The sequence below is a fragment of the Lysinibacillus sp. NPDC097214 genome, from assembly GCF_050277945.1.
GTDB lineage: Bacteria > Bacillota > Bacilli > Bacillales_A > Planococcaceae > Lysinibacillus > Lysinibacillus xylanilyticus_B.
This window is the reverse complement of record NZ_JBNNSS010000004.1, coordinates 1-85,490: the sequence shown is the minus strand read 5'-3', so window position 1 is coordinate 85,490 and position 85,490 is coordinate 1. Positions and strand designations below refer to the sequence as shown.

General features: G+C 35.7%; 85 protein-coding genes and 1 pseudogene. 24 read left to right on the top strand and 62 right to left on the bottom strand.

What is annotated here, in order from left to right:
- Positions 1-343: 343 nt before the first annotated feature.
- The 5 genes from odhB to ACQKMI_RS10345 form a co-directional block, all read right to left on the bottom strand.
- A complete protein-coding gene (gene odhB / locus ACQKMI_RS10365) occupies positions 344-1,579 on the bottom strand; it encodes a 2-oxoglutarate dehydrogenase complex dihydrolipoyllysine-residue succinyltransferase (RefSeq protein WP_427488585.1) in 1,236 nt (411 codons plus the stop codon).
- Positions 1,580-1,672: 93 nt separating this feature from the next.
- Positions 1,673-4,498, bottom strand: coding sequence for a 2-oxoglutarate dehydrogenase E1 component (locus tag ACQKMI_RS10360; RefSeq protein WP_427488583.1), 2,826 nt, complete (start codon positions 4,496-4,498; stop codon positions 1,673-1,675).
- Between the two features lie 232 nt (positions 4,499-4,730).
- Positions 4,731-6,116 (bottom strand): ATP-binding protein, encoded by a 1,386-nt coding sequence (locus ACQKMI_RS10355; RefSeq protein WP_427488581.1) that lies wholly within the window; start codon positions 6,114-6,116, stop codon positions 4,731-4,733.
- Entirely contained in the window at positions 6,113-6,787 is a 675-nt protein-coding gene (locus ACQKMI_RS10350; RefSeq protein WP_427488579.1) for a response regulator transcription factor, read from the bottom strand. Before ACQKMI_RS10350 ends, ACQKMI_RS10355 begins: the two co-directional genes overlap by 4 nt.
- Positions 6,788-7,013: 226 nt before the next feature.
- Positions 7,014-9,041, bottom strand: a complete 2,028-nt coding sequence (locus ACQKMI_RS10345) for a diguanylate cyclase domain-containing protein (RefSeq protein WP_427488577.1) — start codon at positions 9,039-9,041, stop codon at positions 7,014-7,016.
- 543 nt (positions 9,042-9,584) lie between these two features.
- Here ACQKMI_RS10345 and ACQKMI_RS10340 point away from each other — a divergent pair.
- On the top strand, positions 9,585-10,133 hold the full coding sequence (locus ACQKMI_RS10340; RefSeq protein WP_197141152.1) for a GNAT family N-acetyltransferase: 549 nt from the start codon (positions 9,585-9,587) through the stop codon (positions 10,131-10,133).
- Between the two features lie 186 nt (positions 10,134-10,319).
- Here the strand turns inward: ACQKMI_RS10340 and ACQKMI_RS10335 are convergent, their stop codons facing one another.
- Complete coding sequence (locus tag ACQKMI_RS10335; RefSeq protein ID WP_427488575.1) at positions 10,320-11,396, bottom strand: undecaprenyldiphospho-muramoylpentapeptide beta-N-acetylglucosaminyltransferase; 1,077 nt, start codon at positions 11,394-11,396, stop codon at positions 10,320-10,322.
- Positions 11,397-11,715: 319 nt separating this feature from the next.
- Between ACQKMI_RS10335 and ACQKMI_RS10330 the strand changes: the two genes are divergently transcribed.
- Positions 11,716-13,086, top strand: coding sequence for an MATE family efflux transporter (locus ACQKMI_RS10330; RefSeq protein WP_427488573.1), 1,371 nt, complete (start codon positions 11,716-11,718; stop codon positions 13,084-13,086).
- A gap of 411 nt (positions 13,087-13,497) precedes the next feature.
- On the opposite strand, the gene ACQKMI_RS10325 is transcribed toward ACQKMI_RS10330, so the two are convergent.
- From ACQKMI_RS10325 to ACQKMI_RS10205, 25 genes are all read right to left on the bottom strand, one after another.
- A complete protein-coding gene (locus ACQKMI_RS10325) occupies positions 13,498-13,851 on the bottom strand; it encodes a hypothetical protein (protein ID WP_427488571.1) in 354 nt (117 codons plus the stop codon).
- 221 nt (positions 13,852-14,072) lie between these two features.
- Positions 14,073-14,792 carry a CAP domain-containing protein gene (locus ACQKMI_RS10320; RefSeq protein ID WP_427488569.1) on the bottom strand — a complete coding sequence of 240 codons (720 nt, stop codon included), beginning with the start codon at positions 14,790-14,792 and terminating at the stop codon, positions 14,073-14,075.
- A 347-nt stretch (positions 14,793-15,139) separates the two neighbouring features.
- Positions 15,140-16,042 (bottom strand): CobW family GTP-binding protein, encoded by a 903-nt coding sequence (locus ACQKMI_RS10315; RefSeq protein ID WP_427489316.1) that lies wholly within the window; start codon positions 16,040-16,042, stop codon positions 15,140-15,142.
- Between the two features lie 80 nt (positions 16,043-16,122).
- A complete protein-coding gene (locus ACQKMI_RS10310; RefSeq protein WP_427488567.1) occupies positions 16,123-17,625 on the bottom strand; it encodes a S41 family peptidase in 1,503 nt (500 codons plus the stop codon).
- Positions 17,626-18,005: 380 nt separating this feature from the next.
- On the bottom strand, positions 18,006-19,052 hold the full coding sequence (locus ACQKMI_RS10305; protein ID WP_427488565.1) for a GNAT family N-acetyltransferase: 1,047 nt from the start codon (positions 19,050-19,052) through the stop codon (positions 18,006-18,008).
- A gap of 230 nt (positions 19,053-19,282) precedes the next feature.
- Positions 19,283-20,023, bottom strand: coding sequence for a polysaccharide deacetylase family protein (locus tag ACQKMI_RS10300; RefSeq protein ID WP_427488563.1), 741 nt, complete (start codon positions 20,021-20,023; stop codon positions 19,283-19,285).
- 196 nt (positions 20,024-20,219) lie between these two features.
- Positions 20,220-20,672 carry a DinB family protein gene (locus ACQKMI_RS10295; protein WP_427488561.1) on the bottom strand — a complete coding sequence of 151 codons (453 nt, stop codon included), beginning with the start codon at positions 20,670-20,672 and terminating at the stop codon, positions 20,220-20,222.
- Positions 20,673-20,683: 11 nt separating this feature from the next.
- Complete coding sequence (locus ACQKMI_RS10290) at positions 20,684-21,157, bottom strand: hydroxymyristoyl-ACP dehydratase (protein ID WP_427488559.1); 474 nt, start codon at positions 21,155-21,157, stop codon at positions 20,684-20,686.
- 270 nt (positions 21,158-21,427) lie between these two features.
- The gene (locus ACQKMI_RS10285) at positions 21,428-22,189 is read right to left on the bottom strand and encodes a glycosyltransferase (protein ID WP_427488557.1); all 762 of its coding nucleotides are present in this window, start codon (positions 22,187-22,189) and stop codon (positions 21,428-21,430) included.
- 707 nt (positions 22,190-22,896) lie between these two features.
- Entirely contained in the window at positions 22,897-23,322 is a 426-nt protein-coding gene (fabZ, locus tag ACQKMI_RS10280; RefSeq protein ID WP_376074467.1) for a 3-hydroxyacyl-ACP dehydratase FabZ, read from the bottom strand.
- A gap of 576 nt (positions 23,323-23,898) precedes the next feature.
- Positions 23,899-25,374, bottom strand: coding sequence for a M81 family metallopeptidase (locus ACQKMI_RS10275; protein ID WP_427488555.1), 1,476 nt, complete (start codon positions 25,372-25,374; stop codon positions 23,899-23,901).
- A 42-nt stretch (positions 25,375-25,416) separates the two neighbouring features.
- Positions 25,417-26,607 carry a thiolase family protein gene (locus tag ACQKMI_RS10270; protein WP_427488553.1) on the bottom strand — a complete coding sequence of 397 codons (1,191 nt, stop codon included), beginning with the start codon at positions 26,605-26,607 and terminating at the stop codon, positions 25,417-25,419.
- A gap of 166 nt (positions 26,608-26,773) precedes the next feature.
- Positions 26,774-27,094: a DUF3870 domain-containing protein gene (locus ACQKMI_RS10265; RefSeq protein ID WP_427488551.1), complete on the bottom strand. Its 321-nt coding sequence runs from the start codon at positions 27,092-27,094 to the stop codon at positions 26,774-26,776.
- Between the two features lie 98 nt (positions 27,095-27,192).
- Positions 27,193-27,834 (bottom strand): 3-oxoacid CoA-transferase subunit B, encoded by a 642-nt coding sequence (locus ACQKMI_RS10260; protein WP_427488549.1) that lies wholly within the window; start codon positions 27,832-27,834, stop codon positions 27,193-27,195.
- A complete protein-coding gene (locus ACQKMI_RS10255) occupies positions 27,831-28,517 on the bottom strand; it encodes a CoA transferase subunit A (protein WP_427488547.1) in 687 nt (228 codons plus the stop codon). Before ACQKMI_RS10255 ends, ACQKMI_RS10260 begins: the two co-directional genes overlap by 4 nt.
- Positions 28,518-28,668: 151 nt before the next feature.
- Positions 28,669-29,136: a GNAT family N-acetyltransferase gene (locus ACQKMI_RS10250; RefSeq protein WP_427488545.1), complete on the bottom strand. Its 468-nt coding sequence runs from the start codon at positions 29,134-29,136 to the stop codon at positions 28,669-28,671.
- 19 nt (positions 29,137-29,155) lie between these two features.
- On the bottom strand, positions 29,156-30,373 hold the full coding sequence (locus tag ACQKMI_RS10245; protein ID WP_427488543.1) for an NAD(P)/FAD-dependent oxidoreductase: 1,218 nt from the start codon (positions 30,371-30,373) through the stop codon (positions 29,156-29,158).
- A gap of 1 nt (position 30,374) precedes the next feature.
- Positions 30,375-30,674, bottom strand: a complete 300-nt coding sequence (locus ACQKMI_RS10240) for a (2Fe-2S)-binding protein (RefSeq protein WP_427414759.1) — start codon at positions 30,672-30,674, stop codon at positions 30,375-30,377.
- A complete protein-coding gene (locus ACQKMI_RS10235; RefSeq protein WP_427488541.1) occupies positions 30,674-30,946 on the bottom strand; it encodes a (2Fe-2S)-binding protein in 273 nt (90 codons plus the stop codon). The genes ACQKMI_RS10240 and ACQKMI_RS10235 overlap by 1 nt, the downstream gene beginning before the upstream one ends.
- A gap of 2 nt (positions 30,947-30,948) precedes the next feature.
- Positions 30,949-32,211, bottom strand: coding sequence for an NAD(P)/FAD-dependent oxidoreductase (locus ACQKMI_RS10230; protein WP_427488539.1), 1,263 nt, complete (start codon positions 32,209-32,211; stop codon positions 30,949-30,951).
- A 4-nt stretch (positions 32,212-32,215) separates the two neighbouring features.
- Positions 32,216-33,670 (bottom strand): aldehyde dehydrogenase family protein, encoded by a 1,455-nt coding sequence (locus ACQKMI_RS10225; RefSeq protein ID WP_427488537.1) that lies wholly within the window; start codon positions 33,668-33,670, stop codon positions 32,216-32,218.
- A gap of 2 nt (positions 33,671-33,672) precedes the next feature.
- Positions 33,673-34,416 carry an amino acid ABC transporter ATP-binding protein gene (locus ACQKMI_RS10220; protein ID WP_427489314.1) on the bottom strand — a complete coding sequence of 248 codons (744 nt, stop codon included), beginning with the start codon at positions 34,414-34,416 and terminating at the stop codon, positions 33,673-33,675.
- Positions 34,417-34,474: 58 nt separating this feature from the next.
- Positions 34,475-35,131, bottom strand: a complete 657-nt coding sequence (locus tag ACQKMI_RS10215) for an amino acid ABC transporter permease (protein ID WP_427488535.1) — start codon at positions 35,129-35,131, stop codon at positions 34,475-34,477.
- A 15-nt stretch (positions 35,132-35,146) separates the two neighbouring features.
- Entirely contained in the window at positions 35,147-35,929 is a 783-nt protein-coding gene (locus ACQKMI_RS10210; protein WP_427488533.1) for a transporter substrate-binding domain-containing protein, read from the bottom strand.
- A gap of 18 nt (positions 35,930-35,947) precedes the next feature.
- Positions 35,948-37,291 (bottom strand): aspartate aminotransferase family protein, encoded by a 1,344-nt coding sequence (locus ACQKMI_RS10205; RefSeq protein WP_427488531.1) that lies wholly within the window; start codon positions 37,289-37,291, stop codon positions 35,948-35,950.
- A gap of 662 nt (positions 37,292-37,953) precedes the next feature.
- Here ACQKMI_RS10205 and ACQKMI_RS10200 point away from each other — a divergent pair.
- Together ACQKMI_RS10200 and ACQKMI_RS10195 are read left to right on the top strand one after the other, a co-directional pair.
- A complete protein-coding gene (locus ACQKMI_RS10200) occupies positions 37,954-38,574 on the top strand; it encodes a LysE family translocator (RefSeq protein WP_427488530.1) in 621 nt (206 codons plus the stop codon).
- Positions 38,575-38,713: 139 nt separating this feature from the next.
- The gene (locus tag ACQKMI_RS10195; RefSeq protein WP_427488528.1) at positions 38,714-39,172 is read left to right on the top strand and encodes a DinB family protein; all 459 of its coding nucleotides are present in this window, start codon (positions 38,714-38,716) and stop codon (positions 39,170-39,172) included.
- Positions 39,173-39,293: 121 nt separating this feature from the next.
- Here ACQKMI_RS10195 and ACQKMI_RS10190 read toward each other — a convergent pair whose 3' ends face one another.
- From ACQKMI_RS10190 to ACQKMI_RS10180, 3 genes are all read right to left on the bottom strand, one after another.
- A complete protein-coding gene (locus ACQKMI_RS10190) occupies positions 39,294-39,836 on the bottom strand; it encodes a GNAT family N-acetyltransferase (protein WP_427488526.1) in 543 nt (180 codons plus the stop codon).
- Between the two features lie 134 nt (positions 39,837-39,970).
- The gene (locus ACQKMI_RS10185; protein WP_427488524.1) at positions 39,971-40,849 is read right to left on the bottom strand and encodes a GNAT family N-acetyltransferase; all 879 of its coding nucleotides are present in this window, start codon (positions 40,847-40,849) and stop codon (positions 39,971-39,973) included.
- Between the two features lie 608 nt (positions 40,850-41,457).
- On the bottom strand, positions 41,458-41,631 hold the full coding sequence (locus ACQKMI_RS10180; protein ID WP_323650011.1) for a hypothetical protein: 174 nt from the start codon (positions 41,629-41,631) through the stop codon (positions 41,458-41,460).
- 166 nt (positions 41,632-41,797) lie between these two features.
- Between ACQKMI_RS10180 and ACQKMI_RS10175 the strand changes: the two genes are divergently transcribed.
- Positions 41,798-42,265, top strand: coding sequence for an N-acetyltransferase family protein (locus ACQKMI_RS10175; RefSeq protein WP_427488522.1), 468 nt, complete (start codon positions 41,798-41,800; stop codon positions 42,263-42,265).
- Between the two features lie 68 nt (positions 42,266-42,333).
- Here the strand turns inward: ACQKMI_RS10175 and ACQKMI_RS10170 are convergent, their stop codons facing one another.
- Positions 42,334-43,092, bottom strand: coding sequence for an MBL fold metallo-hydrolase (locus ACQKMI_RS10170; RefSeq protein ID WP_427488520.1), 759 nt, complete (start codon positions 43,090-43,092; stop codon positions 42,334-42,336).
- A 124-nt stretch (positions 43,093-43,216) separates the two neighbouring features.
- On the opposite strand from ACQKMI_RS10170, the gene ACQKMI_RS10165 reads away from it, so the two are divergent.
- Positions 43,217-43,627, top strand: coding sequence for an Lrp/AsnC family transcriptional regulator (locus ACQKMI_RS10165; protein ID WP_427488518.1), 411 nt, complete (start codon positions 43,217-43,219; stop codon positions 43,625-43,627).
- A gap of 228 nt (positions 43,628-43,855) precedes the next feature.
- Here ACQKMI_RS10165 and ACQKMI_RS10160 read toward each other — a convergent pair whose 3' ends face one another.
- Both ACQKMI_RS10160 and ACQKMI_RS10155 read right to left on the bottom strand, forming a co-directional pair.
- Positions 43,856-44,227 (bottom strand): DUF5391 family protein, encoded by a 372-nt coding sequence (locus ACQKMI_RS10160; protein WP_427488516.1) that lies wholly within the window; start codon positions 44,225-44,227, stop codon positions 43,856-43,858.
- 349 nt (positions 44,228-44,576) lie between these two features.
- Positions 44,577-44,891 (bottom strand): hypothetical protein, encoded by a 315-nt coding sequence (locus ACQKMI_RS10155; protein ID WP_427488514.1) that lies wholly within the window; start codon positions 44,889-44,891, stop codon positions 44,577-44,579.
- Positions 44,892-45,203: 312 nt separating this feature from the next.
- Here ACQKMI_RS10155 and ACQKMI_RS10150 point away from each other — a divergent pair, with 312 nt between their 5' ends.
- The gene (locus ACQKMI_RS10150) at positions 45,204-45,383 is read left to right on the top strand and encodes a hypothetical protein (protein ID WP_427488512.1); all 180 of its coding nucleotides are present in this window, start codon (positions 45,204-45,206) and stop codon (positions 45,381-45,383) included.
- Between the two features lie 444 nt (positions 45,384-45,827).
- Here the strand turns inward: ACQKMI_RS10150 and ACQKMI_RS10145 are convergent, their stop codons facing one another.
- The 3 genes from ACQKMI_RS10145 to ACQKMI_RS10135 form a co-directional block, all read right to left on the bottom strand.
- Positions 45,828-48,953, bottom strand: a complete 3,126-nt coding sequence (locus ACQKMI_RS10145) for an ATP-binding protein (protein ID WP_427488510.1) — start codon at positions 48,951-48,953, stop codon at positions 45,828-45,830.
- 296 nt (positions 48,954-49,249) lie between these two features.
- On the bottom strand, positions 49,250-49,504 hold the full coding sequence (locus ACQKMI_RS10140) for a hypothetical protein (RefSeq protein WP_427488508.1): 255 nt from the start codon (positions 49,502-49,504) through the stop codon (positions 49,250-49,252).
- Between the two features lie 266 nt (positions 49,505-49,770).
- On the bottom strand, positions 49,771-50,307 hold the full coding sequence (locus ACQKMI_RS10135; RefSeq protein WP_427488506.1) for a GNAT family N-acetyltransferase: 537 nt from the start codon (positions 50,305-50,307) through the stop codon (positions 49,771-49,773).
- Between the two features lie 816 nt (positions 50,308-51,123).
- Here ACQKMI_RS10135 and ACQKMI_RS10130 point away from each other — a divergent pair.
- Entirely contained in the window at positions 51,124-51,258 is a 135-nt protein-coding gene (locus tag ACQKMI_RS10130; protein WP_427414780.1) for a hypothetical protein, read from the top strand.
- Positions 51,259-51,356: 98 nt separating this feature from the next.
- Here ACQKMI_RS10130 and ACQKMI_RS10125 read toward each other — a convergent pair whose 3' ends face one another.
- The 3 genes from ACQKMI_RS10125 to ACQKMI_RS10115 all read right to left on the bottom strand — a co-directional run bounded on the left by ACQKMI_RS10125 (position 51,357) and on the right by ACQKMI_RS10115 (position 53,428).
- Entirely contained in the window at positions 51,357-51,581 is a 225-nt protein-coding gene (locus ACQKMI_RS10125) for a hypothetical protein (protein ID WP_427488504.1), read from the bottom strand.
- A 188-nt stretch (positions 51,582-51,769) separates the two neighbouring features.
- Positions 51,770-52,555 (bottom strand): glucose 1-dehydrogenase, encoded by a 786-nt coding sequence (gene gdh, locus ACQKMI_RS10120; RefSeq protein ID WP_427488502.1) that lies wholly within the window; start codon positions 52,553-52,555, stop codon positions 51,770-51,772.
- Positions 52,556-52,570: 15 nt separating this feature from the next.
- Complete coding sequence (locus ACQKMI_RS10115; RefSeq protein ID WP_427488500.1) at positions 52,571-53,428, bottom strand: RhaT/GlcU family sugar-proton symporter; 858 nt, start codon at positions 53,426-53,428, stop codon at positions 52,571-52,573.
- 514 nt (positions 53,429-53,942) lie between these two features.
- Here ACQKMI_RS10115 and ACQKMI_RS10110 point away from each other — a divergent pair.
- The 3 genes from ACQKMI_RS10110 (at position 53,943) to ACQKMI_RS10100 (ending at position 55,310) form a co-directional block, all read left to right on the top strand.
- The gene (locus ACQKMI_RS10110; protein WP_323650038.1) at positions 53,943-54,086 is read left to right on the top strand and encodes a YjcZ family sporulation protein; all 144 of its coding nucleotides are present in this window, start codon (positions 53,943-53,945) and stop codon (positions 54,084-54,086) included.
- A 490-nt stretch (positions 54,087-54,576) separates the two neighbouring features.
- Positions 54,577-54,795 carry a hypothetical protein gene (locus tag ACQKMI_RS10105; protein WP_427414784.1) on the top strand — a complete coding sequence of 73 codons (219 nt, stop codon included), beginning with the start codon at positions 54,577-54,579 and terminating at the stop codon, positions 54,793-54,795.
- A 335-nt stretch (positions 54,796-55,130) separates the two neighbouring features.
- Positions 55,131-55,310: a hypothetical protein gene (locus tag ACQKMI_RS10100; RefSeq protein WP_427488498.1), complete on the top strand. Its 180-nt coding sequence runs from the start codon at positions 55,131-55,133 to the stop codon at positions 55,308-55,310.
- 148 nt (positions 55,311-55,458) lie between these two features.
- Here ACQKMI_RS10100 and ACQKMI_RS10095 read toward each other — a convergent pair whose 3' ends face one another.
- From ACQKMI_RS10095 to ACQKMI_RS10085, 3 genes are all read right to left on the bottom strand, one after another.
- Positions 55,459-55,911: an NUDIX hydrolase gene (locus ACQKMI_RS10095; RefSeq protein ID WP_427488496.1), complete on the bottom strand. Its 453-nt coding sequence runs from the start codon at positions 55,909-55,911 to the stop codon at positions 55,459-55,461.
- Between the two features lie 181 nt (positions 55,912-56,092).
- Positions 56,093-56,398, bottom strand: a complete 306-nt coding sequence (locus ACQKMI_RS10090) for a hypothetical protein (protein ID WP_427488494.1) — start codon at positions 56,396-56,398, stop codon at positions 56,093-56,095.
- 230 nt (positions 56,399-56,628) lie between these two features.
- The gene (locus ACQKMI_RS10085; RefSeq protein ID WP_427488492.1) at positions 56,629-57,516 is read right to left on the bottom strand and encodes a DMT family transporter; all 888 of its coding nucleotides are present in this window, start codon (positions 57,514-57,516) and stop codon (positions 56,629-56,631) included.
- Positions 57,517-57,954: 438 nt separating this feature from the next.
- Between ACQKMI_RS10085 and ACQKMI_RS10080 the strand changes: the two genes are divergently transcribed.
- Entirely contained in the window at positions 57,955-58,299 is a 345-nt protein-coding gene (locus ACQKMI_RS10080) for a DUF6176 family protein (RefSeq protein ID WP_427488490.1), read from the top strand.
- A 91-nt stretch (positions 58,300-58,390) separates the two neighbouring features.
- Here ACQKMI_RS10080 and ACQKMI_RS10075 read toward each other — a convergent pair whose 3' ends face one another.
- Positions 58,391-58,861 carry a hypothetical protein gene (locus tag ACQKMI_RS10075; RefSeq protein WP_427488488.1) on the bottom strand — a complete coding sequence of 157 codons (471 nt, stop codon included), beginning with the start codon at positions 58,859-58,861 and terminating at the stop codon, positions 58,391-58,393.
- Between the two features lie 309 nt (positions 58,862-59,170).
- Here ACQKMI_RS10075 and ACQKMI_RS10070 point away from each other — a divergent pair, with 309 nt between their 5' ends.
- Positions 59,171-59,305, top strand: a complete 135-nt coding sequence (locus ACQKMI_RS10070) for a hypothetical protein (protein ID WP_427488486.1) — start codon at positions 59,171-59,173, stop codon at positions 59,303-59,305.
- Between the two features lie 15 nt (positions 59,306-59,320).
- Here ACQKMI_RS10070 and ACQKMI_RS10065 read toward each other — a convergent pair.
- From ACQKMI_RS10065 to ACQKMI_RS10045, 5 genes and pseudogenes are all read right to left on the bottom strand, one after another.
- Positions 59,321-59,446: pseudogene (locus tag ACQKMI_RS10065) on the bottom strand (purine-nucleoside phosphorylase); the annotation flags it as partial.
- Positions 59,447-60,016: 570 nt separating this feature from the next.
- On the bottom strand, positions 60,017-62,062 hold the full coding sequence (locus ACQKMI_RS10060; protein ID WP_427488484.1) for a restriction endonuclease: 2,046 nt from the start codon (positions 62,060-62,062) through the stop codon (positions 60,017-60,019).
- Between the two features lie 611 nt (positions 62,063-62,673).
- Entirely contained in the window at positions 62,674-62,886 is a 213-nt protein-coding gene (locus tag ACQKMI_RS10055) for a hypothetical protein (protein WP_427488482.1), read from the bottom strand.
- Between the two features lie 73 nt (positions 62,887-62,959).
- Positions 62,960-63,538: a hypothetical protein gene (locus ACQKMI_RS10050; RefSeq protein WP_427488480.1), complete on the bottom strand. Its 579-nt coding sequence runs from the start codon at positions 63,536-63,538 to the stop codon at positions 62,960-62,962.
- A gap of 98 nt (positions 63,539-63,636) precedes the next feature.
- Complete coding sequence (locus ACQKMI_RS10045) at positions 63,637-64,218, bottom strand: recombinase family protein (RefSeq protein ID WP_427488478.1); 582 nt, start codon at positions 64,216-64,218, stop codon at positions 63,637-63,639.
- Between the two features lie 1,359 nt (positions 64,219-65,577).
- Here ACQKMI_RS10045 and ACQKMI_RS10040 point away from each other — a divergent pair.
- From ACQKMI_RS10040 to ACQKMI_RS10030, 3 genes are all read left to right on the top strand, one after another.
- Positions 65,578-66,054: a hypothetical protein gene (locus tag ACQKMI_RS10040; protein ID WP_427416701.1), complete on the top strand. Its 477-nt coding sequence runs from the start codon at positions 65,578-65,580 to the stop codon at positions 66,052-66,054.
- Positions 66,055-66,418: 364 nt separating this feature from the next.
- Positions 66,419-66,712 carry a hypothetical protein gene (locus ACQKMI_RS10035; protein WP_427488476.1) on the top strand — a complete coding sequence of 98 codons (294 nt, stop codon included), beginning with the start codon at positions 66,419-66,421 and terminating at the stop codon, positions 66,710-66,712.
- Between the two features lie 1,135 nt (positions 66,713-67,847).
- On the top strand, positions 67,848-68,321 hold the full coding sequence (locus ACQKMI_RS10030) for a hypothetical protein (protein WP_427488474.1): 474 nt from the start codon (positions 67,848-67,850) through the stop codon (positions 68,319-68,321).
- A gap of 230 nt (positions 68,322-68,551) precedes the next feature.
- Here the strand turns inward: ACQKMI_RS10030 and ACQKMI_RS10025 are convergent, their stop codons facing one another.
- Positions 68,552-68,767, bottom strand: a complete 216-nt coding sequence (locus ACQKMI_RS10025) for a hypothetical protein (protein ID WP_427488472.1) — start codon at positions 68,765-68,767, stop codon at positions 68,552-68,554.
- A gap of 93 nt (positions 68,768-68,860) precedes the next feature.
- Between ACQKMI_RS10025 and ACQKMI_RS10020 the strand changes: the two genes are divergently transcribed.
- The gene (locus tag ACQKMI_RS10020; protein WP_427488470.1) at positions 68,861-70,051 is read left to right on the top strand and encodes a tyrosine-type recombinase/integrase; all 1,191 of its coding nucleotides are present in this window, start codon (positions 68,861-68,863) and stop codon (positions 70,049-70,051) included.
- A gap of 127 nt (positions 70,052-70,178) precedes the next feature.
- On the opposite strand, the gene deoD is transcribed toward ACQKMI_RS10020, so the two are convergent.
- Positions 70,179-70,886, bottom strand: coding sequence for a purine-nucleoside phosphorylase (gene deoD, locus ACQKMI_RS10015; RefSeq protein WP_427488468.1), 708 nt, complete (start codon positions 70,884-70,886; stop codon positions 70,179-70,181).
- A 113-nt stretch (positions 70,887-70,999) separates the two neighbouring features.
- A complete protein-coding gene (locus ACQKMI_RS10010) occupies positions 71,000-71,218 on the bottom strand; it encodes a YozE family protein (protein WP_323650052.1) in 219 nt (72 codons plus the stop codon).
- A 258-nt stretch (positions 71,219-71,476) separates the two neighbouring features.
- Between ACQKMI_RS10010 and ACQKMI_RS10005 the strand changes: the two genes are divergently transcribed.
- Both ACQKMI_RS10005 and ACQKMI_RS10000 read left to right on the top strand, forming a co-directional pair.
- Positions 71,477-73,315 (top strand): methyl-accepting chemotaxis protein, encoded by a 1,839-nt coding sequence (locus ACQKMI_RS10005; protein ID WP_427488466.1) that lies wholly within the window; start codon positions 71,477-71,479, stop codon positions 73,313-73,315.
- A 125-nt stretch (positions 73,316-73,440) separates the two neighbouring features.
- Positions 73,441-74,196: a formylglycine-generating enzyme family protein gene (locus ACQKMI_RS10000; protein WP_427488464.1), complete on the top strand. Its 756-nt coding sequence runs from the start codon at positions 73,441-73,443 to the stop codon at positions 74,194-74,196.
- Between the two features lie 290 nt (positions 74,197-74,486).
- On the opposite strand, the gene msrB is transcribed toward ACQKMI_RS10000, so the two are convergent.
- The 5 genes from msrB to ACQKMI_RS09975 form a co-directional block, all read right to left on the bottom strand.
- Positions 74,487-74,915 (bottom strand): peptide-methionine (R)-S-oxide reductase MsrB, encoded by a 429-nt coding sequence (gene msrB / locus ACQKMI_RS09995; protein ID WP_323650059.1) that lies wholly within the window; start codon positions 74,913-74,915, stop codon positions 74,487-74,489.
- Positions 74,908-75,441 carry a peptide-methionine (S)-S-oxide reductase MsrA gene (msrA, locus tag ACQKMI_RS09990; RefSeq protein ID WP_427488462.1) on the bottom strand — a complete coding sequence of 178 codons (534 nt, stop codon included), beginning with the start codon at positions 75,439-75,441 and terminating at the stop codon, positions 74,908-74,910. Before msrA ends, msrB begins: the two co-directional genes overlap by 8 nt.
- A gap of 12 nt (positions 75,442-75,453) precedes the next feature.
- A complete protein-coding gene (locus ACQKMI_RS09985; RefSeq protein ID WP_323650063.1) occupies positions 75,454-76,029 on the bottom strand; it encodes a YpmS family protein in 576 nt (191 codons plus the stop codon).
- Between the two features lie 4 nt (positions 76,030-76,033).
- A complete protein-coding gene (locus ACQKMI_RS09980; protein WP_427488460.1) occupies positions 76,034-76,966 on the bottom strand; it encodes a GDSL-type esterase/lipase family protein in 933 nt (310 codons plus the stop codon).
- 178 nt (positions 76,967-77,144) lie between these two features.
- Positions 77,145-77,987, bottom strand: a complete 843-nt coding sequence (locus ACQKMI_RS09975) for a DegV family protein (protein WP_427488458.1) — start codon at positions 77,985-77,987, stop codon at positions 77,145-77,147.
- Positions 77,988-78,260: 273 nt separating this feature from the next.
- Here ACQKMI_RS09975 and trhA point away from each other — a divergent pair, with 273 nt between their 5' ends.
- Complete coding sequence (gene trhA / locus ACQKMI_RS09970; RefSeq protein ID WP_427488456.1) at positions 78,261-78,896, top strand: PAQR family membrane homeostasis protein TrhA; 636 nt, start codon at positions 78,261-78,263, stop codon at positions 78,894-78,896.
- Positions 78,897-79,002: 106 nt separating this feature from the next.
- On the opposite strand, the gene ACQKMI_RS09965 is transcribed toward trhA, so the two are convergent.
- Positions 79,003-79,845, bottom strand: coding sequence for an alpha/beta fold hydrolase (locus ACQKMI_RS09965; protein ID WP_427488454.1), 843 nt, complete (start codon positions 79,843-79,845; stop codon positions 79,003-79,005).
- A 405-nt stretch (positions 79,846-80,250) separates the two neighbouring features.
- Positions 80,251-80,730 carry a dihydrofolate reductase gene (locus tag ACQKMI_RS09960; protein WP_427488452.1) on the bottom strand — a complete coding sequence of 160 codons (480 nt, stop codon included), beginning with the start codon at positions 80,728-80,730 and terminating at the stop codon, positions 80,251-80,253.
- A 172-nt stretch (positions 80,731-80,902) separates the two neighbouring features.
- Between ACQKMI_RS09960 and ACQKMI_RS09955 the strand changes: the two genes are divergently transcribed.
- From ACQKMI_RS09955 to ACQKMI_RS09940, 4 genes are all read left to right on the top strand, one after another.
- Positions 80,903-81,820: an alpha/beta hydrolase gene (locus ACQKMI_RS09955; protein ID WP_427488450.1), complete on the top strand. Its 918-nt coding sequence runs from the start codon at positions 80,903-80,905 to the stop codon at positions 81,818-81,820.
- 62 nt (positions 81,821-81,882) lie between these two features.
- Positions 81,883-83,079, top strand: a complete 1,197-nt coding sequence (locus ACQKMI_RS09950) for a class I SAM-dependent rRNA methyltransferase (protein WP_427488448.1) — start codon at positions 81,883-81,885, stop codon at positions 83,077-83,079.
- 810 nt (positions 83,080-83,889) lie between these two features.
- On the top strand, positions 83,890-84,432 hold the full coding sequence (locus tag ACQKMI_RS09945; protein WP_427488446.1) for a GNAT family N-acetyltransferase: 543 nt from the start codon (positions 83,890-83,892) through the stop codon (positions 84,430-84,432).
- Between the two features lie 326 nt (positions 84,433-84,758).
- Positions 84,759-85,280 (top strand): GNAT family N-acetyltransferase, encoded by a 522-nt coding sequence (locus ACQKMI_RS09940; protein ID WP_427488444.1) that lies wholly within the window; start codon positions 84,759-84,761, stop codon positions 85,278-85,280.
- Positions 85,281-85,490: the final 210 nt, after the last annotated feature.

Genomic DNA, 85,490 nt, shown 5'->3' with positions numbered 1-85,490 from the left:
CTTTGGCTCTTGCATCCGTCGCTTTGCCTGTTCCATCCGTCGCTCTGCCTTCTTTCCATCACTTTGGCCACTCTATCCACGACTTTGACGGTTCTATCCACGACTTTGGCCTTTCTATCCGTCGCTTTGCTTTCTATCCATCACTTTGACGGTTCTTTCCGTCACTTTGGCTCTTGCATCCGTCGCTTTGTCTGTTCTATCCGTCACTTAGCCTCTTCCATCCGTCGTTTGGGCTCTTTCATCCGTCGCTTTGATTTCTTTTACCTTCATTTCCTCAAATGTTTCATAAAAAGTTAAAAAACCTTGCGAAACAATGTTCGCAAGGTTTTATCAAACTCAGGTATTAAGAATTTAATAATAAATCTTCTGGGTTTTCAAGTAATTCTTTAACAGTTTTAAGGAAGCCTACAGAATCTTTACCATCGATAATACGGTGGTCATAAGAAAGTGCTAAGTACATCATTGGGCGAATTTCTACTTCTCCATTCACTTCAACTGGACGTTTTTTGATAGAGTGCATACCAAGGATACCAGCTTGTGTACCATTCATGATAGGTGTAGACATTAATGAACCGAATACCCCACCATTTGTAATTGTGAATGAGCCACCTGAAAGATCAGCTAAACCTAATTTTTTGTCGCGTGCTTTTTTAGCTAGGTCTGCGATTGAATCTTCAATTTCAGCAAAGTTTTTGCGGTCAGCGTCACGTACTACTGGTACTACTAAACCTTCTTCTGTTGATACAGCTACACCGATATCGAAGAAGTTGTTTAAGTGAATTTCATCGCCAGAGATTTGTGCGTTCACATATGGGTATTTTTTAAGTGCTGCAACTACAGCTTTAGTGAAGAATGACATGAAACCAAGTTTTGAGCCAGTTGACTCGAAGAATTGGTCTTTTTTACGAGAACGTAAAGCCATAACGTTTGTCATATCTACTTCGTTGAATGTTGTTAACATTGCTGTAGATTGTTTTACTTCAAGTAAGCGTTTTGCAATTGTTTGGCGACGACGGCTCATTTTTTCAACAGTCACACGTGATTCGTCAACAGCTGCTACTGCTTTAGGTGCTGCTGGAGCTGCTTGTGGTGCTGCTACTGGAGCTGTACCATGAGCTGCAACGTCTTGTACACGTACACGTCCTTGTGGATCTACTGGAGATACAGCAGCAAGGTCAATACCTTTTTCACGAGCAAGTCTACGTGCTGCTGGAGATGCGATTACACGCTCACCAGAAGTTTCTTCTACAACTGGAGCTGCTGCAACTGGGGCAGGTGCCGCTTGTGGCGCTGCTGGTGCTGGAGCTGCTTCAACTGGAGCTGCTGGAGCAGGTGCTGCACCTTCGCCAGCTTCAACTACTGCGATAACTTGACCTACTAGTACAGTATCGCCTTCTTCAGCTAAAATTTGAGTTAATACTCCCGCTTCTTCAGAAATGATTTCAGCGTTTACTTTATCTGTTTCAAGTTCAACGATGAATTCACCTTTTTCAACGCGATCGCCCACTTTTTTTACCCACTGTGCGATACTACCTTCTGTAATCGATTCTGCTAATTCAGGGACTTTAATTTCAGCCACTTTCATTTCCTCCTTTAATTAACGTGCATTGGTGCACATAAAAGGGCTACTGCCTAAGCAGCAAGTAGCCCGGCTCTCAAATTTAATATGTGATTATTTAACCTTTACTGGCTCAGCTACTGCTTCTTCTACAAGTGCGGCTTGAGCTGCTTTATGAGAATCTGCATCACCTTCAGAAGTCGAGCTCATTGCAGGACGGCCTACATAACGTAGTTTTTTACCTTCTGAAAGGTCGTGTAATGTTTCTAATGCATAATTCCAAGAACCTTGGTTTTTAGGTTCTTCTTGTACCCAAACGATTTCTTTAGCATTAGGATACTTAGCAATAATACCAGCAACTTGCTCTTTTGGGAATGGGTAAAGTTGTTCTACACGAGTAATGTGTACGTGATCAAAGCCTTCACCGTCTTTAATACGGTCTGCAATGTCGATCATGACTTTACCTGAACCTAAAACAATTCGCTCTACAGCTTCTGGTTTTGAACCTAGGCCTGGTTGCTCAATTACTTCTTGGAATGAACCATTTGCTAATTGATCAGCATTCGCTGCAGCTAATGGGTGACGAAGTAAGTACTTAGGTGATACAACCACAAGTGGACGAACGCCTTCTGTACCTAATAATGCTGCTTGACGACGTAATAAGTGGTAGTAGTTACCTGCGTTTGAGCAGTTTGCTACGAACCAGTTATTTTCAGCTGACATTTGTAAGTAACGTTCCATACGGCTTGAAGAGTGTTCTGGACCTTGACCTTCATAACCATGTGGTAAAAGCATGACTAAACCAGATTTTTGACCCCATTTAGCACGTGCACCTGAAATAAAGTTATCGAACATAACTTGTGCCATGTTAGCAAAGTCACCAAATTGAGCTTCCCAAACTGATAGTACATGGTCATTTTCTATATTGTAACCATATTCAAAGCCCACTACCCCAGCTTCTGTAAGTGGAGAATTGTGTACTGTAAATGATGCATTAGCACCTGAAATATGGTGAAGTGGCGTGAATAAATTACCATTGTTTTTGTCATGTAACACTAAGTGACGTTGAGAGAACGTACCACGTTGTGCATCTTGACCTGTAAAACGTACTGGTGTGCCATCTTGTATAATTGTTGCATAAGCTAAAGTTTCTGCATGACCCCAGTCGATTTTTGCAGAAGCAAATGCATCACGGCGTTTTTCTAAAATTTTGCCAAGTTTTTTCTGTGGTTCAAAGTTTTCTTCAAACACTAAAAGCTCTTCATTAATTTTTTCTAAACGTTCCGCACCAACTGCTGTATCAATTTGTGGGAATTCTACTTTTAATTCTTCTGGCATTTCTAAATGTTTATGCTCATCTTTATCTGCCATTTCTTTTACATGATCATAAGCCGCTTGCATTTCTGCATAAATAGTTTTATCTAAAGCTGCTACTTCATCAGCAGATACTACACCTTCAGCTGCTAATTGTGCACCGTATAAAGAGCGAACTGGTTCATGTTTAGAAACTAATTTATACGTTTCAGGGTTTGTTACAGTTGGGTCATCCGTTTCATTGTGACCATGACGACGGTAACCAAGAAGGTCAACGATGATATCTTTACCGAATTTTTGACGGTAGCTAGCTGCGAAACGACCAACTAAAGCTACAGATTCAGGGCTATCTGCATTTACATGCACAACTGGTACTTCATAACCTTTTGCAGGGTCAGAAGAGTATACAGAAGAGCGAGAGTCTTGTAGTTCAGTTGTAAATCCGATCATGTTGTTAGCAATGATGTGGATTGTACCACCAGTAGTGAACCCTTCAGTTTTTGCAAAGTTTAATACTTCTGTTACGATCCCTTGACCTGGGAATGCAGCGTCACCATGCACAAGAATACCTAATCCTTTTGTGCGGTTATGGACAGCTTGCCCTGGTTTAGAAGTGTTATCTTGTGCTGCACGTGCAGTACCTAAAACAACGGGATTCCCTACTTCTAAGTGAGATGGGTTGTAAGCTAGTTTAACATTCATACCAGATTCACGGTTGTAAGAAGCACCCATGTGGTATTTTACATCGCCAGTCCAGCCTTTAGTAATTTCAAGGCGACCGTCTTCTGGCATAAATAATTCATTAGAAACATGTGCAAAGTCAGAGAACATCATGTCGTATGGTTTATTTAAAACGTGTGTTAACACATTTAAACGACCACGGTGGGCCATACCAATACGTACATTTTCAACGCTATTTGTTTCAGCTGTTTTCAAAATTTCATCGAATAGGATGATTTGAGTATCTAAACCTTCACCAGAGAAACGCTTTTGACCTACAAAAGTTTTATGAATAAACTTCTCGAAGTTTTCAACACGAGTTAAACGATCTAATAAAGCTTTTTTCTCATTAGAAGCTAATGCTTGTTTAAATGAGCCTGTTTCAATTTGTGCTTGAATCCAATCACGTTCTTCTGTTGTTACTACGTGATTATATTCAAATGCTACTTTATCTGTATAAACAGATTTTAAGTAATCGATTGCATCTTTACCATTTTTCACGTTTGCTGGCACATCTTTGAAGAAGACAGCTGCAGGAATTTCAGCTAAATCTGCAGCGCTTAAGTTGAACGCGCTTTCTTCAATTTGAGCTGTTTGTAGTTCACGGTTTTTCAAAGGATAAATATCTGCCGCTAAATGACCGTTTGTACGGATTGCATCTGCTAATTTCACAGCTGCTAACACTTTCTTGTAATCGCCAGCAGGAGCTGCTGCTGCATTACTAGCTACAGCTACTTCACCTTCTACTACTACTGGTGCACCAAATTGTTGGAATAATAATACTAACTCCGGTTCTACTTCTTCAGGAGACTGTAAGAATAAGTCGTATTGCTCCATCACATATCCTAGGTTAGGACCAGAGAAAGCTGACCATGGAGAACTTACAGTTGTAACGTTGTTCGACATGAAAAATGACCTCCAAATTTTGCCTTTCGGCAGTTCCATTAATTAAATTACAATTAATTATATAATATTTCTCCGCTCTTTAAAAGGATGTTTAACACAACATACCCATAATTTAAAGAACGTTTTTTCCATCTCAATCTTACTACTCTTCACAAAAAATACAACTCTTTTTAGCAAATTAAGCAAATTTTTTCCCAAAGGATAGAATAATGAAATAAAGCGTGTATTTTTCTCAATATTTTAGCGGGAATTTCATGAAGAAAACGGTTCCAACATTTTTTTCACTCTTGACTTCTACAGAGCCACTGTATTTTTCTAGTAACATTTTTGTAATACTTAGCCCTAAGCCAGTACCTCCGATTTGACGATTTCTGGCCTCATCAACCCGATAAAAACGGTCAAAAATAAATGGAATATTTTCCTCCGCTATTCCAATTCCATTATCCTCTATCCTTAACAACATTTCCTTTCCTGAAACAGCTAGTGAAATTTGAATTTCAGGAGTTATTTCACAATAACGAATTGCGTTTTCTATTATATTTCGAACAATTTGGCTAAGTGCATTTTCTGTTATAAATATCCGCCCTATTTCCTCATTTTTCGACAGCGTTATTCGAGCTTCTGGGTGAAGGAGTCTTGTCTCCTCTATAACTGATTCAATTACAGCTACTGCATCAGCCTCACTATCGATATCTTTTTCCTCACGACGAGCAAGTTCTAGTAATTCTTCGATCATCTTACGCATTCGTGCAATTTCTGTTAGCGAAGTATCAATAGATTCTTCTAAAATTTCCGGATCATCCTTCCCCCATCTTTTCAAAAGAGAGAGATGCCCTTCAATTGCTTGAATAGGCGTTCGTAACTCATGAGAGGCATCTGCAACAAATTGTTGCTGCTGTGCAAATGAAATTTGTAATTCATTCATCATCGTGTTGTACATTTTCAATAAATCACCTATCTCATCATGAGAGGTGTAAGTTAATTGAATTGGTTCATTAAATCCTTTATCCATAACTGTTTTCATCGATGAACGTAATGCACGTAGTGGTTTCATCAAATAATTGGCAAGATAATAGCCAATAGATGCTGACAACAATAATGCTCCTAAGCCCGCTATTAACATCGTCGTCAATAAATAATGCATCAAAGACTGAAACTTTGATAATGGATGAATCACCTGAATATATCCTTGAAAGAAACCAAGTTGAATCGGTTCATTAATGACATAAACATCTTTTTTATCAATCGTCATATCAATAGTTTTCCCCATTGAAGTAAGCGGTGCAGCCTGAGAAGTATTATTAATACGAAGAATCTGAACGCCATCTGAATTAAACATTCTAATAGTTTGATCACGATCAGCAATAGAATCTATAAGACCTTTATTTTGCTGAATTTCCTGTATTGTAAGATTGGGTCCTCGTGACTCTAAAAAATACACCAAATCATCGCTTGTTCGTTTGAGTTTACTGGCCTCGTCATTTGATAGCCATGTATGAAGTGAAATATATACGACAATACAAATAATTGTATAGCTAAAAAATATAACAGCACTAGATGTTAGCATCCATTTTCTTTGTAATGACTGATTGACTAAATAATCTCTCCATTTTTTCATTCACGCATCACATACCCAACCCCACGAACGGTTTCGATGTAAGCATTCACATCACCCGGTAGTTTTGTTCGTAAATGCCGAATATATACATCTACGACATTTGTCTCTATATCCGTATCATACCCCCAAACAGAGGTTAAAATTAGCTCTCGTGTACAAACTTTATTTTTATGTTCTATTAATAATTTGAGTAAATCATATTCTGTTTTCGTTAAATCAAGCTTGTTCCCTTGTACTATAACTTCATAGGCCGCAATATCAATTTCGATATCTCGAAAATGTAATGATCCTCCCATTTTTTCATCAGGTGACACCCGACGTAAAATAGTACGAATTCTAGCTAATAGTTCTTCAATAGCGAATGGTTTTACTATGTAGTCATCTGCACCAGCATCTAAGCCAGCTACGCGATCCATCACGGCATCTCGTGCCGTTAACAATATAATAGGTACCTTTGACCGTGAACGTATCCGACGACAAATTTCAATTCCATTTATTCCTGGTAGCATCACATCTAATAACAGCACATCAAAATTTTCGGATGCAGCTAGCTCAAGTCCTTCACGTCCATCAAAAGCAACTAATACATCATAGCCTTCATGCTTTAATTCTAGCTCCACAAAACGAGCGATATGCTTCTCATCTTCCACCAAAAGTATTTTTTTAGGCATTTCATCACCTTCTAATTTAAATTAACTACGAGGGGTTTCCTCTTTAATACGGTTATAGCATACCATCAAACAAAAAGTCTGTACCACAAGCAACTACTTGTAGTACAGACTTTTTTTAACTTCTAAAAGAAGTTAAAGCCCCCGGCGGATGTCACGGAATCGGAAAGGAGTACTTTGTGCAAGCACAAGGCCGATTCCAGACACAATTATGCCGAGGCATAATTGATTAAATGTCAGAAATATAGAAATTATTTTTTCCGATTTCCTTCGCTTTATACAAAGCTTGATCTGCTAATTCTAGCAATTCATTTAATGTTTGACCGTGATCCGGAAAATAAGCGATTCCAATGGAGGCTGTTGGAGCAAAGTGATGTCCTTCAATCATCCAACCTTTTTTTAGTTCATTACGGATGCGATGAATAATATCCATCATTTGAGTATTCCTTTTCTTATCATCCCGAGTTAACCCTGTTAAAACAACAATAAATTCATCGCCACCTATACGAATCACTAAATCGTGATTACGTACCGCGCTAAGTAATACTTGACCAAACCTTCGGATAAAATCATCCCCCGTGTCATGGCCATGCCGATCATTTACATGCTTAAAGTCATCTCCATCGATATAGAGCATAGCTAAGCAATCATTATGTTCCTTTGCTTCTGCCAATAATTTCGGGAATTCCTTGTTTAAAAAACGGCGATTTGGTAGTTGTGTTAACGTATCATGATAGGCTAAATACAATAGATCATTCTCTCGTTTCTTACGATGAGAAATCTCACGAGATACCATCATAATTTGTGAAACTTTTTCGCGCTTTGGATCATGAACAACTGTTACGTTTCCTTCTGTCCAAACAGGCGTACCGTCCTTCGCCTTTAGAAGAAGCTCAAATTTTGTTTCCGTTTGACCAGAAAAATTATTTAGAAACGTTTGCCACGCCTTCTTGCTTTGTTCATCTACAATGTTATTGTAAAACTGACCTTGTAATTCTACATTTTCGTAGCCCAAATACATCTCATAGGAGGGCGAGGCATAAATAATGATGCCATCTTCGTTTGTAATCACAATTAAATCATTTGTATTTTCTGTAATTAAACGGAATGTGCGCTCAATATTTTTCAATTTCGTTAACATTCTTTTCTTGTCCGTAATATCATAGTTAATGGATAAAAATTGTTCTGTCTCGCCAAATTCATTTTTCAATGGAACTATAGTTGCTTCTACCCAAAAATCAGCATGGAATTTTGTACGATAGCATAGCTCCCCTCGCCAAATACTCCCCGCTTCAAGTGTTTTCCTAATTAATTGTATTAACTCTTTTGTATTGTTACGAGGCTCGATTAATTCTAAAGAAGATTGACCTATTAGTTCTTCTGCTATGAAGCCGGTTGCATTTAAAAACAAATCATTCACTTCTAAAATTTTTGCATTTCTATCTAAAACAGCAATGGAAGCTGCCGAATTGAGAGCAGCCTTTAAAACCTCTAAACCATGAGATTTTGAGCGTAACTCTGCCTTTTGTTCGGTGAATTGTGTGAAATCCTGCATGATAAGAAAAATAGCAAAAGAGTTATCCCCCTGCATAACAGGGGATAGTGAAACTAAATACTTGCGTTCGTTTTTATCCAGTGTATGAAGCTTAATGAGTTTTTCACCAATATTTTCGCCCATAGCTGCTCTTTGTAAATAGTTTTGGATGTTTTCTACTTCATCTTTAGGAACGATGGGTAGATCAACGAATAATTGCTGTTTAACCGATTCAGTATCTAATTCAAAGTCTTCTGTAAAGCTGGAATTCACTTCAAAAATAGTCCCCTCAGCTGATAAGATGACCGTCGAAAAGAAGGCATGATCAAACATTGAGCGCAGAAATAAAAACTTATCTTCGATGCTACGATCATAGAGAATCTCTTTAGTTATGGCTAAAATATAGTCTTCTTTATTATGTTTAAGCGGTCGAACAGATGTCTCATATTTACGAACCTCTGATTGATAATAGGCATAATCCACATAATCAACTTGACTATGCATCGAAATCGCTCGATTGTAGTTTTCTTGTATTATAGTGAAATTACGACTTGGGGTAAGGGTAGAAAGCATTTTCCCAATTGCCTCATGTGGAAACAAAGCTCTAGCTGCTTGATTTAAGCGAATATATTGATATTCGTCTCCCACTTTTTTCATTAAAAAGACAAAATCTTTGCCATTAAATAAGTCATTAAATAAGTCTTCGCTTAAAAGATATTCCATGCTGTCCACCCCATAAGTCGTTAATAGTAATATAGAATTTTCATATAGTTTTTGTTCATACTAAAAAATCAATACTACTATTATAACATAATTTAAAAGAACTACCCTTCTCGAATTGGAAAATTTATATCCTTTTAAGGATAATTTTTGATATTTTACCTCTTTTGAAGAAATAAAATAATCCTAAAGAAACATTATTTTATTCATAAATTGATATTTTAGACTTAATACTCTTTGAAATTATATATTAACAATTTTTAACTATCTACCCGATTACCTATTTCACAGAATTTTCTGACACGAAAACTTATTTTTCGTTTTAGCGAGGAAAATGATTGCATAAAGCAGTGTGATTGTTATATTATATTAAAAAAACTAGCCTTTTTTCGGTATGGTCGAAAAATCAGTAAGACAGCGGGAGATTATGGTTATCATAGTTTTAACGTCTAGTTCTTTGGGTTTTAATTCCAGTACGAATTTTAGTTTTCTTCTTTATGTTTTAAAGGAATTGTTTTAACTACCCTAGTAAAGGAGGCGTTTCGTATGCTTAAACATCGAGACCTACATGAATGTACAGAGCTCTATGAGCTATTATCACACCCTTCTGTATTCCCTTTTGTCCGTCAAAAAGCCACATCCGCTGATGAATATTGGTTTATGACAAAACAATTGATTGAAGAGGAAGCGAAGGGACTCGCTATTTCAAGGACAATTACTGATGATTGGGGTCAACCAATCGGCACCATTAGCATTCATGATGTGGAGGATGGTGCAGGCTTTTTAGGAACGTGGATTGGACTCCCTTATCAAGGGTTAGGTTATAACCAAAAAGCTAAAATGCTTTTTTTGAACGAACTATTTTTTGATTATAACTTCCATACGGTATTTCTCCGTATTCGTGTTGAAAATATAAAATCGCAGCGTGCAGCCTTAAAGCTACCTTATGTTATGAGCGCAAATGAAAGTCACCCAACATTGTTAGCTCAAGTTAACAGAGGCGAGGCGCAATTTAATTTATATAAAATTCCAAAAGACTTGTTCTATCTTACAACTGCCAATCAAGTGGCAGAAGGCGAAGAACAAGCGATGTAATCTATATGGTTTTTTCATTTATCGAAACTGTAATCAGCGGGGGTTTTCTTCACCCCCCCACTGATCATTTGTCTTTATCAATCGGGCTTTTACGTCACAGATAAATTACTGTCCGTTCATGCTTGATAAAAATAAGCTATGTGCACTGACTTCATGACAGGCACATAGCTTTTATTTTTGGGTTTTCTACTTTTTATATTGTAAAATCAATTTCGCCATTTCTTCTGGCGTTTTCGGTCTTTGTGTTTTTTCAATCGTTGCAACCATTTCTGCTTTGCGCTCTGTTAACACATGAACTGATTTTTTAAAGGATTCCTTTGTTAACTCTTCCTCTTGTAACACTTCCGCATAGCCTTGTTTTTTAAATAACTTGGCATTTAATATTTGGTCACCACGACTTTTTTGTGCAGATAACGGCACTAGTAACATCGGTTTATGAAGTGCTAAAAATTCAAAAATCGAATTGGAGCCAGCACGTGAGACGATAAAGTCTGCCGCGTGTAATAAATCTGGTAATTCCGTTGTCACATATTCAAACTGTTTGTATCCAGCCATAGATTCATATGATTTGTCGTAATTCCCTTTACCGCACAAATGAATGATCTGAAACTGCTTGACAAGCTCTGGTAAATTTTGACGAAGTGCATCATTCAAGACAACTGATCCTAGACTCCCTCCCATCACAAGAAGAACAGGTTTTAATGTGGTAAAGCCACAAAGAGATAACCCATTCACTCGATCCCCCATAAATAACTCTTGGCGAATAATGGAGCCTGTGCATGTGGCCTTTTCTTTCGGTAGGTGCTGTAATGTTTCCTCAAAAATCGTAAAGATGTGAGATGCAAATGGTAGCGCAATTTTATTGGCCAAGCCAGGTGTAACATCTGATTCATGAATGACTACTGGAACACCAGCAAGTTTCGCAGCCATGACAACAGGTACAGATACAAAGCCGCCCTTTGAAAAAATGACTTGTGGTTTCACTTTTTTGATAATACGAAAAGCCTGCATCATTCCAGCAAGCACTTTAAATGGGTCTGTAAAATTTTTCATTGAGAAATAACGGCGCAATTTCCCGCTTGAAATACCGTAAAACGGAACACTAGGAAACGCCTCACCTATTAATTCTTTTTCAATGCCTTGGTCTGAGCCAATATAATGGACATCATAACCTAGTTCTTGTAAAGACGGGAGTATCGCTTGATTAAGCGATACATGACCAGCTGTCCCTCCACCGGTTAAAATGATTGTTTGTTGTTTCACTTAAATTCTCCTATTCCTTAAAAGCCATTGTAGCCATCACTACTTTTGTATACAGTCTCTTATTTTACTATATGCGAACGAAAAGATACAGATGAAGCTTTTAACTTCTTTCAGCACGTGTTTTATGTAACGTAAGTGAAACGGCAGTTATAAATGTCTTTTGTACAGAAAGCGTAGCAACAGTTACAGAGGTCCAATCACCTGAAATAGAGGAACTTAGTCCGACGAATTACCTCGAGGAAAAAATTGATTTTTTCAACTTTTCTCTAATTAGTATGCTATACTAATTCATTATGTTAATGAAGGAAGATTATTCACTATGAATCAAACAACTACGTTAAAAGAAAAATATGCATTAATCTTAAAAATTATCGTACCTATTTTAGTCACGCAAGTAGCTATTTATCTGATTTCATTCTTCGATATTTTAATGTCGAGTCGGTACGGTACCGCTGACCTAGCTGGAGTATCAATCGGCTCCTCTATTTGGATGCCAATTTACATAGGATTATCTGGAATTCTCCTTGCGATCACACCTATCGTCTCGCAGCTTGTTGGAGCTAAAAAAGAGTTGGCAGCAAAGAAGGCTGTTCAGCAAGGAATCTATGTAGCCATCGTTTTAGCGGTACTTATTTTTATTGTATTAGTAGTCGGCATAGATTGGATTCTTGGCAATATGGATTTAGAAGCCTCAGTACATACGATTGCTAAATCCTATATACAAGCGATGTGCGCCGGACTAATACCACTCTTTTTATTTTTTGTCATGCGCTGTTTTATCGATGCACTTGGAAAAACTCGCGTTACAATGATTATTACATTACTTACAACACCTATTAATATTGTCTTGAATTATATTTTTATTTTCGGCAAGTTTGGTGCACCTGAGCTTGGCGGAATCGGTGCAGGCGTTGCAACAGCGATTACATACTGGCTTGTTTTCTTGATCACAGTTTGGATTATTGCTAAACGCGTGCCCTTTGAACACTTCCGCCTATTCCATGACTGGCCAAAATTAGAATGGCTTCGTTGGAAGGAAATTTTAATCATTGGTGTACCAATCGGCATATCCTTATTTGCAGAAACGAGTATTTTTTCTGCTGTCACGATGAGGATGAGTAGCTTTAGTACAGAAATTATCGCAGCTCATCAAATTGCTATAAATTTCACCTCCCTGCTTTATATGGTACCTCTAAGCATTTCGATGGGTGTTACGATATTAGTAGGTTTCGAAATAGGCGCTGGCCGTATGCACGATGCTAAACTATATAGCTATTTATGTGTTGGAACCGCGATTATTTTTAGCTTTATTTCAGCTTGTATTCTTTTTATCCTTAGAGAGCCTGTTGCCAATATGTATACGACTGATGGTAAAGTGCTAGAATACGCCAGTCATTTTTTAATATACGCAGCTATATTCCAGTTATCTGATTCTATCCAAGCGCCTGTACAAGGAGCTTTGAGAGGCTACAAGGATGTTACAATTACCTTTATTATGGCCATTATTTCGTATTGGGTTATCGGCTTGCCTGTAGGATATACACTTGCCACTCATACAGACTTTGGACCGTTTGGCTACTGGATTGGACTAGTGGCAGGTCTGACTACAGGAGCAATTACTTTATTAATACGCTTATTACTTGTTCAAAAAAGATATGCAAGGACGGATAAAACAACAATAGCAAACTAGACTTTGTTCTAGTTTGCTTTTTTTATTATAGAAATAACAGACTGCAAGAATATCTACATTCCATATTCTAAAAATCTTTTTTCTACTAACATTACAAGCCTTACCCTACCTTCTAAGCCAAACCTCTAATTTTGGGGGTATTTTTATTTTTAATTGGCTTATCACCAAAAGTTGCGAATCATATTTGATAAAATGTATGTAATTTATATAAGTTGATTGGAGTGAAGACTGGGCGACTCCTCGGGGATCAGTGATAGAGGAACGAAGGCTAAAATCAACCACTATTTTGCCCATTGAGCCAACCTTTATTTATTACGGCACCTTCTTTTTCACTGACAAAATAGTTTATTACACCATGAATAACAAACTAGACACATTCCTGATTTATATTGTATTGAAAAACTAAATGATCTAGTAATCTTCGTGAATGAGGAGTTTCAAAACGATACACTCTATATGAAGTGGTTGATTGGAGTGGAGGCTGGGCGACTCCTCGGGGATCTGTGATAGAGGAACGAAGGCTAAAATCATCACATCCTGTGATAACGCCTTCGTGACCAACATCGTGTTGGCCCGAGACCCTGCAGCGTAGCGAAGCGGCTCATCGGACACCCCCAGGAAGCTTTGCTCTGCGCGAAAGCGAAGCGTCAGCGGCAATGTTTTATCTGTGCGAAAGCGAAGCGACAGCAACAATGTTTTATCTGTGCGAAAGCGAAGCGACAGCAACAATGTTTTATCTGTGCGAAAGCGAAGCGACAGCAACAAAGCGCCCAGCAGGAACGGAAATCAACCTCTCGTTTTGCCAAAGGCCATACTTTATATCTTATTGCACCTTAATTTCACAGATAAAAATAGTTTTTTTAAACCATAAATTTTAAACTATAAACATGTCTAGTTTGTATTTTTATTTAAAAAAAGATGTCCACTAAGCCATTTACGACTTAGTGAACATCCTATTATTCATTGAAGCTTTTCAATTTATACGATTATTTTTGGATAAATTGTTGAGTCCAGTAGTTACCTGATTTCACATAGCCAACACCAATATGCGTAAATTTCTCATTTAAAATATTCGCACGGTGACCTGGTGAATTCATCCAACCTTGTACTACTTCTTGAGGTGTACGTTGACCTTGTGCAATATTTTCACCTGCACTCTTATACGTAATACCTAAAGCTTTCATACGATCAAATGGTGAACCGAATGTTGGGCTTGTATGTGAAAAATAGTTTTTAGATTGCATATCTTGTGATTTTTCACGTGCAGCTGCCATCAATTTATCATCCGTTTTAAATGGTGCTAAACCAGCTTTTGTACGTTCAGCATTCGTTAATTTTACTACTTCTTGTTCAAAAGCATTCACATCTGAAGTAGTTGTTGATGGTGTAGATTGATTTGGTGCAGTTGCTGAATTATCTTTTTGAGCTGTTTGTGTATTGTTATTTGTTGCTTGTGTATTATTATTTGATGTTTGATTATTCTCTGGTACTTGTACTTCTTTTGATGGTGCTTGTGTTTGTGGTAGATTTACATGCCACTTATGATTTGACCATTGGTTTGACCATTGATTTGACCATTTATAAGAATAAACTTTATTACAGTCTGTAGTTGTGTTCCCCTCTGTAGTATTTTCTGCAGCGGAAGCCATTTGAATTGGAGCTGCTAATAAAAATGTTGCACAAATTGCAGTTAGTGTTTTTTTCATTTTTGCAATTCCTCCTTCTCTGCAAACAATCGTAAAGTACGATTTTCATAAATTTCTTACCAGCATCTGCTAACAACACCATCAAAGAAATAGATTCGCGTCAAATAGAGGGTTTTTAGCATTGGTTTTTAGCAGGTTTCACCAACCTATGAAATACTTACGTTATAAATAGGGTTGACACCCCTTAAAAACTATTAAATATTTTCATAATTCAAATAGATTTTAACGCGCACTCACAAAAAAAACTGCCATAATTTCTACTAACAGAAAGACGATACGAACAAAACTTTCGTCTGACAAGTAGAATTTGGCAGCTTTAGTATTTCTATTTTAACTAGCTTCAGCGTTTACTCAATACCAATGACGTTTAAACTACTTACATCTTCACCAATAATCACGAGTTTTGCGGGCATTTTTACATACTCTGGAAGCCATTGGACCATGCCATATGCATATTGAAACAGCATAGGATTTTTTACACCTTCAATTGGCACATAACCTTTCATTCGATACACAGTTTCAGGCATTGTACGTACCCAATCCTCAAATTGCTCTTGTGTAAAGTTAACGTCTTTAAAATCAACTAATCGTGAGCCCAGATGCATCGATGCTATAGGCGCTTTCACAATATCTTGTTTATCCAACTGTACTGTTGCCTTTAAATCTTCTAATAACCGTAACGGCACGCGCCCATTTGTAGTTTGCAAAATAAAAGCATGCGGATTAAAGCCTTGTAGCTCATAAACAACCTGTGCCTGCTCAGCTTCTGTTAGTAAATCCGTTTTATTGGCCAGTAATAAGTGTGCGTGACGGATTTGTTCCATAAATAAAGAGCGCACTTGCGGAGTTAATGTCTCTCGGTTCAGCCACAGTTTTGAATCAGCAACTGTGACAATTCCTTTGACATTTAACTTTTCTGCAAATAACGGTGAGTAAACAGCGTCTAAAGCTTCTACAGGATGTGCAGCACCTGTTGTTTCAATAATGAGGACATCAAAGTCACTATCTAATAGAAGAGATTGAATTTGTGCCTCTGTTTTTTCGGCGCCAGAGCAGCAAATACAGCCCTCTAACATTTCCTTTAACGGAATATCCTTTTCCACAGCCTGTGAGTCAAATGGTAGCTTTCCAAGCTCATTCATAATGACAGCAGGCTTTAAATTTTTTTCCTTTAGTTGGCGAATAACATCTGTTAGCATAGATGTTTTTCCGCTACCTAAAAAACCACTAAATAAGTATACGTCCTTCATAATTATTACCTCCATAAAAAAAGCTGTCGCAAAAGGCCATTAGAGACGCCTACTGCGACAGCTACTTGTTAGTTTGTAGTTTACTCAGTTTTTGCTGGTGTACCAGTTAGAAGTTCCTTTGCTTTTAACAATTGAGGATCCTCTGCTTTTATTTTAGCGCGTAATGCATCCATTAAAGCATACGTTGTATCGCCAGTTAAAACACCAGTTTCTTCAAAACCATTTGCAGCTTGCAGTTTTTTCACTGCACGTTCTGTATTTTGTTCAAAAATACCGTCTGCATTTCCAGGCTCGTATCCTAGAACTTCTAGCATCTCTTGAGCCGCTTTTACAGCGTTAGATTGCACACCCATTTTCATTTCCACAGTTGGATCTAAGTATGGTAATGATGCATAAGGTGGGTATGACACTTTAACATCTGGAGCAATGCCTTTTTCATGAATCCAGTTACCATTTGGTGTTAACCATTTACCTGTTGTGTATTTAAGGTTAGAGCCATCTTTTAATGGTGTGACATTTTGCACTGTACCTTTACCAAACGATGTTTCTCCAACAATTTTAGCACCAACAGATTCTTTTAGTGCACCAGCTAATATTTCAGAAGCAGAAGCACTGCCGCTATCGACAAGTACTGTTACCGGAACATTATATTTTTTACCAGAAACAGCTGTTGTAATTTCCGGCTCCTCGTCTTTTTGTTGCACTTGTACAATCGCTTTACCTTCTGGAACGAATAAATTTGAAATCTCTACTGCAGCATCTAGGAAGCCGCCAGGATTTTGACGTAAATCTAATACGATACCTTTGGCTTTACCATCGTAATCTGCAAGAATCTTCTCAATTTCTTTTGCTGTATTCTCACTAAATGACGTTATTTGAATATGGGCAATATCCCCTTCAAGCATTTCACCGTAAACCGTTTCAACCGGAATTTCGTCACGGACAATCGTCATATTAATAGGCTCAGCATTAGTTCCTCGTTTCACGGTTAGTTTTACAGGCGTTCCCTTTTCACCGCGAATACGCGCTACCGCTTCAGAAGCACTTAACCCGTGAATGCTTTTCCCATCCACTGTTAAGATAATATCTTTCGGTAATAGCCCTGCCTTTTCAGCAGGTGAGTTTTTAATAGGTGATACAACAGTAATAGAACCGTTACGTTCTTGAATTTCCGCACCAATTCCTTGGAAACTTGAAGACAATCCAGACTGAAATTGTTCTGCTTCGTCTTTCACCATAAAATCAGAATACGGATCATCTAATGCGTCGAACATGCCGTTAATAGCGCCGTCGACCACTTTTACATCGTCGATATCTTTGTAATATTTGTTTTTAAGTAAATCATAGGCTTCATATAATTTTGCAAATTCTGCACGCCCACTCGGTACTTTCACTTCAACTACTTTCTTTTCACCGAATGTTAACGCAAATATCGTTAAGCCTGCAGTAATAAGAATTGTAAAGAACATCAGCATGATAAATTTAAACGGTTTCATTTGTACAAATCGTACTGCTGGTTTTATTTCAGCAGGGGATGTTTGTTCTGGCTGCTGTTCTACACTATCTTTTTTTTGTTCATCCATCTTGATTGTCACCACTCTCATATACACTAACTTGTTGTCACACTAATACCATCTTAACAGGTTAAAGGGAAGACGAAAAGAAAAAGACTGTCAAAATTTCATGACAAATCTTGTCCTACAACAATCTTCATAAAATCCATCATTTCTAATCACTATATAAGCTCTTTATTCTATGTAGGTGATATTGCAGTAGACTTTGTAAAAGTGAAGGTGTCACAGAAGCACTTGCTATAGACACCTCAGTTATCTGCTAAGTTATAGGTATATAATGGTACTGATTTTCTATTTTACCTGTTTCCTAGTAGCAGTCAACTAAAATCCTCATAGAATATTAGAAATTACATGTACTCTTATGCAATTATATATCATTTGCGCTGTTGTTATTGCGTAAGTTCTCGTAATTTTTTTATCACTGAATGTATTGTTAGCCTCTGAAATGAAAGAAGCTGTCCCTTATAAATGACAGAAAAAATACCATACGGGGTTGGCACCAGTTCCATCAACGCTTCTCTATCTTTGAGATCAATAATTTCCACTTGTATATTTAATTTATTTGCACCGGCTATAATATTTTCTGATGCAACTTCGACATATGGACATTGGAATGAACGTAAAATCGTCAAGTTGGTGAATTTTTTTAATCTCTCCTCCCAATCATTCGGAAAATATGGTTGTTCGGCTTCGTTGTTCAAAGGGTATACAAGTAATTCAAAACCATATGGTGCAGTATCAATAAGTTGAAAATCGTTTTTCAAAAAAATTTCTTTACTTGGCGCCCAAGACGTAGTTGAATTTGTAACAACAACAACACCTTTTTTTGCAAGTTTTTTTGCATCTTCTAAACATTTATTAATTAATCGAGTACCGTATCCTTTTCCAACTTCACTTACCCATAAACAATGAATGACTAAATAACCATCAGCATGGACCACTCTGGATGAATTTTCTGCTTCTGTATATTCAATAAACCCAACTTGTTTATTATTGGCGATTACTTGCACATATTTCAAGCCTTCTTCAAATCTATTATTCAGCCATTTATTCTTATTTATATATCCATTTGATTTCTTCTTACTTCTAAGACAATAACTCCCAATTCCCTCTAAAAGTTCATCATTAAATTCCACCAATTCAACCTTACACAATGCCAATCCCCCTTTATTTATCAAGGTAATTATACCATTTTTTAGGTCATGAGCATAACATGGGGTTGATTTCCGTTCCGGCTGGGCGCTTTGTTGCTGTCGCTTCGCTTTCCCACAGATAAAACATTGTTGCTGTCGCTTCGCTTTCGCACAGATAAAACATTGTTGCTGTCGCTTCGCTTTCGCGCAGAGCAAAGCTTCCTGGGGGCGTCCGATGAGCCACTTGGGGCAGCTGATGTTTTTTTCTCGAAAGCGAAGCGTCAGCGGCAGGATGTTAGTCACAAAGGCAAATGCTTTTAGCCCTCGTTCCCCTCCTGCTTCGCTCCGAGATCTCAACCTATTTATGGATAGGTCATTCTCAGAAAATGAAAAATCAGGCTATTTACATTTAGCCTGATTTTCACCTAGAAAATAATATTTCTTAACAAATTCATTATTTAAGTTCTAAGTTACAGCACATAAAAAGAAAACATAAGCGACACTTTTAGTCGTAGTTTAATCCATTCGGATACTTATTTGTTTTTGTCCTTTTTACCCTGCACGTCGAGTAATTCAGAAACTGTGACAAATCGATAGCCTTGACTGTCAAGTTCAGTTAAAATTTTTTCCATCGCTTTCACAGTTTGATGACGATTTCCGCCTCCATCATGAAAAAGAACGATATTTCCTTCTTTAACACCATTTACCACAGTATTCACAATTCTATTTGTACCTGGACTTTTCCAATCTAATGTATCTAAATGCCATGACCACATAACCACTTTATATCCTTCTTTAGCAATCGCTTCAATCATTGCATCTGAATACTGGCCTTCAACAGGTCTGAATAAAGTAGGCTTGGTTCCAGTGATGTTCTGAATAGTGTCATCTGTTTGTTTTATTTCCCTAAGTAAATTCGAGACATTTGTTCTTAATGGGTGGGTAAATGTATGGTTGGCTAGTTCATGACCTTCCTTATACATTCTTGCTACAACTTCAGGATTTTTTTCTGCATTTTGACCGACAATAAAAAAAGTTGCTTTCGCATTGTGTTTGGCTAACACATCTAAAATCTGAGATGTGTATTTTCGATGTGGGCCATCATCAAAGGTAAGCGCAATAATTTTTTCATCTGTATTAATTTCCCAAACAATTTGTCCTGCTTCTTCATAATACTTTCTCCCTTTATGTTCGTATGTTTCTGCGCCGACTTTTACATAAAAAAAGGAGACAGTTAATAGCCAAATAGGTAATAACAACAAGAATTTTTTCAACTTTTCACTTCCTCAAATAAATATTTACTCTTATTATTTGAGGAATGATAAAAAAAATGCTCTTTTTTGATTTTTTGTTACCGTGTATTATTTGAAGCTAAAATGATTGAAGTTAGAGGTTGTCCTTTTAGGATTGTTAGATACATTTTGTCGCCAAGTGATTTGCGACAAAATGTTACTTACTTTTCAAAAAAGCCTACGCTATATTTAAAATCTGTTTTTTTATATGATGTTCCATATGTTCCAGGTAGTCTTGGATAAGCCACTGTAGGGTCATAAGCTCATTATTTCCAATATCACATTGAAGGGCTAGCTTTTCATTGGGGATATTTTTAATAACATTTAATATTTTATTATTTAAGCTCACCCACAAATTCAATATTTCATCAATCGGTAATTCTTGATACCCTTGGATTTTTACCCACTGAACTTGATCATATGGAGTTAGTACAAAAGGAACCTTATCGTATTGTACTTTAATGAACCTCTCCAAATTATTAATGGCAGAATCGCATAGATGTCCTAATATTTCTTTTTTTGACCACTTTTGAGGCGCTGGTCGTCGCGAAATCTCTAGTTCAGACATTTGATGGAACTCTACCGGTACTTTATTTATCCATAAATTTAATTGATCAATAATATTTTGCATAATTCCCACCCCTACTTATAAAAGCTTAAATAATAATCGATTAATTTAATGACTTCGTATATTTTTTTATATTCTTTTTCTATTTTATAGGAAATAAACAATACAGCTACATTAAAACTTAAAACAGCGAGAGCAACTATTTGGACAAATGAGATGCCAATCATTAGCTTTGTATTAATCGCAGAGGCAATGATTGTAATCAACGATAATAGCACACCACATAATGTAATAAACATCGGCTTTGATCTAATAATTTCATTTGCTTGCAATTTTAAAACATCTAGTAAAAATTGAATTTCTTTCAATGTATATTGTTGATCAAAAATCACGAAATATGACATATAAACATCGTTTGCTATATTTTCATTTAGAATATTTTTATGGATTTTTTTCACTAATCGATCGCAAAAATCTTTATCTAATGCTTTTTCAGGTATGAATAGTTCCTCTTTATTTTCAAAAACATTTGTGCCGGGATGCTTCAAACCCCTCATCCTCTCATACTGGTTTACCAGATTTAATGACCTTATTTATAATAGAAAACGTTTATAGTCAAGTCACCCAAATCTTTCAGATAATTAAAGTATATGAAGGGACTGAAAGGTTGTATGTTATTTTCGACAAAATTTTATTGTGAGTTTATTATCTACGTAGAACATTCTAGAAAATCTATAGAACTACGCATAAAAAAACCACTTCTTTTACAATGAAGTGGTCTAGATGATACTCAAACTGGGATACGAGCTATTCGATCTTTACCTTGCTTGATCATCATAATAAGCTTCATTTGCTGCCTTTTTATTCGTACCTCTGAGATAAGCAAAAAGTATATCTGGACGTTTTAGTAACATCCAGTCGCCATAATGGTCAAATCGTCTACAAGAAGTCGTCATCCCATTTTTAATTGTTCCGTATTTTTTTCCGTTCTTCTTGCCCCATTCTTTTAAACGCTTAGCAAAATCAGCATCCTCTGCCATTAGCATATTCTCATTAAAACCTTTTATTGCCTGAAAATCTTTTTTATAGCACCAAAAGATGCCGACAGAGATCAACCCGTACTTGAACAGTAAAGGAACAATTAGCAACATGCTAGAAACTACTATACCTAAGGACATTCTTTCAAAATTACCATTCACGCCTCCTCCAATGTATTGATTAGATGATAAGTGCTTTTCAGCTTCTGATAGCAAATGTTCTGTCATTCGAGTATCAGCATCAATTGTAATTAGAATTTCGCCTTTTGCTAACGCAGCTCCAGCATTTCTAATTTTGGATAAGTTTTTATCGTTATTTTCCAATGTTACGCAATTATAGGACTGTGCAATTTCTTTCGTTTTATCCGTACAACGATTGAGGACAACGATAACTTCTACTTGATCTTTATAAGGTTGTGCAGATTTTGCAATTGACGCTAAACACTCACCAATATAATTTTCTTCATTATGAGCAGGTATGATTATTGAAAATTTCACATCTTCATCAGGAACATCTTTTATAAATGGTGTGTTTTCCGACATTTAAAATCTCCCCTTCATAATTAGTTCTCGTTATTTCAATTTAAGTATACAATCATCTCTCCCTCCTTAAATATTTTATTTTTGGGTTTTTATGTCTATTTCGTAACAACATTAACACTGTTTCAAAATGATTTAAGTCACACTATAGAAATAACAAGTCACCCTAACATTAAAATTTGAAATATTTCACCTTGGCGTATTTGTTTCTGGATTTAGAATTGTATTTGGACACCAACTAAAGAAATCACATTCTCATTCATTTCACCATCATCAGTGGTGGAAGTTTTTTGTACCTGTCGCTACGCTTTCGAAAAGCATCTGCTGTATGAAGATAAATGGTCAAAAAAATAGAGTTGGTTTGTAATTACCAACTCTTGATTCTAATTTTGAATTACCTTCATTCGACATTAGAATTTTTTTTATTTAATCTACTTAAGGCGAAAATCGCGGATGAAAAAATAAATATACCTGTACATAGCCACATTGTTATGCCATTCCATTGACCGTTTAATATTGTGATGTTTGTGAGGATAATTAGCTGCATGATACAAATTGCTATAAAAAGAACTAAGGAATGGTTCATGAAAACGCCTCCATTCTAAATCAATCCATATCATGTATATTCAACAAATATTTCAAATATCCTTTATAACAGAACAAAAGTACTGCAATGTTTTTCTTGCAGTACTCTTTAAAATCGTATGGGCTTAGCTTCCGAATGCGAAAATAAGCTCTGTCTCACAAGCTATTTCTCCGTCAACCGTTGCAACTCCACGTCCTTTACCAATGGCACCTTTTAAACGTGTAATTTCCACTTCAAGACGCAGTTGATCACCAGGTTTCACTTGTTTTTTAAAGCGACAGTTATCAATACCTGCCAGCAATCCAAGTCTTCCTTGATTCCCTTCTTTTGTGAGCATAATAATAGCACTTACTTGCGCTAATGCTTCAACAATTAAAACACCTGGCATTACTGGGTAATTCGGAAAATGTCCATTAAAAAACTCTTCATTAATCGTAACGTTTTTAATGGCTACTGCTCTTTTCCCTTCTTCTAATTCTAATACTCTATCCACTAATAGAAATGGATAACGATGTCTTAAGACTTCTTGTATTTGTTGAATATCTAGCATAAAAAAACCTCCAAAATTCTTATTACCTAATTCTATCATTTATTATTAGTAGTTGGTACTATTTTTATGTTATAAATCAATTATGCCTCGGCATAATTGCGTCCGAGATCGGCTTTGTGCTTAGGCCTGCACGAGGGCCGACACGATGTCGGTCATTTCGGTAATGCCACAGGACGTGGCGTTTTTACCGATGCAGGTTAGCCATTATCGCATGGATGCGATGATTTTAGGCTAACATCCTATGAAAGAACTCCTTTCCGATTCCGTGACATCCGCCGGAGGATTTTGTCCAACAGATGTTTTTTGCGCGAAAGCGTAGTGCTAACGTAGCGGCAGCAGCACGACGTTGGTCACCCAGTCGTTGCCACAGGACGTGGCGTTCTTAGACTGAGTTCCACTATTTCAGCGAATGTTTGGACACCCTTGAAAAGTGACTTTATACCGTATTCATCTCACCAACTATAGAGATAGGAGTCTTTTGTAGCTGACGCTTTGCTTTCGCTACAAAAAACATTTGCTTAAAGAAGTTAAAAAATAAAGCCACATCCCTTTAGATGTGACTAAAATATTTTTGTATTAGTAGTCTTCCTTATTTAATGGCCAAATAGAGGCAGGTACATTTTGATATGGGAAGTTTCTCAAATAATTTGAGGCTGCACCTAGTGCATCCACATAAATAATATCTCCCACGATTGGTTCAAATGCTGCTCTAAAATGATTTTTGGCTTTCAGTACAAGTAATTTTTTGACTGAAGGTTCTATTCCTATATGGCGAAACATCTCTGGGTCATTAGCAGACATTGGAGTACCTATTAATAAGACTTCAACATCTTCACATTTAATATGCACAGCATTTTTTAAGTCCATACGATAGTTTTTCTGGAAAGGACCAGAATTATAAAATACACCATCTGAAATAGCAATAACATCTGCCGTTACTTCAATAGGATGTCCGTATTGAGGGTTAATCTTACCCCCTAATTGTAACTGGACTTTAGATCCAATTCCTGCTTCTTTACATTTTTCGATACTTTCAACATCGTAAATCCCACCGATTAAACAATCTTTAATGTTTAGCGTTAAAACTTCTCTCATTAGTTCTGTTGTATCAGCGCTACCACAACTTAGTGGGTTGTCGGAGATATCAGCTAGTACAACTGGCTTACCTCCTAAAAGTTGAAGCGCCTGTGAAATCGCTTCTTTAGTTGTTGGTAGAGTTACTAAGAACTCTTCTTTTACTTCCATGTATAAGTTTGTCAGATTTTCAAGTGCTTTATTTATAATTTCTTCATCTGTCCCCGTCACAATAATACCCGCTCCCACTTGTGCTACATCAGCATAGGGGAACCCTCCCAAAATAGTTATATTAAAAATACCTTCTTTTGATTCTAATACCTTAGATTCTTCCATCAATTTATGCATTGGTCCCTCGGATGTTCTCATATTAATAGAAGGGGGCATTAAGGAGAGTTTTTTCATTTTAACTTTAAATTGCTGCCCGGAAAGTAATTCAATGAGAGCGTTAGCTGCAGTTTCACCAGTCTCATACATATCAATGTGCGGGTATGTTTTATAACCAATGATTGCATTCGCTAAATCTAAGTAGCTTTCTTTGATGTTAGCATGCATATCAAGGGTAATAACTATAGGAATATTTCCAACTATACTTCTGATTTTAATCATGTATTGCTCTTCCGGATCTTGTAATTCCTCTACTACCATAGCGCCATGTAGTGCTAATAATAGTCCGTCTAATGCCTTTTCTTGCTGAAGTAACGTGAGCATTTGATGTTCAATTCGAGAGTAAGCGCTTGCTGTAACAATACCGGACGGGATCGCCGCTGCACAAAGTAATGGTACAATTTCAATATCATGATAGCGTTCTAAAACATCAATGAATCCACCTAACTCTGTTTTTGTGTTACGAAATTCATTCACTAGCTTTTCACCTTCACAATATCCATAGTTTTCAAATTGTGGAATATCGGTTTTATAAGGAACAAAACTATGCGATTCGTGATAAAACATAGCAATACCTATTCTTCTCACCATTATCTAATTCTCCTCCAGACAAATTTTAACGGTCTTCGTTTTTCACTCCATGTATCTTTCTACAACCATTGCCAAACCTTGTCCACCTGCTATACATATAGCAGCTACGCCATAACGTAACTTGCGCTTTTCTAGAGCGTGAACTAATGTAGTTAAGATTCTAGCACCAGACATACCTAGAGGATGACCTAATGCAATGGCGCCACCGTTTACATTAAGTTTTGATAATGGGAGAGATAATTGTTTTATGCATGCTAATGTTTGTGCAGCAAAAGCTTCATTAATTTCGAATAAATCTATATCACGGATATTCAATCCAGCCTTTTCTAACGCTTGCTCAATAGCTGGAACAGGCCCAAGACCCATTTCTTTTGGGGAAATGCCAACTGACGAAAATGATACGATTTTTGCAAGTGGCTTACATCCAAGTAAATGTGCCTTTTTATCATCCATGAGTAACAACATTGAAGCTCCATCATTACGTCCTGACGCATTACCCGCTGTTACGCTACCGTCTTTTTTAAATACGGGTTGCAATTTAGCTAGAACGTCAATATCTGATAGACGAGGGTGTTCATCTACAGCAAAATGGATGGTTTTCTTTTTTCCAGTTTTGACTTCTATTGAGACAATTTCGCTTTCAAAATCACCTTTATCAATAGCTGCTTTAGCTTTTATCTGACTTTCATATGCAAAATAATCTTGTTCTTCTCTTGAAATATTGAAATTTTCCGCTAACCATTCTGCAGTTTCTCCCATTGAAAAAGTACCGTAAATCGATTCTGGCTGTGACTTTGCTTGACTTTCAATATTCGAGTCATAAATAGTAAGATTTCCGTTTAATGTATTTGTTCGGTCAGGAATGAAGTAGAAAGGTGCTTGTGACATACTTTCTACACCACCAGCGAGTATTACATCAGCTTGGTTCGCCATAATGGCCATCGCAGCATTCATTACAGCTTGCATCCCCGAACCACATTGACGATGTACAGTATACGCCGATAGTGTATCGTGGAATTTCGCTTTTAATGCTGCGACCCTTGCGATATTCGGAGCGTGAGTACTTTGTTTCGTTTGTCCTATAATAATTTCATCTAAAATTTCTTCCCCATAACCTACAGAAGATAGATTATTTTGCATAACATGGGCAACTAAATCTTCAGGCAAAGTTTGTGCTAGAGATCCTCCGAGTTTACCTATCGGTGTTCGAAATGCATTTACTATAACTACCATATATATATCCTCCTTGCTACTGTTGTAAAATGTAGTATAAACATAAAAACCGAACCAAACGTATTGTATATAGTTACATAAAAATACCTATATTTTTCTACGCTCGACCGGTTTTTGACAAGATTATGAAAAAGGAGACTACCTCACCTTTTTAAACTACTAAACTTTATTCATTTACATTGTCCCAATAACGTTGAACAGCTGCTTGTAGCGCTACAATTATTGCTTGCTGGCTAGGGGCAAAATAGTTTCTCCTTATTTTCTCGATTAAGTCATCTACCCCTCCTTCTAAGCAATATCCTACTAAAAGTCTTTTGAAGAAAGATTGTGTAAGATCTGTAACTACTGTAAATTCTGCTTCTACAATTACATGCCTCTCTCTATCTATTTCTAGTACAATTCCTGCATACTTGTAGATTTCATACATTGAAGTCCCTTGAGGTGCTTTGGCATAACCAGTTACAAGTACTGTATTAATCTCTTCCACATACTCGCCTCCTAACATCTATAAATATTACAATCGCGACCTAATATTATCTTAATAGATATTGGGAATATAGGTTCTATTGTTTTTGATTTGGTTGTTTAAAGTTGGTTATGCGCAAGTGCAACTTTATATATTGCTTCGGTGTGTTGTTGTACAGTTTCTAATGTCACACCAGGCATTAAATCGACCAAATATAGTTCATGATCTTTAACATGAAATACCGCTAAATTAGTAACAATAATATCAACAGATCTTGTTGAAGTTATTGGAAATGTACATTCTTTTACAAGCTTACTTTTACCTTCCTTAGAACAATGTGTCATAGCGACAATTATTTGTTTTGCTCCTGATAACAAGTCCATTGCGCCTCCTACACCTAAAATAGTCTTGCCAGGTACAGCCCAGTTAGCGATTAATCCTGTTTGATCTACTTGTAATGCTCCTAGTATGGCGACGTCGATATGTCCACCACGAATCATCGCAAAAGAATCTGCGCTATTAAAAAATGAAGAGCCTACTTTTTCGCCAATAGGAAGCTTACCTGCATTGACTAGGTTGGGGTCAATATTATTAGGATCTATGTCTGTAACACCTAATAGTCCGTTTTCTGTATGAAAAATAATCTTATCATCTTTAACATATTCTGATACTAATGTAGGAATGCCGATTCCCAAATTCACAACCGCAGGCCCTATTATTTCTTTAGCTACACGACAAGCAATGAGATGTTGTTCATTCACAAACTTTTCACCCCTTCTTTCGTCAAAACTTTTTTAGCAACTACAATTGCATCTACAAATAGATGAGGGGTAACGATTTCTTCAGCATTTAAAGAACCTACAGGCACAATTTCATCCACCTCTGCCACTACATATTCAGCAGCTGTTGCCATTAGAGGATTAAAATTCCGAGCCGTTTTATAGTATGTTAAATTTCCTAACTCATCTGCCTTATGAGCACGGATGAATGCAACATTGCCCTTAATAGAATGTTCAAAGATATACGTTTCATTATCTAAAACTCGTTGTTCCTTACCTTCTGCTAATTTTGTTCCAACAGCTGTTTTAGTATAGAAACCACCTATTCCTGCTCCACCAGCTCTTAATGCTTCAGCCATTGTACCTTGGGGTAAAAGTTGAATAGCTAACTCCCCCTTCTGATACTTTTCACCAACATCTCTATTACTTGTGAAGTAAGAACCAATAACTTTCTTAATCTTATTTTGATTTAGAATAAGACCTAACCCTTTACCAGACTCACCTAAATTATTACTGACAACAGTTAACTCACTTACTTCCTTCTCTTTTAAAGCATCAATTAACGTTAGAGGGGCTCCAATTAATCCAAAGCCACCAACTAATAATGTGTCTCCATTTTTTAAAGTATCAAGTGCTTCCATGATCGAACTTTTTAACTTGTTCATACAATTCACCCCAATAGCATCAATTATGCCTCGACAAAATTGCGTACGGAATCGGCCGAAGGCATTAGGCCAACAAATGTTTTCTGTGCGAAAGCGAAGCGGCAGCACAATTGTTTTTTGCGCGAAAGTGAAGCCGCATTGCTAAATGAAGTTAAAACTTCTTTTTCATGCAATAACGATGTTCATCTTTACCAAATTCGTTTTCGCGTGTTTCAATAATTTCAAAACCAAACGCTTCATATAGTTTTATCGCTGCTACATTCTCTGTGTTTACAGTCAGTGTTACATATTTAAAGCCTTGTTTTTGTATATAATCGAGAAGCTCTACTAAGAATTTCTTTCCGATACCTTTACCTTGTTGATCTGAACGAACATAATAACCAAATACGTAAGCTTCATCAGGATTATCAAAATTACGCATTAATTCTCCAACTGCGATTGGGCGATCATCGCCTTCTTCTTTAAACCAAACCATTTTTCCATATCGAGTTAGTGGTACAAGACATTGTTCATCAACGGCACCTACTCCTGGAAAAGCATCTTTTTCTAGTTCCATCATCATATCAATTTCATTAATCTTTAGTTTTTTTGGAACTTCAATATAATATGTTGCTGTCATAATTCACACTCACTCTCTTTTATTGATAGTATTTATCCCAATGTAATTGCATTTTTTCTCTTCCATTAAAAATATTAGAATGAAATTGGATTGGAGAGGTTTCTCTTATTCTCTTTAATTGTTCTAATGATGCTTGAAGCTCTTTCGAATTCAGCAGTTTATCCATCTTATTTAAAATGCTAAGTCCTGCAACATGACCCTGAGCCATGCAAATTTTAGCACCTTCAATTCCGGTAATATTTCCCGCAACGAAAACGTTCTCAACTGTTGTTTCCAATCTCTCATTATGAATAGGAACTTTGCCACTTAATCCATCAATATCTGCAAATTCACATTTTAAGACAACCGATAATTCCGTTTGAGGTGTTAATCCCGCAGAAATACAAACTGCGTCTACATTTAACGTTCTTGCTTTACTTGTAAGCTCACCTTCAAATGTTACATTTTGTACTTTAACGGCCTTTACTTCTTGATCGCCTTGAATTTCACTGATGCATTTATTTAGATATATTGGAATTTCCCACATTTTAATGCCTCTAGATGGATAAAATTTATGGGCTAGCTTTCGCCCTACATTACTTTTTATGACATTTGTGCCCATTTTCATAAATGCATTTGGAGCATGACTACCCATTGAGCTAAAAATTTGCATGACTAGATTTGGATTAGAAATTGATTTATTGAACAAGTTTTTAGGAGGTAAATAAATCCCTACAACTTCTACCCCAGCTAACTTCATAGCTCTAGCGATTGAAATTGAAAGAATATCAGCTCCTATAATTGCTACTCTATTTCCTGGCTTAACGAAATATTGATTTGTCAGTACTTGGGCTCCACCCACAGTAATCACTTTAGGTAATGTCCAACCTTTGATAGGAAGCCCTTTTTCAATAGCTCCTGTAGCTAAAAGTAAATAATCCGCTTCCACTATTGGTAGGATCTCTAACCCATCCACTTTCGAAAGGTAAAGCTTATAATTTGCATCAATATTCCATACTTGTGTACCAAGAATAAAAGTAATATTGTTATAACTTCTTGCTTCATTGACTAGCCTTTCAGCAACGTCTCTACCAATCCACCAATTACCGTTATTTTCTTCATGTAACTGTCCTAAAAGTTTACCACCTAGCATATTATTTTCTTCTATAACAACTACAGAAACCTCTCTTTTTGCTAGTGTTATTGCTGCCTGTAAACCTGCTGGTCCTCCACCAACAATAGCTACATCGTATTTCATACTATTCGATCCCCCTATCAGTGGAGAATACTTCTAACCCTTCAACTATAGGTACGTTACATGCTCTAACCATTCCCTGGTTTTTAATATATACGCGACAATCAAAACAGTTCCCAATACCACAAAACAAACTGCGTCCCATATTATTTTTCTCCGTATGTCTCAAGGTTGTTACACGATTCGCCCAAAGTGCAGCCGCTATTGTATCGCCATCTAGTCCAGTGTATATTTGTTCGTTAAAATAAAATGTTACCTGTTTTTTTGGTGAAATAGTTACAATCGGATGATGTTGAATGCGCATTAAACGTTATCCTCCCTCGCTGCAAGTTGACAAAGTGAAACAGGACGTACAGGGACATGTACTGTTAAACTAGAAGGCTGTGACATACCTTGTGGAATTTGATCAGACATATAATTATCGATTAATGTACGACAAATTCTTCCTTGGCACATTCCCATACCAAGACGTGTCGCCATTTTTATTTCTTGTGATGTTATCAAGCCGTTTTCTTTAGCGGCTTCGATATCTCCTAAACTAACTTCCTCACAACGACAAATAATAACGTCTTTCATAGTTAATCACCTGTTTCTTTCACTTTTTCAAAACGGTCAACACTTAACTTTTTTAGCATGTCTTTTATCACATCGGTCGGTTCGATATGGTGTATATAGTCATATAAATATGAGCTCATTAGCTTACCCATTACAGTAGATATACCAAAACCATGCCCATTGTAACCAGCTGAGACGAAGCCATTTTCAAGTGTCATTAATTTACCCATTATTGGTGTAAAATCTGGAGTTAACTCTACTGTTCCCGCGAATGTACGTAGTAATTTTTTATTTTTCAATTTAGGAAATAACTCTAAAAAACGTCCTGATTGTAGTTGGATGGCTTGGATTGTATTGTTTAATTCATACCCGTCTAATTCCCACGGGCCCCCTCCACCAAAGAGTATATTCCCAGCATGTGTTTGTCTTAAGTATATTCCGTTCCCTGTAAAGAAAGGTTTTATAATATTTTGACGAACAATTTCTGTTGCAAACAATTGGGACCGTCGAGGTCTAATTGGAATATGTTCACTTAGTTCCATGCAGATTTTTTGAGTCCAAGGACCAGTGGAGATGATGAAATAATCTGCCGTTAAACTTCCTTTTGGCGTTTGTACCGCTAAGATCTTATTTTTTTCTGTAACGATTTTTTCAACATAACAATGATTATAAAGTTTAGCTCCACCTTGCTTTAAAGATTTAATTAAACTTTGAGAAGTTGTGAATGGATAAGCTGATCCATCGTCATGGCTATAGATCCCTAATGGAATATCATCGCTTAAAAATGGCACATATTTCTTCATTGATTTATTGTCTAACAATTCCACATGTATTCCTGCTTGGACATATAATTCATATGATTTTCTTAATATATTTGCTTCTATGTCATTTCGAGCCACCATCAAATGTCCATTTTTTTTGAAGTGTGTTTCAATACCTTTTTCACTTAATTGGCTCCAAATTTTTAATGCATTTAAAGAATACGGCATTTCTGATAACTCTCGTCCTAATGTCATAATGGCCCCGCCATTTCTACCAGAGGCAGCAGCAGCAAATGATTTCGCTTCGACAATACTTACTTCAAAACCAATTTCTTGTAAAAAGTAAGCTGTTAATAGCCCGATGATACCTCCACCAATGATCAGAACACTTTTTTTCTCAGATAATGAACGCGCTTCATTTAAGTACTGTTCTAAAGCATTTATTTCGTGCTTTGTTCGATGAACATCTTCGATAGTTTCTTTTTCAATGTCGAGAGCTAACATTGTTAATAAATTTTCGGACATAGTATTATCCTCCATAGCTGATATAAACTGATTTCCATTCTGTCATGAAATCTAACATATGATGTGAAACCTCACGTTGCCCATTGCCAGACATTTTTAATCCACCAAAAGGGACACCTAGTTCTGCATTTGCTGTGCCAGCATTGATATACACTAGTCCAGTAGATAAATCATTTTGTGCTTGCATAGCTATTGATAAATCATTAGTAAAGACTGCAGTTGAAAGTCCATATTTCGTATCATTGTTCCAAGTGATAACTTGCTCGTAATTTTCAAAAGTGATAATTGAAAGGACTGGGCCAAAGACTTCTTCTTGAGCAATTTCAAAAGTAGTCTCAATTTCATCTAAAATCGTTGGGGCGTAGTAATATCCTGCATCTTCCATAAGAATGTGTCCACCAATTACTAATCTAGCACCCTCTTCAATGGCTTTTTGTACAGCGCAGTCGATTTGTTTTAAACTTGTTTCATTAATGATAGGACCGATTTGCGTACTATCTTTTAATCCATTGCCAATTCTCAGTTTGCTAGTCTCTTGGATTAATTTTTGTAGAAAAAGGTCTTTGATACTTGCATGTATAAAAACTCTTCTTGTCGCTGTACAGCGTTGCCCGCTTGTACCATAACCAGAAGCTATAATCTGTGATACGGCTAGTTCTATATCAGCATCTTTCATTACAATGGCTGCATTAATACCACCTAATTCAAGCGTGACGCGCTTTAGTTGTTTTGCAGCTTCTTGTGCAATTTTAATGCCTATATTCGTTGAGCCTGTGAAAGTCAGTAAGGGTACATCTTTATGGCTTACAATATATTCGCCAATGTTTGGAGAACTAGATGTCACTAAGTTCAATATACCTGGCGGTAAACCACTCTCAACCATATATGAAGTAAATTGTGTCGCTGTACAGTTTACTTCCGGAGAAGGTTTCCAAACTACTGTGTTCCCTGCAATAAATGCTGAGAAGATCTTATATGCAGCAAGTGAGATTGGATAATTCCAAGGAGTGATACAACCAACAACTCCTGTAGAAGTTCTTACAGTATGAATATGACGGCCTTGAATCATCGATGGAATGACTTCCCCCATAGCTCTTTTACCTTCCCCGCTAAAGTATATTGCGGTTTGAATGGCCACTTCTACTTCTCCTAATGCTTCGTGTAAAGGTTTGCCCATTTCTTTAGTGATTAATTCGGCTAACGTATTTTTACGTTCTGATAATATCGTTGCAATATTTTTTAATACTTGAGCCCGTTGTACAGCGGTAAATTTACTCCATTTTAAATAAGCTTGACTAGCATTATTAATGGCCGCTTCTGTATGATTAATTGTAGCCTCAGAAAAGTGGCCAATAACTTCCTTCGTTGCAGGATTGAATGAAGGCGTTAAATTTTCTGTTTTGTGCCACTCACCGTTAATTAAAATACTTGCAGTTTGTTCATTTTTCATAGTTTGCATTTTCAATTCACAACCTTTTCTAGATTATTTTTAATACCTAAAAAGGCTGCTAGTTTAGTACTTTTAGGATTGGTTAAAACTTTTTTGGGACAACCTTGTTCCTCAATTTTTCCATCAACCATAAAAATAACTCTATCTGCCACATCACGAGCAAAGTTCATTTCATGTGTGACCACAACCATGGTCATACCTTCACTTGCAACTTGTTTCATTACGTTTAATACTTCTCCAACTAATTCAGGATCAAGTGCAGATGTTGGCTCATCGAATAGCATGAGCTTCGGTTTCATAGCCAATGCACGTGCAATCGCAACACGTTGTTGCTGACCACCGGACAGTTTTTTAGGATAATAGTCTTTCTTATCCAAAAGACCGACCTTTCCAAGTAGCTCTATAGCCTCTTTTTCTACTTCATGTTTGCTTCTCTTTAAAACATGTATAGGTGCTACCATAATATTCTCCAGCACAGTCATATGTGGGAATAAATTAAATTGTTGGAACACCATTCCTACTTCCCGTTTAATATGTGCTATATTAGTTTTATTTTCATTTAGATGAATGTTATCCACTGTTATGTTGCCGCTTGTGATTTTTTCCAAATGATTAATACATCTTAGAAGTGTACTTTTCCCTGAACCACTTGAGCCAATTAGAGAAACAACTTCACCCTTTTTAATTGTTATGTCAATGCCTTTTAATACTTCTAAGTCACCGAAGCTTTTATGCACATTCACCATCTCAATCATGACCTCTTGTAAATTTTTATGAATATGATTATCTATATTTTTCATTAGGTGTCCTCCTCTACATTTCACTTACAGACATTCTTCTTTCCACACGGTTTAATATAAATGTAAAGAAGGTTGTCATTACTAGATAGAATCCCGCTGCAACTAGATAAAATTCAATAAATGCATAGTTAGAAGCTGCATAGCGTTGCGATACCATTAGTAACTCCGAAACTGTTACTAGTGAGGCTAAGGAAGAATCTTTAAGCATCATAATGGCTTGATTTCCCAATGACGGTAAGGAAACGCGTAACGCTTGAGGTAAGATAACTTTTCTCATTTGTAAAAAATAACTCATCCCTAATGATTCAGCGGCTTCAATTTGACCTTTAGATATTGACATAATGCCACCGCGGTATATTTCAGCGGTATATGCAGCAGAATTAATTCCTAATGCAATTACAGCAGCAACCATAGGTGATAGCTCAATCCCAACTTGAGGTAAACCATAGTAAATAAGAAATAGTTGTACAAGCATTGGAGTACCTCGAATAATCCATAAATAAAAGTCCGCTACTAAACGAATAATCTTTACTTTAGAAATTTTCATTAAAGCAACAAAAAGCCCTAAAATTAATCCGAAAATTGTGGAATAAAGTGTTAACTTTAACGTTACCCACGAAGCTTTTACCATGAAGGGTAAAAAATCTGTTACTAAGCTGAAATCCAACATATAGTATCTTCCCTTCTATTTAAAAATACTTCTACCAAACCATTTTTCACTAATTTCATCATAGGTACCGTCTTTCACCATGTCTTTAATATGTTTATCAATTTCATTGACTAAGTCCTTTTGGTTTTTGTTGACTGTAATGCCTGCTGTTTCATCGTATAGTACGTTACCTACAGGAGTAACATCGTAACTGTTTTCAAGAATGATATTGCCACCTACTGCTTTATCAGTAATTGAACCATCAATACGACCGTTAATTAGATCTTGGAAAGACAGTAAATCAGACTTGTACAATACAGGTTCTCCACCTAGTCTAATGACTTCATCCGTAAAAGTAGTTCCTGTCACAACACCAATTTTCTTCCCTTTTACATCAGTTTCTAGATTTTTAATAGCTGAATTAGACTTCGTGAATAGTTGTGCACCTGTATAATAATAGGGTTCTGTGAAATCGACTTTCTTTTTTCGATCCTCGGTAATTGCCATACTTGAAATAATAATTTCATATTTTTTAGAAAGTAGCCCTCCAATGATTGAATCCCATGGTGTAGCAACGAATTCGACTTTTACCCCCATACGCTTAGCAATTTCATTAGTAATGTCTACATCAAATCCTTCTAATTCATTTTTTGAATTGTAGAAGTTGAATGGTGGATAGGCTCCTTCAATACCGACTTTTATGACACCCTCTTTTTTAATTTTTTCGAAAGAATCATTAGCTTTAGAATTATCACTAGAGCCACATGCTGATAAAACAGCAACAGAAATTAACAGCAACATACATAAATATTTTTTCATCATAAAACCTCCCCCGATTTAAATGGTTCTTTCCATTTCATATAATGTCTCTTCAAATATGTTCATAAGCTTTTCGACATCAGCTGTTGTAATATTTAGAGGAGGCGCTATTAAAATATGCTCTCCTTTAGTACCATCTAGACCACCACTACCCGGGTAAAATACAGCGCCTTTCTTCATTGCAAGTGAATTAAATTTTGCTGCAAACAGCATTTCTTTATCAAAATATTTAACTTCTTCTTTATTTTCAAAAAATTCAACACCTATTAATAATCCCTTACCTCTTATACTTCCGATTGTTTTACTATTTTTTTTAATTTCATTTAATCGCTTATAAATAAACGAACTTTGATTCTTTACATTCTCTTTAATGTTTTGATTTTCATACTCAGCAATAGCACTATATCCAGCAGCTAAACAAACAGGGTGACCACTGTATGTAAAGCCATGCAAAAACTTACCGTTGCTATATTTTTTTAATTGTTTCATTAAGTTTTCATGAACAATCATTCCTGCTAATGGCGCATAACCCGCAGTAACTCCTTTACCGAAAGTAATAATGTCTGGTACTACATCTTTTTCGTGCAGAATGGCAAAACTCTCACCTGTACGGTAGAAGCCAGTCATCACTTCATCTACAATCATATAAATATCAAATTCACTACATATATTCCGTATTCCTTTTAAGTAGATACTTGTAGGCACCATTGCACCTTGTTGACTTCCTACAATAGGTTCTACAATAATAGCTGATATACTTTCAGCTCCTACCTCGTTTATAACGCGTCGTAACTGATTTAAACATCTTTCATCTTCTTGTATCTTATCTCCTTCAGAAAAGTGAGGTGGATAATATGGTGCATCAATATGTTCGGTCTTATTAAGTAGAGGAGTATATGGGTAACGTCGTTGAACATCTCCACCAACAGAGAGTGATCCTATCGTATTACCATGATAAGATTGCCATCTACCGATACTAATAAATTTGGTTGCTTTACCTCTATCACGATTCATTTGTCTACAAAGCTTTATGGCGGATTCATTAGCCTCAGACCCACCTGAACAGAAAAATACTGATTCCATATTTTTAGGCGCTAATTCTATAATTTTTTGTGAAGTTAAGTGGAGAAGGTTTGTCTCAAACCTCATTGTATGTACAAAACCAATTTTCATAGCTTGTTCATACATAGCTTTGGCAATATTTTCGTTGCTGTGCCCCAAATTAGCGGCTACTGCACCAGAGCTTCCGTCAATGTATACCTCACCATCTTCGGTAAATACATGAGAGCCCTCACCATGTGTAATTATGGGATAATTAGTATTAAAATCTCGATGAAAAACAGAATCAATTATTTTTGCCATATCTCACACCATCCTCTTTTTCTGAATATTGGAATAATTTTAAAGAAAAAAAATCAAGCAGAAGAGAAAAAAGTAATTTAGACATTACTTTTTTTAACTTTGCTTGATTTTATTGAGACCATGATTAGGGGATACCTGATCACTTCAATATAACCGCAATAATTATTTTATTAATATAAAACATTCTTTTTCGAGCAAATTTAAATCAAAAAGGACGAAAAATTATTTCTTTAAATTTAAATCAATTATTGATGTCTGTCAATATACTTTATGTTTTTAACCATGTATGTATGTAATAGCTTCTTTCACATACCGTACGAAGGTTGGAGTTATATGGTGATGGTATTATTGACATACAAAGATAAAATTTAGCCTTTAAAATGTTAGTGGAACGTATCCTATCACTATAAATACAAAAATTTAACTAGAGTGAATTTAACATCTTGATCATATCCATTCCACTATAATTCAATAATACACAATATTATACAAATATAATTAAACTATTTTCAGATTTTTTTAAATAATTATATTCTTTCTTTTCAGTATTTCATTATCGACATGTATATAGAATATAGCATATAATATTTTTTGCATTCATTAAGTCAATTTTATTATTCTCTTAACTGGATGTTTAGTTTATTAGAATAGGATGGATAAACATGTTATCTTTTATTGCAATAGTTCTTCTCTTATTTTTAATTCCTGGTCCTGCGGTTATCATTACCATTACGCAAACGCTGAAAGGTGGTAAAAAGAACGGTATTTTCACTGCATTAGGCATTGGACTAGGTGATTTAGTCCATACGTTAGCAGCTGTCTTAGGGTTATCCGCAATTTTAATGAAATCTGCTACTGCGTTTGAAGTAGTGAAATATATTGGTGTTGCATATCTTGTTTATTTAGGTATTCAAATGCTACTAACAAAACCACAAAAGATTGAAAAACCTACTGTTGAACAAAGTCCGGCAAGTACTTCATTCCGACAAGGTTTTTTAGCGGAAATTTTAAATCCAAAAACGGCATTATTTTTCTTAGCGTTTTTACCACAGTTTGTTCAACAAAATGGCCAATCCATCACTGTACAATTATTAATTTTAGGCATTACTTTTGTTGTGATGAGCGCTTTGTATACTATTTTGTTAGCTATTATTACAAGCTTTATTGGTGAAAAAATCTTTACGAAAACAACAAACAATGGTTCGCGTTGGCTTGAAAAGGCTGTTGGTTTCGTTTATATAGGGCTAGGCGTTAAATTAGCACTTCAAACTCAAAGTAGATAATATATTATAGTTTCAATTGGGAGAACACGATTAAAAGCGTGCTCTCCCTTTTCTATTTCAAATTTTATCTTTTATTTAAAAAGGAATTTGATCAATTTTATCTAATAATAAACTAAAAAAAAGAAAAAGGAGTTTTAATATGAAGCAACGGCATAAAATTCTATTTCAACAGTTGGAAAGCTATCGAAGTGAAGTATTGCATGTAATAGAAACCGTAACTGAAGATCTTGCTGACATTATACCAACTGGATTTCATAATAATATTCGCTGGAATATGGGTCATATTTATTTAGACCAATATTTGTGGATTGAGGCTTTGACAAATGAAAAAGATAAGGAGCTTGTGGCATTTCAGTCTTGGTTCGGCTATGGTACATCTCCAACTAATTTTAATGATGAAACTCCGTCGTTTGAAGCATTAAAGAAGTTATTAAAAGTTCAGCCTTCACAATTAAAAGAAAAGTATGGTGATCGTTTAGAGGTGGGATTTCCTCCTATTGATATGAGCATGAATACGATTGAACAAGTACTAATTCGAACAATTTTCCATGAAGGAATGCACTTACAAACAATACTTGATATAAAAAAGTTTCTTTAATTGCTAAAGACCCAGTTTACATTTTGTCTTTTCATCAATGAAATTAAGGTGTCAAATTAATTAATGTCTGTCTTCTTCAGCAAAACGAAGGGTTGATGTTTGCACTCCTTTCTTTCGATAATTATGATTCAAATACAAATCCCATTTCAATCCTTACTTCCCTTTTTTCAATATCTTTATTTGAGTAACTTACTAAATCACAGCCAATAAGATGAAATCCATGCTTTCTGTAAAATTGTATAGCAGGATAATTAGAAGTTTGTGTTTCTAAAACGATTGCCCTCACCGCAATTTCTGCTGCTCGTTTTTTGACCAAAGCTATGAGCTTACTGCCTATGCCTTGCTGTTGATAGGCTTGATCAATATGAATATCATTAATTCTTAACACATTATGCCACTTCTCATGACTAAAGCTAACAATTCCTGCTTCTTCTCCATCAAAATCAACAATATAGCATTCAATATTCTCTATATGATCCTCAAAAATTTCACCTTCCAAATACTTGTGAAATGGCGTGTCGAGGTGTTTTAACGTAAAATCAATTGCCCAGCCATTTTCTTTTTCTTTAAAGGAAACATCATAATAATTATCGGAGCTGTATTGATAGATAATTTTTTTGCCTTGCGGGAAATTTTCTTTATAAATCCTTTTTATTTGTATCAAGTAGAATCACCCTTTTCTCATATCCTTATAATAAAAAAATTTTCTTTAGACAATCATATCGGAAATGGGTATTTCTGCAAACAACATGCCCTGCTTTTTGGCAAACCCAAAAGTAATTCTACTTAAACCTGGCCTTAGGAATGTGATGTTAATGGAAATAAAGGTCGTTCTGTCCCGAATTTTATCATCGGCCGAATAAACAATACATCGTCCTCGGCTTCAATTAATTCAGACTCTAGATCCTGGCAATCAGGGATAAAATGAAAAATGATTCTTTTTATATCCGATGTTGTGATGTAGCCTAAAACCTCTTCTACATCAATGTTACCGCGACTAATTACATCAAATAGATGTAATTCCTCACCCTCTTTTTCGAATAATACAATAACGTCTTCTTCTTCGATAAAATAAATTGAATGAGGAAATGCAATTAGAAAATAAAACATAAGTAAACTTTCATTATTTTTCACACCTAAAATCGACGACGATGGAATTCTTTCCTTCGCATACAATTTCAATAAAGATAAATCGTTGTTATTCTCAACATCTAATTTTCGAATCATTGTGTTTGATTTTTTCTTTAATTTATCAACATTTATTAAATATCTACTTTCTTGTACTTGTGAAAACCCAAATTTCGGATAAAAATCAAGAACTGTTTCATTCGCAAATAAATAGATAAATTCACATTGCTCCTCATATTTATCAATGATATCGTTCATTAATTTTCTCGCTAAACCTTTATGACGATAATCTGGATGCGTCATTACCGTGCCAACTTGTATGGCTTTATATTCCTTACCTTTTTCAACTACAGTCATTTTACTTATGGATGTATTTGCAATAACCTTTTCCCCATCTATATAGGAATAACAAATATATTGATCGTTCCAGCATCCTTTTTCATACCATTGACTAAAATCTAAATTAAAAACTAACTTTGCTAACTCATTGAAACTTTCTCTATATTTTTGATTGTCCTTATAGTCATATATTAATTGATAATTCGTCATAATTACGCCTCATTTCTTATTTTGATTCCCAAAAGTAAAGTAATTAAGTCATTACCATTTTCCTCACCCCCTTAAAATACATAAAAAAAGACTATAAGAAGAAATCCTTCTCATAGTCAAATTTAAATTCAATATAAATCATTAATCCTCAACGTAATTATAGCTGGCGCTACAAAAAACATTTTTTGTGCCGCTTCGTTACACTTTGCTTTCGCACAGAAATAATCCCGCTGGAGCTTTGGCTTCCGCATAAAGTATACGTCCGGATGTTGCCTTTGACACCTACTTGAGGCTTATAGGAGATATTGAATATATGATTTGAATAGATATGATGCCTTCTAATCGCTATTGTGCAAATGGGCGAACTAAAAAGAACTAAGATATAAACCTTAATTTGCCTTATTACACTTTAAAATTCTGTTGAATTTCCATTAGCAATTAATAAGTTTCATCATAAATAATCAAAACCTCATTTCAATATGTATTTATCACCACTATACATTTTTATGGATACTTTTGTAAAGAAAAAATAAGATCTGTTTTTTAAGTACAAGCTTATAGACAATTCGCAAATCAAAAGTCTATAAGCTTGATGTTGCTTATTCTATTTACTGTTTTGGTGTATTTGCAGTAAGTGGATTACTGTTTGCAACTAATTGTACTGGTGTCGTGCCTTGTTGAGAAGACGGTGTCATTTGTTGTGCATCGTTTGACATTCCATAGCGTTTTACTACACCAAAAATAGCTGCCGCGCCTATAATTCCCCATGCTAAAAATCTCACTGAAGAACGCCTCCTTTCTCATACTGACTATTTTTAAAACAGCCTTAGTATTGGAAATTCTATGCGGTTTATACTGTGTTAGCTATATGAGTTTTTTATTCCATTTACCGAAAAATCACAGAATATGGTAAAATAAAATGGAATAAAATTCGTGTGGAGGTAGAGCATGAATATAAAAATTGCAACAATAAATGAGATCCCGCAAATAGAAATATTATATGAAGAACTGTTTGTAGAGATGTCAAAACTACAACCAAAGTACATAGCTCCAGCAAAACAGGATGGGGAGTTTCTTACAAACACATTTTCAGAAGAAAAATCAGATATTTTAGTGGCTGAAATAAATAACAATATCGCCGGCTTTTTGCTAATTCAAGAATTATCTACTCCTCCTTATTCTTGTATCGTCCAGCATAATTATGCATATATTATGGATGTAATTGTTGGAGGACAATATCAAAGTAAAGGCATTGGTTCAGCATTGCTACAAGAGGCAAAAAAATGGGCTGAAGAACGTAAATTAGATCACTTAGAGTTAAGTGTATTAGCAGAAAATATTGGCGCTTTCGCCTTGTATAAAAGACATGGATTTAAAGAAGCGAGCCATACTATGCGCTTAGAAATTAATAACTAAACAAACAAGTAAAACAGATAACTAATAATGGTTATCTGTTTTTACACGCAAATCACATTCTCAGTTTATTAAAATGCGTATCCTTCACCATCTTCTGGCACGAATACATGAGCACTGATTCCTCTTTCGTTGATAAAGCTTCTTAAGTCCTTTCTTGATAATGTCCAATGATTGACCGCCTCCATATGACTCACGATAATTTTTGCGTTTGGGGCAGCTTTGTATACTTCGTAAATATCATCTTTCCCCATTATGAGAGAGCCCCCCTCTAAAAATTGATTGTCTCCTCCATTAACAACAATAATCTCCGGATGATTTTTTTCGAGTACTTCTTGAACTCCGTCATACCATACCGTATCTCCAGCGATATATAATTTTTTCTCGTTAGGATGGTTAAAGACAACGCCACACACTTGACCAATAAATTTTAAAACTTCTCCCCTGCCATGTTCACCTTTTGTTTTGATTAATTGAATACCTTCAAACACGGTATCTTTTTGTAAAATTTCCACATTGAAAAAACCAGCATTTTTAACCTCATTAGCATCTTCTTCATTTTGAACAAACATTTTAAGATCTTTCGGTATGACTTCTTTAGCGACTTTGTCGAAATGATCTAAATGTAAATGAGTAACGATTACAGCATCGACATTAATGAGATTGTCAATGGATGTTGGTAATTCAACTAATGGGTTATTTTGATCCTGTCTCACAGAATTTTGAACAGGAGGATATGCACCTTTATTCGCTAAAACTGGGTCAACTAAAAATCTTTTCCCTGCATATTCGATTACTAAAGTGGCATTTCGAATTTGTTGGATTTTCATATTTATTACTCCTTTTCTCCTTTTCTTTAAATTACATTTAGTTTATACTATGTCCGAATAGTCATTACATAGATAAAATCAAGTCTTTTACCGATTTGACTTGAATAATGAAAGGAGTTACTACATGTTAGATAGTACGGATCTGCGTATTATAGATGAGCTTTCTAAAAACAGCCGTATTACGATGAAAGAATTGGGTGAGAAGGTTCATTTGACTGGGCAAGCAGCGTCATCGAGAGTGGCAAGACTTGAAGATAATGGGGTTATTGAGAGCTATACCATTAATGTGAATCATAATAAATTAGGTAGCAATGTCCATGCATTTATTAATATTTATACAAAAAGTCCGTACCATGAACCTTATCTGTCATTTTTAAAAACGCAAGAGCAATTTGTTCTTAATAACTTTAAAATCAGTGGCGATAGTTGCTATCTTCTTGAATGTAGGTTCCCATCAAACGAAGTATTAGATCAATTTTTAGTTGATTTAAATAAGCATGCGAACTATAAATTGTCTATTGTCATTAGTAAATAAGAAAAATACCAGGCTCTCTCTAGATTGCCTGGCATTTTTCAATTGTTGAAGATTTAACTTCTTCCAGCAAATGGTTTCTGCAGCGAAAGCAAAGCGTCAGCTACAAATGTCTTTTGCAATGGCTGTTTTCTCAAAGATTGTTGCTATAAAGAAAAGTTGGGCTATACAACAATCGCGCCCGATTGTTTAATACATTGTATCCTTATAAAACAGAACGTTATAAATCTGCTACTTTTTAAATGCAACAATATACCAAACGATATTGGCAATTAGTGACATAACGCAAAGAACGATCACATATAGAAAATCAGAAACATTATAAGTAACCGTTCCCATTACAAATGCAAGTACAATTATTGAAAGTGATATAAGTAACCCTACTCCGCAAAAAACTGCCATAACATATTTCATTCCTTTAACTCCTACCCAATACAAAATTAAAGACAGAATATAAAAGACAAGAAACATTATTATATTCAGCCACATACCTAAAGAATTGAATCCACCAGGATCCGGAAAGGGAGTTAGCGAAGCTGCAATCATTATAAAACAGAAAAGTAGCCCCGAAATTATGGTCATAAAGATAACACCATTTCTCATTCTACAACCTCCATAAGAATAAATTTTGGTAAGATCACTTTACATATAGCACCTCAACAATCTGGCCCGATTGTTGAATAACACTATTTAACCAAAACAACAAAGTTTACGAAAACAGCCTTTGCACTAAAAGCATAGCGACAGGTACAGAAGTCTCTCAACTCTATGGTGAGATGAATGCTTTTAAGTCCCTTTTCAGCGGGTGTCCAAATGTACGCTGAAATAGTGGAACTCAGTCTAAGAACGCCACGTCCTGTGGCATTACCGAAATGACCGACATCGTGTCGGCCCTCGTGCAGGCCTAAGCACAAAGCCGATTCCGGACGTAATTATGCAGAGGCATAATTGATTATCCCACTTTTACATAAATACTACCGAATAACTTCCCATCAATATAGGCATCCAGCTTCCACATGCAGCTTTTGGGGAAAGTCATATTGATCGGAGCATGGTTATCTGCCCCACTGTTCGGTCCAAGTAACTTAGCATCTGTAACCAATTCAAATTCTTTATGCGTTAATTGATGAGTACCCTTTACGCTAAGTTTGTCTCCTGTTTTAATGAACTCTCCCCAAAAGCGCCTGCCGTATTTTCCTGGTTTACTAGCAATTATTTTTTCTTCTTTACTTTGCGTAAATCCTACTAATTGCGGTTCACCAATCAAACTTAAATTTTTAGATGTGAAATACTCGCTTTCTTTCCACTCATTTTCCTAAGCTAAAACTTCTCCAATAAGTTTCGAACTATGATCCTATTGAATGATGTCGTTTGATTCGTTATGTGAGCAACCTACTAATACCAATCTGCAAATTGTGATGAATCCAAAAATTCTCTTCACACCATTTCCCCTTTTATTGTTAAACGTTTATTTTTCATTTTTTGTTACAAAGAAAATTTTTATCATCGCTATTTCCGTTATATTCTAAGTGGAATTGCGCAATCTAAAACGTAACAAACAATAATGGAGGTTGTAGCAATGAAAAAATCCTTGTATATCGGGGCAATGAGTGCGTTCTTACTATCTGCCTGTTCTTCTCATGACGAAGCTCCTGCTAGTGAACAAGCAGAAGCAAAAGAGAAAACCGTTAACGCTGAAACAAAAGAAAATCTTGAGAAAAGTTTTCTATATGAAGCGGAAGATCCGTTTACAAATTGATTGCTAAAGACAGATAACTAATTAAGGTTATCTGTTCTTTATCATGTACTTCCCTAATACATTCCAACAAAATGAAAGATTACCGAATTATATGAATGGTTCAAGAACAAACCCACATGTCCTTTAAAGTTAACAAAATCCCTTTATTTATAAAACATACGTTTTTGGAAAATTACTTATTATTCAAACACCATACTATCATATGGATTTTGAATAGTCCTATGCATATCTTATGTTTTTTTACTGACAAAAACCGCTTAGATCCTCGTTGTCGTAATAAGTAACATGTATGCAGAAGTTTGTGCTTACACCTTTCTGATTTCAGTGACACCTGCTAAAAGAAGTTAAAGAAAAAAATCCTGCAAACACAGGATTTTAAATGATCAATATTTTTATAGAACTGCACCCCATATCAAATGAGAGTGCAGCTCCTATTGAAAGTTCTTATTTTACCATCAATCCACGCTTATATTGCTTTGATCTTTCTTTCTTTTTAAGAACTACAAACGATATGGTTGTACCTTGATTTAGGCTACTTTTTATTTGAAGTCCCTCACTGTAATGTTGTTTTAAGCGAAGGTCTGTATTAAGCAATCCAATGCCAGATGAAGTCTCCGATTTTCTTTCAAGTAAACGTTCCATCGTAGCTTCATCCATTCCAATACCATCATCTGACACAGAGATTTCAATGTACGTGTCGTAATCTACAATGCAAATATGAATATTCCCGCCAGTTTCACGGGGCAATATCCCATGTTTCAATGCATTTTCAATTAATGGTTGGATAGTCAGTGATGGTATCATGACGTCAGTAGATACTTCCAAATCCCACGTTACGTTTATCCGTTCCCCGAAACGTTCCTTATGAATATATAGATAGGATCGAACAAGGTTTAACTCGTCCTCAAGTGGAACAAGCTCATCAATATTTTGGAACTTAAAGGATTCCCTTAAAAAATCACTTAGTGCTTCAAGTAGCTTACTAGTACGGTCGATATCAATTTCACTTAACGTGATAATGGCATTTAATGTATTAAATAAAAAATGGGGCTGTATTTGTGCCTGAAGCCACGCTGCCTCCATACGAAGCCTTTCTTGTGCAGATTGTTTAACGTCGGTTAGTGCCTTCACTCTTGATCTTAACTCTAAAGCGTCCACAGGCTTTGTGACATAATCATTAGCACCCGATAAAAATCCATTTTTAATATCTTGAGATTGACTTCTTGCCGTAAGGAGTAAAACAGGTAGTTCGGTTATTGAAAATTGCTGACGAATTGTACGCACTAATTCGTACCCAGACATATTTGGCATCATTACGTCTGATATGACCAAATCCCACTCTTGAGACAATAACATTTCGAGTGCTTTACTACCACTTGTAACCGTTACTAAGTCGTATTTTTCTATTGAAAGTATTGTTTCGATGACTCTTAAGTTAACTGGATCATCATCGACAACCAATATGCTAGGTCGATTTACTTCCATGATTGAATGATTTTCAGTTCTATCATCCAATGGATTTGTTGAAGTCGCTACCGCTGATTCTTCCTTTGTACTTGAAAGCAGACCTACATTTTCTGTTGCATCTTGTTCATCAGTTAAGTTAGATATTGGTAAGGTAAAAGTAAATTCTGACCCTTTCCCTACAACTGAATTTGCCTGCAATGTTCCCCCATGTAGTTCAACTAAACGTTTACTAATACTAAGTCCTAGCCCAAATCCGCCTTCAATCATTGCTTTACTAAGGGTCCCCTGCTCATAGGGTTCAAATATACGTCGAATGGTTTCCTCATCAATACCCATTCCAGTATCCGAAATCACAATTTCCGCCATACCATTTCTCACATGACCAAAAATCTTCACTTCACCCTCGTTCGTGTATTTCACCGCATTATGAAGTAAATTGAAAACAATTTGAATCACTCTATTTTCATCTGCAATTACTTTGGGGAAATCTTCATGGATTTGATTCATTAATTGTATCTGTTTTCCTTCCTTCATAACATAGAGCATATCTAATACACCCGATACAATTGAGTGAATAGAAAAAGTTCTAAGTTGTAACTTGGGATTTTGGTCTTTTAAACTCATAACATCCAGTAAATCATTTAACATAAGTGACATACGACGTCCTACAGACAGCACAGTTTCTAAATCCTTGACACTTTTGTCACTGAGTACGCGTTCTTCTCTTTCCAAAACAGCTTTAGAAATGTTAAGTATCCCATGAAGTGGATTTCGTAATTCATGAGACGTATTGGCAAGGAATTCATCCTTTAACTTATCTGTCTTTTGAAGCTTAATAGCAAGTTCTTTCGTATCCGAATAAACTTTAGAATATCCTTTAAACCATAAAATAGCTAAACAAGTCATCGTAATAAAAAGATCAATTGGATACATAATCACTTTTATTCCCAAAATGAGAAGAAGGCCATACCAAATAAGATTATTAGTAAATGCTAAAATGGCAAGAAGTAAAAAAATATTACTTCTAATCTCTTTAATAGATTTTCGCATGACTGTTAGGGTCGTTATAAACAATGGAATTCCTAATAGAACAATATAAAAACCTTGATTACTTACTATATAGCGAGTAGGTAACACGAATGCCATAAATGTAGCTATACCACAGAAAATACTAAACCAACGTATATATTTTCTCACATGTTGAGGCAACCAATGTTTTATGCATTGAAGAAGTGAAAAACCTATTCCTACCATAGCAACATGAACTAATTTAAAGCCCCAATCGTAATTAATCGGAAACCAATAAGATAATAATTTGTCATCGCTTCCTAATAGGTAATAATTCATAGTGCTTATCGATAACAAAGAAAAGTAAAGTAATCTTTTTTCTTCCATATTTCCTACAAAAAATAAAATGATGGAATAGATTGCGTGTATTAAAAAAACCACTGCAACTAGTTGTTGCATAGCCATCGACAATTGAGTTTCTCTAGCTAATATATCCTCTTTTCCTAATTTAATGGAGCGAACAATTCCACCATTACGAGGATCCTTAAAGTTAGCAGCCTGAACAATGATTTCGATCTCATTGTGACCGTTTGCTTCAAAGGAGACAGTATACGGAACGTTCTTTGCAACTGTTTTTTCTGCATTTTCCCCTATCTCACCTGATTTAGCTAATTGTCTACCATTTACATATATTTCTGAGGCACTTCGAACACTCGGAACTCGAATACTGTAGGTTATCTTGTCTTCCGGATTGACGAGTAATTTTAAGCGATAAGAACCGTAGCCATAAGGCGTTATCTCTTCCTCTTGTAAAGAAGTACCCCAGCCCCCTGGAACTTGTATGTAAGTAGCATGCTTCTTTGTGGATTCTAAATGTTGTTCTTCACTAATCAACCAATTATAAGGATAAAACTCCCACTCTCCATCAAGTGTAATAGCATGACCGTTTTTAAAATTCCAATTTCTTAAATCCATTTGCCCTTTTGCAGCAAATGGTTGATCTGAATTATCAAATAAATTCAGCCATAAAAATCGTGAGCCTGTTAGAAATAGAATAAACAAGCTAATGATGAGAACAATTTTTCTCTTTTTCATTCAAAATAATTGTCAAAAGGTAGTTTGTGTTTTTCTGTTATTAACACAACACAAGCCCCTTAGGCCAAACTACACCTCCTACGATATATTATCCTAACATGGTTACAGTTTCTTTTAAATCTAATTCTTAATTATAAATCCAAATTTTACAATGTTGCAACATTATAATGTCGATAATTGTTTAATATGTGGTTTAATGAAAGAGCCAAATTTTAGGTAGTAAATATCGTACATCTTTCATATACGTCTAGCTTGACGACTTTAACAACAAATATTATCTTGGGATCAAATCCTTTTCATTCGTCCCCTACATCCATTTCCTTCAAAAATTTATATAGATACATAGAAAAAAATGAAAGTCCAACCAATAGCAGAATTCCGCCAAATATGAAATTCGATAAAATATACCCTTTCTTTAATACTAGGAAACTTTCTGTATCCATGCTTCCACCCATTGATGTACTTAAGTACTCATTTGCTGAATCTACACCATTTTCAACACCGTTTATTACTATTAAAAATCCAATTGCGATTAAGACGAATGTAAACAATCCAAATCCATACTTTTAATATGCTTCATATTTTCACCCATTCCTCTCTTTCCAAAAATATTATATGTGTGAATGTTTCTCACGGTCGTGAAATGATTTGAATCAATCCTTTTTATCTCTAAATATTCGATTACTTTTTCCCATTATCAACTGGCTGAACAATGTAGCTGAAGCTTTGCTTTCGCTACAAAAAACATTTGCTGAAAAAGCTAAGTATCGTTTTAATGATAAAGACCAAGACAGTAATTAATCTTGGTCCTGGGCATTTATGATGTTTTAACCTTTGTTAAAGAAAAAATATTAGTGTCATACGGAACACCGTTTTGGTGCATATAATTTTTTAATACCCCTTCTTTTTCAAAGCCTAATTTGATTAATAGTTTATTTGAAGCTTCATTTTCAGTGAAAACAATAGCTCCAATACGCATTAAATCCATCTCTTGCAAGCCAAATGATATGACTCTATCAACAGCTTCCTTTGCATAACCTTTACCCCAGCTCTCAGGAAACAGTGCATAGCTGATTTCAGCTCTTTTATGCTCAGTTGACCACTCTTGAAAACCGATAGTACCAATAATACCTTCTTGCCCTTTTAAGGCAATTCCCCACTTAATTCCACGTTTTTCATCATAATTCTTTGAAAAATTTTTAATTATTTGTTTAACCTGCTCTAAATTTGTTAAAGGATTCTGCCCATAGTGGCGTAATACATCAGGATTTGAAAAACAATTTAAAACTTCTTGGGCATCATGTTCAGTAAGTTCTCTTAACACTAATCGTTCAGTATCTAAAATAGGAAACATCTTCTTCACTCCATTTCCAAATAAGTTATATGTTAGATTCTATATTATAAGAGTAAGAGTTGCACTACTGATTTTTCTAAATGTTCAACAAAATCGGTAGAACAATAACCTTTATAAATGACAATATATCCAACAAAGTTCATTCCAATCAATGCATGAAAGCCCATACAAAGAAAGACAGAAAAATTCTAAAAATAGCTCTTTATTGATGGATAATGAAATGGTCTCTCATGCCAATAAACTTGGCAAATTCATTCCCAACTTGCCGTGCTGAACTAATTTTATCAATAGTTCATGATTAAAACCCTTCCTTACATAAGGTAATTGGCCCTGAGTTCTTCACTTAGTACAACATACTATAAAGATAAAAAAGAAGTTTCATGTGTTTGTGGTTGTAATATTAATTAGCCACAACCATTGTTCCAATAGCACCTTATTCCCTATTTCATCAATGATCTAGTGCGCACCTGAAGGCAGGTCTTAAAATTGTAGGTATCAGTCATTACTTGTGGCGCTTGCTTATATGGGCCTAGTCGAAGTGGGAAATATCGCATTCCAACGTTTAGTAATTAATTTCAAATGTTCGTAAAGGAAAACTATGTAGAAATGGATGCCAGTAAATATGAACTACACTTTAAAATAACAGTAGAAAATCGACATAAATCCCTTCTTCCCAGTGCCCATAGCTGTATTTTATCAAGTAAAAGGAAATGTATTATAAAGGCTGTGACGTATTGTTACAGCTTTTTATAAAATATATTACCGTTCCTTTCTTCAAATAATCCTACTATAAATTTTTATAAGGAGGGGATTGTTTTGAGTTATCCATCTAATGGAGTAAATACACCAGGTACAAATTTTGCCTTTGCTATTGTTTTATTCGTTCTATTGATTATTGCTGGTCTTGGCTTGTTTTATTTATTAAGAACTTTAGTATGGACCGGTGTGTAGTATTATCCTAAATGCTCAGGATATAATCTGTTGTACACTACTTATAACTTGTTTTTGGAAAACAAATTGGGCCATTAAATTACGTAGTATAGTGCTAATTAAAAATGGGCTAAAATAAACGTAATGTTTGGCCTAGGGCTTGCGTGTATCAACGGAAGTCCTTTTTCGATTTTCAATACCTCCATACTAGTCATCTCAAATATTTCTTCAGGTATTTTTATTAAATCATTATCAAAAAGATTTAATTCCTTTATTTCATTTATCAGCACTTCATCTATGTTAGGCAAAGTTTGTAAATTCTTCTTTGATAAGTCTATTCTCATGTTCTTTCCTCCGACCTTAATCATCCAAAGTAAAAACTTAACTTGTTATGTTCTCTTTTAGATTAGAACGAGTGTTTCGAATTTGCAATTAGTCGATGTGACAAATCAATTTCCCCTTGCGTAATCGTTCACTGTTTGGGGAAATAAAAAAAGGCATCAAGGACTCTTGATACCTTTACATACTCTTTTTATCCACGACCAGCTTGGAATTCAGGATATAAAGTCATCCCACCATCCGCAAATAGAGTAGTTCCCGTTACATAACTAGCCTGTGATGAAGCAAGCCATACTGCGACTGCGGCGATTTCTTCTGGCTTGCCGATATACCCCATCGGAACCATGCTTTCTACATCGGCACGTTTTGCTGGATCTGCAAATTTCTCAGCATTTATAGGTGTATTGATCGCTCCTGGTCCAATGTTATTGACCCGAATTCCCTTTGGAGCATATTCTAAGGCTAATGTTTCTGTCATTAACTTTATGCCCCCTTTACTAGCGGCATAATGTACAAACAACGGCCAAGGAATTACCTCATGGACACTGGACATATTGATAACTGTTCCTTTAATATCATTTTCAACGTAATATTTAATGGCTTCTCGACTTCCTAAAAACGCACCCGTTAAATTTGTACTGATGACTCTATTCCAATCACTTAGCGGCATTTCATGAGAAGCTACTGGGTTTTCTATACCTGCATTATTAATCATCACATCAAGTGTTCCAAACTCTTTTACAGCAGTTTGAACGAGATTGATAACATCCGCTTCAACTGTAACATCACCTTGTACAGCAATGGCCTCCCCACCAGCTTTTTTAACCTCTTCCACTACAGCATTTACATCCGCTTCATTTGAACGATAATTAATAACTACTTTCGCTTTTTCTGCACCGAAGCGAATGCCCATTGCTTTTCCTAGTCCCGTTGCAGCACCTGTAATCACAATAACTTTTCCTTCTAAATCTGGATACATACAAGGCCCTCCTTTTTATCTTTTCGCAATCCCTAACATAATTCCAGCAGCGACTATAAAAACAATCCCGATAATAATTGCTATGAATTGCCGTTTTGTTTTTTTCTCACCTAATATAAAAATTCCACCTAAAGTAGCGATGACGATCCCCATTTGTGAAAGAGAAAAACTTGTTGCAACTCCTACGCGTGGCTGTGATATAAATAAAAACATATTTCCGGCAGCCCAGATTAAACCAGGGATAATATTACGAATCGCATATTTATTAAATGGTTTATGCTTAAATGTTAATAAAACCCCACCTATTACCATCCCGATTGCTTGTGGCAATAAAGCAGACCATCCACTTACATTAAATAAGCGTATTACCACCACATATACTAAATATCCAAAAGTTGAAACAAGTAAAATTAAAATACCTTTTTTCAAATTGTTTCCGTGTTCTTTTTGTTTCTCTTCTGGATTAGGAAGTGATGTGAGAACAATACCAATGATGATACTAATAAGTGCAAGAACACCTAATATAACCGACATTGTTGTCGACCATTCATGAAACACGATTACGCCAAATAAAGTCGTTGATACCAATTGTAGCCCTGTCGAAATGGGCATTGTTTTGGAAACCCCGATTAAATCAATGCTTTTCAATTGGTTTACTTGACCTAATGCCCAAAAAAGACCTGATACAATTCCGACTCCAAACACTATAGGAGATAACTCGGGCTTTACAAAAAAGTAAATACCTATAGAGAAAATAAGTGCTCCAAATGTTGTTCCAAGTACTTGACTATAAGGTCCACCACCGAGCTTGACGTTAAATAATACAATACTTCCCCAAAAGAGAGCTGGTAATAACGCTAGGATGATATCCATTTTTTAAACCTTTCACCTCTCTAAACGCTTTATTTGATTTAGCAAAACATCTATAATACTTTTCTATGTTGCGCCAAGGGAAATTTTTTATACTTTTAATTAAAATCACCTTTTAAATCGCTATATTTGGTTATGTAAAACTCCCTCTTTCATCACACAAAATAGACCAAAACAGCAATTAAGCTATCTCGGTCTTATAGAAATCCATGTTTGCATGGTGGATTTTTTACAATTAAATTTATTAATTAATTCCTAAGGCAATCCACTATACAAAAGTAGTTATCGCATCATAATAATATAGTAAGCTAATTTTTTAGCTATCACCGCATGAGAAGCTAATTTTTAGCTAACACCGCCTTGAATTGTTACTGAGGGTCACTTCCAAACAGTGGCCCTTTTTTTCTCAAAGTATTATTTTCCAAAATTTCTAATTGTAAGGTTCTTTTGTTGGATAAATACCTCCACCACTTTCTATAACGATACATATTATAGATGTAGAAAGGAGGAATGCATCATGGGATGGTTCAGTGGCAATTACAACAACAATTGTTGCTACGGAGGTTATAGCTATGGAGGTGGCAATAACGGTTCAACATTTGTTCTAATTGTTGTTCTGTTCATTCTTTTAATAATTGTCGGCGCTACATTCATGTATTAATCTTTAAAAGTTATTTTGAGCTATTAGAAAATAATAGACAGTGTATGGTTTCAGCCTTACACCACTTCATTTAAGGTCACTTTCGCAGAGTGACCTTTTTCTATTTAAACCAGTATTATCCTTGCTCATTGATCCAATCTTTCCTTACTTCCACAACTAACATCAAAAAATTTTTATTATTGCCATTAACTAGTGCTAACACTTTTTCTCTCTTTACATTTTATTCATAAGTATTGTCAGCACTAGCTAATCTTATTATTGAATAATGCCTAAAGTTATCCCTCTACCTTCATAACGTTAAGGATCACTTTCCTTCAATGACCCTTTCTCTATAAAACTAAACAATAGTATGTGATTTAACTTTTTACACACTCGGTACTCCATTTGTAGCTGGTATAAAACAACTATTTAAATAAATCAGGAATGACGACTCTTCTAAAGATCTTGTCGTTTATATTCTAGTAATAGCGTGGGTTCGGATAGTGGTGTTGTGGATGGTGGTGATGATGGTGGTGTGGATGGTGCGGATGAGTTGGATGAGTTGGGTAGTAATGCATTGGGTAGAAATGATGGGATGGATAGTGTTGGCTCGGATAAAAATGGGTTGGAGAAACCGGGTAATATGGATGTCTGCCACCTTGTTGTCCCCCATGACCACCATGCCCGTAATCGTATCGCATATTTTTTCCTCCTTTCGATATCGATATAGGTTATGCAATATAAGGATTAACAGTCTACGCAAATGCCTATATGCTCACCCAAATGCGGCCTCTTCACCCTACAACTAAAAGAACAATCATTCCCTCCAATTTTTCGATGTTCCATCTAATTCGTATGCATTACACAGGTCTATCTTTCAGCGCGTTATTAAATACAAAGGTTGTTTTCTGCGTCATTGATGCGCAGCTCAAATCCTTTAGCATAAGTAGCCGTTTTTGGGTAAAAATCAACCCTCTCCGCATTTTTTCCATTTCTCTCCTAAACTGCACCCTATCTATGTTACAATTTCAGAGTAGAAAGAAGCACAATTGAGGAGTGAAATACATGACCAATAAAAATTGTAAGAGATGTGGAAATACCCAATTCACAGAAGCTACAGACTATATGCCTGTAAAACCAAGTAAAGGGTCATTTAAAGGAGCTAACAAAATATATACATTTTGTTTAGATTGTGGTGAAGTTGATTCAATTCGTATAGAAAATACAACTATTTTTAAAAAATAAGAATCTATTATCGCCTATCAAAACTCAAAGTATTAGCCAATAAGCATTCCTATAGGGCTTGTGTGTACGTAATTCATACATACTAGTCTTTTTATTTATGTTTAGGTAGTGAGGTTACTTCACGTTAATGAGAAAAGTAATTGCATGGCTACTTTGCTTCAATATTTGTGAAGTGATGCAGTTCCTCTATCTCTACAATTTCGGATAATTTAACAAGAATGTCTGGTTTCAATTCATTCACTTGTGTTAAAGGGATCCACTTAATTATTTGATTACTAGAGTCTTGTCCGTAGTATTTCGGTTGAATTGGAATTTGACCACGGTATATAAATAAAAACTCGTGAAAATATTCCTTTTCGAGGAAAAAGTTTTCGATTACCGCAAATAATTTTGGGGTATCTAGTTGCATTCCCGTCTCTTCCAATATCTCACGATCGATTGCCTCAATACTAGTTTCGCGTAAATGTACTCTTCCTCCGGGCAAAGATATTGTACCGTCAGGAAATTGACTTACTAATAGGTTGTCGTCGTGAACAATCCATGCTGCAACGCGAATGTTTAATTTTCCTGCATTCATTTTTACTGTTAAATCTTCAGACATCTGGGACCCTCCAATAACTTTATTTTGAGTTTATTATCTAATGTGGTTGGCGTATAAGGAAATAAATTCAGCTCGCATCCTTTTTGCTCTTAGAGATACCTTTAAATATAATCAGACTTACTAGAAAAACCGTAATGATCAATCATTATTTCAAAGCAATGTCACATTATACACTATTATATTACTCAACTTTTTCTACAGTAAGTGTAGTAACCGCCATTGGTGCTGTAGGTGGGACTGTTCCGTCATAACCTACTTTTACTTTATCACCAACCTTAAATGTTTCATTGGGATTCTTCGCTAGATTTACATAAACAATTCCTCTAACCGCATTATTTTCCGATTCAGTTACATAAACTACTGCTCTCCGATCGTTTATCATCTCTTCAATCACCCCTATAAAAGTAGCTTTTACTTCACTTTTACACATAAACAATATACTGCAGAATATTATAAGCGTAACGAACAAAATAATTATCTTTTTCAAAATAGAATCCTCCTTTCGTTACCCTTTTAGATTAATAATATCTCAACTCAGGTAATTATCTCCACCTACTTTTTTAGCTCATCTCCATATTTCTATTCCGCCCTGGCGATTTCCTGAGGACGTCTGAGTTGCTTAGAAGCCCTAAAGGAGTCACCTAGTAGAAATTAAAATAACAAATAGAAAAAGCCACCCATTTCTGAGTGGACTACTGGAATCCTATTTAATTAAAGTCACGTTTGTTTAATCCTACGTGGAATTTTAAATCCTAAAGCTAAAGCTGCACCTAGACAGCTAGATAAACATCCTATTATCAAATAGATTGAAAGCGGTGATTCACCAATTAGAACAGAAGCTATACCTCCAATTACCGGAAATAAAGCTACCATGTACCCGCTTTTAGCAGCACCTATTATTTCAACAAGCTTTAAATAAAATAGCCATGCTAGGAAAGATGCTATTAATGTTAAGTACAATAAAGCAGATATGTATGTTATGGATATAGGAATTATGATCTTTTGCCCTTGTAACAATACAATAATTGACATTAAAATACTTCCTACAGTAAAACCAATCGCATTCGAATAAATAGGGTCAATCTTTACTCTGGCGTTTCTTGCAGAACTTACATCACCAATAGCTGTAAGTACTGTACCTAAAAGAGCAATCAAAATACCTTTTAGAACAGCAAAGCTAGAAAAACTACTTAAAGAAGGATAAATGAGAACACAAACTCCCAACACACCTAGAACTCCTCCAAACAAAACTCGAGGATGTAGTTGCTCTTTTAAGAAAATACGGAGAGCTAGCGGAGTCAATATCACTTTTAATGAAAAAATTAATGTTACAATTGCTGCTGAGCTTAATATGGTTGCGTAGTATAAGCATAAATAACTTAAAGCAAAGTTACATACCCCAAACACAATGATAAATGGTATATCTTTCCGCGTAGGCATCCCTTTTGGCTTAAGAAACAATACTAGTGCAATAAATAAGAATGCAGTAATAACTAGTCGATAAGTTAAGGATAATTCTAAGCTTACAGGCGTTCCTTGAATTTTCACTGCAATAAAATTAAGTCCCCATACTATTAAACAAAATACATACATTAGATTTGTCACGATATTTACTATACCTTCTGTCGTTCTTTAATTAACGAAATATCGAAAGAGAATACCCAGTAGTTCTAGGAAGGAATTATCTCCCCTTCAAATTATCGCCTAATATATAGTATCATCGCATATTTTGTTTGTAAAAAGTTTTTTTCCATATCCTGCATCTATTTTATTAGATTTCTAAAGCAACGGAATCTATTCCCAGATAATTAGTAATGTGATGTCTTAACTAGAAATGAAGATTCAAATAACCCCGTTCATCTTGTCATTCATATACGGGATCAAGTCCTACAGGCAGACCCGTACCCGTTCTACTCCGGCTACTATTATTAGATTTCTCCGATTGACCCTACTTTATAATTCAGAAGAATATGAAAATAAAATTAATAATGTTAGAATGTAGTGGGATTAATATGGAAAAAAAACTGAAAGGAACAAAGTACAATGAATATTGAGTGCACGCGATTTCGAGTGAAACAAGGTAAAACGGAAAAAGTAAATGAATGGTTAGCTTTCTTGAATGAATATATGGAAGATGTTCTAGTTACCCTTGAAGGCGAGAAAATGTACGTTGAAACGATTTTTCGAGAAGTTTTAAATGGCGAAGAATATTTGTATTGGTATGCTGTTCAAGGGACAGGTGGAATTGATGTCGATGAATCAGAACATTGGATAGATAAAAAACACATTGAATACTGGGATGAATGTATTGATGAAACCTTTAAACCTGTAGAATTACAAACTGAGGTAGTGATGATTCCTGAAAAAGTACGAAATTCTATGAAATAAGCACTTTCTTACACGAACGAAGACTTTAATTTTAGAAGATTAGGACTTGCGTTTATGATTGAATTTTATACCTGCAAGTCCCTTTATAATCCTATAATCTTACCCCATTATTTTTTGATTGAATTATGAAGACATTATTCGATTCTTCAGTATAATGACCTACATTAAACTCATTTAAATTTATTAAATCCTTGTACTGATTTGGAATAGGACAATCCCACTTTATATTTTCTAACTTAAGTGGGAAGTTGTTATCATTAGGGTTAGGAGTATGGATAAAAACTGCATCTGATCCTGCGTCTTCATCAACTAATCCTATCCAAGATTGATAAGGTTTTTCAAATACTCGAAGATTTTCTAATAAGCGATTGTATAAAATTATATGAGCCTTTATATGCTCTCTTCTTAACTTCAAACTATTATCTCCATGTCCATAAAAATCAAGATGCGTATGCCATATATCAAACCATCCTTCTTCCCCAAAATCTAATTTATAGTTTGCTACGTCTAGTTCCCTCGATAAATTACGAAAATAACGCTTTTTTCCACGAAATTTTTTCAATGATAATTTGCTCCTTGCTTGATCTAATCAGTTTATGTTTACTTGTTTTGAATATTTAAAAACGAAACAAATATGATCGTAAATAATTCTCTCTATATTTATCCTTCAAATGTTAATGATAAACTCTTTTAGCTAGTAAAGTTTTGAATCTTCATCGTATCGTTATCCTGCATAGCGATATGGATTGATAGTTGCCATTGTACCATTTCCCCATACATCATATATGTATTCCGCACAATGTCACCATTTTATTCGTTAAGGCTAGCACATCCCTACGATAGTTCGTTAAATCGGAGGTTGAACCTTGGTATGTCATTGTTAATGTATAGTAGTCATTCACCTATGAAAGATATAGAAAAAGCAACCGACTGCTTTAACTCCATTTTAAAAAATGGTCGTTTTTGGTCGGTTGCTCTTATTTTTAATGTTTTAGATTTACTATAAACGTTAATGAATCAACTACTCTTGAATAGCAGCTTCAAGTGCAACAACGATCATATCGTTGAATGTAGTTTGGCGTTCTTCTGAAGTTGTTATTTCTCCAGTTAGAATGTGGTCACTTACTGTTAGGATAGAAAGTGCTTGATATATCAAGGTTTGAGTAACTTTTAAGGTTCATTACTTTCACACAAAATATACAAAAGCTGTATAGCGATTTTACTCTAACAAGAAAAATTTTAGTCCCTTTTAGTCCCCTATTTTTTAGGGGACATATTTTCCACCGTAATGATATTAATCATGTCGTTTTATTAGCAACCTTAAAGCGTGTGGTTGATACAGGTCACCTTTGTATAGGAAGATACCATACCACAATATCGGAAACCATCCCCCTGTTGTTAATTCAATCATCACATAAAAATTACATACTTAAAAACCAATATCATACTCAAATTTTGGTTGCCACTTAGATCTACTTACAGACATCGCAAAACCATACATAGCATATCAAAAAACCTCCTTAGATAAATCCACCATAATTAACTTCAATTATACATTTAAAAATCAAACAATATTTAATAATTTACTTTTAAATTATTATTGGTATCATAAAAAACAAAAAAGCTTGGCAGAAACCTTATAAAATATGGCTCTCCAAGCTTTTTCTAATTGTAATTTAACTATTCCCACTCGATCATCGCAGGTGTTTTTGATGTTTTACAACCCACTTTCTATGGCATAAACAATTGCCCGTAATCTATTCACGGCACTTTTTCCATGGGCTAACATATAGGTGGAGTTCTCGGATGCAGATGCTTTGCTTACTAGAACAAGTATGCCTATTTCTTGTTTTGAAAGAATATCAAAAACATCCATCAATTCTTCCAAAGTAGGAGAAATAGCAGTTGCCCTAAGCAAAAGGTATAAATCACGCGCAGAAAGATTACCCAATAGTTCTTGTTCCTGTCTAAACTGAGAAATTACAAGCGTAATAATATCCATCTGTCGCCTTTTTGCTTCCATAAGTCCATCGAGTTTTGAAAGCCCATCTGGAACTTGAAAAATATATGCTATTTCATCTAATGATAATCCCAAGGCATGGGTACTGCGAGCCACTTCAATTAATTCCTCAACTGTGATAAGAGCAAACTTTTTCTTGCGGGCATGATTTCGTATTGTATCGCCACTAAAACTAGCCCCAACGATAGCAACATAATCAGCATTATTTTTTTCTTTATGCATATCAATTGCTACATCACTTATATCACTATGAGATACAGTTCCCGAACTCTTAGATTTACCGTCAACAATAGCAATTATATTTTTTCCTTCGCTATCTTTCCACCGAATAATTACATCTGTGTCGCCAGCACCACCAATACGTTTAGCATCGAAGCCCATGTAACAGAATGTTTCGGCAATAGACTCTTCAAAAGCCACCCCCGAAGCTTTTCCAAATGCCATAGGATCCTTTGAAGATTCACCTAATCGATCAAATAATTCATCAGCCATTGTTCGCTCAGGTTTTGCAGCAACAACTGGTTCCTTTGATTCATCCGCATTTGTTCCATCTTCGATGTTCAATACCTCATTAGACAACGGCAAACGGGAAACAAACTGTTTGCCCAATGAGGTAGCTTTCAAGTGCAAATATCGTGGTTCTTCCAGCAAACCTGCTTCAAGCAAAAAGCCAGCAATCCATCTAGCTTTTTCCGTATTGAGTCCATAGTTTTTTGCTTGTGCATAAATATCATTTCGAATCGAATCATTTTCGGCAGCTTGAATCATTTCCCCTACAAAGCGCATATGGCAGTGGAGAATCCTTATGAAATCCAAATCATTTCCGGTTTCGCACCACGCTTTGCTTGCTGATGTCGCTATATAAACGTTGCGGCCAACTTCTTCTAAAAGCCCGGCAGCTTTTAAAAAAGGCAACATAGACTCAACGCTGCTCATTTTTAAACTAAATTCATCCTCAATGAATTTAAATAAATCTGCTCTAGAGACACGTTCAAGCGCAAATTGAACAATAATCCTCAAATTATTGATTCGATTCGGACTAGGCACCCAAATGTTATATGTACTGCGCTTTTTGTGTTCATCAGGAATATCAAACAGATGCTGTAAAAGTGAGGCAATCTCTTCAGGAGGTTCTGCAATAACAATATCGCTTGAATCAGACTCAAGTAAATCTAAAACATCCGCTGTCACAAGTCGCCAATCGTTGATAGCGCTTTCACCTTCAGGTGTTAATCCCCATTTTCGATTGCCTACGTCTTGTATCAAACCAAGAACTTCAAGCCAATCCATTCTACGTCTAGTATTGCTGAGATTAGCCCAACTCAAGCAAAAAGTTTCACATATTTGCTTGTCAACCTCTTCGATTCTTTTGGCGTCTGTCTGTAAAAACACTAATACTTCGCCAAAAAGACGAACTTTATCTTGTATTAAATCGGCCAAATGTCTTTTTGATGAATTATTATAAAATGAACGGCCTGTTTCAGTTAAGCTCAAAATCCCGGCTCGATTACTGACTAGCCCCATACTTTTCAAAAAAGATGCATAAGAACGCCAAGTGTAAGTTTCTGATACGCCATTTATGTCTGGATGTGAATCTAAATCTGTGGCTAAATTATCAGCAATTAACCTTATAAGTTCTTTAATAAGATTGTACCAATCTTGTTTGCTACCTCTAATGTCGGGAATTGCCCAACCTTTTTTTCTCCACTCTATCTTTTGTTGCTGTAAATCTTCAATAAACATACAAAAACCTCCTTTCGGAATGTTATTCTTGAATAAATTATATTATGGTTTCAATATTATTTTTGCCCTTCGTGTTGCAGGGCCGTGCAACGTAATAATTCAAGTGCCCGAAAACCATTGATTTCCAAGGGTTTTCGGGCATTTGTTTGACAGTTCGTATTATTCCCACTCTATAGTCGCTGGTGGCTTAGATGTGATGTCATACAGTACGCTCGCCAACCATTGATACATAAGGGTTTTACTCAATTTATCAAAACAGAAAAATCCGTTAAATTCATGCAATTCTTGTCCTCAATTGTAGCAGGTAAACCCCTGTTTTACTACATTATTATTTTGAATAATGAATAAGTCGTTTCAAAAAAACATAGCCCCTTTCATGCTTGTACTCGGAACACGTTACCATCCATAGACCTTTACCAAATCCTTGTTAACGTACGCCCCACCCTTACATTAGACCTTCACGCTCCAAAACAAGTTTAAATGCTCCTTAAAACGTTCTATAGAAACATGACTTACGCTATTCTGACAGTCACAACAGCGCTGCGAACGAACTTTATGGCTTCTCAGATGGCTCTGGCACACCTCAACAGGTCTACTGTAAAAGAATGATTTTACTCTCCACTTTGAGGGGAGACTAAAATACTAAGACCACGCTCTTCTCCATAGTCCCACATTTTCACCCAAGGATATGTGTTTTCAGGTAGAATAAAAGTCCGTTCTTCTAATGGATGAATTATTGACATATCACATTTTGTGCCATGTACTTCGGTTGCTGGATGGATACTTATTTCTCTGCCAGTATCGTTATAATATACAAATTTCAAGTTTTTCTCCTCCATTATTCGATTCAAACCCCTTACTAAAAGCATTTTATATCATCTAGTTATTAAATAACGCTTATTCTAATTCATTTATCTTTTGTTGTACTTCATCTTCTAGTCGTTTAGCCATATTTAATTTCACTTTATTCATATTAGTAGAAGTAAATTTCAATGTAATCCAAATATTCACTAATAGCATTTTAATCTTATGACTTGTAGATAGTTCTTTCTTGTACAATAACTCTTTCATTTTCACATCATTCTTATGATTGTCTAATACAAACCCAGAAGCTCCATCTAATAATTGTTTATATAGTTCACTATCTTTTTTACTATCAATTTTATGAGCAAAGTCATTTCTAATTAAATTCAGCTTTGCAATCACATCATATAGCTTCTTATCAATTAGACTTAACCTATAGATAATATCTAACTTTGTTTTGAATCTATTGTTATGAATACCTGTATAATCTAAATTCAATTCATTCAACATCACATTTAATTCTCGCTCAATGTACAAATGAACCTTTAATGTGACTTGAAGAAGGCTTTCACTTTTTACTTCTTCTAAAACTCGTTCTTTATCTGCTGTAGAGTTACTTAGTTTTTCATTGCCCATTTCAAGAGTTTTATAATACATGTCTAATCGTTTCAATTCCCCACACCTCTTTTCCATTTATACCTTTATTATACTGTACTCAGCTAATTCACAAAAAGGAACATATCAACACTGATATGCTCCTGCTATCAAAATCAATAAACTTCTTGTGCAACTTCCTGTGCTTTGCGTTTCTTTGCTTCACGTTTCAAGGTACTCATACTAATCCCTGTAGCTTCTTCAACCTGTGAGAATGAATGAGTCTCTTTAAGCTTCATAGCATGGTCAAGCTGTACCTTTGTGTATGTAGGCTTTCTACCTTCACGATAGTTAGGATTCTGCTTAGCAATCGCTTTGCCTTCCTGTGTACGTTCAATAATCATATTGCGCTCCATTTCAGCAACCGCAAGTAAAGTTGTTAAGAAAAATCGTCCCATGCTTGTATTCTCTAATAAGCCTACATTCAACACATGGACTTTCACATCTTTCCCGAATAATTGTTCAATTAGTTCGATACCTTCTTTTGTATTACGTGCTAAACGGTCTAACTTAGTTACAATCAGCTTATCTCCTGCTTGCAAAGTTTCAATCAGCTCTTGTAGCTGTGGTCTATCTATAGATGTACCTGTGAACTTTTCTTTATATATGTATTCCACATTCTCTTTCTCTAAGGCTTCAATCTGTACCTCTAGTTCCTGACCTTTAGTTGAGACACGAGCATATCCATATACTGTCATTTTAGTTCCTCTTTTCACGCTTGCTTATGACACTTAATTATGACACCACTTTCCACTATCGTACTCCTTCTCGTTAACAACCTAGCTCCTCTATTAATAACCTGTATTCACTCACACACTTTAGATAATGTCACATTTACCCTTATGTACCGCTACTATTTAAATAACTTTTTAATTTGAGTATTGTATAGGAATTTCTCCATGAATTACTGCTCTTTATTGTTGAATAGGTTTCTAAGGTATTTAGACGCTATCGTCTCGCTCGGAAGTAACAGTCAATCTCATTTGTTACTGATTCACACCTCTCTACACCAACATTTGGAAATATGGTATGCTATTCCAAACAACTGATTGTTCAGTTATTCAACTAACGGTGCAGTTTAGCGGAACAAGGAAATTGCTTTCATTTGTAGAAGTCATGTAGGGGGATTGGTGTAATGGATAATAATATTTTGATGTTCACAATACTCATTTTATTTCAGTTGGCAGTCGTTAGTATAGTTTTAGCTATTTTTTCCTCAGTCTTTGTGAAAAGCAGAAAGAAAGGATTTGTGTTTTTAACAATCTATATTTTACTAAGTATATATAGTCTTTATAATGTATATAAATACTCTGCGATATTGGGTAGTAGTATGTTAATAATCTACATTAGCTTAGGAGTAGTAACTTATTTTGTTATTAAAAAGAGACTCTCAAATGGAACAGAAATTTAGCTTCTTCAACTCCCATGAAAGAACGTAATCATCCTTTATTTTCTGTGGTGTAGCGCTGGTTTTTGCGCTACATGGATGGCTAACGGGTGCTTATTTCAATAAGAGCAGGGCTTGCATGCAGGATTGAATTTCATACACGCAAGTCCTTTTGTATTTCCACAATAGCTCCTACACCTTCATACACGACTTTATAGCTTCATTTAGACAAACTGTGTAATTGATTCCTCTGCTCCACTATCTACGCTCACAGGCTCGTTACAAGCTTCTAAGGCTTGCTACGATTGTTGTAAGCTAAATCAAAGTTGAATCTGTTTAGCCGTTTAGCCCTTATCGTATCGCCTGCGGTAACAGCCAATCTTTCTTGTTAGTGCTACACGCATATCACACCAATATTTGTAAATATGTTACACTATAAATAGTCAGATTATTCAATTATTAAATTAACAACATAGGTTAGTTAAAGGAGGGACTTCAAAGATTCTTGTAGAAGAAATAATACAAAGTAATAATTACTCTTCTAGTTCAATTAATTTATACGTAAATTAAGTTTATTTTAGAGAGATTCCCTTCTATCCACTAGTTGATTAAATGATATTTTAAGTGTGAGTGTGAGTAAGAATAAACAAATAAGATGGGGGCTGTATTAATGTTCAAAAAGTCTTTATTTTTAATCTTTATAACAATTATATCTCTAGTAATAACAGGCTGTAATGACGAAGAGCCATTAAAAGAAGAAGTTATTCAAAACAATTGGAAAGAGAGCCCACTTTTTGAATCGGGCGGTTACAAAATGATTGGTGAAGAAGGACGCTTAGGTTTTATCTACGATGATTCCGAAGTTGTTAGATTTTATCCTGATAAAGTCCAAAAGTACATGTGGCATTTTTGGGGAAAAGAAGATGAGTTGATTGGTGACTTTGAAGTTTTAGGAACTCATGAAAACAGTAATGAAGAAATAATAATTGTACCAAAAGGAGAAAATTCTTTTCTTAGCCCTAATAATGGTGCAGATAATCACAATCCAACACATATGATGCTCCCTAAAAGTGGAATGTGGAAGTTAGATGCTTATATTGGAGATAGACTATTTGGAAGTGTTTATGTAAAAGTTCATAAGGAATAAATGACTTATTGAAGGAATGGGTACTAAAGTTTAATTAAGATAGGACTTGCGTGTATGATTAATCATCATGTATGCAAGTCCTTTTGTTATGCTTTCACAATCCCTCCTGTAGCTTCACACATGGCTCTGTTGCACCAATCAGACAACATGTGTCAATGATTCATCAGCTCCACTATACAACGCTCACAGGCTCGTTAAAGTCTTCAATGAACCTGTTATTCAGTTCTTATAACGGTCAATCTCTTTCAATGCACATCTACCATTTATCTACCAAAAAATTCTTGCCTATGGTATCATTTCCACATAAAAAGTTTTTCATTTTAAAAATAGCAATATAGGAAATACTTTTATAGGAGAGATTCAAATGGAGAAAAATACTAGTATAGCGATTATTTTATCAAGTATTATAATCGGTGGCTCTTTAATGTATAGCACAACTAAACTATCAAATAGTATAGAATACGCAGGAAACACTATTACAAATTCAAATCTTCAAGTGGCGGAATCAATAAATAATAGGGCAAATGAAAATTATAAGTTAGTTGTTATCGATGGATGGTTATATTTATGCGACTCAACAACCGGACAAATTTGGAAAAAAATAGATAATGATAATCCTGATGAAACATGGAAAATTGTAAAACATTTTGGTGAGTAACGGGTTATTATCAACTTTTCATCAATCCAAATAATAGCCCATCACTCATCACTCTAAGGACTTGCATGTATGACTTATCCTCATCTATGCAAGTCCTTTTGTTATGCTTCCTCTATCACTCTTATAGCTTCACGCATGGCTTTGTAGCAACGATTAGGTTGCCTGTATAAATGATTTCTCTGCTCCACTATCAAAGCTCACTAGCTCGCTAGATGGCTTCAAAGAGGTAGCTTCGGTTGCTATCGTTGCTCACGGGGCTTGTATGTCATGTCCAACTGCATCACCACTGCATTTGCGGAAGATGTATTAGCACTGATAAACAAGCTGAGAGCAATCCAAGCAACTAAGTATGCGTCTATCTAATACTCGATTACGCTGAGAGCTGTTCTGAGGTACTTAACAATGCACATCAGCTTAATGATGTGCTACCTCAATCTCATAATAACTTGCTATATAAGCTCACACTTCATCTAGCACCAACATTTGGAAATATGTTACAATATACCAAACAACGTTATTCAGTTATTATAGAAAAGCGCAGTAATTTAAGACTTTAACACTAAGGTGGGACAAATGATGGGAGCATGGGTAGGTCAAATAATAATTTTCTTTATATTATTAGCTATGATTTATGGAGTTTATTATGCTATTCGATTAACTATCTCTATTGTAAAAAAATATAAAGATGATATTTAAATCAATGATGCAATTTTGACATAGCCATCAAGATAGGACTTACATTATGTTTAATCTTCATATCTGCAAGTCCTTTTGTTTTTCTTTCTCAATCACTCCTGTAGCTCCACACATGGCTTTGTAGCACCAATCAGATAGCCTGTGTGAATAATTTCCCTGCTCAACTATCTACGCTCACAGGCTCGGCAAATTCTTCTAGAAGCTTGCTACGGTTGTTGTTGTATGCCAACTCAAAATTGACCTCGGTATAGACCTTATCGTACCGCCTGCGGTAACAATCAATCTAGTTTGTTCCTCTATCAACTCAAACTCTGCTATGTTATGCACACTTTTACCACACAATACTAACCTCTCCCCTAATGTGCTACAATCTCAATACTGAAAGAATTTTAGATTTTCAGTTAGTTAAGAAAAGGTAAAAAATCGTTAGGAGCACTTAATGGAACAATTAACTTTATTATTATTTGGTGAGAAACTTCCGCCCTCTCGTCATTTGCATAAATTATCGAATAAGTTTATTAATTTATTTCTAAAGGAACGTGAGAAAGAGTCATTTAGAGAAAGTGATTATTATGTAGTGTTTATTGAAGAACATTATTTTGGTGATGAACAAAGAAAACTTGTTTTTCCTCCCCCTGCCCTACCTGTACATAAAGACTTTTTACATCAAGTTCAATCTATCTATGGCAATCTAAATGCCGAAGTGGTACTTTGCACAATGCAACATGAACATCCTATTGTGTTTATAGATAATATTGAATATGAGGGATACTGTTATTATGCAAAAGATTCAAATGAAAAGATTCTTTTCTTCGATACAGACAAAGAACCTTTAACAAAATCTTTCATAAAGATGCCACAAGAAACAAATGCAGAAAAAACCATGAGAAGATGGTTACTTTCAAATATATAAATGGAGATATTGTTATCGAAACAATAGCCTTACATCACTTAACGGCTTGTGCGTAAAGTTCACACAAGCCATTTTGATCGCTGCTCATAGGTTTTGTATATCATGTTCAGCTACAACACTACTTCTTCTGTCGAAGTTGTATTTGCTCTGAGAACCGACCTGAGAGCAATCTAGGCAACCAAGTGTAGTCTAACTGATACTCGAGTCGTCTGAGCGCTGGTTTAATCTCATTAAAAGCAAGCAATTCTACAAACTTCTTCAGGAATATGCTTATACAAACAATTGTCTTCAGCTACGAAAATATCATACGAATGGTAATCGTGTTTAACCGAACCGCCAAAGTCTGCTATTTCAACTATTCCAACCAGTTCATTGCCATCGAATGTGAATCGAACCTTATCACCCAACTTAAATTTCATCGGTGGTAAATTCCAGTTTTTCGACATATAAATCACTCCTCCTTATTAAAAACTTCAACAACCTGAGCGAATTTCATTACTTTTACACCGTTTACTTCAAGCTCCTCATAATTGCGCTGAATGATTTGTCTGATTACCTGTTTGGTCAACACCTTAAAACTTTTAACGCCTAACAAAAATGGTCAACCTCGTATAAAGGTTCTTGTCGAATATGGTTATGATGAAAATGGAAACCGTTTGAGAAGGAGAAAGACATTTACTTTACCCAAATTAACGGAATCAAATATCATTAATGCTATAACTCAATTTGAAAGGTCTTTAGGAGCAGAGCCACAAACATTCGCAAAACCGAAAAAACATACCTTTAAAGCTTTTTCAATGAAGTTCATGGCTGACTATGTAAATATAGAGCTAAAAGTTAAGTCTCGAAACACGTATGAAAACTATCTTAATCAGGGCTTACTAGAGTTCTTTGGAATCATCCTAATGCACAAAATTACTGCTACACAAATCAACCTATTCTTTGTACAACAAAAAAAGAAGAAGGCAGGTTCAATCGAGGGGAAGTTCATGCTTTTGAATACAATGTTCAATAAGGCGATTGAATGGGGCTATCTAGAGGTCAATCCTTGTACCAATGCTACAAAACCGAAGCGACAAAAGTCCCAACGGATTAACTACTATACAGAGCCACAAATGCAACAACTGCTCTCAATCCTTCCAAAGCTTCATATCAAACATCAGCTACAAATCAAAATAGCTATGTATTGTGGGTTACGCATGAGTGAGATTGCAGGACTGCGCTTCAATTCTTTTGATTTTGATAACAATACTATCTATGTTGATAGAACATTACAGTATGATAAGGAGCAACAGCGATTCTTCTTAGACTCCACAAAAACAGGAGAGAATCGCCTTGTATACGCTCCTGAAAGCCTTATGAACGATTTACAAGCTTACATTGAGATAAAGCAAAAGAAGTTATTCAAACTTGGAGATAGGTTCAATCCTATTTTAGATAAAGATGGAAAGCCTATTTATTTAATGTTCTCTAAGGATAACGGTTTTCCAAATCACCCTGATCGCATGAGTAAGCAATGGCAAGATATTGTACGTCAATATTCGCTACCTTCAATTACGTTTCATGGCTTGCGACATACATTTGCTTCTTACATGCTTACTAAAGGCGTTAACGTCAAAGTGATCCAAGAGCAATTAGGACATGCTACAATACATGAAACACTAAATACGTACTCTCATGTTGGTCAAGACCAAAAGAAAAGTGCTACAGAGCTTTTCAACTCTTTATAATCAAAAAAACCTCAACAGGCTCTCATTTATCGAGTCACCCATTGAGGATTAAAAATCTTATTAATTTTTAGTGTAGTCCCTTTTAGTCCCTTTGAACTTTATTCCAAACTATATACTCTTGATAAGACTACTCTTGAATAGCAGCTTCAAGTGCAACGACGATCATATCGTTGAATGTAGTTTGGCGTTCTTCTGAAGTTGTTATTTCTCCAGTTAGAATGTGGTCACTTACTGTTAGGATAGAAAGTGCTTTACGGCCGTGTTTTGCTGCTAATGTGTAAAGTGCTGCTGATTCCATTTCTACTGCAAGCACGCCGTATTGAGCTAATTTTTCGTTTTGATTCTCATCAGAATAGAACATATCTGCTGTAAAGATATTACCTACTTGTAAGTTTAAACCAGCCTCTTTACCTGCATTGTATGCTTTTAATAATAAATCAAAGTCAGAGATTGGTGCGAAGTCGATAGCGCCATTCCAAATGATTTGGTTCATACGTGTATCAGATGTTGCTGCTTGCGCTAAAATAACGTCACGAACTTTAACATCTTTTTGAATTGCACCACAAGTACCTACGCGGATTAATTTTTGAACATCATATTCTTGCATTAATTCTGTAGCGTAAATCGAGATTGAAGGCACACCCATACCAGTTCCTTGTACAGAAATACGTTTACCTTTATACGTACCTGTATAACCAAACATGTTACGAACTTCGTTATAACAAGTAACATCTTCTAAAAACGTCTCAGCAATGTACTTAGCGCGTAATGGATCTCCTGGAAGTAAAATTGTGTCAGCGATTTCGCCTTTTTTTGCATTAATATGAATACTCATACTGCAATCCCTCTTTTCTGTCAGTTATCACTATAAATAATACTGTGTTTCTCGTATTTTCGCAACGCTAGACGTCTAGCAACTTGAAATAAATTTTATTGTTTTAACTTATATCATGCGAGATCTACGTATAATGACCACAACTCATCAAATACTTCTATTTTTAAGTTATCTGTGGCGTAAGATTCAATATATGAAGAAAGTTCATCAAAGTCCATGCTCTGCTTCGGAAAATTATGCTCATTGAACACTTCCTCAGCAAATCGCACCTTCGCATCTGACCAATCTCCACCTCTGAATGTTAGTACATACAAATAAAAGCTCTTTTTCATACTTAAATCCCCTTTTTACTCATCTGCTTTCCGCTAGTTTATCAAAAAATACCTTCTTAGTCACAAAAATATCCATTAAGTATTTTCTCCTACTATAACTAATAGAACAAACTAATAAGATTACAAGACTTTGTTCACAGAAAAATAATATGCACTTTTTGTCTGAAAAATGAAAATTATTAAAAAAAAGGGATAGAAATACCTAGAAAAATAAGGTAAAATTTAAATCGATTATTCAAAAACAGGAAGGTGATGGCGATGAAAAACTCTCATAAATACAGGAATTTCTTAAAGAAACGCCCGTCTCTCTTTAAAAATAGCTTTTCAAAAAAGCAAGAAGATGTTTTAGAAGGCGATAGGCACAATACCCCTCCCACCAAAGAAAAACGACAACGTTTTTACCATTTAATTCGAGGCAAAGTGCTTATTATATTTTCTCTCCTCATTGTTATAAATGGCACAATTGGTTTATTATCGTATATCAATATTCAAAATCTGCAAAGCCAAATGAAGGATTTTACTGAGAAAAACGTTCAGGAACAGTTAACTGTTAACCAACTTGCGTATGAAATTGCGAGGCTCACCAATTTAGAACAAGCCTATCTAATTACCGGAAATGGGAACTTTGCTACTTCTTATAAAATGAAAATTGATTCCATTGATAAAAAAATGAAATCCTTAGAAGAGCAGTTTACAGGAAGAGAACTAGAGTTAGGTCATATACAGGCGATTGATCAATATTATAAAAATTACCTTGAATATTCGAATAAGGTCATGACTATGCGTGATGAACTTGGTCTTGAACAAGCTCGTAAACTTATGATGGACGGCGCTGGAGAATCGATGAAGGTGTATATTGATAAAAATATAGAGTCTATTAACGAAGTTATGGATGATGCAAATAATGCAAAATTAGATACGCTTAACAAGCAAGTTACACTGTCTATTACTTCTTTCTTCTTCATTTCAATACTTGGATTTATTGCCATTATTATTTTTGGTTACATGTTATTTAAATCATTAAGGAACAATACTCAGGCTATTAACCATTCCATTCTCGATATTGCACAGGCTGGTGGCGACTTGACACGACGTGTTAAAGTTCGTAATCATGACGAGTTCTCAACTATTGCCACTTCAACCAATACACTTATTGAATCGATATCTAATTTGATAAAACGTGTCAGTAATCTGGCGGACCACGTTTCCAGCAGTAGCCGAGAGCTAATGTCTTTAGCCGATGAAAATGCCCGTACTATACAGAATATCGCAGATGCTACAACTGATATTGCATGCGATAGCGAAAATACGATTTCAAGTATGACGAGCGCGCAACAAAAAATGAGTGATCTTGAGCATTCTGTGCACCATTTAAATGAGCAAGCAAATGCTGTTCAGCGTGCATCATTTGCTATGCAGCAAGCGGCTAATGACGGCAGTCGCTCCGTTCAACAATCTTCGTTAGTCATACAAGCTATAGAAGAAACGATGGCCTCCACGACTACCACAGTAGAAGCGCTTGGCCGAAAATCCGCCGACATAACATCTATTATCGGCACGATTACTGCCATTTCAGAGCAAACAAATTTACTTGCCTTAAATGCTGCGATTGAGGCAGCACGCGCTGGTGAGCACGGACGAGGCTTTGCTGTTGTCGCTGATGAAGTTCGAAAGCTAGCAGTGCAATCTCAAAATGCCGCAAAAGAAGTAACATCCATTGTAACGTCCATTCAAGGTGAAGTAACATCCATCATCTCTCAAAACCACGAAGGTGTATCGTCCGTTATTCGTGGCGTTGAAGTAACGAATGAAACAAATCAATCATTAGCCAATATTTTGACGCATACTAAAGAAACGACGACAATTATCGCGACGATGGTAAAACAAATTGCATTAACACTTGATTATAGCAATGCTGTAGCGAATGATTTTGTCCATGTAAATGCCTACGCTGAACAATCAGCTGCCAACACCGTCACTTCTGCTGCTGCGGCCACTCAAGGATCTGCATCCATGCAGGAAATTAATGCCGCTGCCACAGAACTTGCACAACAAGCTGATAGTCTGCGAAATCTTGTCAGTGAATTTAAAGTTTGAACGTCCTAGAAAGATGTTCATAATACATGAAACAAATACATGATTTAGCGCCGGAGTTTTTAATAATGGAGATCATACTATGAAAGTAGTATCTAAAAACAATAGTTTACGATTTGGAGAGGACTATGTTAACTAACTTAAATCATTACTTAAAAGAATTAATGGTGTATATTCCTGAAGGAGAAATCCGCCTACGAGATTTTCTAAACGAGCAAAAATGGATTAGTTCAAACTATAAATTTGGAATGCCTGGTATAAGAAAAAATTTAAAGGAAGTTATTTGGAATGTTGAGATAAAGCCGTTTTATCTTGCCAAATATACTGTGACAGAAGAACTTTATGCGATTATTATGGGGAAGAAGATTTCAACAACAACAACATTAACAATGGATCAAAAACCCATTGTTAATGTTTCATGGATAGATGCCGTGAACTTTTGTAATTCATTGTCTGATGCCCTAGGTTATGACAAGTATTATGATTGTGATAAGAAAAATAAATCTGTTGTATGCAATCATAGTTCTAATGGTTTTCGATTACCGACAGATGCTGAATGGCAATATGCATGTAAAGCAGGATCAAAAGGATATCGGTATGGTGAAATCGATGTAATTGCTTGGTATAAAGATAATTCTAACGAACATGTACACAATGTTGGTGAAAAAGTGCCTAATGACTGGGGCTTGCACGACATGATAGGAAATGTTTGGGAGTGGTGCTGGGACTTATTCGATGAAGAGACATTTGGAAATTACCGAATAATTCGAGGTGGAAGTTGGGCTGAAGAAGAACGCGGATGTGGAGCTACAAGTCGCCGAAAGAGTATGCCTGATTTCTTTATTGACGATATCGGATTTAGAATTGCAAGATCAATCATTTAATATTTCTAACCAATTATGACTTTCTATCCGTCGCTACGATAGATCTTTCTGTTGTTTTGACATGTCTTTCTGTCGATTGATTATTCATCCGTCGTTCCGATGACTCTTTCCGTCACTTGGACGTTTCTTTCCGTCGCTACGTTAGCTCTTTCCGTCGTTTTGACATGTCTATCCGTCGCTTGTTTATTCATCCGTCGTACCGATGACTCCTTCCATCACTCTTGATACAAAAATCATTTTAAAACCATAAAAAAACTCCTAGCACGATATATCGCTGCTAGGAGTTGTTGTTATTTAAATAACGAAAGGTATTCAGCATAGCCTTCTTTTTCTAAATCCTCTTTTGGTACAAAGCGGAGTGCTGCTGAGTTAATACAATAGCGTAAGCCTCCAAGCTCACTTGGTCCATCCGGAAAGACATGTCCTAAATGGGAATCAGCTTCTTTGCTTCGAACCTCTACGCGGCGCATTCCATGAGTTGTATCGAAATGCTCTGTTACTTCTTCTTTTTCAACCGGCTTTGCAAATGCAGGCCAGCCGCAGCCTGAATCGAATTTATCTAGTGAGCTAAATAGTGGCTTTCCTGACACGATATCTACATAAATACCCGCTTCAAAGTGCTTGTCATATTCATTACGGAACGGTGGCTCTGTACCATTTTCCTGTGTCACGTAATATTGTAAGTCCGTTAACTGTTGTAAACGTTGTTCTTTATTCATTTTTCAGCCCCCAGTGTGTCTCCTGAAACGCTTTGCGACCAGACCCGACAGCATAGCGCTCGTAGTGCATTGGATTTTTCTTATAATAATATTGATGATAGCCTTCTGCTGGGTAAAACGAACTTGCCGGTAAAATTTTCACTGCAATAGGCTTATCGAATTTACCGGATGCTTGTAAATCTGCTTTTGAACGTTCAGCCAACTCACGTTGCTCATCATTGTGGTAAAAAATTGCGGTTGTGTAGGACTCACCACGATCAAAAAATTGGCCTCCAGCGTCTGTTGGATCAATTAATGTCCAAAATGTCGCGAGTAATTGTTCATAAGAGTATAACTCATCATCAAACAGTATTTGCACCGCTTCTACATGCCCTGTCGTTTCGGAGCATACTTGTTCATATGTTGGATTGACAACATGTCCACCCGTATAACCGGAAATTACTGATTCAATGCCAGGTGTTTCGTCAAAGGGCTTGACCATACACCAAAAACAACCACCTGCAAATGTTGCGTATTGCTTTGCCATTTATCTCACTCCTTATTCACCAGGAACAATAATTTCTAGTAAAATTTTATCCTTTGGCAAGTCTAATTCTTTTGCTTTGATACGGGATCCTGAAGCAATGTTAATGCGCGACAAGTCAATATAGATTTCTGCCTTATTAGGATTAACTGAAATCCATGAAGGGAAATCCACCGTGTCTCGCATAATTTTCATCGTTGTCTCAGGCGGAATATTTAACAGACCAACATTCATTCCTGTCTGTTTTAAAATAATATTCCCTTTTTCATCCACTATCGGATCGAAGTTCATAGAAATGTCGATTTCAGTATAGAAAACCTTTAATGTACTTTTCAATTGAATATCGTCACCAATCGTAAAGTCCAACGGTAATGGTGACCCCGCATCCTTCAAATACTTCTTCGATATAGATTCTAATTCCTTCCTTGTTGTTTGCACAACAAGTACATTCCCTTTTACTTCACTTTCAGCTTTTGAACTTTCCGCTAAATTTACTCCATCTACTGGTCTAGTTGCTAAAAAAACGACGAGGAGGATTGCAAAAAGCAGTGTGCCCGCTAAAGCAAAAAATGCAAATTTCCACTTATTCATTTTGTCACTCCTCGTAGCCTATTTCCTTGTTAATCTTTTGTTCCATGTTACATTTCTCCATTGCTTTTAAAATTCGCTCATTCATTTTTATATAGCCTTTTGCATTTGGATGGAAGAAATCCGTATGATAAACGAGCTCTTTATTTGAATCAAACAGGTCCTCCACTGATACATAGCATGCATTATTATCTTTCTTTGCTATGTCTTCAATGACTTTATTCCACTCCGTAATAATCGAATCAAATTCATTCGCTTCATTTGTCACGATTGAGAATGGGTTATAAAAACCGATAAGTAATAAAGGCACTGTTGAATTTTTCTCTCGTATGCCTTCAATAATTTTACTATAGCGTTTCTTATATGACCGTAATTCTTTATCAAAAGCATCTCGTTTCAAATTAAACAGATCGTGTTTAACAATCTTCATGACATCGTTTCCACCCATTGTAAGTGAAATGAGCTGTGCTTTTTGCAACTCTTCATCATAATGCCCTTTTTCCACTAATTTTAATAGCTGATCACTACGTCTTCCTCTTTTTCCTCGATTATCAACTTCAACATCAGAAATCGAGGGCCAAGCTATTAATGAATCTGTTAATCTTCCAACATAACCGTCTTTACTATACTCATCACCCACACCGGCTGTTAAAGAATCTCCGAGTGCTAAGTAATGTAGTTGCTTTGCGTTATTATCATCAGTTTTCCGTATATCCTCTGGTGATGGCTCAAAAAAATGTTCAAAAATTTGCGTCAATACATTCTTTGAGGTTTTTTCCTCATTTTCTGTTTGTTGCTCATCCTGTTTCATATCTTGCTCCGTCCCTGCTTGCTCCCCTTCTGGTTCAGCTTGCGGATTCGGTTCATCTATTGATATTGCACAACCACTTAGTACTAAGACGGTCAAACATGACAAAACAATTATTCGCCAAATGTTCATTTGACCACCTTCCATCATTTTCTACTTCTATTATAGAATAGTTCATGCTGCAATGAAAAGTGACTATACCTAAGTATTGAGTAAAAATGTGTATTTACAACGTTTTTTCGTATAAGAGGCATGCACTTTTCCTAAAATAAAAAGCCACTACAATTATTTATGTAGTAGCTCTTATATATTATTCTGCAAAATAAATAAAACCAATAGCACCTGGGCCAGTATGTGTTGAGATGATTGGTGAAGTAAAGGCAATTTCTACTTCATTAAAACCTGTCCCCTCGATTAATTCTTTTAATGGTCCACCCATCGTTGCAAGACCTTCGGCATGAGAAATTCCAACTGCCTTAACTGTTTTTCCAGCAGTATCAGCTTGGAATTGTTTAAATAAGTAGTTCACAACCTGTTTATGGCTACGTACTTTCGATACGGGATTGTATGCGCCACCTTCTAAGTTTGCAATTACTTTTATGTTCAGCAAAGAACCGATAAAGCCTGTACCCTTCCCAATTCGTCCGCCTTTAATAAGATTTTCAAGTGTATCGACAATAACATACAAATAAGTATTTTCGCGCACTTTCTCAAGACGTGCAATAATCTCCTCGACAGTAGCCCCTGCATCGCGCATTTTAATAGCCTCACGTATTTGAAAAGCTAAACCTACAGCAATGAAACGTGAATCGATCACAGTTACATCAGAGTCTGTCATTTGCGCTGCTTGACGAGCTGATTCCACTGTTCCGCTCATACCACCAGTCATATGAATAGAAATAATTTGATCTCCGTCTTTTCCTAACTCATCGTACAATTCTTTAAATTTCCCCGGTGCAGGCTGTGAGCTTTTCGGTAAATTTTTAGCATTTTTCATTAAACCTAAAAAAGTTTGTGGTTCTAAATCAACACCATCTATATAAGTTTTATCGTCAATTTGAATCGTTAAAGGCACAATATGTATACCATGCTGCGCTACTTCTTCTTTTGTTAAATCACAAGTTGAGTCCGTTACTATATGAATTCGTCCCACTTCGACACATCCTTTTACTTCATTAAAATTTATTATATAGACTAATGAAACATTATGTAAACATGACATTTGTCATTAGGTTTCACTCATTTCAGTCCATTTTGAAACCGCTACCTTGGATACTATAGCGCTTTGTTGAGTCCTTGTCTAACAAAGTCCCCCAAGCAAAGAAGCATTATATGACACTTTTGATGTCGAAAACATGACAAATGTAAATACCAGGATGAAAATTATTGGGGTATAGTAAATGCAAGCACGAAAGGAGTGTTCGATATGATAGATTCTTTTGACTACAAAACATGGAAGGAAGAATTGTGGAATGCCATTACTCATGGCATTGGTTTTATCGCAAGTATTCCAGCTCTAGTTGTTCTTATTTTAGCAGCAGTTCAAACAGGAAGTGCGCTCCAAGTTACTACGTTTACGATTTTTGGTGCCTCTGTGATCATTTTATTTTTAATGTCAACATTGCTACATAGCATGCCAGAAAAATACAAGCACTTTTTCGCTATTCTTGACCATTCCTCGATTTATATTTTAATTGCTGGAACGTATACACCTTTCCTTTTAATCGCAATTGGTGGCACGCTAGGTATTACTTTATTATGTATTATTTGGTCACTTGCGATACTAGGCGTTATTTTTAAATGCTTTTTTATAAATCGTTTTGAGAAGCTTTCTTTAATTTTTTACATCGGTATGGGCTGGCTCATTATTTTTGCCGTTAAACCTGTCTATCTTTTCTTAGGCTTTCATGGTTTTGCTTTACTATTAGCAGGTGGGCTTTTCTATACGATCGGGGCTCTCTTTTACGCATGGCGTTCACTTCCCTACAATCATACAATTTGGCATTTATTTGTGTTAGCTGGATGTGGCGCGATGTATGCTTGTGTTTATTTTTACTTATAAATATTGACAACAAAAATCGCTTCCGTAAAAAAGAAGCGATTTTTGTTATAGTAAATTACCTTTTAATTCCTTCGTAAATGCTTTTACTACAAGCATAACTGCTAGCTCATGTTATTCCTCGCGTGAAGTACACAAATTCATTAAAAGCTTCTTCTTCCTCAATAAACGGATTATGATTAGAATGTTCAAAAATCGTTAATTTTGCATTTGGCGTTAAATCGGCAATTTCGATTCCGAATTCAACCGGACATTGTGCATCATATCTACCTGCAAATATGTAAGTAGGAATATGTATTGATTTCAATCGTTCTCGAATGTCAAAGCTGTTTACTAATACTTTTCTAAAATAATCAAGGTTCTTGCCTACTGTGCTACCACTATTAGGTCGAGTCGTTGCTAATTTTAACTTTTCCTCGGAATGATAAGACATTAAAGCCCATTCATAGCTTAACTTCTGACGCTCTTCTCGAACTGTATCCGGATTATTCAGTAAATCCATTATTTCAACTATGCGATTGAAATGTTTATTTTCAGCGCAATAAATACTATTTGGGTGATTTCCGTACTCTTTACTTGCTGCTGTTGAACCAGCTACGATTTTTGTTAAAGATTCTGGTGAATCCACTGCATATTGAAGTGCCAGCATTCCACCCGTTGAATGACCTGCAAAAGCCCATTTTTCATACTTTAACGCTTCTCGAATCGCTTCTAAATCTTTCACGATTTCTTTGAAGCTTAATTGTTCATCCTCTTCTATATCTGCTGAATTTCCAGCACCTCTAACATTGATTAAGTACACTTTGTAATGTTCAGTGAACGGATCTGCAAATAAATTCCCTCGTTCATCAAAGCTCATATAAAAATGTGTAATAGCTAATGGTTCCCCTTCTCCACGTACAAAGTATTCAAATCGTCCTCTGCTTGTTTCAATCAAATGTTGTTCCCACATTGACAATGACACCTCTCAAAAATAGAATCTTTATGTCTTGAATATCCTTTTACCTGTTACCTAAAACGCAAGCGAAGCGGCTCATCGGACGCTCCCAGGATCTATCCGTCGCTTCGGGGGCTCTTTCCGTCACTTCAATGATTCTTTCCGTCACTTCGTCGTTTCTATCCGTTGCTTGATTGGTCTTCCGTCGTTTCGATGACTCTTTCCGTCACTCAGATGTTTCTTTCCGTCACTGCACTAGGTTTATCTAATTTAAAGTGCCCAGTCGGAACGTAAATCACCCCCACTTTATGGGGATGAAACTATTAATTATTTATTCTACAAATGTTTCCAAAAACCTTTATTTAGTAACGAAAAAAAAGCACGGTCATTCATAACCGTGCTTCGTAGTACCTATTTTCTTTAGTTCTTACGCTCAAAAATCTGATATTGGAATGTGTAACCCTCTGGCGCAGTTTCTGGCTCCTCTGAGGATACTTCTACAAAATCCTGCTCATATTTCGGGAAGTATGTATCCCCATTAAATGAATGATTGATTTTTGTAATGTACAAGCGATCTGCGATATCCATGGATAAGCGGAAAATTTGCTCGCCGCCAATAATCATAATTTCTGGAACATCCCCAGCAAGGGCGAGGGCACCCTCTAAGCTTGTCACCACTTCAATTCCGTCCGCATGATAACTTGCGTCACGAGTAATCACAATATTGCGTCGACCAGGAAGCGGTCTGCCGATGGATTCAAATGTTTTACGCCCCATAATCATTGGCTTCCCCATCGTTTTATCCTTAAAATATTTTAAATCCCCAGGCAAATGCCATGGCATGCCATTTTCATAACCAATCACATAATTATTATCATGTGCCACAATTAAAGAAATCATCTTGTCCCTCCAAATACTATCGTTCATTATATTATAAACATAATTTTACTTTACAATCAGATTATTTCTTCTTAAAAATTAAATTATTTTCTTTTCCGATATTAAATCCTAGTAATATTATAAGAATAGTTTATAATAGGATTACCAAATGTAATTAAAAGGATTGATTAAGATGACGAAGTTAAGAGATGAAGCGATCCGTTATATTAAAGCAAGTGATTCTTCAAAACAGTACTATGAATTAACACCACAAGAAGCGAGAGCTCTACGAATAGTGCCGAAATGGACTTCACCACAGAGCCCACAGCTTGCGGCAATTGACAATATAAAAATAGCAGTTCGAGATGGCGCACAAATTAATGTGCGCATTTATAAACCTATTTTAGACGAAAAACTTCCTGTCATTGTTTACTATCATGGAGGAGGTTGGGTATTTGGAAATATAGACTCTACCGATGCAGGCTGTCAGCTACTAGCAGAAAAAGCACAAGCAATCGTTGTCTCGGTTGATTATCGCCTAGCTCCAGAATACCCATTCCCTACACCGCTCTATGATGCCTATGACGCTTTAGTGTGGGTTAGCGAAAACATCCAAAATTTCGGTGGAGATACTGCAAATCTTACCGTCGCTGGTGATAGCGCGGGTGGAAACTTAGCAACAGTAGCTGCCTATTTAGCTGCTACATTTAATGGACCAATGATTAAAGCGCAGGCACTTATTTATCCTGTAGTCAATGTAGAGTTTACAACGCCTTCTTACAATGCATATGGCGAACACTTCGGTTTAGACAAACAAGGAATGCAGTGGTTTGCGAGTCATTACACAGATGAACAAAACTTTAGGAATCCACTTGTTTCTCCACTTCAGATTGAGGATTTAAGTGTTTTACCAAAAACGATCATTATTGCTGCGGAGGCAGATGTCCTTTACGATGAAGGCCGTGCATACGCCCAAAAACTTACAGATGCCGGAGTGACTGTTGAACATGTCCACATGACTGGTTTAATCCATAGTTACTTTAGTAAAATGAATTTTTTCGAACAAGCGACGATCGAAACAGCTAAAAAAATTGCTAATTTCGTGAAATAAGTTTGTCTATCTACGTAAAATAGTGCGATAATAGAGCAAAACGTTTTTTAAAGGATGACAACATGACACAATCTATTGCTTTACAAATTAACAAACCCTTTTCTGATCAATTAAAAAAAGGCTATCCTCTCATTTCGAAAGATGCAGTTGATGCACGTCATCTTCCAAAAGAAGAAGGTGCACTACTGAGACTTATGGATAATCATAACCGTTTTATTGGTACAGGATACTATGGCTTACAAAACAAAGGTATCGGTTGGGTGCTAACGACCGATGCGAACGAAACAATAGACAAAGCCTTTTTTATGAAAAAAATTAAAAAAGCTATACAAAATCGAGAAGCATTTTTCAACAATCCTCACACAACAGCCTTCCGAATCTTTAATGGCGAGGGTGATGGCATTGGCGGTTTAACGATTGACTTTTTCGATTCTTATTATATGGTCAGCTGGTATAGCGCCGGCATTTATTCATTTAAAGAAGAAGTATATGAAGCCCTTGCAGAGACTGTAAACTATAAGGCCATTTATGAGAAAAAACGTTTCGATACGAAAGGCCAGTATATGGAACAGGACGATTTTGTAATGGGTACACCTGGCGAATTTCCTATTATCGTTTTGGAAAATAGTATAAAATACGCTGTCAATTTAAACGATGGCGCTATGACAGGTATTTTCCTCGACCAACGTGAAGTGAGACTTGCCATTCGTGAACGTTACTCAGAAGGTAAAAATATGCTCAATACGTTCTCCTATACGGGGGCATTTTCTGTCGCAGCGGCACTTGGAGGAGCAGTAAAAACAACAAGTGTAGATGTCGCAAAGCGTAGTTTAGCCAAAACAATTGAGCAATTTAGCGTCAATAGCATTGACTACGAATCACAGGATATTAAAGTTATGGATGTCTTTAACTATTTTAAATATGCTCAGCGCCACAATTTAAAATTTGACCTTGTAGTTTTGGATCCACCAAGCTTTGCACGTACGAAGGAAAGAACGTTCTCAACTGCGAAAGATTACCCTAAATTACTCGTAGATACAATCGCTATTACGGAGAAAAACGGTATTATTGTTGCTTCAACGAACAATGCAAGCTTTGGGATGAAGAAGTTCAAGGGCTTTATTGACCAAGCATTTAAGGAAACTAAAACAGCCTATAAAATTGTTGAAGAATTTAACTTACCAAAGGATTTCCGTGCCACACGTGAATATCCAGAATTCAATTACTTAAAGGTTGTTTTCATTCAAAAACTTAACTAAATGAAATCAGACAGAATCACTTCAAAATGATTCTGTCTTTTTGTTTGGCAGAAATATCCCCTTAACATTGTTAGAATTATCAGAATGTTATACAATAATATTTACAAATTATAGATATATCCCCATATCGTGGAGTGATTTTTGTTCCATATGGGCACCTTCCTGTTGGCATCCGATGAGCCGCTTGGACAAACAGATGTTTTTTGTGCGAAAGCGTAGTGGCAGCGGAAGCGAAGTTGATCACTAAGGCGTTATCACAGGACGCGATGCTTTTAGCCTCCGTTCCTCTATTCACCAGGGTCTAATCTGTGACGCTGATTCCAAAGGAGTCACCCAGTCTTCACTCCCAATCAACTGTAGTAGTACAAGCCTCGCAAACAAAGGAAGAAAACTAAAAAAGGAGTGATTTAGATTGGCATTTTTAAAAATGAATTCATTCTTTATGACAATGACTTCATTAACTTTTGGATTGATTTGTACAACTTATTTCATTAGTTCAACATCAAATGTTTTAGCTCTTAATATCATTTCATATTTTTGGCCTTTGTTATTTCTACTAGGATTCGTTTTCGGATTATTTATCTTAAGGAATTATAAAACAAATAGATCATTTGACAACATTATGTCCATCTTTGTTATCTGCTTATGTGTTGCATCTTTCGGTCTCTATGTATTTTTCTTATTCCTTGCTAAGTTATTGGGTTCGTAAATATGACAAAGAGATTACTGTATATGCTCGTCTACAAATAAACAGAAAAAGGATTTTCAACTGCTTCTACCAAAAAAATATCGGAAAACGGAGATGATTGAATGGGATATGTTCATGAAAAATTAATGATTACTACAGAAAGACTCGTTCTCAGATTATTTCAAACAACCGATGCAGAAACGGTTGCAAAGCTTTGCAATAACTATAATATTTATAAAAGCACCATGTACCTACCTTATCCATATAGTTTAAATGATGCATTATCATGGATGGAACATCATTACGATAATTTCACGCAGGATATTTCGTACGAGTTTGCAGTTACAGATAAGGAAACCGGCGAATTATATGGAGCCATTGCATTATCGAATAATAAACGTTTTAAGCAAGGTGAAATCGCCTATTGGATTGGCGAGGAGTTTTGGGGAAAAGGCTATGCCACGGAGGCGGCGCAGTCGATAGTACAATTCGCTTTTGAAGAAAAGAAACTGCATAAAGTATTTGCTCGATATTTTTCAACGAACCCCGCTTCAGGAAAAGTAATGGACAAGATTGGCATGAAACAAGAAGGAATTTTAAAAGATCACGTCATCAAAGACGATCAATACGAGGATTTAGTGTTTTACGGAATTATTAATGAATAGCTAAAGGTGTTTCGAACATCTAATTCCTTCCTCAAGTTGAATCCGATATGAAATATCGTAACGTTGTAGATTTAAAATAAAGATTGATCATTTGTAATAAAGTCCGTTAATTTGTAAAAAGGTTTGATTCAATTGCATTGACAAGAAGGATTATGACAATGCAACAAACGGGCCCTTTTGCGGAACAAGGATTAGAAATCACAGGGTAAAAAGAGTTAGCATTGGTAAATAATTTGTGTAACCTATTTTGAGAATTATGGAAATGATATTTGGAATGTTTTAGTCCATGTGTGGAAGTGGCTTGTCTTAGGAGAGGAGATAAAAAAATGATTGAATTACGAAAGATAACCGGGGATAACATAGATGAAGTAATAGCACTTGAAGTTGAAGAAAACCAGGAAGGCTTTTTAGAAACTACTAACCTCAGAAGCTTTGCAGACGCTCATATGTTGAACGCAGACGGTATACCAGCAACTCCCTTTGCCATTTATGCCGATGGAGTTTCGATTGGATTTTTGATGTTTATTTATGATACGTTGGATCACGAATCATTTGTAAATGAAGTTTTTTACGGGAAGAAGAGCTATTTTATTTGGCATATTATGATTGATAAGAGTTACCAGGGGAAAGGATATGGCAAACTTGCTTTTGAAAAAATGTTGATGGATATTGAAACTACGCCAGATGGAGAAGCAGAATATGTATCCCTCTTTTATCGAACAAGTAATGTCATAGCTAAAACATTATACGCTTCATTTGGTTTCGTAGATACAGGAATCATTCAGGATAATTCGATGTTGGCGATTAAAAATCTAGATGGGAAAATAACAGAATCCTTTGTAGAATAGGATCTCTTTGAAAGAAATGTAAGCTATCAACATCTCGACCCATAATAAACACAAATATCCAAAGAAAAAACCGATTTTGTTAACTCTTTCTTAGCAAATTTATAATATATTTATGCCGCAAAACCAGCTAATAGTTGTCAATAATTTTCATTAAAAATAATAAAAATATCATGTTATACTAAATTTGTGTATACCAAATAACCGTCCAAA

Excerpts from the sequence above, each read along its gene's own strand:
- ACQKMI_RS10360 (WP_427488583.1), bottom strand. The coding sequence starts at position 4,498 with ATGTCGAACAACGTTACAACTGTAAGTTCTCCATGGTCAGCTTTCTCT.
- ACQKMI_RS10355 (WP_427488581.1), bottom strand. The coding sequence starts at position 6,116 with ATGAAAAAATGGAGAGATTATTTAGTCAATCAGTCATTACAAAGAAAA.
- ACQKMI_RS10350 (WP_427488579.1), bottom strand. The coding sequence starts at position 6,787 with ATGCCTAAAAAAATACTTTTGGTGGAAGATGAGAAGCATATCGCTCGT.
- ACQKMI_RS10345 (WP_427488577.1), bottom strand. The coding sequence starts at position 9,041 with ATGGAATATCTTTTAAGCGAAGACTTATTTAATGACTTATTTAATGGC.
- ACQKMI_RS10340 (WP_197141152.1), top strand. The coding sequence starts at position 9,585 with ATGCTTAAACATCGAGACCTACATGAATGTACAGAGCTCTATGAGCTA.
- ACQKMI_RS10330 (WP_427488573.1), top strand. The coding sequence starts at position 11,716 with ATGAATCAAACAACTACGTTAAAAGAAAAATATGCATTAATCTTAAAA.
- ACQKMI_RS10320 (WP_427488569.1), bottom strand. The coding sequence starts at position 14,792 with ATGAAAAAAACACTAACTGCAATTTGTGCAACATTTTTATTAGCAGCT.
- ACQKMI_RS10315 (WP_427489316.1), bottom strand. The coding sequence starts at position 16,042 with ATGAAGGACGTATACTTATTTAGTGGTTTTTTAGGTAGCGGAAAAACA.
- ACQKMI_RS10310 (WP_427488567.1), bottom strand. The coding sequence starts at position 17,625 with ATGGATGAACAAAAAAAAGATAGTGTAGAACAGCAGCCAGAACAAACA.
- ACQKMI_RS10295 (WP_427488561.1), bottom strand. The coding sequence starts at position 20,672 with ATGCAAAATATTATTGATCAATTAAATTTATGGATAAATAAAGTACCG.
- ACQKMI_RS10285 (WP_427488557.1), bottom strand. The coding sequence starts at position 22,189 with ATGTCGGAAAACACACCATTTATAAAAGATGTTCCTGATGAAGATGTG.
- fabZ (WP_376074467.1), bottom strand. The coding sequence starts at position 23,322 with ATGCTAGATATTCAACAAATACAAGAAGTCTTAAGACATCGTTATCCA.
- ACQKMI_RS10275 (WP_427488555.1), bottom strand. The coding sequence starts at position 25,374 with ATGGTGAGAAGAATAGGTATTGCTATGTTTTATCACGAATCGCATAGT.
- ACQKMI_RS10270 (WP_427488553.1), bottom strand. The coding sequence starts at position 26,607 with ATGGTAGTTATAGTAAATGCATTTCGAACACCGATAGGTAAACTCGGA.
- ACQKMI_RS10255 (WP_427488547.1), bottom strand. The coding sequence starts at position 28,517 with ATGAACAAGTTAAAAAGTTCGATCATGGAAGCACTTGATACTTTAAAA.
- ACQKMI_RS10250 (WP_427488545.1), bottom strand. The coding sequence starts at position 29,136 with ATGACAGCAACATATTATATTGAAGTTCCAAAAAAACTAAAGATTAAT.
- ACQKMI_RS10245 (WP_427488543.1), bottom strand. The coding sequence starts at position 30,373 with ATGAAATACGATGTAGCTATTGTTGGTGGAGGACCAGCAGGTTTACAG.
- ACQKMI_RS10240 (WP_427414759.1), bottom strand. The coding sequence starts at position 30,674 with ATGCGCATTCAACATCATCCGATTGTAACTATTTCACCAAAAAAACAG.
- ACQKMI_RS10235 (WP_427488541.1), bottom strand. The coding sequence starts at position 30,946 with ATGAAAGACGTTATTATTTGTCGTTGTGAGGAAGTTAGTTTAGGAGAT.
- ACQKMI_RS10230 (WP_427488539.1), bottom strand. The coding sequence starts at position 32,211 with ATGTCCGAAAATTTATTAACAATGTTAGCTCTCGACATTGAAAAAGAA.
- ACQKMI_RS10225 (WP_427488537.1), bottom strand. The coding sequence starts at position 33,670 with ATGCAAACTATGAAAAATGAACAAACTGCAAGTATTTTAATTAACGGT.
- ACQKMI_RS10220 (WP_427489314.1), bottom strand. The coding sequence starts at position 34,416 with ATGATTGAGATGGTGAATGTGCATAAAAGCTTCGGTGACTTAGAAGTA.
- ACQKMI_RS10215 (WP_427488535.1), bottom strand. The coding sequence starts at position 35,131 with ATGTTGGATTTCAGCTTAGTAACAGATTTTTTACCCTTCATGGTAAAA.
- ACQKMI_RS10210 (WP_427488533.1), bottom strand. The coding sequence starts at position 35,929 with ATGAAAAAATATTTATGTATGTTGCTGTTAATTTCTGTTGCTGTTTTA.
- ACQKMI_RS10205 (WP_427488531.1), bottom strand. The coding sequence starts at position 37,291 with ATGGCAAAAATAATTGATTCTGTTTTTCATCGAGATTTTAATACTAAT.
- ACQKMI_RS10200 (WP_427488530.1), top strand. The coding sequence starts at position 37,954 with ATGTTATCTTTTATTGCAATAGTTCTTCTCTTATTTTTAATTCCTGGT.
- ACQKMI_RS10195 (WP_427488528.1), top strand. The coding sequence starts at position 38,714 with ATGAAGCAACGGCATAAAATTCTATTTCAACAGTTGGAAAGCTATCGA.
- ACQKMI_RS10185 (WP_427488524.1), bottom strand. The coding sequence starts at position 40,849 with ATGACGAATTATCAATTAATATATGACTATAAGGACAATCAAAAATAT.
- ACQKMI_RS10175 (WP_427488522.1), top strand. The coding sequence starts at position 41,798 with ATGAATATAAAAATTGCAACAATAAATGAGATCCCGCAAATAGAAATA.
- ACQKMI_RS10170 (WP_427488520.1), bottom strand. The coding sequence starts at position 43,092 with ATGAAAATCCAACAAATTCGAAATGCCACTTTAGTAATCGAATATGCA.
- ACQKMI_RS10165 (WP_427488518.1), top strand. The coding sequence starts at position 43,217 with ATGTTAGATAGTACGGATCTGCGTATTATAGATGAGCTTTCTAAAAAC.
- ACQKMI_RS10160 (WP_427488516.1), bottom strand. The coding sequence starts at position 44,227 with ATGAGAAATGGTGTTATCTTTATGACCATAATTTCGGGGCTACTTTTC.
- ACQKMI_RS10150 (WP_427488512.1), top strand. The coding sequence starts at position 45,204 with ATGAAAAAATCCTTGTATATCGGGGCAATGAGTGCGTTCTTACTATCT.
- ACQKMI_RS10145 (WP_427488510.1), bottom strand. The coding sequence starts at position 48,953 with ATGAAAAAGAGAAAAATTGTTCTCATCATTAGCTTGTTTATTCTATTT.
- ACQKMI_RS10135 (WP_427488506.1), bottom strand. The coding sequence starts at position 50,307 with ATGTTTCCTATTTTAGATACTGAACGATTAGTGTTAAGAGAACTTACT.
- ACQKMI_RS10125 (WP_427488504.1), bottom strand. The coding sequence starts at position 51,581 with ATGAGAATAGACTTATCAAAGAAGAATTTACAAACTTTGCCTAACATA.
- gdh (WP_427488502.1), bottom strand. The coding sequence starts at position 52,555 with ATGTATCCAGATTTAGAAGGAAAAGTTATTGTGATTACAGGTGCTGCA.
- ACQKMI_RS10115 (WP_427488500.1), bottom strand. The coding sequence starts at position 53,428 with ATGGATATCATCCTAGCGTTATTACCAGCTCTCTTTTGGGGAAGTATT.
- ACQKMI_RS10110 (WP_323650038.1), top strand. The coding sequence starts at position 53,943 with ATGGGATGGTTCAGTGGCAATTACAACAACAATTGTTGCTACGGAGGT.
- ACQKMI_RS10100 (WP_427488498.1), top strand. The coding sequence starts at position 55,131 with ATGACCAATAAAAATTGTAAGAGATGTGGAAATACCCAATTCACAGAA.
- ACQKMI_RS10095 (WP_427488496.1), bottom strand. The coding sequence starts at position 55,911 with ATGTCTGAAGATTTAACAGTAAAAATGAATGCAGGAAAATTAAACATT.
- ACQKMI_RS10080 (WP_427488490.1), top strand. The coding sequence starts at position 57,955 with ATGAATATTGAGTGCACGCGATTTCGAGTGAAACAAGGTAAAACGGAA.
- ACQKMI_RS10070 (WP_427488486.1), top strand. The coding sequence starts at position 59,171 with ATGTCATTGTTAATGTATAGTAGTCATTCACCTATGAAAGATATAGAA.
- ACQKMI_RS10060 (WP_427488484.1), bottom strand. The coding sequence starts at position 62,062 with ATGTTTATTGAAGATTTACAGCAACAAAAGATAGAGTGGAGAAAAAAA.
- ACQKMI_RS10045 (WP_427488478.1), bottom strand. The coding sequence starts at position 64,218 with ATGACAGTATATGGATATGCTCGTGTCTCAACTAAAGGTCAGGAACTA.
- ACQKMI_RS10040 (WP_427416701.1), top strand. The coding sequence starts at position 65,578 with ATGTTCAAAAAGTCTTTATTTTTAATCTTTATAACAATTATATCTCTA.
- ACQKMI_RS10035 (WP_427488476.1), top strand. The coding sequence starts at position 66,419 with ATGGAGAAAAATACTAGTATAGCGATTATTTTATCAAGTATTATAATC.
- ACQKMI_RS10030 (WP_427488474.1), top strand. The coding sequence starts at position 67,848 with ATGGAACAATTAACTTTATTATTATTTGGTGAGAAACTTCCGCCCTCT.
- ACQKMI_RS10025 (WP_427488472.1), bottom strand. The coding sequence starts at position 68,767 with ATGTCGAAAAACTGGAATTTACCACCGATGAAATTTAAGTTGGGTGAT.
- ACQKMI_RS10020 (WP_427488470.1), top strand. The coding sequence starts at position 68,861 with ATGATTTGTCTGATTACCTGTTTGGTCAACACCTTAAAACTTTTAACG.
- deoD (WP_427488468.1), bottom strand. The coding sequence starts at position 70,886 with ATGAGTATTCATATTAATGCAAAAAAAGGCGAAATCGCTGACACAATT.
- ACQKMI_RS10010 (WP_323650052.1), bottom strand. The coding sequence starts at position 71,218 with ATGAAAAAGAGCTTTTATTTGTATGTACTAACATTCAGAGGTGGAGAT.
- ACQKMI_RS10005 (WP_427488466.1), top strand. The coding sequence starts at position 71,477 with ATGAAAAACTCTCATAAATACAGGAATTTCTTAAAGAAACGCCCGTCT.
- ACQKMI_RS10000 (WP_427488464.1), top strand. The coding sequence starts at position 73,441 with ATGTTAACTAACTTAAATCATTACTTAAAAGAATTAATGGTGTATATT.
- msrB (WP_323650059.1), bottom strand. The coding sequence starts at position 74,915 with ATGAATAAAGAACAACGTTTACAACAGTTAACGGACTTACAATATTAC.
- msrA (WP_427488462.1), bottom strand. The coding sequence starts at position 75,441 with ATGGCAAAGCAATACGCAACATTTGCAGGTGGTTGTTTTTGGTGTATG.
- ACQKMI_RS09985 (WP_323650063.1), bottom strand. The coding sequence starts at position 76,029 with ATGAATAAGTGGAAATTTGCATTTTTTGCTTTAGCGGGCACACTGCTT.
- ACQKMI_RS09980 (WP_427488460.1), bottom strand. The coding sequence starts at position 76,966 with ATGAACATTTGGCGAATAATTGTTTTGTCATGTTTGACCGTCTTAGTA.
- trhA (WP_427488456.1), top strand. The coding sequence starts at position 78,261 with ATGATAGATTCTTTTGACTACAAAACATGGAAGGAAGAATTGTGGAAT.
- ACQKMI_RS09965 (WP_427488454.1), bottom strand. The coding sequence starts at position 79,845 with ATGTGGGAACAACATTTGATTGAAACAAGCAGAGGACGATTTGAATAC.
- ACQKMI_RS09960 (WP_427488452.1), bottom strand. The coding sequence starts at position 80,730 with ATGATTTCTTTAATTGTGGCACATGATAATAATTATGTGATTGGTTAT.
- ACQKMI_RS09955 (WP_427488450.1), top strand. The coding sequence starts at position 80,903 with ATGACGAAGTTAAGAGATGAAGCGATCCGTTATATTAAAGCAAGTGAT.
- ACQKMI_RS09950 (WP_427488448.1), top strand. The coding sequence starts at position 81,883 with ATGACACAATCTATTGCTTTACAAATTAACAAACCCTTTTCTGATCAA.
- ACQKMI_RS09945 (WP_427488446.1), top strand. The coding sequence starts at position 83,890 with ATGGGATATGTTCATGAAAAATTAATGATTACTACAGAAAGACTCGTT.
- ACQKMI_RS09940 (WP_427488444.1), top strand. The coding sequence starts at position 84,759 with ATGATTGAATTACGAAAGATAACCGGGGATAACATAGATGAAGTAATA.